Origin of the sequence: Streptomyces californicus (assembly GCF_000717645.1) — a bacterium.
GTDB classification, from domain to species: domain Bacteria; phylum Actinomycetota; class Actinomycetes; order Streptomycetales; family Streptomycetaceae; genus Streptomyces; species Streptomyces californicus.
This window is the reverse complement of sequence record NZ_JNZZ01000013.1, coordinates 1-112,335: the sequence shown is the minus strand read 5'-3', so window position 1 is coordinate 112,335 and position 112,335 is coordinate 1. Positions and strand designations below refer to the sequence as shown.

Annotated in this window: 106 protein-coding genes (1 of these 106 only partly in view); 59 read left to right on the top strand and 47 right to left on the bottom strand. The window is 72.5% G+C overall.

The annotated features are described in order from the left end of the window. Window positions 1–505: the end of an acyl-CoA dehydrogenase family protein gene (locus IF19_RS0118185; protein ID WP_078580654.1), read on the top strand. Its footprint begins 812 nt before the window's first position; the window shows 505 of its 1,317 coding nt (coding positions 813–1,317); the start codon falls outside the window, past its left edge; it ends in the stop codon at window positions 503–505. Between the two features lie 155 nt (window positions 506–660). After that, entirely contained in the window at window positions 661–1,122 is a 462-nt protein-coding gene (locus IF19_RS0118180; protein ID WP_030112978.1) for a nitroreductase/quinone reductase family protein, read from the top strand. Between the two features lie 173 nt (window positions 1,123–1,295). On the opposite strand, the gene IF19_RS0118175 is transcribed toward IF19_RS0118180, so the two are convergent. Continuing rightward, window positions 1,296–1,943 (bottom strand): TetR family transcriptional regulator, encoded by a 648-nt coding sequence (locus IF19_RS0118175; protein ID WP_006126763.1) that lies wholly within the window; start codon window positions 1,941–1,943, stop codon window positions 1,296–1,298. Between the two features lie 499 nt (window positions 1,944–2,442). On the opposite strand from IF19_RS0118175, the gene IF19_RS0118170 reads away from it, so the two are divergent. Beyond that, entirely contained in the window at window positions 2,443–3,252 is an 810-nt protein-coding gene (locus tag IF19_RS0118170; RefSeq protein ID WP_030112977.1) for a VOC family protein, read from the top strand. 374 nt (window positions 3,253–3,626) lie between these two features. Next, window positions 3,627–6,059, top strand: coding sequence for a protein serine/threonine kinase AfsK (gene afsK / locus IF19_RS0118165; RefSeq protein WP_030277589.1), 2,433 nt, complete (start codon window positions 3,627–3,629; stop codon window positions 6,057–6,059). A 101-nt stretch (window positions 6,060–6,160) separates the two neighbouring features. Here the strand turns inward: afsK and IF19_RS0118160 are convergent, their stop codons facing one another. After that, the gene (locus IF19_RS0118160) at window positions 6,161–6,835 is read right to left on the bottom strand and encodes a hypothetical protein (RefSeq protein ID WP_030112973.1); all 675 of its coding nucleotides are present in this window, start codon (window positions 6,833–6,835) and stop codon (window positions 6,161–6,163) included. Between the two features lie 206 nt (window positions 6,836–7,041). Between IF19_RS0118160 and IF19_RS0118155 the strand changes: the two genes are divergently transcribed. Further along, window positions 7,042–7,569 carry a hypothetical protein gene (locus IF19_RS0118155; protein WP_030277587.1) on the top strand — a complete coding sequence of 176 codons (528 nt, stop codon included), beginning with the start codon at window positions 7,042–7,044 and terminating at the stop codon, window positions 7,567–7,569. A 230-nt stretch (window positions 7,570–7,799) separates the two neighbouring features. On the opposite strand, the gene IF19_RS0118150 is transcribed toward IF19_RS0118155, so the two are convergent. From IF19_RS0118150 to IF19_RS0118140, 3 genes are read right to left on the bottom strand one after another with little or no spacing between them, the layout of a single operon-like run. Next, a complete protein-coding gene (locus tag IF19_RS0118150; protein ID WP_030112971.1) occupies window positions 7,800–8,582 on the bottom strand; it encodes an enoyl-CoA hydratase/isomerase family protein in 783 nt (260 codons plus the stop codon). Window positions 8,583–8,585: 3 nt separating this feature from the next. Next, on the bottom strand, window positions 8,586–9,035 hold the full coding sequence (locus tag IF19_RS0118145) for a Zn-ribbon domain-containing OB-fold protein (RefSeq protein ID WP_030112970.1): 450 nt from the start codon (window positions 9,033–9,035) through the stop codon (window positions 8,586–8,588). A gap of 10 nt (window positions 9,036–9,045) precedes the next feature. Next, complete coding sequence (locus IF19_RS0118140) at window positions 9,046–10,194, bottom strand: lipid-transfer protein (protein WP_030277585.1); 1,149 nt, start codon at window positions 10,192–10,194, stop codon at window positions 9,046–9,048. 99 nt (window positions 10,195–10,293) lie between these two features. Between IF19_RS0118140 and IF19_RS0118135 the strand changes: the two genes are divergently transcribed. The 3 genes from IF19_RS0118135 to IF19_RS0118125 all read left to right on the top strand — a co-directional run bounded on the left by IF19_RS0118135 (window position 10,294) and on the right by IF19_RS0118125 (window position 14,037). After that, entirely contained in the window at window positions 10,294–11,847 is a 1,554-nt protein-coding gene (locus tag IF19_RS0118135) for a FadD3 family acyl-CoA ligase (RefSeq protein WP_030112967.1), read from the top strand. A 158-nt stretch (window positions 11,848–12,005) separates the two neighbouring features. Continuing rightward, the gene (locus IF19_RS0118130; protein WP_030196629.1) at window positions 12,006–13,220 is read left to right on the top strand and encodes a serine hydrolase domain-containing protein; all 1,215 of its coding nucleotides are present in this window, start codon (window positions 12,006–12,008) and stop codon (window positions 13,218–13,220) included. Between the two features lie 106 nt (window positions 13,221–13,326). Next, a complete protein-coding gene (locus IF19_RS0118125; RefSeq protein WP_030112966.1) occupies window positions 13,327–14,037 on the top strand; it encodes a TetR/AcrR family transcriptional regulator in 711 nt (236 codons plus the stop codon). Between the two features lie 196 nt (window positions 14,038–14,233). Here the strand turns inward: IF19_RS0118125 and IF19_RS0118120 are convergent, their stop codons facing one another. Next, the gene (locus IF19_RS0118120; RefSeq protein ID WP_030112965.1) at window positions 14,234–14,413 is read right to left on the bottom strand and encodes a hypothetical protein; all 180 of its coding nucleotides are present in this window, start codon (window positions 14,411–14,413) and stop codon (window positions 14,234–14,236) included. Between the two features lie 194 nt (window positions 14,414–14,607). Further along, window positions 14,608–17,571, bottom strand: coding sequence for an SARP-family global regulator AfsR (gene afsR, locus IF19_RS0118115; RefSeq protein ID WP_030277659.1), 2,964 nt, complete (start codon window positions 17,569–17,571; stop codon window positions 14,608–14,610). A gap of 294 nt (window positions 17,572–17,865) precedes the next feature. Between afsR and IF19_RS0118110 the strand changes: the two genes are divergently transcribed. Next, on the top strand, window positions 17,866–19,086 hold the full coding sequence (locus IF19_RS0118110; RefSeq protein WP_030112962.1) for an amidohydrolase family protein: 1,221 nt from the start codon (window positions 17,866–17,868) through the stop codon (window positions 19,084–19,086). A 212-nt stretch (window positions 19,087–19,298) separates the two neighbouring features. Here the strand turns inward: IF19_RS0118110 and IF19_RS0118105 are convergent, their stop codons facing one another. Further along, entirely contained in the window at window positions 19,299–20,126 is an 828-nt protein-coding gene (locus IF19_RS0118105; RefSeq protein WP_030112961.1) for a MerR family transcriptional regulator, read from the bottom strand. A 295-nt stretch (window positions 20,127–20,421) separates the two neighbouring features. Continuing rightward, a complete protein-coding gene (locus IF19_RS0118100) occupies window positions 20,422–20,625 on the bottom strand; it encodes a cold-shock protein (protein ID WP_003967102.1) in 204 nt (67 codons plus the stop codon). 355 nt (window positions 20,626–20,980) lie between these two features. Here IF19_RS0118100 and IF19_RS0118095 point away from each other — a divergent pair, with 355 nt between their 5' ends. The 4 genes from IF19_RS0118095 to IF19_RS0118080 all read left to right on the top strand — a co-directional run bounded on the left by IF19_RS0118095 (window position 20,981) and on the right by IF19_RS0118080 (window position 26,141). Next, window positions 20,981–21,862: a menaquinone biosynthetic enzyme MqnA/MqnD family protein gene (locus IF19_RS0118095; protein WP_030277657.1), complete on the top strand. Its 882-nt coding sequence runs from the start codon at window positions 20,981–20,983 to the stop codon at window positions 21,860–21,862. A 471-nt stretch (window positions 21,863–22,333) separates the two neighbouring features. After that, a complete protein-coding gene (locus IF19_RS0118090; RefSeq protein WP_030112959.1) occupies window positions 22,334–24,196 on the top strand; it encodes a serine/threonine-protein kinase in 1,863 nt (620 codons plus the stop codon). Between the two features lie 72 nt (window positions 24,197–24,268). After that, window positions 24,269–25,468, top strand: coding sequence for a cyclic dehypoxanthinyl futalosine synthase (gene mqnC, locus IF19_RS0118085; protein ID WP_030112958.1), 1,200 nt, complete (start codon window positions 24,269–24,271; stop codon window positions 25,466–25,468). Window positions 25,469–25,475: 7 nt separating this feature from the next. After that, on the top strand, window positions 25,476–26,141 hold the full coding sequence (locus IF19_RS0118080; protein ID WP_030112957.1) for an imidazolonepropionase-like domain-containing protein: 666 nt from the start codon (window positions 25,476–25,478) through the stop codon (window positions 26,139–26,141). A gap of 89 nt (window positions 26,142–26,230) precedes the next feature. Here IF19_RS0118080 and IF19_RS0118075 read toward each other — a convergent pair whose 3' ends face one another. From IF19_RS0118075 to IF19_RS1000000138290, 3 genes are all read right to left on the bottom strand, one after another. After that, a complete protein-coding gene (locus IF19_RS0118075; protein ID WP_030277654.1) occupies window positions 26,231–27,166 on the bottom strand; it encodes a DUF3152 domain-containing protein in 936 nt (311 codons plus the stop codon). Window positions 27,167–27,553: 387 nt separating this feature from the next. Beyond that, window positions 27,554–27,943 (bottom strand): ATP-binding protein, encoded by a 390-nt coding sequence (locus IF19_RS0118070; protein WP_306340471.1) that lies wholly within the window; start codon window positions 27,941–27,943, stop codon window positions 27,554–27,556. Window positions 27,944–28,067: 124 nt separating this feature from the next. Further along, on the bottom strand, window positions 28,068–28,412 hold the full coding sequence (locus IF19_RS1000000138290; RefSeq protein WP_030112953.1) for an STAS domain-containing protein: 345 nt from the start codon (window positions 28,410–28,412) through the stop codon (window positions 28,068–28,070). A gap of 611 nt (window positions 28,413–29,023) precedes the next feature. Between IF19_RS1000000138290 and IF19_RS0118060 the strand changes: the two genes are divergently transcribed. The 5 genes from IF19_RS0118060 (at window position 29,024) to IF19_RS0118040 (ending at window position 33,522) form a co-directional block, all read left to right on the top strand. Then, a complete protein-coding gene (locus IF19_RS0118060) occupies window positions 29,024–29,920 on the top strand; it encodes an ABC transporter permease (protein WP_030112952.1) in 897 nt (298 codons plus the stop codon). 62 nt (window positions 29,921–29,982) lie between these two features. Further along, window positions 29,983–31,035, top strand: a complete 1,053-nt coding sequence (locus tag IF19_RS0118055) for a taurine ABC transporter substrate-binding protein (protein ID WP_030112951.1) — start codon at window positions 29,983–29,985, stop codon at window positions 31,033–31,035. Beyond that, complete coding sequence (locus IF19_RS0118050; RefSeq protein WP_030277652.1) at window positions 31,019–31,837, top strand: ABC transporter ATP-binding protein; 819 nt, start codon at window positions 31,019–31,021, stop codon at window positions 31,835–31,837. The genes IF19_RS0118055 and IF19_RS0118050 overlap by 17 nt, the downstream gene beginning before the upstream one ends. Before the next feature lie 35 nt (window positions 31,838–31,872). Next, window positions 31,873–32,799 carry a TauD/TfdA dioxygenase family protein gene (locus IF19_RS0118045; protein WP_030196685.1) on the top strand — a complete coding sequence of 309 codons (927 nt, stop codon included), beginning with the start codon at window positions 31,873–31,875 and terminating at the stop codon, window positions 32,797–32,799. 30 nt (window positions 32,800–32,829) lie between these two features. After that, window positions 32,830–33,522, top strand: a complete 693-nt coding sequence (locus tag IF19_RS0118040) for a demethylmenaquinone methyltransferase (RefSeq protein WP_030196686.1) — start codon at window positions 32,830–32,832, stop codon at window positions 33,520–33,522. 50 nt (window positions 33,523–33,572) lie between these two features. Here the strand turns inward: IF19_RS0118040 and IF19_RS0118035 are convergent, their stop codons facing one another. Further along, a complete protein-coding gene (locus tag IF19_RS0118035) occupies window positions 33,573–34,100 on the bottom strand; it encodes a GNAT family N-acetyltransferase (protein ID WP_030112945.1) in 528 nt (175 codons plus the stop codon). A 97-nt stretch (window positions 34,101–34,197) separates the two neighbouring features. Here IF19_RS0118035 and IF19_RS0118030 point away from each other — a divergent pair, with 97 nt between their 5' ends. Further along, window positions 34,198–35,481, top strand: coding sequence for a geranylgeranyl reductase family protein (locus IF19_RS0118030; RefSeq protein WP_030112944.1), 1,284 nt, complete (start codon window positions 34,198–34,200; stop codon window positions 35,479–35,481). Window positions 35,482–35,520: 39 nt separating this feature from the next. Here IF19_RS0118030 and IF19_RS0118025 read toward each other — a convergent pair whose 3' ends face one another. After that, on the bottom strand, window positions 35,521–36,135 hold the full coding sequence (locus tag IF19_RS0118025; RefSeq protein WP_030112943.1) for a CGNR zinc finger domain-containing protein: 615 nt from the start codon (window positions 36,133–36,135) through the stop codon (window positions 35,521–35,523). A gap of 353 nt (window positions 36,136–36,488) precedes the next feature. Here IF19_RS0118025 and IF19_RS1000000137695 point away from each other — a divergent pair, with 353 nt between their 5' ends. Then, on the top strand, window positions 36,489–36,665 hold the full coding sequence (locus tag IF19_RS1000000137695) for a hypothetical protein (protein ID WP_167345082.1): 177 nt from the start codon (window positions 36,489–36,491) through the stop codon (window positions 36,663–36,665). A 639-nt stretch (window positions 36,666–37,304) separates the two neighbouring features. Beyond that, complete coding sequence (locus IF19_RS0118015) at window positions 37,305–38,516, top strand: Cmx/CmrA family chloramphenicol efflux MFS transporter (protein ID WP_030112942.1); 1,212 nt, start codon at window positions 37,305–37,307, stop codon at window positions 38,514–38,516. On the opposite strand, the gene IF19_RS0118010 is transcribed toward IF19_RS0118015, so the two are convergent. The 3 genes from IF19_RS0118010 to IF19_RS0118000 form a co-directional block, all read right to left on the bottom strand. After that, a complete protein-coding gene (locus tag IF19_RS0118010) occupies window positions 38,422–38,862 on the bottom strand; it encodes a hypothetical protein (protein ID WP_030112941.1) in 441 nt (146 codons plus the stop codon). The two genes, IF19_RS0118015 and IF19_RS0118010, sit on opposite strands and share 95 nt — an antisense overlap. Before the next feature lie 183 nt (window positions 38,863–39,045). After that, window positions 39,046–39,246 carry a DUF397 domain-containing protein gene (locus IF19_RS0118005; protein WP_030112940.1) on the bottom strand — a complete coding sequence of 67 codons (201 nt, stop codon included), beginning with the start codon at window positions 39,244–39,246 and terminating at the stop codon, window positions 39,046–39,048. Between the two features lie 10 nt (window positions 39,247–39,256). After that, window positions 39,257–40,066: a helix-turn-helix domain-containing protein gene (locus tag IF19_RS0118000; RefSeq protein WP_306340469.1), complete on the bottom strand. Its 810-nt coding sequence runs from the start codon at window positions 40,064–40,066 to the stop codon at window positions 39,257–39,259. 285 nt (window positions 40,067–40,351) lie between these two features. Between IF19_RS0118000 and IF19_RS0117995 the strand changes: the two genes are divergently transcribed. After that, window positions 40,352–40,918 (top strand): ATP-binding protein, encoded by a 567-nt coding sequence (locus IF19_RS0117995; protein ID WP_078580652.1) that lies wholly within the window; start codon window positions 40,352–40,354, stop codon window positions 40,916–40,918. 12 nt (window positions 40,919–40,930) lie between these two features. Here IF19_RS0117995 and IF19_RS0117990 read toward each other — a convergent pair whose 3' ends face one another. Further along, window positions 40,931–41,452, bottom strand: a complete 522-nt coding sequence (locus IF19_RS0117990; protein ID WP_030112937.1) for a GNAT family N-acetyltransferase — start codon at window positions 41,450–41,452, stop codon at window positions 40,931–40,933. A 176-nt stretch (window positions 41,453–41,628) separates the two neighbouring features. Next, complete coding sequence (locus IF19_RS0117985) at window positions 41,629–42,492, bottom strand: C40 family peptidase (protein WP_030112936.1); 864 nt, start codon at window positions 42,490–42,492, stop codon at window positions 41,629–41,631. A gap of 979 nt (window positions 42,493–43,471) precedes the next feature. Here IF19_RS0117985 and IF19_RS0117980 point away from each other — a divergent pair. From IF19_RS0117980 to recQ, 15 genes are all read left to right on the top strand, one after another. Then, complete coding sequence (locus IF19_RS0117980; protein WP_003967084.1) at window positions 43,472–43,831, top strand: NADH-quinone oxidoreductase subunit A; 360 nt, start codon at window positions 43,472–43,474, stop codon at window positions 43,829–43,831. 18 nt (window positions 43,832–43,849) lie between these two features. After that, entirely contained in the window at window positions 43,850–44,404 is a 555-nt protein-coding gene (locus IF19_RS0117975) for a NuoB/complex I 20 kDa subunit family protein (RefSeq protein ID WP_030112935.1), read from the top strand. Then, window positions 44,401–45,123 (top strand): NADH-quinone oxidoreductase subunit C, encoded by a 723-nt coding sequence (locus IF19_RS0117970; RefSeq protein WP_030112934.1) that lies wholly within the window; start codon window positions 44,401–44,403, stop codon window positions 45,121–45,123. Before IF19_RS0117975 ends, IF19_RS0117970 begins: the two co-directional genes overlap by 4 nt. Beyond that, complete coding sequence (locus IF19_RS0117965) at window positions 45,123–46,445, top strand: NADH-quinone oxidoreductase subunit D (protein ID WP_030112933.1); 1,323 nt, start codon at window positions 45,123–45,125, stop codon at window positions 46,443–46,445. The genes IF19_RS0117970 and IF19_RS0117965 overlap by 1 nt, the downstream gene beginning before the upstream one ends. Before the next feature lie 29 nt (window positions 46,446–46,474). Further along, entirely contained in the window at window positions 46,475–47,314 is an 840-nt protein-coding gene (gene nuoE, locus IF19_RS0117960) for an NADH-quinone oxidoreductase subunit NuoE (RefSeq protein WP_030112932.1), read from the top strand. After that, window positions 47,314–48,690: an NADH-quinone oxidoreductase subunit NuoF gene (gene nuoF / locus IF19_RS0117955; protein WP_030112931.1), complete on the top strand. Its 1,377-nt coding sequence runs from the start codon at window positions 47,314–47,316 to the stop codon at window positions 48,688–48,690. The genes nuoE and nuoF overlap by 1 nt, the downstream gene beginning before the upstream one ends. Next, window positions 48,687–51,197 carry an NADH-quinone oxidoreductase subunit G gene (locus IF19_RS0117950; protein ID WP_030277650.1) on the top strand — a complete coding sequence of 837 codons (2,511 nt, stop codon included), beginning with the start codon at window positions 48,687–48,689 and terminating at the stop codon, window positions 51,195–51,197. Before nuoF ends, IF19_RS0117950 begins: the two co-directional genes overlap by 4 nt. Next, window positions 51,194–52,597, top strand: coding sequence for an NADH-quinone oxidoreductase subunit NuoH (gene nuoH / locus IF19_RS0117945; RefSeq protein WP_030112928.1), 1,404 nt, complete (start codon window positions 51,194–51,196; stop codon window positions 52,595–52,597). The genes IF19_RS0117950 and nuoH overlap by 4 nt, the downstream gene beginning before the upstream one ends. After that, window positions 52,590–53,288 carry an NADH-quinone oxidoreductase subunit NuoI gene (nuoI, locus tag IF19_RS0117940; RefSeq protein WP_063751390.1) on the top strand — a complete coding sequence of 233 codons (699 nt, stop codon included), beginning with the start codon at window positions 52,590–52,592 and terminating at the stop codon, window positions 53,286–53,288. The genes nuoH and nuoI overlap by 8 nt, the downstream gene beginning before the upstream one ends. Further along, window positions 53,285–54,154, top strand: a complete 870-nt coding sequence (locus IF19_RS0117935; RefSeq protein ID WP_030112926.1) for an NADH-quinone oxidoreductase subunit J — start codon at window positions 53,285–53,287, stop codon at window positions 54,152–54,154. Before nuoI ends, IF19_RS0117935 begins: the two co-directional genes overlap by 4 nt. Continuing rightward, window positions 54,151–54,450 carry an NADH-quinone oxidoreductase subunit NuoK gene (gene nuoK, locus IF19_RS0117930; protein WP_007451729.1) on the top strand — a complete coding sequence of 100 codons (300 nt, stop codon included), beginning with the start codon at window positions 54,151–54,153 and terminating at the stop codon, window positions 54,448–54,450. Before IF19_RS0117935 ends, nuoK begins: the two co-directional genes overlap by 4 nt. A gap of 12 nt (window positions 54,451–54,462) precedes the next feature. Continuing rightward, complete coding sequence (nuoL, locus tag IF19_RS0117925) at window positions 54,463–56,358, top strand: NADH-quinone oxidoreductase subunit L (RefSeq protein ID WP_030112925.1); 1,896 nt, start codon at window positions 54,463–54,465, stop codon at window positions 56,356–56,358. 4 nt (window positions 56,359–56,362) lie between these two features. Next, window positions 56,363–57,934: an NADH-quinone oxidoreductase subunit M gene (locus IF19_RS0117920; protein WP_030112924.1), complete on the top strand. Its 1,572-nt coding sequence runs from the start codon at window positions 56,363–56,365 to the stop codon at window positions 57,932–57,934. Then, window positions 57,931–59,595, top strand: a complete 1,665-nt coding sequence (nuoN, locus tag IF19_RS0117915; RefSeq protein WP_170757341.1) for an NADH-quinone oxidoreductase subunit NuoN — start codon at window positions 57,931–57,933, stop codon at window positions 59,593–59,595. The genes IF19_RS0117920 and nuoN overlap by 4 nt, the downstream gene beginning before the upstream one ends. 175 nt (window positions 59,596–59,770) lie before the next feature. Next, entirely contained in the window at window positions 59,771–61,906 is a 2,136-nt protein-coding gene (gene recQ, locus IF19_RS0117910) for a DNA helicase RecQ (RefSeq protein ID WP_030112922.1), read from the top strand. A 33-nt stretch (window positions 61,907–61,939) separates the two neighbouring features. On the opposite strand, the gene IF19_RS0117905 is transcribed toward recQ, so the two are convergent. Continuing rightward, a complete protein-coding gene (locus IF19_RS0117905) occupies window positions 61,940–62,551 on the bottom strand; it encodes a Uma2 family endonuclease (RefSeq protein WP_030112921.1) in 612 nt (203 codons plus the stop codon). 111 nt (window positions 62,552–62,662) lie between these two features. Next, a complete protein-coding gene (locus IF19_RS0117900) occupies window positions 62,663–63,646 on the bottom strand; it encodes a tetratricopeptide repeat protein (protein WP_030112920.1) in 984 nt (327 codons plus the stop codon). Between the two features lie 88 nt (window positions 63,647–63,734). Here IF19_RS0117900 and IF19_RS0117895 point away from each other — a divergent pair, with 88 nt between their 5' ends. Further along, entirely contained in the window at window positions 63,735–64,136 is a 402-nt protein-coding gene (locus tag IF19_RS0117895) for a VOC family protein (RefSeq protein WP_030112919.1), read from the top strand. Window positions 64,137–64,226: 90 nt separating this feature from the next. On the opposite strand, the gene IF19_RS0117890 is transcribed toward IF19_RS0117895, so the two are convergent. From IF19_RS0117890 to IF19_RS0117875, 4 genes are all read right to left on the bottom strand, one after another. After that, window positions 64,227–64,937 carry a GOLPH3/VPS74 family protein gene (locus tag IF19_RS0117890; protein ID WP_030112918.1) on the bottom strand — a complete coding sequence of 237 codons (711 nt, stop codon included), beginning with the start codon at window positions 64,935–64,937 and terminating at the stop codon, window positions 64,227–64,229. Beyond that, a complete protein-coding gene (gene fahA / locus IF19_RS0117885) occupies window positions 64,934–66,163 on the bottom strand; it encodes a fumarylacetoacetase (RefSeq protein WP_030277649.1) in 1,230 nt (409 codons plus the stop codon). Before fahA ends, IF19_RS0117890 begins: the two co-directional genes overlap by 4 nt. A gap of 184 nt (window positions 66,164–66,347) precedes the next feature. Continuing rightward, on the bottom strand, window positions 66,348–68,342 hold the full coding sequence (locus IF19_RS0117880; protein WP_030112916.1) for a CocE/NonD family hydrolase: 1,995 nt from the start codon (window positions 68,340–68,342) through the stop codon (window positions 66,348–66,350). 125 nt (window positions 68,343–68,467) lie between these two features. Continuing rightward, entirely contained in the window at window positions 68,468–69,967 is a 1,500-nt protein-coding gene (locus tag IF19_RS0117875) for a peptide MFS transporter (RefSeq protein ID WP_030112915.1), read from the bottom strand. A gap of 159 nt (window positions 69,968–70,126) precedes the next feature. Between IF19_RS0117875 and IF19_RS0117870 the strand changes: the two genes are divergently transcribed. From IF19_RS0117870 to IF19_RS0117860, 3 genes are all read left to right on the top strand, one after another. Next, complete coding sequence (locus tag IF19_RS0117870; protein ID WP_030112914.1) at window positions 70,127–71,137, top strand: polyprenyl synthetase family protein; 1,011 nt, start codon at window positions 70,127–70,129, stop codon at window positions 71,135–71,137. Between the two features lie 231 nt (window positions 71,138–71,368). Then, a complete protein-coding gene (locus tag IF19_RS0117865; RefSeq protein ID WP_030112913.1) occupies window positions 71,369–72,619 on the top strand; it encodes a LolA family protein in 1,251 nt (416 codons plus the stop codon). A gap of 439 nt (window positions 72,620–73,058) precedes the next feature. Then, window positions 73,059–73,649, top strand: a complete 591-nt coding sequence (locus tag IF19_RS0117860; protein ID WP_030112912.1) for a TetR/AcrR family transcriptional regulator — start codon at window positions 73,059–73,061, stop codon at window positions 73,647–73,649. Window positions 73,650–73,683: 34 nt separating this feature from the next. Here IF19_RS0117860 and IF19_RS0117855 read toward each other — a convergent pair whose 3' ends face one another. Continuing rightward, on the bottom strand, window positions 73,684–73,971 hold the full coding sequence (locus IF19_RS0117855) for a hypothetical protein (RefSeq protein ID WP_030112911.1): 288 nt from the start codon (window positions 73,969–73,971) through the stop codon (window positions 73,684–73,686). A 244-nt stretch (window positions 73,972–74,215) separates the two neighbouring features. Between IF19_RS0117855 and IF19_RS0117850 the strand changes: the two genes are divergently transcribed. Further along, window positions 74,216–75,499 (top strand): hypothetical protein, encoded by a 1,284-nt coding sequence (locus tag IF19_RS0117850; RefSeq protein ID WP_106973629.1) that lies wholly within the window; start codon window positions 74,216–74,218, stop codon window positions 75,497–75,499. 84 nt (window positions 75,500–75,583) lie between these two features. Here IF19_RS0117850 and IF19_RS0117845 read toward each other — a convergent pair whose 3' ends face one another. Next, the gene (locus IF19_RS0117845; RefSeq protein ID WP_030277648.1) at window positions 75,584–77,095 is read right to left on the bottom strand and encodes a serine/threonine-protein kinase; all 1,512 of its coding nucleotides are present in this window, start codon (window positions 77,093–77,095) and stop codon (window positions 75,584–75,586) included. A 500-nt stretch (window positions 77,096–77,595) separates the two neighbouring features. On the opposite strand from IF19_RS0117845, the gene IF19_RS0117840 reads away from it, so the two are divergent. Continuing rightward, window positions 77,596–79,809: an ATP-binding SpoIIE family protein phosphatase gene (locus tag IF19_RS0117840; protein WP_234313246.1), complete on the top strand. Its 2,214-nt coding sequence runs from the start codon at window positions 77,596–77,598 to the stop codon at window positions 79,807–79,809. 97 nt (window positions 79,810–79,906) lie between these two features. After that, a complete protein-coding gene (locus IF19_RS0117835; RefSeq protein ID WP_030112904.1) occupies window positions 79,907–80,581 on the top strand; it encodes an SMI1/KNR4 family protein in 675 nt (224 codons plus the stop codon). Window positions 80,582–80,597: 16 nt separating this feature from the next. Here IF19_RS0117835 and IF19_RS0117830 read toward each other — a convergent pair whose 3' ends face one another. Then, window positions 80,598–81,053, bottom strand: coding sequence for a MerR family transcriptional regulator (locus IF19_RS0117830; RefSeq protein ID WP_050493623.1), 456 nt, complete (start codon window positions 81,051–81,053; stop codon window positions 80,598–80,600). Window positions 81,054–81,170: 117 nt separating this feature from the next. Here IF19_RS0117830 and IF19_RS0117825 point away from each other — a divergent pair, with 117 nt between their 5' ends. Continuing rightward, window positions 81,171–82,001: an oxidoreductase gene (locus IF19_RS0117825; RefSeq protein WP_030112902.1), complete on the top strand. Its 831-nt coding sequence runs from the start codon at window positions 81,171–81,173 to the stop codon at window positions 81,999–82,001. A gap of 168 nt (window positions 82,002–82,169) precedes the next feature. Next, entirely contained in the window at window positions 82,170–82,919 is a 750-nt protein-coding gene (locus tag IF19_RS0117820) for a DUF1838 family protein (protein ID WP_030112901.1), read from the top strand. Window positions 82,920–83,110: 191 nt separating this feature from the next. On the opposite strand, the gene IF19_RS0117815 is transcribed toward IF19_RS0117820, so the two are convergent. The 4 genes from IF19_RS0117815 to IF19_RS0117800 form a co-directional block, all read right to left on the bottom strand. After that, a complete protein-coding gene (locus IF19_RS0117815) occupies window positions 83,111–83,887 on the bottom strand; it encodes a calcium-binding protein (RefSeq protein ID WP_030112900.1) in 777 nt (258 codons plus the stop codon). Between the two features lie 158 nt (window positions 83,888–84,045). Continuing rightward, on the bottom strand, window positions 84,046–84,561 hold the full coding sequence (locus IF19_RS0117810; protein WP_030112899.1) for a lytic polysaccharide monooxygenase auxiliary activity family 9 protein: 516 nt from the start codon (window positions 84,559–84,561) through the stop codon (window positions 84,046–84,048). Window positions 84,562–84,777: 216 nt separating this feature from the next. Beyond that, window positions 84,778–85,584: an HAD family hydrolase gene (locus IF19_RS0117805; RefSeq protein WP_030112898.1), complete on the bottom strand. Its 807-nt coding sequence runs from the start codon at window positions 85,582–85,584 to the stop codon at window positions 84,778–84,780. A gap of 89 nt (window positions 85,585–85,673) precedes the next feature. Continuing rightward, window positions 85,674–85,931: a hypothetical protein gene (locus tag IF19_RS0117800; RefSeq protein WP_050493943.1), complete on the bottom strand. Its 258-nt coding sequence runs from the start codon at window positions 85,929–85,931 to the stop codon at window positions 85,674–85,676. Window positions 85,932–86,058: 127 nt separating this feature from the next. On the opposite strand from IF19_RS0117800, the gene IF19_RS0117795 reads away from it, so the two are divergent. Then, window positions 86,059–86,589, top strand: coding sequence for a cysteine hydrolase family protein (locus tag IF19_RS0117795; RefSeq protein WP_050493942.1), 531 nt, complete (start codon window positions 86,059–86,061; stop codon window positions 86,587–86,589). Between the two features lie 117 nt (window positions 86,590–86,706). On the opposite strand, the gene IF19_RS0117790 is transcribed toward IF19_RS0117795, so the two are convergent. Further along, on the bottom strand, window positions 86,707–87,666 hold the full coding sequence (locus IF19_RS0117790) for an aldo/keto reductase (protein WP_030112895.1): 960 nt from the start codon (window positions 87,664–87,666) through the stop codon (window positions 86,707–86,709). Between the two features lie 156 nt (window positions 87,667–87,822). Here IF19_RS0117790 and IF19_RS0117785 point away from each other — a divergent pair, with 156 nt between their 5' ends. From IF19_RS0117785 to IF19_RS0117775, 3 genes are all read left to right on the top strand, one after another. Next, window positions 87,823–88,308, top strand: coding sequence for a MarR family winged helix-turn-helix transcriptional regulator (locus tag IF19_RS0117785; RefSeq protein WP_030112894.1), 486 nt, complete (start codon window positions 87,823–87,825; stop codon window positions 88,306–88,308). 211 nt (window positions 88,309–88,519) lie between these two features. Beyond that, window positions 88,520–88,894, top strand: coding sequence for a VOC family protein (locus IF19_RS0117780; RefSeq protein WP_030112893.1), 375 nt, complete (start codon window positions 88,520–88,522; stop codon window positions 88,892–88,894). Window positions 88,895–89,568: 674 nt separating this feature from the next. Continuing rightward, on the top strand, window positions 89,569–90,072 hold the full coding sequence (locus IF19_RS0117775) for a hypothetical protein (protein WP_050504632.1): 504 nt from the start codon (window positions 89,569–89,571) through the stop codon (window positions 90,070–90,072). A gap of 135 nt (window positions 90,073–90,207) precedes the next feature. Here IF19_RS0117775 and IF19_RS0117770 read toward each other — a convergent pair whose 3' ends face one another. The 3 genes from IF19_RS0117770 to IF19_RS0117760 all read right to left on the bottom strand — a co-directional run bounded on the left by IF19_RS0117770 (window position 90,208) and on the right by IF19_RS0117760 (window position 91,545). Further along, on the bottom strand, window positions 90,208–90,417 hold the full coding sequence (locus IF19_RS0117770) for a DUF397 domain-containing protein (protein ID WP_030122082.1): 210 nt from the start codon (window positions 90,415–90,417) through the stop codon (window positions 90,208–90,210). A 94-nt stretch (window positions 90,418–90,511) separates the two neighbouring features. Further along, window positions 90,512–90,712: a DUF397 domain-containing protein gene (locus tag IF19_RS0117765; RefSeq protein ID WP_030122083.1), complete on the bottom strand. Its 201-nt coding sequence runs from the start codon at window positions 90,710–90,712 to the stop codon at window positions 90,512–90,514. Then, window positions 90,712–91,545 (bottom strand): helix-turn-helix domain-containing protein, encoded by an 834-nt coding sequence (locus tag IF19_RS0117760; RefSeq protein ID WP_030112891.1) that lies wholly within the window; start codon window positions 91,543–91,545, stop codon window positions 90,712–90,714. Before IF19_RS0117760 ends, IF19_RS0117765 begins: the two co-directional genes overlap by 1 nt. A gap of 339 nt (window positions 91,546–91,884) precedes the next feature. On the opposite strand from IF19_RS0117760, the gene IF19_RS0117755 reads away from it, so the two are divergent. The 3 genes from IF19_RS0117755 (at window position 91,885) to IF19_RS0117745 (ending at window position 93,704) form a co-directional block, all read left to right on the top strand. Further along, window positions 91,885–92,157, top strand: a complete 273-nt coding sequence (locus IF19_RS0117755; RefSeq protein ID WP_030112890.1) for a hypothetical protein — start codon at window positions 91,885–91,887, stop codon at window positions 92,155–92,157. A 96-nt stretch (window positions 92,158–92,253) separates the two neighbouring features. After that, window positions 92,254–92,778 carry a hypothetical protein gene (locus IF19_RS0117750; RefSeq protein ID WP_030112889.1) on the top strand — a complete coding sequence of 175 codons (525 nt, stop codon included), beginning with the start codon at window positions 92,254–92,256 and terminating at the stop codon, window positions 92,776–92,778. A gap of 383 nt (window positions 92,779–93,161) precedes the next feature. Further along, entirely contained in the window at window positions 93,162–93,704 is a 543-nt protein-coding gene (locus tag IF19_RS0117745) for a hypothetical protein (RefSeq protein WP_050493941.1), read from the top strand. An 84-nt stretch (window positions 93,705–93,788) separates the two neighbouring features. Here IF19_RS0117745 and IF19_RS0117740 read toward each other — a convergent pair whose 3' ends face one another. Continuing rightward, entirely contained in the window at window positions 93,789–94,166 is a 378-nt protein-coding gene (locus tag IF19_RS0117740) for a hypothetical protein (RefSeq protein WP_030112887.1), read from the bottom strand. A gap of 39 nt (window positions 94,167–94,205) precedes the next feature. Then, window positions 94,206–94,343: a hypothetical protein gene (locus IF19_RS1000000137690; protein WP_169749617.1), complete on the bottom strand. Its 138-nt coding sequence runs from the start codon at window positions 94,341–94,343 to the stop codon at window positions 94,206–94,208. Window positions 94,344–94,611: 268 nt separating this feature from the next. Between IF19_RS1000000137690 and IF19_RS0117730 the strand changes: the two genes are divergently transcribed. Next, the gene (locus IF19_RS0117730; RefSeq protein WP_030112886.1) at window positions 94,612–95,802 is read left to right on the top strand and encodes a hypothetical protein; all 1,191 of its coding nucleotides are present in this window, start codon (window positions 94,612–94,614) and stop codon (window positions 95,800–95,802) included. Between the two features lie 153 nt (window positions 95,803–95,955). On the opposite strand, the gene IF19_RS0117725 is transcribed toward IF19_RS0117730, so the two are convergent. Further along, window positions 95,956–96,411, bottom strand: coding sequence for a VOC family protein (locus tag IF19_RS0117725; protein ID WP_030122086.1), 456 nt, complete (start codon window positions 96,409–96,411; stop codon window positions 95,956–95,958). A gap of 129 nt (window positions 96,412–96,540) precedes the next feature. On the opposite strand from IF19_RS0117725, the gene IF19_RS0117720 reads away from it, so the two are divergent. Next, window positions 96,541–97,251 (top strand): CGNR zinc finger domain-containing protein, encoded by a 711-nt coding sequence (locus tag IF19_RS0117720; RefSeq protein ID WP_030112884.1) that lies wholly within the window; start codon window positions 96,541–96,543, stop codon window positions 97,249–97,251. A gap of 148 nt (window positions 97,252–97,399) precedes the next feature. On the opposite strand, the gene IF19_RS0117710 is transcribed toward IF19_RS0117720, so the two are convergent. The 4 genes from IF19_RS0117710 to IF19_RS0117695 all read right to left on the bottom strand — a co-directional run bounded on the left by IF19_RS0117710 (window position 97,400) and on the right by IF19_RS0117695 (window position 102,272). Further along, window positions 97,400–97,921: a hypothetical protein gene (locus IF19_RS0117710; protein ID WP_032747179.1), complete on the bottom strand. Its 522-nt coding sequence runs from the start codon at window positions 97,919–97,921 to the stop codon at window positions 97,400–97,402. A gap of 12 nt (window positions 97,922–97,933) precedes the next feature. Continuing rightward, a complete protein-coding gene (locus IF19_RS0117705) occupies window positions 97,934–99,937 on the bottom strand; it encodes an FAD-dependent monooxygenase (RefSeq protein WP_050493940.1) in 2,004 nt (667 codons plus the stop codon). Between the two features lie 71 nt (window positions 99,938–100,008). Further along, entirely contained in the window at window positions 100,009–101,103 is a 1,095-nt protein-coding gene (gene rarD / locus IF19_RS0117700; protein WP_030112881.1) for an EamA family transporter RarD, read from the bottom strand. 305 nt (window positions 101,104–101,408) lie between these two features. Beyond that, window positions 101,409–102,272 (bottom strand): SDR family oxidoreductase, encoded by an 864-nt coding sequence (locus tag IF19_RS0117695; protein WP_030112880.1) that lies wholly within the window; start codon window positions 102,270–102,272, stop codon window positions 101,409–101,411. A gap of 102 nt (window positions 102,273–102,374) precedes the next feature. Here IF19_RS0117695 and IF19_RS0117690 point away from each other — a divergent pair, with 102 nt between their 5' ends. After that, complete coding sequence (locus IF19_RS0117690; protein WP_030112879.1) at window positions 102,375–102,767, top strand: winged helix-turn-helix transcriptional regulator; 393 nt, start codon at window positions 102,375–102,377, stop codon at window positions 102,765–102,767. A gap of 251 nt (window positions 102,768–103,018) precedes the next feature. On the opposite strand, the gene IF19_RS0117685 is transcribed toward IF19_RS0117690, so the two are convergent. The 4 genes from IF19_RS0117685 to IF19_RS0117670 all read right to left on the bottom strand — a co-directional run bounded on the left by IF19_RS0117685 (window position 103,019) and on the right by IF19_RS0117670 (window position 108,906). Continuing rightward, window positions 103,019–104,092 carry a 2-oxoacid:ferredoxin oxidoreductase subunit beta gene (locus tag IF19_RS0117685; protein WP_030112878.1) on the bottom strand — a complete coding sequence of 358 codons (1,074 nt, stop codon included), beginning with the start codon at window positions 104,090–104,092 and terminating at the stop codon, window positions 103,019–103,021. Continuing rightward, a complete protein-coding gene (locus IF19_RS0117680; RefSeq protein WP_030122091.1) occupies window positions 104,085–106,049 on the bottom strand; it encodes a 2-oxoacid:acceptor oxidoreductase subunit alpha in 1,965 nt (654 codons plus the stop codon). The genes IF19_RS0117685 and IF19_RS0117680 overlap by 8 nt, the downstream gene beginning before the upstream one ends. A gap of 602 nt (window positions 106,050–106,651) precedes the next feature. Next, window positions 106,652–107,311, bottom strand: coding sequence for a response regulator transcription factor (locus IF19_RS0117675; RefSeq protein WP_030112876.1), 660 nt, complete (start codon window positions 107,309–107,311; stop codon window positions 106,652–106,654). Window positions 107,312–107,544: 233 nt separating this feature from the next. Next, window positions 107,545–108,906, bottom strand: coding sequence for a sensor histidine kinase (locus IF19_RS0117670; protein WP_030112875.1), 1,362 nt, complete (start codon window positions 108,904–108,906; stop codon window positions 107,545–107,547). 640 nt (window positions 108,907–109,546) lie between these two features. Between IF19_RS0117670 and IF19_RS0117665 the strand changes: the two genes are divergently transcribed. The 3 genes from IF19_RS0117665 to IF19_RS0117655 form a co-directional block, all read left to right on the top strand. Then, window positions 109,547–109,954 carry an NADH-quinone oxidoreductase subunit A gene (locus tag IF19_RS0117665; protein WP_030112874.1) on the top strand — a complete coding sequence of 136 codons (408 nt, stop codon included), beginning with the start codon at window positions 109,547–109,549 and terminating at the stop codon, window positions 109,952–109,954. Further along, window positions 109,945–110,760, top strand: coding sequence for an NADH-quinone oxidoreductase subunit B (locus tag IF19_RS0117660; RefSeq protein ID WP_234313245.1), 816 nt, complete (start codon window positions 109,945–109,947; stop codon window positions 110,758–110,760). Before IF19_RS0117665 ends, IF19_RS0117660 begins: the two co-directional genes overlap by 10 nt. Beyond that, the coding region (locus IF19_RS0117655) for an NADH-quinone oxidoreductase subunit C (RefSeq protein WP_106974959.1) at window positions 110,757–112,335 on the top strand (1,579 nt) is incomplete at its 3' end. The genes IF19_RS0117660 and IF19_RS0117655, both read left to right, overlap by 4 nt.

Below are 112,335 nucleotides of genomic sequence, written 5' to 3'. Positions count from 1 at the left end.
GCGCACCGTGGAGTACGTGAAGACGCGCGAGCAGTTCGGCAGGCCCGTCGGGTCGTTCCAGGCCGTCAAGCACCGCATCGCCGACCTGTACGTACGGGTCGAGGCGGCCCGGTCCGCCGCCTACCACGCCGCCCGCGACCCGGAGGCCGGACCGCTCGCCCTCGCCCAGGCGCTGGAGGCGGCCCGGATCACCACCGGCGAGGCCATCCAGTTGCACGGCGGCATCGGCTTCACCTGGGAACACGTGGCGCACCGCTACTTCAAGCGGGCGGCCGGCGACGAGCTGCTGTTCGGCCCGGTCCACCGGCTGCGCGACCACGCGGCGCGACGGGCCGGCCTCTTCGGGGCCGATCGGGTGACCCCCGCCGCCGGGGCGACGGCGCTCGCCGCGACGACGGCGCTCGCCGGGCCCGGGGCCGCGTCCGGTGCTGAGGCCGGGGCGGGCTCCGCGTCGCCGCCGGGCGTCGCGTCGCGGGCGGGCTCCGCGCACGGGGCGGGCGTGTGATGGCCCACGACCGCGACCACGACCGCGACCACGACCGTGACCGCGACCGCGACCGAGCCCACGACCGAGCCCGCACCCACGACCGCGACCGCGACCGAGCCCACTCCCGAGACCGCGCCAGCGGGTCCGCCCCGGCGCCCGGCCGGGGTGTCCGGCTGGTCCAGCGGGTCTCCGCGACCCGCGCCTTCGCCCGGACCGCCCCGCACGTGGTGCCCGTCCTGGACCGGGCCGTGCACCGGCTCACCCGGGGAAAGGTGCTGCTCAGCGCCCGGATGCTGCCGGGGCTCGTCCTCACGGTGCCCGGGGCGCGCACGGGCCGCCCGAGGACGACCCCGCTCGCCTGCATGCCGGAGGGGAAGGTGGAGGGCGCCTGGATCCTGGTCGGCAGCAACTTCGGCCGCACCGGTCACCCGGCCTGGACCGCCAACCTGCTGGCCCGCCCGGACGAGGCCGTCGTCAACTGGCGCGGCCGGGACATCCCCGTACGCGCGACCCTGCTGGAGGGCGAGGAGCGGGCCCGGGTATGGGAGGCGGCGCTCGTGTTCTGGCCGCCGTACGCGGCGTACCAGCGGCGGCTGGAGCGGGAGATCCGGCTGTTCCGGCTGGAGCGCCGGTAGGGGGTGGGCGGGCCGAGACCCGCCCCGGGTACGCCGACGGCGGACCGCCCGCTGGGTGCGCGGGCGGTCCGCCGCCGGTGAGACAGGACGTGGAGGACGCGGCCGACGTGGCCGACGTGGGCATCCGGCAGCCGGGGCGTACGGGACCGATCGGTCCCCGCGCCCCGGCCCGCTTACTTCGTCGGCTTCTTGCCGGTGATGCCGAGGTGGACCAACAGCGCCAGGTTGGGCCGCAGTTCGGCCTGCTTCACGCCCCAGGTGGTGAAGCCCTTCTGGTGCGAGGCGACCGCCGCCAGCATCGCCACCAGGGAACCCGCCATCGCCGCGGGGCTGACGTCCTTGTCGACCTTGCCCTTGCTCTGGAGCTCCTTCACGGAATCCGTGAGCGAGTTGGTGACCGAGTTCAGGATCTTCATGCGGATCTTGTAGAACCGCTTGTCACCCTCGGCCGCGCCGAGGTCGATCACGCGGAGGATCGCGTCGTTGTGGCGCCAGAAGTCGAGGAACCCCTCGACGAGTTGCTCGGAGGTCGTCCAGCCGGCCTTGCCGACCCACGAGCGGCCGGCGACCAGTTCGGTCAGTCCGGCCCCCTCCTTGGCGACCTCCTCGGCGATTTCGAGGACGGCGCCCTCCACGTCGGGGAAGTACTGGTAGAAAGTCGCGGGTGAAGTCCCGGCCTTCCGGGCGACGTCGATGACTTTGACGTCCCGGTACGGCGAGGAGCTGAGCATCTCGCTGAGGCAGTCGAGCAACTTCTGCCGCGTCGCCTGACCGCGTCGACCGGCCACGCGGCCGTCGACGGTGCGTACTTGTCCTGTCATGCCGTCAGCTTACCGAGGGGTGTCGGGAGCGCGATTCGGCCGACTGCAAATGGGGAACGCCCCAGGATCAGCGGGGTGTGGGGGCAGCGAGCGATGCTTTTCGGCCGCCGACACGCGGGGTGCGGATGGGCGGCGCCGGGCCCGCGGGCGGGGTTCGCCGGAGCCGGAGGCGGTGCGGCGTCAGGCCGGTGAGGCGGAGGTGCGGTCCGGCGTAAGTGTTATCAACAGCCTGTGGACAACGCCGGTGGACAACCTTCGTTCATGGAGTGGACGCCCCCTTCACCGATCGGGCAAACGTTCCCTATGGGTGCGTTCGGGGCGCGCGGGTCCGGGTGCGACGCTACGTTGACTGTGACGGGCATCACCACATCACTGCCTCGCCGCGTGAGCACGTGAGCACATCGGTACGCGAGCACGTGAGCGGGTCAGCACGTGAACAGGTCCGTACGTGAGCACGCGAACACGTCACCGCGCCACCGCGACGGAAGGACCCGGTCCCATGGCCGCATTCGCGCATTCCGCGCCGTGCTGGGCGGACGTGCAGCTCTCCGACCTCGAAGCGGGCAAGCGCTTCTACGGCGGACTCTTCGGCTGGACCTTCCGGGCGGGCGACGGCATGCCCTTCGCCGACGCGTTCAGCGGGGGCCGCCTGGTGGCCGCTCTCGCCGCCAAGAAGGACGGCCGGATGCCCACGACCTGGGGCGTCTACTTCGCCACCGACGACATCCGGGCCACCGTCGCCGCGATCCGCGAGCACGGCGGCCAGATCATCACCGAGCCGGTCCGGGCGGGCCGCGCCGGGATCGTGGCCCAGGCGGCCGACCCCGGAGGCGCGGTCTTCGGACTCTGGCAGCCGGAGGAGCGCGAGGGCTTCGAGAAGCAGAACGAACCCGGCTCCTTCTGCTGGACCGAGGTGTACACCCGGCAGCCGGACCGGGTGGACCCCTTCTACGAGAAGGTCTTCGGCTTCCGGGGCACCGACCTGGACGAGACCGGTCACGACGTCTCCGACGACGCGGAGGCCCTGGTCGACTTCCGCATGTGGTCCCCCGAGGGCGTCGAACCCGGCCCGGACACCGCGATCGGCGGCCGCAGCGTCATCACGGACGCCTTCCCGGCCGAGCTGCCCAGCTACTTCCTCGTCTACTTCGCCGTCGCCGACTGCGACGCCGCAGCCGAACTGACGGTGCGGCTCGGCGGGCGGGTCGCCCAGCCGCCCTTCGACATCCCCTACGGACGGATGGCCGTCCTCCACGACGACCAGGGCGCCGTCTTCGCCGTCCTGCAGCCCACCGAACTCCTCCCGTAGCCCGCACTCCCGCCGGTGGCCCGCACTCCTCCCGTGGCCCGCACTCCTCCCGTAACCGCCGGGCCGCCCCCGCAGTAGCCGTCGAGGCCGTACGGGAAGCGCCCAGGGGCCGTACGGGACGGGAGCGCCCGGGGCTGTCCGGGCGACCGCGCGCGGCCCGGTGTGCGGGGATACGGGACGAAGTGACATGGGACACCCCGATCCGCCCCCGGGTTCGCAACCGGCGGCCGGGAAGGGAAGAATCGGGGTGCGTACCGCCAGGCGATGCCCAGTGGTGAGACCCTGCACAGGGGCGCGCTGAACAGGGTGGGATTCGACCGGCGGTAATCCGCGGACTTCGTCGCCGAGGTCCGTTACGGGGAGGTGGCAGGCAAGTGGTGGAGCAGCTGACGCAGCACGACCCGAGACGGATCGGCCCGTTCGAGGTGCTGGGACGGCTCGGCGCCGGCGGCATGGGGCTGGTCTATCTCGCGCGCTCGGCGTCCGGCCGGCGCGTGGCGATCAAGACGGTGCGGACCGAGCTCGCCGAGGACCAGCTCTTCCGGGTCCGCTTCACGCGCGAGGTCGAGGCCGCCCGCGCGGTCAGCGGCTTCTACACCGCCGCCGTGGTCGACGCCGACCCCCGCGCCGCCGTGCCCTGGCTCGCCACCGCCTACGTGCCCGCCCCCTCGCTCGAAGAGATAGTGAACGAGTGCGGGCCCATGCCGACCCAGGCCGTGCGCTGGCTGGCCGCCGGCATCGCCGAGGCCCTCCAGTCCATCCACGGCGCGGGCCTCGTCCACCGCGACCTGAAGCCGTCGAACGTCCTCGTCGTCGAGGACGGCCCCCGGGTGATCGACTTCGGCATCGCGTCCGGCGTCTCCAACACCCGGCTGACCATGACGAACGTCGCCGTCGGCACGCCCGCGTACATGTCGCCGGAGCAGGCCCGGGACTCCCGCAGCGTCACCGGGGCCAGCGACGTCTTCTCGCTGGGCTCCACCCTCGTCTTCGCCGCCACCGGGCACGCCCCCTTCCACGGGGCCAACCCGGTCGAGACGGTGTTCATGCTGCTGCGCGAGGGGCCCGACCTGGAGGGGCTGCCCGACGACCTGCGGCCGCTGATCGAGTCCTGCATGCAGATGGACGCCACCCGGCGGCCCAGCCCCGCCGACCTCCAGGCCCAGCTCGCCCCGCACCTCTTCGCCTCCGGCAGTGACGACAGCGGTACGGCCTCCGCCTGGCTCCCGTCCCGGGCCACCGCGATGATCGAGGCCCGCCGGGGCGGCGGGCGCACCGCGCTGCCCGCCGCCCCGGTGGCGCCCCCGCCGCCCCCGAGGCAGCCGCCCCGGGCGCCCGAGCGGGACACCGCCTGGCGCAGCGGGGCCGATCTGCGCTCCACCTCCCCGCTGGCCTCGCCGTCGCCGCTGGCCGGGACAGCGGGACCGGCCTCCGCCGTCGCCGCGGCCACGGACGGCGGGCCCGTCCAGCTCGCCGGCGCGAAGGTGCCGATCGGCCCCGGACCGCGCGCGGGCGAGGTGCGCGGGGCCGCCGCCGCGCATCCGGCCGCCGCGACCGGCTGGGTCCGGCCACCCGCGGGAGTGAACGGTTCCGCGCCCGCCACCGGCTCCGCCGCCACCGCCCCGGTCCCGGCCCCCGGTACCGCCCCGGACGGCTCGGCGCCGGTCCCGGACCGCTGGCGGCCCTGGCGGTTCCGCATGTCCAACGACGTGTGGGGCACCCCCGTCGTCTCCGGCGACCTGCTGTACGTGACGTCCTTCGAGGTTCACGCGCTGGACGTGGGCAACGGGCGGCGCCAGTTCAAGACCCGGGACGTCGCCTGGGCGATGGCCGTCGAGGGCGGCCGCATCCACGCGTCGGACGGCCCGTCGCTGTACGCGCTGGACGCGGCGAGCGGCGCGGAGCAGTGGCGCCTGCCGACCGACGCCTGGGTGTACGCGCTCAAGGCCGACCGGGGCACGGTGCTGACCGCGACCCGGGGCGGCGGCGTCCAGGGCTGGGAGGCCACCAACGGCGACAAGCTGTGGGAGGTCACCGGCGCGCAGAGCGACTTCGAGACGGCGGAGGCCGGGCCGGTCATCCACGACGGCACGGTGTACATCTGGCAGGACGCCCGGCTGCGCGCGCTGGACGCCCGTACGGGCATCGAGCGCTGGTCGTACCCCATCGGCGACGCGGCCTCCTGCGGCGGCGTCCCGGTCCGGGTCACCCCGGCCCAGGACGGCTACGTCTACATCGCGGCGGGCACCCGGGTGCTGGCGGTGGAGACCGGTTCCGGCCGGGTGCGCTGGCACTTCGAGGCCCCGGCGGTGTTCCTGTCGCCGCCCGCGTTCGCGCCGGGCCCGGCGGTGACCGGCGGCGGGGTCTACCTCGCGGACTACCTCGGCACCGTGTACGCGCTGGACGCGACGACCGGCAAGGACCGCTGGCGGATCGCCACGGAGGCGCGTTCGTCCATCGAGCCGGTGCTGGTCGCGGTGGGCAACGTGCACGTCGGCAGCGGCAGCGCGCTGTACACCCTGGACGCGGTCACCGGCACCCCGAAGTGGCGCTTCGCGGCGGGCGGCGACGTGGTGGGCGCGCCGGTGGTGGCCGACGGCCGGATCCACTTCGGCTCGGCGGACCACGTGCTGTACACCCTCGACGCGGCGGGCGGCCAGCTCCGCTGGAAGCTTGCGACGGGCGGGGAGATCACGGGATCGCCGGTGGCCCAGGCGGGCGTGGTGTACGCGTGCAGCAAGGACCGCTGCGTCTACGCACTGGACGCCCTGAAGGGCACAGGCACCGGCAACCGGGCCCGCACCTGAGCCCACTGCCCCCTCCAGGCCCCGGGCCCACATCGGGCCCACCCGGCGCACCTCCGGCCCGCCCGGCGTTCGAGGACGTACGTCCCCGGCCCGGCGCCCCGTCAGGCCGGTGGGGGCCGGTGCGGCGGGTGTACCGGGTCGCGGGGGTCCTCGCCCGCCGCAGGGTCGCCGGGGTGGGGGTCGCCGGGGGCACGGGGGTCGGGGCCCGTGTACGGGTCCACCTCCGGTTCCGGCCACGGCGACGTCTGCACGGACATCCCCGGCTCCCGCGTCGGCGGCCACGTGTCCACCTGGTCCGCCGGCGGCACGGCGAACGGTTCCCCGGACGGCTGGTCACGCCTCCGCTCCCGCCCCGCACCCCGGCTCCGCCGGCCCCGCATCAGCGCCGCCCCGATCAGCATCAGCACCCCGCCGGCCAGCGCGTTCACCACCCCCACCCGCAGCCCCGACCCGTCCCCGGACACCGCCAGCGACCCCGCCGCCTGCCCCTGGCGGACCATCCACAGCACGGTGAAGCCGAGCACCACGGCCCCGGCGAACGCGGTCACGAGCCGCGACCGGAGCACCGCGCCCAGGACCACCAGCGCCGCCGCCGCCAGGAACGGCAGCAGGATCGAGACCAGCACCCCCGACTCCGTGAGGGTGATCCCCTCGAAGAGGTCCCGTACCCGGTAGTCGCGCCCGAGCCGCCCGTCGTACCAGGGGCGGAACGGGCTCAGCACGGCCGAGGCCGCCCCGGCCAGGGCGACGAGGGAGCCCAGGAGGTTGCGGATCATCGTCGGGCCTCCAGGGCGTCGTCCGGCGTGTGCACGGGCCCCCGCAGCCGACGCTACGCCCGGACGATCACCCCCGCCACGCAGACCATGACGGGATCGTGACAGGGTCATGACCCAGACGGGAGGTCGCGCACGGCATGCTGAGGGCGACGACGCACGCCGCTGACGCGGTCGACGGCCAACGACATCCAAGGGGGGCTGCATCCATGATGCGGCGACAGATGAAGCTCGCGGCGGTTCTGGTCGTGGTGGTGCTCGCGCTCACCGGATTCTCGACCGCCGGCAAGAGCCGGGGCGGCAAGAGCGGCTCCGGCAGCAGCTCCGGCGGCGGCTGCTCCAGCTCGAAGAAGAGCAACAACGGCTACCGCCACACCGATTACAGCGACGACGACTACGACGACTCGTCGTCCTCCGGCTCGTCCGGCTCCTACGGAACTCCGACGCCCACCGCGTCCGACGCACCCGCCGTGCGGGTCATCCGCTGCGCCGCGCCCCGCAAGGGCAAGCGCAAGGCGGTCACCTCGTCGATGGTGGAGCTCCGGGCGGAGGAGCCGGGCTCGCAGGAGTACGAGATCGACGTCCGCTTCCTCGACGGTTCGGGCCGGACCGTCGACACCGCCGAGACCACGACGATCGTCGACGGCGGCGACGTGCGCACCCTCACCGTCCGGATGGAGAGCCCCGGCAAGGTGTCCCGCGTCAAGCGCTGCGAGGTCACCGCGGTGGCGCTCTGACCAGAGTCTCCTCGGCCGGTGGGGGAGCGGGGCCCGCAGGCCGGTTCTGACCGGTGCGGCAGCGGGCCCGCAGGCCGGGCTTTCGGGCGGTACGGGAGCGGGGCCGGCGGGCCGGGCTTTCGGCCGGTACGGGAGCGGGGCCCGCAGGCCGCCGCGGACGGCCCCGCCCCTACCGGTGGCCCGGCTACCGGTGGCCCCTGCTGCCCGCACCCGCCCCGCCCCCGTACGGCTCACCGCACGCGCGGGGGTCCGTCCCCGGCCCGGCCCCGGCCCTCGAACAGCTCCGCCTGGCGGTCCGGCGGCAGGTTGCCCAGCGCGATCAGCGCCGGGGCGTGGGCCATGGCCTGGGTCCGGGCCGCCTCCTTCGCCGACCACACCGCCCGGACCGTGCCCTGCACCGCCTCGGTCGGGTACCCGGCGATCACCGTTGCCGCCCGCAGCGCCGCCGCCACCGCGCCGCCCGGCTCCGTCACCTCGCTGACCAGCCCGACCGCGTACGCCCGTTCGGCGCCCACCCGCTCCGCCGTGCCCATCAGCGCCATCCGGGCGACCTCCCCGAACGGCATCCGCTGGGCCATCGCCACCGCCTCGTACGCCGAGACCATCCCGTACGCCGTGTGCGGGTCGAAGAACGTGGCCTCGCGGGACGCGACGACGAACTCCGCCTCGCCCAGCAGGTAGAACGCCCCGCCGCACGCCATCCCCTCCACCGCCGCGACCACCGGCTTCCACAGGTCGTTGGCCTTCGGCCCGATCCGCAGCAGCGGGTCGTCGACCGCGTACGGAGACGGGGGCTGCGGGACCGTGACGCCCCGGTCGATCCCCGTGCAGAAGGCGCGCGTCCCCGCCCCCGTGAGGACCACCGCCCGCACGTTCTCGTCGTACCGCAACGCGCCCCACAGCGCGGCGAGTTCGCCGGCCGTCTCCAGGTCGATCGCGTTCAGCTTCGCCGGCCGGTCCAGGGTGACCAGCGCGACCCCGCTCTCCTTGTCCCGCTCCACGCGCAGGGCCACCGCTCAGCGCTCCAGCAGCCAGCGGACCAGGGTGACCGAGCCGTCGGGGCCGGCGGGGCAGAAGACCGCCCGCACCGGAGCCCCGATCCGCAGCCGCGCCGGATCGACCGAGTTCAGCGGGGCGTCGGCCGAGACGACGACGTTCCCGGCGAGCCGGATGTGCGGGGCGTCCACCAGCTCCACCAGCACCGCGTTGTACGGGGCCTGTTCGGCGTAGGCGGGGAGCAGCGGCGGATGCGGGACCACGTACGACCAGACGCGGCCGCGCCCGCTGGTCTCCCGCCACGTGCTCGCGAACGATCCGCAGTGCGGGCAGCAGGGCCGGGGCGGGAAGCGGAGGGCGCCGCAGGCGGGGGCGGCGCACGCCTGGACGCGCAGCTCGCCCCGGGCGGCGTACTCCCAGAAGGGCGCGCCGTCCTCGTCGGGGACGGGCAGCAGGAGGGAATCGGTCATGGCGTTCTCCTCAACTCCTCAGCAGGACGGCGGAGGTCGGCACGCCCTCCCCGGCGGTGACCAGGCAGGTGGCGGCGTCGGGGACCTGGGCGGTGGAGGTGCCGCGCAGTTGCTTCACGCCCTCGGTGATGAGGTTGAAGCCGTGGACGTACGCCTCGCTCAGCCCGCCCCCGCCGGTGTTGAGCGGCAGCCGTCCGCCGATCTCCAGCGCCCCGCCCTCGGTGAACGCGCCGCCCTCGCCGCGCCCGCAGAAGCCGTAGCCCTCCAGGGAGAGCGGGACGAGCGGGGTGAACGCGTCGTAGATCTGCGCCACATGGACGTCGTCCGGCCCGAAGTCGGCGTGCTTCCACAGCTGTCGGGCGGCCGTCCAGGCGGGCCCGGCGAGCGGGTCGTCGTTCCAGTAGTTGACCATCCCGTGGTGCTGGGCGGGCAGGCCCTGGGCGACGGAGTGGAGGTAGACGGGCCGCCGCCGGCAGTCGCGGGCGCGCTCGGCGGAGACGATGACGCAGGCCAACGCCCCGTCCGTCTCCAGGCAGTTGTCGTAGAGGCAGAGCGGTTCGCTGATCCAGCGGGAGGTCATGTACATCTCGCGGGTCAGCGGGCGTTCGTACATGATCGCGTCCGGGTTCTGGTTGGCCCGGTTGCGGCAGGCGAGCGCCACGTTGAAGAGGTGGTCGCGGGTGGCCCCGTACGTGTGCATGTACCGCCGGGCCAGCATGCCGATCTCGTCGGCGGGCCGCAGCAGTCCGTAGGGGCGGGTCCACTGGGCGGGGGTGGGGAGTTGGACGGCGGTGTTCTTCCAGGGGCGTGGTCCCGAGCCGCGTTTGCGCGACCGCCAGGCGACGCCGACGCTCGCCTGCCCGGTGGCCACGGCGGCGGCGAGATGGGCGAGCGTCGCGCACGAACCCCCGCCGCCGTAGCCGACTTTGGAGAAGAAGGTGACGTCCCCGGCGCCGATCGCCTTGGCGACCTCCACCTCGTCCGTCTCCTCCATGGTGTACGAGGCGAAGCCGTCGACCTCGGACGGCGCGATCCCGGCGTCATCGAGGGCGGCCATGATCGCCCGGCAGGCGAGCGTCTTCTCGGACTCCGGAAGCCGTTTCGCGAAGGCCGTCTGTCCGATCCCGGCTATCGCCGTCGCGTCCTTGAGCGTCGCCATCCGCTGACCTCCCGCACCGTCGCCCCTGCTGACAGCGGCAGAGGCTACCGCTAATCTGACGGATAGTCAGCTAGTGCGGCGGCGGAAGGCGGGCGCGTGATGCGGGGCGACGAGGAGTGGGGCACCATCCCCGGGCTGGTGCGGGCGGCGGCCGAGCGGTACGGGCCGGCCGAGGCGGTGGCGGACGGCCGGACCCGCCTCTCCTACGCCGAACTGGGCGAACGGGTGGAGCGCGCCGCCGCCGCGTGCGTGGCCGCCGGGATCGGGCCGGGCGACCGGGTCGCGATCTGGGCCCCCAACACCCCGGACTGGATCGTCTGCGCGCTCGGGGCCGTGACGGGCGGGGCGGTGCTGGTCCCGCTGAACACCCGCTTCAAGGGCACGGAGGCGGCCCGTATCCTGCGCCGCAGCCGGGCCAGGCTGCTGTTCGTCACCGGCACCTTCCTCGGCACCTCGTACGTGGCGTCCCTGCGGCGGGCGGAGGTGGAACTGCCGGACCTGGAACGGGTGGTGGTGCTGGCGGACACCGCGCCCGAGGACTACACGAGCCGGGCCGACTTCCTGGCGGCGGGGGAGCGGATACCGTCCTCGGCGGTACGGGAGCGGGCGGCGGCCGTCGCCCCCTCGGACCCCTCCGACATCATCTACACCTCCGGCACCACGGGCGCCCCCAAGGGCGCGGTCATCACGCACGCGCAGACGCTGCGGGCGTACGCGATCTGGAGCGAGCTGGCGGGTCTGCGCGAAGGCGACCGCTACCTCATCGTGAACCCCTTCTTCCACACCTTCGGCTACAAGGCGGGGATCATCGCCTGCCTGATGAGGGGCGCGGTGATGGTGCCGCAGCCGGTGTTCAACGTGGAGACCGTGCTGGCGAACATCGCCGCCGAGCGGATCTCCGTCCTGCCCGGCCCGCCCACGCTCCACCAGTCCCTCCTGGACCATCCGGCGCGCGCGGCCCACGACCTCTCGGCGCTGCGCCTGGTCGTCACCGGGGCGGCGGTGGTCCCGCTGCGACTGGTGGAGCGGCTGCGCGACGAACTGCGCATCGCCACGGTCCTCACGGCGTACGGCCTCTCGGAGGCGAGCGGCATCGTCACCATGTGCCGCCGGGGCGACGCGCCGCGGACCGTGGCCACCACGTCCGGCCGGGCCATTCCCGGCACCGAGGTCCGCGTCCTGGCCGCCCCCGGGGAGCCCGGCGAGGTCCAGGTCCGCGGCTTCACCGTGATGAGCGGCTACTTCGAGGACCCGGAGACCACGGCCGCCGCGATCACCCCGGACGGCTGGCTCCGCACCGGTGACGTGGGCGTCCTGGACGAGGCGGGGAACCTGCGGATCACGGACCGGATCAAGGACATGTTCATCGTCGGCGGCTTCAACGCCTACCCGGCCGAGATCGAGCAGCTCCTCGGCCTCCACCCGGACGTCGCCGACGTCGCGGTGATCGGCGTCCCCGACCCGCGACTGGGCGAGGTCGGCAAGGCGTACGCGGTCCGCCGCCGGGGTGCGACGCTCACGGCGGACGACCTGATCGCCTGGTCCCGCCGGGAGATGGCGAACTTCAAGGTGCCGCGCACGGTGGAGTTCGTCCCGGAGCTGCCGCGCAACGCGAGCGGCAAGGTGCTGAAGGGGGAGCTGCGCGAGCGCTAGCGGCCGGGGCCCGCCCCCGGCGCACCCGACGCGAGGCCCGCCCCCCCCCGGCGACCTGGCCCGCCCACGCCTCTCCGCGCCCTCCCTTGCCGTCATGAACCATCGGTGTCACCATTGGTTCATAAATGCGGGAACGAGCGTCTGTGAGGTGCGGAGCCATGGTGGGCGACAGGAAATGGGCGACCGGAGCCGGTGTGGCGGCGGCGGTCGCCGCCGCGGCGGGCGTGCGGTGGGTCTGGCGGCACCAGGACGAGCTGATGCTGCGGCCGCCGCTCAACGAGTGGACGTTCACGCACATGTCGCTGCTGCTGCCGACGGAGACGGTGCCGCGCGCCGCCCGTCCGAGCCCGCTGCCCCGCGCGCCCCGGCCGCCGGCCTTCACGTACGAGTGGGACGGGGAGCGGCGCACCCTGGCCGACCTGCACGCCCGGACGCGGACGACGGGGTTCGCGGTGGTCCACCGGGGGCGGCTGGTGCACGAGGAGTACCCGGGGCGCTTCGCCGGGCCGGACCGCCGGTTCCAGCTCTTCTCGCTGACGAAGTCGGTGACCTCGGCGCTGGTGGGCATCGCGCTGGAGGACGGCGCGATCGGCTCGGTGGACGACAAGGCCGTCACGTACTGCCCGCAGCTCGCCGGTTCGGCGTTCGACGGCCCGACCGTCGACGACCTGCTGCACATGAGCAGCGGCGCGGGCGGCGAGGAGGACTACGAGGACCCGGACGCCCCGGTCAACCGGCTGATGCGCGCGGTCGCCGGGCAGGGCGGCACCGTCCTGGAAGCGGTGCGGTCCGTGCGCCCGCACACCACGCCGGGGACCTGGTTCAACTACTCGACGCTCGACACCCAGGTCCTGGGCTGGGTCCTGGAGGCCGCCACCGGCCGGACGCTGGCCCAGTACGCCGCCGAGCGGCTGTGGGGTCCGATCGGGGCGGAGTCCGACGCCTACTACGTCCTGTCGCGCGGGCTGCCGCGTACGGCCGTCGGCGGCGGCTCGTTCAACGCGGCGGTACGGGACATGGCCCGGTTCGGGCTGCTGATGGCCCGGGGCGGCCGGTGGGACGGCGAGCAGGTCGTCCCGGCGTCCTGGGTCGAGCGCGGCCGCGGGGCGGGCCTGCCGCACCTGGAAACCGGCGCGCTCGGCGACAGGTACCCCGGCCACTACGGGTACGCCAACCAGTGGTGGACCCTCGGCGGCGAGCGCCGCGCCTTCACCGGCCTCGGGATCTACGGCCAGTTCCTGTGGGTCGACCCGGAGGCGGACGTGGTGGTGGTGAAGACCAGCGCCTGGCCGGTGGCGGACGACCCCGCGCTCGACGGCGAGACCGCGGCGGCGCTCACCGCGCTCGTGGACGCCCTGGCGGCGGAGGCGTGAGCCCGTACGGCGGGAGGGAGCGGGGCCGGGACGCGGCGCACCGCACCCGGTCGCACCCCTCCCGCCGGCCCGGCCGCGTACGGCGCCGACTCCCTAGGATGAAGGCATGACGCACGCCCCCGACAGCCCGGCCCCCCGACCCGCCGGCGCCAGGCGCGGGCGACCCCCGTCGAACACGCTCAGCCGGGCGCGCATCCTGGACGCGGCGCAGGCGGTGCTGGAGGGGGAGGGGCCGGAGGCGCTGACGCTGCGCAGGCTCGGCGCCGACCTCGGGTCCAACCACACGGCGGTGCTGCGGTACTTCTCCGGCAAGGACGACATCCTGCTGGGCCTGGCCGAACGGCTGATCGCGGAGGCCGTCGACGGCTTCGAACCGGGCCCGGCCTGGCGGGACACCCTGACCGACCTGGCCCGCCGGGTCCGCCGGGCCTGCCTGGCGCACCCGGCCCTGGCGGTCCTGGTCGCCTCCCGGGTCTCCCGGCGCGACGCGGAGTTCCGGGGCGCGGACCTGGTGATCGGGGCGCTGCGGGAGGCCGGTTTCGGCCTCGAGGAGGCGGCCCGCTCCTACCGCGCGCTGGTCGACGTCGCCCTGGCGATGAGCTCCTTCGAGGCGGCCTCCGCCGTCCTCGGCGGCGCCGAGCGGGAGGGCGACCGGATGGCCTGGCAGCGCGAGTACCTCGCGGCCCCCCCGCAACGCTTCCCGCACCTGGCCGCCGTGGCGCCGTTCCTGGCGCGGGCCGACGAGGACGACCAGTTCGAGTTCGTCATGGACCTGCTGCTGAACGCGGTGGAGGCCCGCGCCGGGCAGGGGGAGTAGCGGGCGTCCGCCTCGGGGCGGGGGACGCCTGTCCGGCTTCACCGGCGAGAGCGACGGCGACCCGACCGGACCGCTCCCGGACACGCGTGCGGGGCCCGGGAGTCTCCCCCGTCCCGGGCCCCGCACGTTCCCCCGTACCGCGACCGCGGCGCCTCCCCCGAGGCGTTGCCGCGACCGCTTCCCCCTGGGGCCCCGCTCAGCGCGGGTCCGGCCCCGTCATGTGGCTGTCCAGCGGCTTCACCGCGGGTTCACCCGTCATGTGGCTGTCCAGCGGCTTCACCGTGGGCTCGCCCGTCATGTGGCTGTCCTCGGGCTTGATGTCGCCGCCGGTGCCGGGCTCGGCCTGGGGCGGCTTGATCTTCTTCGCTTCGCTCATGGGTGAACTCCGTAGGTCGGTGCTTGGGGCTGTTGGCGAGGCCCGTCCGGCTGCTCCCCCGTTGGCTGCCGGACGGGCCCATCAGAGCCGTTCACCTTAGTGCTCGGTTCCGCTGCCGCGACGTCTGCCCCCCGACGCGACGTTGCGACAGGACAAGGCTGCTCGACGGCGATAAACGAACGATGAACGTGCTGTCAGGCTTCGCCGACGAAGCCCGCCGGCGAGAGAAGGCGGGCGACGGACTCGCTCTCCGGGGCGTCCAGCCGCTCGAAGACGGAGAGCGCCTCCTGCCAGCAGACCTGGGCCCGATCGGCCTGGCCTATGCCGTGCAGCGCCCGGCCCAGCACGGTGAGCACATTGGCCCGCCGCCACTCGCCCCCTATGCGGAGCAGCACGGTCAACGCCTGTTCCGCCAGGGGGGCTGCCTGTGCCGGGCGTTCGGCGGTGAGCTGGACCTCGGCCAGCCGGAACAAGGTCATTCCCTCCCAGAGGCGCTGACGGCTCTCCCGGAAGACGGCCAGAGCCTCGGTCAGCCGTCCCTCGGCCTCCTCCGGCCGATTCGCACGGGCCAGTGCCAGCCCGAGCGCGTAGCGGCCGTTCGCCAGGCGCAGGGTGAGGCCCATCCGGTTGTAGAGGGCGACGCCCTCCTCGGCCAGCCGTACCGCACTGTCCGTCCGGCCCATGGCGAGGCGGACCCGGGAGAGGTTGCACAGTGCGCTGGCCTCGCCCGCCTGGTTCCCGTCCGCGCGGAACGCCGCGCACGCTTGGCCCAGCAGTTCCTCGGCCTCGGTCTGCCGGTTGCGGTAGCCGGCGATGATGCCGAGCTCGTTGGGCGCGTTGCAGTGGGTCCAGACGTCCTCGATCGACGGCGCGAGCAGCATGGCCCTCCGGGCCTCGTCCTCCGCCTGGTCGAAGCGGCCCGCCATGCTGTGCACCTGCGCGAGCGTCGTGCGTGCGCGAGCCTCGGCGTGCGGGTCCCCGACCGCCACCGCGGCGTCCCTCAACACTGTCGCCGCCGTCTCGAACTGACGTGCGTTCGCCCCTGATTCGGCCAGATCCTTGGCGGCCAGCAACAGATCCACCGCACGGCGTATCGAGTCGGGGCCGGGGTTCTGCCGTACGCAGGCGAGCAGGCAACCCGCCTCCGAGTAGAGCCAGTCGAGCGCCCGGCCGTGATCGGTGAACGAGAGCCCCTGGTAACGCGGCGCTTCGAGATGCTGCACGGTCCGGTCCCCCGGCCGCTCCAGCGCGTACACCCCCACCGCCGTCGCCAGGTAGAAGTCCAGCAGCCGCGAGAGCGCCGACTCCCGGGCCGCCGCCTCCTCGTCCCGCTCCGCGCACGCACGCGCGTAGAGGCGCACCAGGTCGTGGTAGCGGTAGCGGCCCGGCGCGGCCGACTCCACCAGGCTCGTGTCGACCAGCGCCTCCAGCAGGTCCTCCGCCGCGTGCGGGTCCCGGTCCAGCAGGGCCGCCGCCGCGGCGAGCGAGATGTCCGGGCCGTCCGCCAGCCCCAGCAGCCGGAAGGCGCGCGCCTGGGCCGGCTCCAACTGGCCGTAGCCGAGCTCGAACGTGGCCTTCACCGCCAGGTCGCCCGCCTGCAGCTCGTCCAGCCGCCGCCGCTCGTCCGCCAGCTTGGCGGCCAGCACCGACACCGTCCAGGTGCGCCGGGCCGCCAGCCGGGAGGCGGCGATACGGATGGCCAGGGGCAGGAAGCCGCACGCGGCCACCACGTCCAGCGCCGCGTCGCGCTCCGCCCCCACCCGCTCCGCGCCGACGATCCGGGTGAAGAGCTGGAGCGCCTCCTCGGGGGACATCACGTCCAGGTCCACCAGGTGCGCCCCGGCCAGGTCCACCATCCGCACCCGGCTCGTCACCAGCGCCGCGCACCCCGGCGTACCGGGCAGCAGCGGGCGGATCTGGGCGGCGTCGTGCGCGTTGTCCAGGAGGACCAGGACGCGCCGGCCGTCCAGCGTCGAGCGGTACAGCGCGGCCCGCTCGTCCAGCGTGTCCGGGATCGCGGAGTCCGCCGTCCCGAGCGCCCGCAGGAACGAGCCGAGCACGGTCTCCGGCTCCGCCGCCCGCGCCCCCGCCCCCTGGAGGTCCACGTAGAGCTGCCCGTCCGGGAAGTGGGGACGGGCCTGGTGGGCGACGTGCACCGCCAGCGTCGTCTTGCCGACGCCGCCGATCCCGGCGACGGCGGAGACGGCCATCACCGAGCCCTCGGCGGTGGCCAGCCGGCCGCCCAGCTCCGTCACGAACGCGGACCGCCCGGTGAAGTCGGGCACCGTGGCCGGCAGTTGCGCGGGCCGCAGCGGCGCGGGCGCCGGGGCCGGTTCGTCCGCCGGGCGGGCCAGCTCCTCGTCGGCCCGCAGGATGCGCTGCTGGAGCCTGCCCAGCTCGGGGCGCGGGTCGACGCCCAGCTCCTCCGCGAGGAGCCGGCGGGTGTCCGCGTACACCGCGAGGGCCTCCGCCTGCCGGCCGCTGCGGTACAGCGCCACCATCAGCAGCTCGCGCAGCCGCTCCCGCAGCGGGTGCGCGGCGGTCAGCGCGGTCAGCTCGGAGACGGCCTCCGCGTGGCAGCCGACCTCCAGGTCGAGATCGAGCCGGGTCTCGGTGAGCTGGAGCCGCCATTCCTCCAGCCGGGTCCGCTGGTTGTCCGCGTACGGCCCCGGCACCGACGCCAGCGCCTCGCCGTCCCACAGGCCCAGCACCTTGTTGATCAGCGTGCGCGCCTGGCAGCGGTCCCCGGCGACGCGGGCCTTCTCCGCCTCGGCGGCCAGGTCCTGGGCCAGCGTCAGGTCGAGCGCGCCCCGCCCGACGCGGATCGCGTAGCCGCCGGACTCGCTCACCAGGGCGTCCTGGCCCAGCGTCTTGCGCAGCCGGGAGGCGTACGTACGGATCGTGGCCAGCGCCTGCGAGGGCGGGTCCTCGCCCCAGAACGCGTCGATCAGCTCGTTCGCGGTGGCCGTCCGCCCCTCGCGCAGCAGCAGGGCGGCCAGCAGCGCGCGCTGCTGGGGGGAGCCGGACGGGAGCAGCTCGGAGCCGCGCCGGACCCGTACGGGTCCTAGCACGGTGAACCTGAGGGTGTCCGTCGTACCCGGTTGCTCCGGAGCGCGCTGCTCCGGAACGCGCACGCGTGGCCCGTCGTCGCGGTCCATTGCTGCCCCCTAGTCCTGCTCGCCTGCCGGTCCCGCTCGTCCGCGGACCCCGCCGGTGGTGCCCGCGGCCCGCATGCCGGCCCGAGCGGGGAAGGGCGTCGAGGCGTCCGGACGGCGCGGTACCGCTGGTATCGCGCTCAACAGTCTGCCTTGTTCCGGGCGGACTCGTCAGCAGTGGGTGACGCTCTGCACAAGCCCTCGACAACGATTCGGGAACCACTCGGCCCGCCCGCCGTCCGGCCGATGCGCGCACACTAGCTGACGGTTCGTCAGATCGGCGCTACCGTGGAACGCATGGAGACCTTCCCGAAGATCATCTCGGTGGACGACCACACGGTGGAGCCCCCTCATGTCTGGCGGGACCGGCTCCCGTCCAAGTACGCGGACACGGGGCCGCGCGTCGTCCGCGCACCGCTGAAGGACATGACCTTCCTGGGCGGCAAGTTCGCGCCCGTGATGGGGGCGAAGGGCGACGACGGGCCGATCGGCGACTGGTGGGTGTACGAGGACCTGCACCGACCGCTCACCCGCCTGGACACCGCCGTCGGCTACGACAGGGACGAGATCAAGCTGGAGGTCATCACCTACGAGCAGATGCGTCCGGGCTCCTTCTCGGTCCCCGACCGGCTCGCCGACATGGACGTCAACCACGTCCAGTCCGCGCTCTGCTTCCCCACCTTCCCGCGGTTCTGCGGGCAGACGTTCACCGAAGCGAAGGACCGCGAGCTGGGGCTCCTCGGTGTGCGCGCGTACAACGACTGGATGGTGGAGGAGTGGTGCGGCCCCGAGGCGCGCGGGCGTCTCGTCCCCCTCACCCTGATCCCGCTGTGGGACGCGGAGCTGGCCGCCGCGGAGGTCCGGCGCAACGCGGCACGGGGCGTGCGCGCTGTCGCGTTCTCCGAGATACCTCCCCATCTCGGGCTTCCGTCCATACATGCGGACGACTGGGATCCGTTCCTGGCGGCCTGCGACGAGACCGGCACCGTGATCGCCATGCACATCGGCTCCTCGTCGCGGATGCCGTCCACCTCCGCCGACGCCCCGCCCGCCGTCGGTTCCACCATCACCTTCGCCAACTGCTGCTTCTCGATGGTCGACTGGCTGATGAGCGGCAAGTTCGAGCGCTTCCCCAACCTCAAGATCATGTACGCGGAGGGGCAGATCGGCTGGATCCCGTACATCCTGGAACGTGCCGACGTGGTCTGGGAGGAGAACCGGGCCTGGGGCGGCGTCGCCGAGAAGGTCCACCGGCCGCCGTCCGAACTCTTCGCCGAGCACGTGTACGGCTGCTTCTTCGACGACGCCTTCGGACTCAAGAACCTCGACGCGATCGGCGTCGGCAACGTCCTGTACGAGACCGACTACCCGCACTCCGACTCCACTTGGCCCCGCTCCCGCGAGGTCGGCGAGGAGCAGATGGGCCACCTCGCCCCGGACGTCGTCGACCGGATCGTGCGCGGCAACGCGATCGAGCTGCTGGGGCTCACGGAGGACGGGCTCTGGGCGGGGGCGTGACGCGGGGGAGCGGGCGCCTGCGCGTCGGGCCCGCGTGAGGTCGTACGGCCCGTACGGGAGGTGAGCCGCCGGCCCACCTCCCGTACGAGGCCCGGACGATGCCCGTACGAGATCCGACGAGATCCGACGAGATCCGACGAGATCCGACGAGATCCGTACGGCACCCGTACCGGAGTCGTACGAGGCCGTACGCGCCCCGTACGGCCGAGGCGTCAGGCCCTCGTCACCGGCTCCTGGAGTTCCGTCACCCAGCCGCCCGGGTCCGGCGGGCACTCCAGGGTGACCTCGCGGGCGTACCCGGTGGAGCGGTAGCCGTGCGCCTCCAGCCAGCGGGCCAGGGTCTGGGCGGTCGGCAGGACGTCGTCCATCGCGCCCCGGTGCACGATCGTCGCCGCCTCGAACGCCGGCAGCTCCACCACCTCCACCCCGGTGTCCCCGACCGGGCCCACCGGGCCCGTGACGGCCACCCCGGCGTGCACGGTGACCGCGCCTCCGCCCTCGGGGGCCTCCTCGTACCGGGCGATCCCGGGGCCCGCGGGGCGGACGCCCGCGCCCTCCAGGAGCGGGAAGAGCCGCTCGTACAGCGGACCGATCACCGGCCCGATGTGGTGCGGCCCGTAGCTCTCGGCCGTCCCGGTCAGCTCGGCCACCCGGACCGCCGGAACGGTCTTGATCACGACGTCGTCGGCAGGCATGCGCCCCTCGCTCTCGATCGACCGGAGCCTCGCCTCGACCCCGGCCAGCCGCGTCGCCGCGGCGGCCATCGCCTCCTCCAGCTCGGCCCGGCGCAACCGCAGCATGCCGCGCAGCTCCTCCGGTCCCACCTGCTCGTCCAGGACGGCCGCCACCTGCTGGAGCGTGAAGCCGAGGTCCTTGAGCGCGATGATCCGGTTGAGCCGGGCGAGCTGGGCCGCGCCGTACAGGCGGTAGCCGGTGGCGGGGTCGGTGCGGTCCGGGTGCAGCAGCCCGACGGCGTCGTAGTGACGCAGCATCCGGGGCGACACCCGCCCGTACCTGGCGAAGTCTCCGATGGTGAACATGATGGCTCCACTGCACCCCTTCACACGGGGTCAAGGTCAAGGGCGGCCGGAAGCCGGGCCCGCGCGGCACGGCCTGGGCCCCGTACGCCGCCACCGTCCCGCCTCCGCCGGGGGTCCGGCGGAGGCGGGAGCCCCGGCACAGGCAGGAGCCCCGTTCCTCCGCCGAAGCGGGGGAGCGGGGCTCCTTGGGTACTGCTATGTGCGGCCGCGATCGGCCGACCTGGGCAACCAGGGTGTGTCCGGTGGATCAGGATCGGATACGTCGTGGACCCGGTCAAGATCCTCCGGGCGCGCCCTAGGCCGGGGTGACGTTCTCAGCCTGCGGACCCTTGGGTCCCTGAGTGACGTCGAAGTTCACGACCTGGTTCTCCTCGAGGGAGCGGAACCCGGACGCGTTGATCGCGGAGTAGTGAACGAAGACATCCGGGCCGCCGCCGTCCTGGGCGATGAAGCCGAAGCCCTTTTCAGCGTTGAACCACTTGACGGTTCCGGTAGCCATAAGCCCTCCTTGGGCCAAAGGGTTGCCCTGCTCCAGAACCTGCAAACAAGTCTGAAAACTACAAAAGCCTGCGGGTCACATGCTCCGCAGGCTCTGTACTGCAAGGGAAACCAAACTGCAACTTGGCGGCGAGCCTAGCATGGGGTCTCGGGCCTGCGGTAGAGGGAAAGATCACTTCACCCATACGTTTGAAAGCCCCGCCGGACGTTCGGCGCGAGCCGCTCCGGAGGCCCGCCCGGAGACCCGTCCGGGGCCCCGGCCCGACCGCCTTCCGGAAGAGGCGCCGGACGCGGGCGGTGCGAGGCCCCCGGCCCCCGGTGGTGCCCCCGGCCCGGTGCGGGTCTAGCCTCGCGATGTGGACAATTCAACCGTCTCCCCCCGTGAAGGCGACGAGAACCGTCGCAGCCGGCCCCGCGTCGGCCACATCCAGTTCCTGAACTGCCTGCCGCTCTACTGGGGCCTGGCGCGCACGGGAACCCTGCTCGACCTGGAGCTCTCCAAGGACACCCCGGAGCGCCTCAGCGAGCAGCTCGTCAGGGGGGACCTGGACATCGGTCCGGTCACCCTCGTGGAGTACCTGCGCAACGCCGACGACCTGGTGGCCTTCCCCGACATCGCGGTCGGCTGCGACGGGCCCGTCATGTCCTGCGTGATCGTCTCCCAGGTCCCACTGGAGCAGCTCGACCGGGCCCGGGTGGCCCTCGGCTCGACCTCCCGCACCTCGGTACGCCTCGCGCAGCTCCTGCTCGCCGAGCGGTACGGGGTCCGGCCCGACTACTACACCTGCCCGCCCGACCTGGGGCTGATGATGCAGGAGGCGGACGCCGCCGTGCTGATCGGCGACGCCGCGCTCCGCGCCAACCTGCACGACGCGCCCCGCCTCGGGCTCCAGGTCCACGACCTGGGGCAGATGTGGAAGGAGTGGACGGGGCTGCCGTTCGTCTTCGCCGTCTGGGCGGCCCGCAAGGACTTCCTCGCCGCCCACCCCGAGCAGGCGGCCCAGGTCCACGAGGCGTTCCTGGCCTCCCGGGACCTCTCCCTGGAGGAGGTCGCCAAGGTCGCGGAGCAGGCGGCCCGCTGGGAGGCGTTCGACGCGGAGGTGCTGGAGGAGTACTTCACGACGCTCGACTTCCGCTTCGGCCCCGACCAGCTCGCCGGCGTCCGCGAGTTCGCCCGCCGGACGGGTGAGGACACCGGCTACCCGGCCGATGTCCGGGTGGAACTGCTCGGCGGCTGACCGGCCCCGCGCCGGAATTCGCTTTCCTCCCGGGAGAGGGCGGCCGGAGCGGACGGGGGCACCGGGAAAGGCAACCGGTTGCCCCATGGCAATGCCGGATACTGCGCCCGTCGCGGATACCGCTCCGATACGGCTGCGGATACCGCCCCGGTTGTCGTTTCGGCATACCGCTCCGCTGGGGAATGCGGTGGGGAAAGGGAACGCGGGAGCGAGGGAACGGCACATTCGCGCCTTTCCCCGGAGTGAAGTGGCGAAAAGATCCCCTCCTGACCGGGGTAAGGGGTCATGGTCCGGCAGTTCCCGGTGACCACGCCGGGCGCGCCCCCTAGGCTTCGGTCCGGACCCGGGCCGCCCGCCGGCTCTGCCACGCACGGCTTCGCCGCACACGGCTCCGCCACCCACGGCGCGCCGTCCACGGGTCCACCGTCCGCAGGGTTCACCGTCCGCAGGGTCCACAGGGGGAGTCCAACGATGCAGCCGCTGGAAGCGGGCGAACCGCGCACCATCGGTGCCTACCGACTGCTCGGCAGGCTCGGCGCGGGCGGCATGGGCCGGGTCTACCTGGGGCGCAGCGCGGGCGGGCGTACGGTCGCGGTCAAGGTCGTCCACCCCCACTTCGCGCTCGACGAGCAGTTCCGCGCCCGGTTCCGGCGCGAGGTGGACTCCGCCCGGCGTATCGGCGCCCAGTGGACCGCCCCCGTTCTGGACGCGGACCCGGACGCGCCGGTGCCGTGGGTGGCGACCGGTTACGTGGCCGGGCCGCCGCTCTCCCAGGCGGTCACCGAGCACGGCCCGCTGCCCGAGCCCGCGGTGCGCACCCTCGGCGCGGGTCTGGCCGAGGCGCTGGACGCCGTCCACGGCCAGGGCATCGTCCACCGCGACGTGAAGCCGTCCAACGTGCTGCTGGCCCTCGACGGCCCCCGCCTCATCGACTTCGGCATCGCGCGGGCCCTCGGCGCGACGGTCTCGCTCACCTCCACCGGGGTCTCGGTCGGTTCGCCCGGCTACATGGCGCCCGAGCAGATCCGGGGCCGGGACGTCACCGGCGCGGCCGACGTCTTCTCGCTGGGCGCGGTCCTGGCGTACGCGGCGACGGGCGAGGCCCCCTTCCCCGGCGACTCCTCGGCCGTCCTCCTCTACAAGGTGGTCCACGAGGAGCCCGAGCTGGGCGAGTTGGCGGGCGAGCTGCGCGAGGTGGTCGCGGGGTGCCTGGCCAAGGACCCGGCCGACCGCCCCGCCCCGGCCGAGCTGGCCCGGGTCCTCGCGCCGGACGGGGCGGCGGCGATGGTGGCGGGCGGCTGGCTGCCGGGCCGGCTGGTGCGCGAGGTCAGCCGCTCGGCCGTGGCGCTGCTGGACCTGGAGCCGCAGGAGGGGCCGGTGCAGTCGGGGCCCGTACCGTTCAGCAGCGCCTCGCTCGGGGCCGGCCCCGCGACGGACGCCCGCGGCGGCGCGTTCGGGCCGCCCGTGCCCCCGCCGCCGCCGGGGGTGCCGCCCCGCACCCCCGGCCCGTCCGACGCCCCGCGCCGGTCCGCCGCCGACCCGTCCGGATCGCTCGCGGGGGTACCGGGGGCGCCGCACCCGCCGACCGAGCACGAGGGCACCTACCGGCAGAGCACCGTCGGCGACCGCAGGCCCGGCAAGGGCGGGCTGCCGGGGCAGCGCACCGCCGGCCCCCGCCTCTCGTTCACCGTCGGCGCCGAGGACCGGCCGGGCGCCGGGGAGCGCCGCGCCCGCCGGGTCAGCTGCACCGTCGCCCTGGCCGTGGCGGGCGCACTCGCCGTGGTCACCCTCGGCACCGGTCTGCTCGACGGGCTCTTCCCGGACGGCGACGCCGACCGGGGCAACGACACGGCGGCGAAGCCGTCGTCCTCCACCACCGCCTCGGGCGAGCCGACGCCCACCGACTCCGGGAAGCCGTCGCCCACCGGTTCCGACGGCGCGAGCGAGGCCCCGCTGGCCGCGCTGCCGAAGGCGTACGCCGGCACCTGGAAGGGCCCGGTCACCGAGCGGACGAGCGGTCAGCCGCACGGCACGCTCACCGCCGTCTTCACCGAGGGCAAGCTCGGCGAACAGGTCGTCCGGATGAGCACGACCATCTCCCAGCTCGGCATCACCGTCACCTGCAACAGCGTCGGCACCCTCTCCTCCGGCACCGCGAAGGAGCTGGACGTCCACGAGACCACCGACCCGGACCGCCCCAGCACCCCCGGCCTCTGCACCGCGTCCGAGGCCGACCTGGTCTTCCGCCTCAACGACGACGGCACCCTGTACTACCGGTCGAAGGAACGTGCCGCCGGGCTGCCGTACGGGACGCTCACCCGGTCCGGCGGCTGATCGCGCGGGGGGCTGGCGTACGCTGGATCGGTCCGTGGATCGTCAGAGAAACCGCCGAAAGGTGACAGCCCGGTGACCGAGAAGGCCGACCTTCAGCCCGTCCTCGACCGAGCCGCCGCAGGCGGACGGATCACCCCCGAGGAGGCGCTCGACCTCTACCGGTCCGCGCCGCTGCACGCCCTGGGCGCCGCCGCCGACGCCGTACGCCGCCGCCGCTACGCCGGTACGGAGCACATCGCGACGTACATCATCGAGCGCAACATCAACTACACCAACGTGTGCGTGACGGCCTGCAAGTTCTGCGCCTTCTACGCCCCGCCGAAGGCCACCGACAAGGGCTGGACCCGCGACCTCGACGACATCCTGCGCCGCTGCGCGGAGACCGTGGAGCTCGGCGGCACCCAGATCATGTTCCAGGGCGGCCACCACCCGGACTTCGGCGTGGAGTACTACGAGGAGCACTTCTCCGCGATCAAGAAGGCGTTCCCGCAGCTCGTCATCCACTCGCTGGGCGCCTCCGAGATCGATCACATGGCCCGGATCTCGAAGGTCTCCGCCGAGGAGGCCATCCGCCGCATCCACGCCGCCGGGCTCGACTCCTTCGCCGGCGCGGGCGCCGAGCTGCTGCCGGCCCGGCCGCGCACCGCCATCGCCCCGCTCAAGGAGTCCGGCGAGCGCTGGCTGGAGATCATGGAGATCGCCCACGGCCTCGGCGTCGAGTCGACCTCCACCATGCTGATGGGCACCGGCGAGACCAACGCCGAGCGCATCGAGCACCTCAGGATGATCCGGGACGTCCAGGACCGCACGGGCGGCTTCCGCGCGTTCATCCCGTACACCTACCAGCCGGAGAACAACAAGCTGAAGGGGCAGACGCAGGCCACCCTCTTCGAGTACCTGCGGATGATCGCCATCGCCCGGCTCTTCCTCGACAACGTCGCCCACATCCAGGGCTCCTGGCTGACCACGGGCAAGGAGGTCGGCCAGCTCTCGCTGCACTACGGCGCGGACGACCTCGGCTCGATCATGCTGGAGGAGAACGTCGTCTCCTCCGCCGGGGCCAAGCACCGCTCCAACCGGCTGGAGATCATCGACCTGATCCGCAAGGCGGACCGGGTCCCCGCCCAGCGCGCCACGACCTACGAGCACCTCGTCGTGCACGACGATCCGGCGAACGACCCGGTCGACGAGCGCGTCGTCTCGCACATCTCCTCGGTCGCGATCGAGGGCGGCACCGCGCACCCGGAGCTGAAGCTCCTCAACGCCAACTGACGCCCCTGTGCTGACGATCCACGCCGCGCCCCTGGTCCTTCCGGTGGGTGCGGCGGCCGTCGTGGACGGGGCGGTCGCGGTGGACGGGGACCGCGTCGCCGCGCTCGGCCCGTACGCGGAGGTCGCCGCCGCCCACCCGGCCGCCCGGGTCCGCCGCTGGCCCGGCCTCCTCACGCCCGGACTGCGCCAGGACCGGGCCGCCGATCTGCTCACCCGCTGCTACCACCCGGACCCCCGCGAAGCCGACGAGCTGGGCGAACTCCCCTTGTGGGGCGAGGCGTTCGAGCGGCTGGCGGCGACGATGGACGCGACCCGGCGGTCCGGCAGCATCCGGCGCGGCCTCCAGCGGATGCTGCGCCACGGCACGACGCACCTGGCCGGCCCCCTCGGCGCGGACGACCCGGCCCTGCGCACGGCGGTCGCCCGGTCGGGCCTGGTGCGGGTCCCGGGCCCGCCCGCCGGGGCCGCGCCCGTAGGCGACAAGGCGCCGGACCCGGACCCGTTCGCGGCGGGCGGTGACCTGGCCCGTACCGCCCACGGTCCGCTCCGGGTGGGCGGCCGGGCCGACCTCGCGGTCTTCGACGTGCCGGACGAGGCGGCGCTGTACGGGGGAGGGCCCCGGCCCTGCGTGGCGACGGTGCTCGCGGGCCGGCTGGTGCACCGGGCCCGCTGAGGCCGGGGGCGCGTTTACCGAGTCCGTCTCCGGGCCTGCTGAGGCCGTTTCCGGGTCCGCTGAGGCGGCTTCCGTACGGTACGGCCGGCTCAGGGCACCTTCGGGCCGCCCAGGTAGCGGCCCTTCGCGTCGTACGGCCAGGCGTTGGCGACGCACCCCTTCAACCCGTCGATCTGCTGCATCATCGCGGGCGCGGGACGCCCCTTCCCCGGGCACGTCTCGTGGCCGCGCCCCAGCCAGTGGCCGACCTCGTGGTTGACGATCAGCGCCCGGTACTCCGCGACGGGCCCGTCGAACTGCGGCGAACCGAGCAACCAGCGCTTGAGGTTGACCATCACCTTCTCGCCGCCCCGGCAGTTGACCTCGCCGCGCGTCTTCAGGCCGTACGCACCGCACATCCGGTCCGTCGTCGCCGGGGTGGCGATCCGGATCACCAGTCCGGCCGAATCGTCGGCGACCTGGCGGAACGTCCGCTCGCCGCCGTGCCCCCAGCCGCGCGGATCGGCGAGGACGGCGGCGATCTCCTCGGCGGCCCGGTCGGGGTCCACGTCGATGCCGTCCTCCACCTCGACCCGGTACGGGCTGCCCTTCCCCTTCTTCGTGACGCCCGCCCGCGCCACGGTGAACGTGCCGTCCCCGGCCTCGGGTATCTCCTCGGCGTCCGTCCCGCCTTCCCCGGCGGAGGGCGTGGGCGGGGGAGCGGGGGCGTCAGCGAGCGGTTCCGCCGCGTTGTCCGGGCCGCCCGCCGGGGCCGTGGCGGCCGGGGCCGCGTCCACCGGCCCGCCGCCGTCCGCCCCGGGGCGGGCGACGAGCAGCGCCGCGCCCGCCAGCACCGCGAGCGTGAGCACGGCGAACGCGGCCACCCGCCGCCGGCTCCGCTGCCGCCGCCGCAACCGCGACCGGGCGGCCGACCGGGAGCGCGGCGCGACCGGAGCACCGCCCCCGGCGCTCGGCGCCCGGGGCGGCAGCGCGCGCAGCCGGAAGGTGTCCTTGTCGGGCGTGGGCAGGGCGGTGGGACGCGGCATGGCGGGGCGTGGCTCCGTACGTCGGGGACAGGGCGCGGGTGCGGCGGTGGGGGCGCGGGGAGAGGGACGGCGGGGCGGACGGTCCGGGTTCCGGACGAAGGCGGGAACGTGCGGCAGGCGCGGGCGGCGGCAGATGGCAGGCGGTCGCGAGCACCCCGCCCCCCTCTCGCGGAGCGCCCCCTCCCCTCTTACAGAGCGTCCGTGTGCCGAAAAGGTTGAAGAATAGTGAAGATCGATTCGAGGAGGGTACGGCGGGGTCGCCTCCCAACGGGACGCCGAGCGGGGCGTGATGGGGCCCGCCCCGCTCGGAATGCGCCGTTCAGGTCAGGGGCCCGGCCCCCGGAATGCGCCGTTCAGATCAGGGGATCGGTCCCCGGAACGTGCCGTTCAGGTCAGGGGGATCAGGGCCACGATGCGCTTGCCCCCGGGCTGGAGGGTGACGGTGACCTGCTGCGAGAGGCGGCGGATCAACGGCCAGCCATAGCCCCCGATACGACCGGGGCGGGCGGAGTCGTCGGCGCTGTCGACCGGGAGTTCGCGGCTGGCGTCCATGACCGTGAGGCGCAGCCCCTCATCGGTGAGCTCGGCCGCGAAGCCGGTGATGCCGCCTCCGTGCCGTACGGCGTTGGTCACCAGCTCCGAGGTGACCAGCAGGGCGTCGGCCACGACCACGTCGGCCGCCAGGCCCTCGCTGACCGGGCCGCAGAACTGCGTCGTCAGGAGCCGCATCACGGCGTCGCGCGCGTCGGCCGCGTTGGCCGGGACAGGACGGGTCACGGACGCATCCAGCCCACCGGCCGGATGCGAACCGCGCTCCACCATCTCGTGTCCCTCGTACATCGTTGACTGTCACGTGCCCGGCCGGGCCGCGGTGCACGCCGGCCCGTGAGGCGGTTTCCGTTCATCCGGCGATCGCCGTCTCGACGTCGGCCGCGAACCGGAACGCGTCCGAGGTCCCGGTGACCTCGAACAGGCGGCGCACATTCACGCTCAGCGGACCGGCCAGCACCAGGCGCCTCCCGGCGCTCTCGTGCTCGCGCAGACCGTCCAGCAGGGCGTGCAGAGCGGTCGAGTCGGCGAACCCCACGCCCGACAGGTCCACCACGGTCAGCCGGCCTTCGCCGGTCGTCGCCGCTGCCAGCGCATCGGCCATTCCGGCCGTACCGTCCCAGCTGTCCAGGTTGCCCCGGACGCGGATCAGTACGACACCGTCGCCGACGGTCTCCAGGGCCGCGCTCACGTCCACTCCCCTCACACACCTGCACTCACCGTATCCTCCCGCGCCCCCGGCCCTCGGTCCGCGTATGCCCCGTGAGCGGTCCACGGAACGGGCGCGGGGCGTCTCACTTCCTGGCGGACGCCTGGTGCGGGCGGGAAACGCTGTGCTAGAACAACGCCCGTGACAGTCGATCGCCTTCTGGTGGAGTGCCTCCACATCGATCTCTGCCGCGTCTCCAGCGCATCCTGTTGATGCCCTCGGCCGGCGGCATCCTCCGCGATGCCCGCCTGATGCCCGCGCGCGTCTCCGCCGGCCGCGCTCACCGCGCCGTACCCGCTCTCCGCGCCTGAGCCGTTCCGCTCTCCGCGCCTGAGCGGCTTCACCCTCCGCGCCCGAGCCGCTTCCGGACCGCACCGCCCCGCATCGCCTCCCGTCCCCGACCGCGTCCCGTCGTGCCCCGGCACGCACCGACGCGTCGCCGCGCGTCAGCGCACGCCCCCTCGTCCCACGTGCCCTCGTCCCGCGTCCCGCCGGGCCCGCCCTGCCGGGTCCCGAGGGCCGCCGCCGTCCTTCCCGTCCACCGGGCCCGCCTTCCCCAACCGGCCCGGCGGACGCGCCACGACTCCGGAGACCCCGCCATGCCCCCATCCCCGCCCCTGCGGGAACGGACCGCCGGCCCCGCGGCCCCGCCCGACGCCGTGCCCCCGGACCCGCCGGTCGCGGACGCCGGACGGCAGCGGCCCGAACGCGCCGCGCTGCTGCGCCGGATCGGCCTGCGGGTCCTCGCGCTCGCCGTCCTGCTCGGCCTCTGGCAGACGGTGACCGCGCTCCAGCTCTGGTCGCCGGTCCTGGTGCCCTCGCCCGCCGCCGTGTGGCAGGCGCTGCTGGAGACCTCCGGCACCCACGACGGCGTCCGCGGCTACCAGGGGCACACCCTGGTCGAGCACCTCGGGATCAGCCTGCGCCGGATCCTCATCGGGGCCGGGGCGGGCGTGGCCGCCGGGCTCGTGCTCGGCGTCCTCATGGGGACGCTGCCCTGGGTACGGGTGGTGCTGGAGCCCGCCGTGGCGTTCCTGCGCACCCTGCCCCCGCTCGCCTACTTCAGCCTGCTCATCATCTGGTTCGGCATCGACGAGGCCCCCAAGCTGTGGCTGCTGGCCATCGCCGCGATGCCGCCGGTCGCCGTCGCCACCGCCTCCGCCGTGGCGTCCGCGCCGACCGCCCTGGTCGAGGCGGCCCGCGCGATCGGGGCCCGGCGCCGACAGGTCGTCACCTCCGTCGTGCTGCCCTCCGCCCTGCCCGAGATCCTCGTCGGCGTCCGGCTCGCCTTCGGCATCGCGTACTCCTCCGTCGTCGCCGCCGAGACCGTCAACGGGCTGCCGGGCATCGGCGGCCTCATCCGGGACGCCCAGCGCTACAACCAGTCCGACACCGTCGTCCTCGGCCTCTTCGCCATCGGCGTCTCCGGCCTGCTCATCGACGCCGCCCTGCGCCTCCTGTCCGACCGCCTCGCCCCGTGGCGCGGCCACACCTAGACCACCCCCCACGGCCACAACTCCCCACCGCCCCAAGCCACTTCCGTACGAAGGACACACCCATGCCCCGAACACGCGGCCCGCTCCGCCTCTCCTCGATCGCCGTCACGCTCGGCGCCCTGCTGGCGGTGACGGCCTGCGGTCAGGGCGGCGGCTCCGGCGACGGGGGCGACGGCGGGAAGACGATACGCATCGCCTACCAGGCGTTCCCCAGCGGCGACCTGATCGTCAAGGAGAAGGGCTGGCTGGAGAAGGCGCTTCCCGGATACGACGTCAAGTGGACCAAGTTCGACTCCGGGGCGAGCATCAACACCGCGTTCGTCGCCGGGTCCGTGGACCTCGCCGCGATCGGCTCCAGCCCGGTGGCCCGGGGCCTCTCCGCGCCGCTGAACATCCCGTACGAGGTCACCTGGGTGCTCGACGTCGCCGGGGACAACGAGGCGCTGGTCGCCCGCGACGGCTCCGCGATCTCCTCGGTGAAGGACCTGGCGGGCAAGAAGGTCGCCACCCCGTTCAGCTCCACCTCCCACTACAGCCTGCTCGCCGCCCTCGACCGGGCCGGGGTGGACGCCTCGAAGGTCCAGCTCCTCGACCTGGAGCCGCAGGACATCCTGGCCGCCTGGACGCGCGGCGACATCGACGCCGCCTACGTCTGGCTGCCGACGCTGGACGAGCTGAAGAAGACCGGGAAGGTCGTCGTCTCCAGCCGCGAACTCGCCGCCGCGGGCAAGCCGACCCTCGACCTCGGCGTCGCCTCCACCCGCTTCCTCAAGGCCCACCCCGACGTCCTCCCCGCCTGGCGCAAGGCCCAGGCGCGCGCCCTCGACCTCATCCACGACGACCCCGCCGCCGCCTCGGCCTCCGTGGGCAAGCAGCTCGGCATCAGCCCCGCCGACGCGGGCTCCCAGCTGAAACAGGGCATCTTCCTCAAGCCCGCCGAGCAGGCCGACGCGAAGTGGCTCGGCGCCCCCGGCAAGGCCGGCGGCCTCGCGGACAACCTGCACAGCGCCGCGCGCTTCCTCGTCGACCAGAAGCAGATCGACGCCGCACCGGACATCGAGGCCCTGCGCGAGGCCGTCCACACGGAAGGGCTCAGCGATGCCGTCAGCCCCTGACACCGAGAAGACCCGGGCCCCCGAGCCGCCGGGGAGCGCCCCCGTCGTCTCCGTACGCGGTCTGCGGCACTCCTACGGCAGGGGCCCGGACGCGGTCACCGCGCTCGGCCCGCTCTCCCTGGAGATCCCGGCCGGTGAGTTCCTGGTCCTCGTCGGACCCTCCGGCTGCGGCAAGAGCACCCTGCTGCGGCTGATCGCCGGCTTCGAGCACGCGGCCGAGGGCTCGGTCGAGGTGTTCGGGGAGCGCCCCGAACCCGGCGGCCGGGCGGGCATCGTCTTCCAGCAGCCGCGCCTCTTCCCCTGGCGCACGGTCGGCGACAACATCGGACTCGCGCTGGCGTACGCCGGTGTGCCCCGGTCCGAACGGCCGGAGCGTGTCGCGGGGCTGCTGGACCGCGTCGGACTCGCCGGCACCGCCGGACGCCGGGTCTGGCAGATCTCCGGCGGCCAGCAGCAGCGCGTCGCCATCGCCCGCGCCCTGGCCGGCGGCAAACGGCTGCTGCTGCTCGACGAACCCTTCGCCGCGCTCGACGCGCTCACCCGGGAACGACTCCAGGAGGACCTGCGCACCATGAGCGCCGAGACCGGGACCACCGCCGTGTTCGTCACCCACAGCGTGGACGAGGCGGTCTTCCTCGGCTCCCGCGCGATCGTCCTCACCAACCGCCCGGGGACCGTCGCCCTCGACCTCCCCATCGGCTTGCCCCGCACCGGAGCCGGCCCCGACGAACTGCGCGGCCTGCCCGCGTACGCCGCCCTGCGCGCCGAGATCGGCACAGCGGTGCGCGAAGCGGCCGGCTGACCCGTACGCCCGACCCCCACCGGAGGAGGAGCACCATGACCACCACCACCGCACCCCCCGGGCTGCGCGCCCACCGCATCCCCGCCGACGGCCTGTACGAGGGCCCGCGCACCCTGCGCCGGGTCCCGGATGGCTGGACCGACCGCCCGTACGAGCGCTTCCGCCTGGTCCCGCTCGGCCGGGTCATCGGCGCCGAGATCCACGGCGTCGACCTGACCCGCCCCCTGGACCCGGCCGTGCGCGCCGAACTGGACCGGGCGCTGCTGGAGTGGAAGGTGCTGTTCTTCCGCGATCAGCACCTCACCTCGCTCCAGCAGCGGGCGTTCGCCGGGCAGTGGGGCGAGCTGGAGACCAACCCGCTGCTCGCCACCGGCGACGACCCGGAGGTCGCCCGGCTCGACCGCACCGCCGTCCCCACCTTCGAGAACGTCTGGCACGCCGACGTCACCTTCCGCGAGCGCCCCGCCCTCGGCGCGGTCCTCCAGCTCCGCGAGGTGCCGCCGGTCGGCGGGGACACGCTGTGGGCGGACATGGCCGCCGCCTACGACGACCTGCCCGAGGAGGTGAAGGAGCGCGTCGAGGGGGCGCGTGCGGTGCACGACTTCATCCCCGGGTTCGCCCGCTTCTCCCCGCCGGAGCGGCTGGCCGCGCACCAGGAGCGGTTCCCGCCGGTCGAGCACCCGGTGGTGCGCCGCCACCCGGTCACCGGCCGCCGGACGATCTTCGTCAACGCCTCCTTCACCACGCGCATCGTCGGCTTCGCGCAGGAGGAGAGCGACCGGCTGCTGCGGCTGCTCTTCCAGCAGGCCCACGCCCCGGAGTACCAGGTGCGGTTCTCCTGGCGGGCGGGCGACGTCGCGTTCTGGGACAACCGGGCCACCCAGCACTACGCCGTCAACGACTACGCCCCGCACCGCCGGGTCGCGGAACGCGTCGCCATCGCGGGCGACCGCCCCCGCTGATCCCGGGGACGCGGCTGCTTGAATGGAAGGGTGACCCGAGCCTCCCTGGAAAAGCAGCCGCACGAAGTCGCCTCGATGTTCGACGGGGTGGCGGCCAACTACGACCTGACCAACGACGTGATCTCGCTCGGCCAGGCCCGGCTGTGGCGCAAGGCGGTCGCCCGCGCGGTCGACGCCCGCCCCGCCCAGAAGGTCCTGGACCTGGCGGCGGGCACGGCGACCTCCTCGCAGCCCTTCGTGAAGGCGGGCGCCTACGTCGTGCCGTGCGACTTCTCGCTCGGCATGCTCAAGGTCGGCAAGGAGCGCCACCCCTGGATGCCGTTCACGGCGGGCGACGGCATGAAGCTGCCGTTCCGGGACGAGACGTTCGACACCGTCACCATCTCCTTCGGGCTGCGCAACATCCAGGACACCGAGGTCGCCCTGCGCGAGCTGTACCGGGTGACGAAGCCCGGCGGCAAGGTCGTGATCTGCGAGTTCTCCCAGCCGACCTGGACCCCGTTCCGCACGGTCTACACGGAGTACCTGATGCGGGCGATCCCGCCGACCGCCCGCGCGGTCTCCTCCAACCCGGACGCGTACGTCTACCTCGCCGAGTCCATCCGCGACTGGCCCGACCAGCCCGCGCTCGCCGCACTGCTCCAGAAGGCGGGCTGGTCCAAGGTCGCCTGGCGCAACCTGACGGGCGGCGTGGTGGCCCTGCACCGGGCCACCCGCGCCTGAGGCCCCCCCGCCGCTACCGGCGGGTCGGGCCATCGGTCACCTCCGGGGCCTCACAGCTCCAGCCGGAAGCAGACCGCCACCTGCCCGCGAGGGGTGTCGTACGACTCGGCGCGCCGCATCCCGAGCCGCTCCGCGACCGCCATCGACCGGGCGTTCCGCTCGTGGACCATCGCGACGACCTCGCCCACCCCCGCCGCCCGTACCCGCTCCAGCGTGGTGCGGGCGGCGGCGGAGGCGTACCCGCGCCCCCACGCCGTACGCCCGAGGCGCCAGCCGATCTCGATCGCTCCGACCGGGCCGTAGTGCGCGTGCGGCCACGGCTGCGCCCCGGTGAACCCGAGAACGGCGTCCTCCTCGTCCGTGAGCGTCCACAGGCAGTAGCCCAGCTCCGCGTCGTGCCGCCGCTGGCGCGCGGTCAGCTCCTCGTAGTCGCAGAGGTCGGCCCGGCGGCCCCCGAAGAACTCCATCACCTCGGGGTCGTCGAACACCCGGTACCAGGTCAGGGCGTCCTCGTCGGTCGGGACACGGAGGCGTACGGCGGGGGCCGAGGCGTGGGGCGTGGCAGGCGCGATCGACATGTGGGAGCCCTTCGGAGGGTTGGTCTGCAGGCCCCCATAGACTGCACGGGACATGTGCCGCGCGGCACGCGAATTCGAGTCTTCGGGAGATCCGACCGTGACCGAGCCCCTGACCGAGAACAGCGCGGACGTGATCGTCGTCGGGGCGGGCCCAGCCGGCTCCACGACCGCCTACTACCTCGCCAAGGCCGGACTCGACGTCCTGCTCCTGGAGAAGACCGCCTTCCCCCGCGAGAAGGTGTGCGGCGACGGGCTCACGCCCCGCGCCACGAAACAGCTCGTCTCCATGGGGATCGACATCTCCGAGGAGGCCGGCTGGCTGCGCAACAAGGGCCTGCGCATCATCGGCGGCGGCGTCCGCCTCCAGCTCGACTGGCCGGAACTCGCCTCCTACCCGGACTACGGGCTGGTCCGCAAGCGCGACGACTTCGACGAGCAGCTCGCCCGGCAGGCGCAGAAGGCCGGCGCCCGGCTGTACGAGCGCTGCAACGTGGGTGCGCCCATCCGCGACGAGCGCACCGGCCGCATCACCGGCGTGGAGGCGAAGATCGGCGAGGAGAAGACCCCGGTCACCTTCCACGCCCCGCTCGTCGTCGCCGCCGACGGCAACTCCACCCGGCTCTCCCTCGCGATGGGCCTGCACCGCCGCGACGACCGCCCGATGGGCGTGGCCGTGCGGACGTACTTCACCTCGCCCCGCCACGACGACGACTACCTGGAGTCCTGGCTGGAGCTGTGGGACCGGCGCGGCGCCGAGGACCGGCTGCTGCCCGGCTACGGCTGGATCTTCGGCATGGGCGACGGCACCTCCAACGTGGGCCTCGGCATCCTCAACTCCTCCTCCGCCTTCAAGGAGCTGGACTGGCGCGAGGTGCTCAAGGCGTGGTGCGCCTCGATGCCGGAGGACTGGGGCTACACCCCGGAGAACATGACGATGCCCATCCGGGGCGCGGCCCTCCCGATGGCCTTCAACCGCCAGCCGCACTACACGAAGGGCCTCCTGCTCGTCGGTGACGCGGGCGGCATGGTCAACCCGTTCAACGGCGAGGGCATCGCGTACGCCATGGAGTCCGGCCAGATCGCGGCCGACGTCATCGTCCAGGCGCACGCCCGCGCCACCCCGGCCCAGCGCGAACTGGCCCTGAACAACTACCCGAAGGTGCTCAAGGAGACCTACGGCGGCTACTACACGATGGGCCGCGCCTTCGTGAAGCTGATCGGCAACCCGAAGGTCATGAAGGTCGCCACCCAGCGCGGCCTGACCCACCCGCTGCTGATGAAGTTCACGCTCAAGATGCTGGCCAACCTGACCGACCCGCAGGGCGGCGACGCGATGGACCGCATCATCAACGGCCTGTCGAAGGTGGCCCCGAAGGCGTGACGCCGCCCGGCGCCGGTCGAGTCGTGATGTGACGTTCCGTCAGAAAGCGGGAGGCGCTGATCCGTTGGCGGCCGCCTCCCGGGCCCGCTCGTAGTGGCGGGCGACCCGGGCGCGGTTGCCGCAGGCCGGGGTGCACCACCCCTGCCGGCCGTGGCTGCGGACGAAGTACCGTGCGCAGCGCGGCGCGTGGCAGGCCCGCAGGTGCTCGCGCTGCGGCCCGCTCAGGAAGTCGACGGCGTCCCGCGCCAGTGCGGCGATCAGTCGGACCCGCGGGTCGGCCTCCGCCGAGGACAGGGTGGCCGAGGGCGGCCCTTCGGTGGGCCAGCGGAGCTGCGGCGCCACCAACTCCCGGGCGGACGCGTCGTTCAGGGCGGCCAGCGCCTCGCCCGCGGGCATCAGACGATGGGCGTCGACGGGGCTGGGTGGGGCCGGATCGACCGCCCGCGCGAACAGCGACCTCGCCGCTCCGCGCACCACGAGGACCGCTTGCCTCACTTCCTCGTCCACGATCAGTCCCCCGATGCCGCCGACGTTCCCGGCCTGACGACGGATCCATCTGCCGGTCGCCCCGACCGTGCCCAGTTCGTCGAGGACGCCGCCGTCCCCGCCGAGGCGGATGGTGTTCGCGAGTTCCGTCACGGGCCGCTGTGTCATGAGTGGCTCCCCTCGCCGTCTTCTGAACGCCTGTACTCTCCAGCCTAAAGTCCTAATGTCAAACCACGTATTAACATTAGGTGGCCGGTAGGGGCGGTGCCGGTGTTTCCGAAGCCGCCATTCCGCTTCCTGCCCGGGTTAATCCACGGCACCCCAGGTGATCGTGTGCGATGATTTGCGCGCCCCCGGTAACCGTCCGCACGGATCGACCGGCCGGCGTCCGCCCCCCCGAACCGCTGCCAGCGGCGTCACGCGGGGCGCACCGAATATTTTCTTGATGCACACTCACATCGAACGCGGCCGGCGGGGTACAGACAGCCGGTAAAGCGCTGCGACCCCGAGGACTGACAGCCATGACGACCGCCTCTCTGCCCCAGCACCAGGGCCTCTTCCTGGAGCCCAGCTTCACCGTGGACCTGACCGCGATGGACGACGACGAGGACTTCGACACCGCGTACGACGCTCCGCCCGCGCCCACGACCTCGGCCAGGGAGCCGGAGCGGACCAAGCAGCGCTCCCGCCGCCGCTGACCGGCCCGACCGGCCAGGCCGCCGCCGGCCGGTCCGTTCGAACGGCGAGGTGCCCCCGGCCGCCGGGGGCACGCGCCCCGCGCAGTCGCTTCCGCGCAGCCTCCGTACGCGTCAGCTCGCCCGGGGTACGTGCCCACGCAGCCGGCTCCGTACGACCTCCGTACCCGTTCGGCTCGCCCGGGGTACGCGCCGTGCGGCCGCCCCCGTACGGCCTCCGTACGCGTCGATCCGCCTGGAGGCCGCGCCCCGTCGCCCCGCCCCGTTCATAAGCCGCTGGAGTCCCCGGCGCCCGGGCGGTAGGCTCCCGTTCCATGTCCAGCCCCGAGTCCGACAGACTCCGGCCACCGGTGCGCCGGTGGCCGTGTTCCCGCTGAGCGTCGCCGGCTGACCCTCCAGGTCCCCGGCCCCCTTCGCCACGGTTCCACGCCCGCCGGACCACCGCGGGTACGGGCCGTTCCCCCCTCGCGTCACCTCCGTACGCAGGGTTCGTGCCACCGGCCGACCCCCGGCACAGCACACCGCCGGGTCCGGTCGCCGCCGGGCACCTCTCGCGCCGCCCCGTCCGGGCGTCCGCGCGACCCGTATCCCGCCCTCCGGTCTGTCTGTCCACGCGACGTTCCGTCCAAGGGGTACTCACCCATGCCATTCGCCGTATACGTCCTGGGGCTCGCGGTCTTCGCCCAGGGCACCTCCGAATTCATGCTGTCCGGGCTGGTCTCGGGCATCGCCGCCGACCTCGGCGTCTCCCTCTCCTCCGCCGGCCTCCTCACCTCGGCCTTCGCCGTCGGGATGGTCGTCGGCGCGCCGCTGATGGCGCTGGCCGGCCGCGCCTGGCCGCGCCGCCGCGCCCTGCTGTTCTTCCTCGCCGTGTTCATCGCCGTCCACGTCGTCGGCGCACTCACCCCGAGCTACGGGGTGCTCCTCGCGACCCGGTTCGTCGGGGCCCTCGCCAACGCGGGGTTCTGGGCGGTGGCCCTGACGACCGCCGTCGCGCTCGTACCCGACCGGCTCAAGGGCCGGGCCACCGCCGTCGTGGTCGGCGGGGTGACGATCGCCTGCGTGGTGGGCGTCCCGGCCGGCGCGGTGCTGGGGGAGCACTGGGGGTGGCGGTCCGCCTTCTGGGCCGTCGCACTCGTCTCGCTGCCCGCCGCCGTCGCGGTGCTGCGCGCCGTCCCGGGCGGCCGGGGTACGGAGGAGGCCGCCGCGCCCGTCCCCGTACGCGACGAGCTGCGCGTGCTGACCGGCCCCCGGCTGCGGCCCGTGCTGCTGACGATGGCCCTGGTACAGGGGGCGACGTTCTGCACGTTCTCGTACCTGGAGCCGCTGCTGACCCGGGAGACGGGGCTCGGGGCGGGCTGGGTGCCGGTGGCCCTGGCGCTCTTCGGGGCCGGGTCGTTCGCCGGGGTGACGGTGGCGGGCCGGTTCGCCGATGCCCGTCCGGTCGCGGTCGTCGCCACGGGCATGACCGCGCTTGTCCTCGGCTGGTCGGCGCTCGCCCTCGCGGCGGCCCACCCGGTGCTCGTACTGGTGCTGATCCCCCTGCTCGGCATGCTCGCCTTCGGTACGGGCACCGCGCTGATCACCCGGGTCCTGGGCCTGGCCCCCGGTGCCCCGACGCTGGCCGGAGCCTTCTCGACGACGGCGTTCAACCTCGGCGCGACGGTGGGCCCGTGGGCGGGCGGCCTGACGCTGGACGCCGGCCTGGGCTACCGGGGACCCGTCTGGGTGAGCGCCCTGCTGATGGTCCTGGCGCTGCTCACGGCAGGGGCGCGGGGGCTGACGGGGCGTACGGGAGGTGCCCCTGCATCGGGTCGTGCGGTCGGCCGGGCGGAGGCGGGGCGTCGAGGCTGAGGTAGAGGAGGGGGCGCACATGCCACTCGATGTGCCGCCCCTTGCGGAGCATCAACGTGAACCCGCACGCCTCGCCCCGGTGCAGGGCGCCGAGCGCGGACACCCAGCCGCCCTGCTCCGAGAAGTGGAGGGCTCGCCCCGCCTCGTGCGGGGTGAGCCCGAGGACGTGGCTGGAGCGCAGCTGTACGCGCAGGACGCGGATGGCGTCACGAGGGGTGGCGAGGACCCGGAGGTCGACGGGCTCGGGGACGAACCCGTCGGCCGGCCCGTACCGCAGGACCTCGAACCGGAACCCGCGCTGCCGATGGGCCTGTACGAGGGGGAGGGTGCGGGGCGAAGTGCGCATGGTCGACCGTCCGATCGCAACGTCCGGGGCACCGGGCGCCCACAGGGCCGCCCGGTCCAACGTCGGTGACGGTAGCTCTGTAGCTACGGCAGGCGCAAGGGTGTTACGCCCCAATGGTGCGCCCGAACATGTGAGCGCCCCTCGCCGTCCAGGGGCAGGTGTCGAAGGGCGTCACAGGGCGGCTCAGATCAGATGGTCGAACTCGCCTGCCTTTACGCCCAAGAGGAACGCCCGCAGCTTTGATGTGCTGGTGGTGACGATCACGTGAGGATCATCGCTCTCGCGTAGTTGAATCATGCCGTCTACGGGGGCCAGTTCGATGCAGTTCTGATTGTCGTCCGGACCCGAGAAGGAAGACTTCTGCCAGTTGATTGCCTCGGTCATGCCGATAGACTCACATTTCCTGTGCGATGCGCTGGATGAAATCGTTCGACTTCGCCTCACTGAGTGAGATCGAGTCGACCGAGCCGATTAGCTCCCGGTACTTCGCGAGCTGAGCCTCCGCGTCGAGAAAACCTGAATCGAATGCGCTGTCGACCTGAACTGTGTCGAGTGCGGGGATCGTTGCCCCTGCATAGGCCATCGAGTGCACTGACCCGGTGATCTGTGCGGCGAACGGAATGACCCGGATGGTCACAGAAGGCCACTCCGAGAGTTCGCACAGGTACTCCAGTTGTCGGCTCATCGTTCTGGCGTCGCAGTACCTCATGCGGAGGGCGGCCTCGTGGATGAACGCTTCATACGGAGTTGGCTGAGGGCGGTCGAAAATCTCGCGGCGCCTCATGCGGTGCTCAACGCGCGCGTTCAATTCGGCAGTCGGGAGATTGGCAATTCCCCCGCGCAGGAGAGATGTTGCGTACGCCTCGGTCTGGAAAATGCCGGGTACGTAGAGCATCTCGATGGCTTGTATGGAGAGCGCCCAGTGTTCGAGCTCCGCCAGGTCGAGAAAGCCTGGCGACAGCACTCCCCGGTATTCCTCCCACCATCCCTTGGTGCGTTCCTCGGCCATGGCTGCCAAAGCATCCACCAAGTGCTTGTCGTTGGCGGAATAGTGGGCAGCCAGTCGGCGTACCCGCTGATCGCTCACGCCGTATCGCCCGGATTCGATGTGGCTGATCTGTGCGCGTTCGCCACCGAGGAACGCGGCGGCCTCGCCGCCGGACATGCCTGCCCGCTCGCGTAGCTTGCGCAGTTCCGCGCCCAACCGCCGCTGCCTCGCGGTCGGATAGCTTCTTGGCGGCATCAGGCCCTCTCTTCCGTACAGGTACTGAGTGTGCCGCCCCATCCTGCCTCAGGTCCACTCGAATGGGTGCTACGGCCGTCCCACTGTTGTGCCGTCCCACTGTTGTGCCCTACCTTCGGCGCGTGGCGCAGTACGTCGAACCACGCCGAAGTGCAGTTGCCTAGGGGGTGGTTGTCTCCCCTTCGAGGGCAGCCGGAGCCACGGCAGACGGGCAGCGCTTCCGACCGGCTCATGTAGGGAGACCCCATGCCACCCGTCTTCGCTCCACCTGTTCCCTTCCCGTACGCCCTCCCCTCGTCCTGCGAGGGCTATCAGCTCGCGATGCCCAACTCCGCCTTCGCCGCGAAGATCGTGCGGGACTTCGTCGGGGCCCTGCTCCGGACCGGCGCGCACGCCGGGCTCGCGGACGACGCCCGGCTCTGCGTGAGCGAGGTGGTGTCCAACGTGTACTGCCACACGCGATCCGAACTGGTCCGGGTCGAGGTGCTGGTGGGCCGGGAGGAGGTCGCGGTGCACGTGACCAACGACCACACGGGTCCGCTGCCCGAACCGCTGGTCCGCCCCGAGGGCGAGGGCGGCCGGGGTCTCCTCGTCGTCAACGGGCTTGCGGCCAGTTGGGGCAGCAGCACCCGGAAGGTGAAGGCCCGGCGCACCAAGACGGTCTGGTTCGTCCTCACCGAGCCCGAGCCCGAGCCCGAGCCCGAGCCCGAGCCCGAGTCCGGCACCGAGGCCGACTGCCGCGTCGGCGCTGCCGAGCCCGGGAACGAGATGCGGCCTGACGCTGCCCAGGCCCAGGCCCAGGCCCCGCATTAGGCGAACGCAGCGCTACGGGCGCGGGTCCGTGTCCGCTGCCGTGTCGGTCCAGGTGATCTCGAAGTACCTGACGCGTTCGTCCTCTCCGGCCGGTCGCATGCCGGCTGCCGTCATGACGCGCTGGGACGCGATGTTGTCGTGGTCGGCGTCGCCTTTCACCCGGGTGACGCCGTGCGCTCGCGCGAACAGGAGCAGTCCGCGGAGGGCTTCGGACGCGTGTCCCTCACCTCGCGCGGAGGGGACGAGGCCGTAGCCGATCGTGACGCTCCCGTTCACGTCCGGAGGCCCGTGGAAGCCCACGCCGCCGATAGCCCGGCCGTCGTCGCGGCGACGGATCTCGTAGGTGCCGAACGGCTGGGGATCACCGCTGATCGCGGAGGTGCTCAGCAGGCGCGTGGCGGCCGACACGTCGCCCTCCGTGGGATATCCGGGCGCCCATCGGGCGTCGCTGTCCGACTTGCCCGCCACCACGCGCTCGGCCTCGCCGAGGGTCATCGGATGCAGCACAAGTCGCTCTGTCACAAGGTCGTCCATGGCAGGCAGGAGTATCAGGCGGGACGACCGGACCGCACGTGGATTGTCGTGCGGCGGCGGCGGCGGGGCGCCGGGGCGACCCGCGCGGCTCGTGGCACACACGGCGAAGGCCGCCGCCCCCGAGCGGGGGAGCGGCGGCCTCGGCCGTGTATCGGAGCGCCCTCGGGCGCCGCGCGTCAGAGGACGCGGACCGCGCCGGTCGGCCGGTCGTAGTCCATGGAGCGCTGCACCGTGCCGGTGCTGGAGTTCTGCGCGCCGACGAACTGGCCGCCGCCGATGTAGATGGCGACGTGGTAGGCGCTGCCCGCACCGCCCCAGTACAGGATGTCGCCGGGCTGCAGGTTGTCCAGGGATACCTGGGTGCCGGCGGTCGACTGCGCCTGGGAGACGCGCGGCAGGTCGATGTTGGCCGTGCGGTAGGCGGCCTGGACCAGGCCCGAGCAGTCCCACGCGTTCGGGCCGGTGCCGCCGGAGACGTACGCGTCGCCGACCTGGGCCTTGGCGAACGCCACGATGGAGGCGGCGGAACCGCTGACGTTCGAGGAAGAGGAGGAGGACGGCGCGGAGGCGGAGCTGCCCGAGGAGGACGAGCCCGACGAGCCGGTGGAGGCGCTGAGCGTGGTGCGCTCGGTGGACCGGGAGGCGCGCTCGGCGCGCTCCTTGGCCTCGGCCTCGGCCTTGGCCTTCTTCTCGGCGGCTTCCGCCTTCTTCTTGGCCTCGTCCTTGCGGACGGCCTCGGCGTGGGCCTTCTTGGCGTCCTTCGCGGCCTTCGCGGCGGCCGCGTCCTGGTCCGCCTGCTTCTCGATGTCGAGCGCGAGCTGCTGCGTGGCCTGAGCGGAGGCGGCAGCGGCGGCGGAGAAGTTGGACGCGATGGTGGGCATTTCGATGGTCTGGGTCACCGGCTCGGCCTGGGCCGGACCGGCGGCACCCGCGACCGCGATGGTGCTGAGGAAGCCACCGGCAACTCCGGCACGCAGGGCCGACTTCGAGGCGCGCTGGCGGGGCTTCCGGTGGCTGGGTATGTGAGCGGTGTGGGACATGGGTACTAGCGCTATCAGGGCTGTAGGGGTCCCATCAAGAAACGTGTGTTGCGACACAGTTACGTTCGGAATCCCCGAATCCGCTTTCTGAGCGCCTTTATTGACGCCGTAACGGGCAAATCGGACGGCGGTGATCAAGGCGGTGATCACCGCCTTTCGGTAATACGCCCGAATTGCCCGTCACCTACCACCCGTTCACACTGATGGCCAAGCCCGGTTTCCTGTGAAGGGGGTGCGTGTGGCGCAGGTCACGGCGGGCGAGTGCCGGGGCGGGCAACCCGCGCGGGTGCGATCCGCGTCGCCGCCTCCCGTTGGCCGACTTCCGGTGGTCGGCCGGTCGGCGGGCGTCGGACGGCCGCCCCAACGGTCGGCGCGACGCGTGGCCTGATGGCGCGTGAAGCACGCGCTCCGCGATCCGCGAGGGGTGCGTGATGTGCTCGCCCCGTCGTCTGCGAAGGGCGCGCGATGCACTCGCCCCGCAGTCCGCGAAGGGCGCCCCGCGTCGCCGCCCCGGTACTTCGTGAATGCGTGCACATGTCCCATCGCTCCCCGCCGCTCCTCATCCGGGCGGATGTCGGTGGATGCCGGGGGGCGCCGGGGGGCGGCGGGGGGCACCGAGGGAGGCGTGCATCCCTTATCACCTCAAGCACGTTCACCGCCAATTTGCTTGTAGTGGCTGTCCATTGATAGCGCACCACGCCTTTGACCAGCGGTGACACCGTCGAATGTCACGTCTCGTGATCACTCGGCCGCTTCGCGTACGAAGATCACCGCTCATACGACTTCATGATCCTTCGTCAGGTGGTGGAGATCACAAAGCCGTTGCTGTACCCCGTGTCGCAGATCACAGGGGGCCGGGCATAGGATGCGGGGCAGTCGGGCTTGTGAACTGCCTCACATGTGCACGATCTTGGTGAGGCAGCGAGCCGGTCGCCCGATGCGGTCCACAGGTCAAGGACGACTGGAAGGAGCGAGGAGCGTGAATGCCTACGCGCCCATCCTCGTGCTCGGCGCCCTCGGGGCAGGGTTTGCGATCTTCTCCGTGGTCATGGCCACGCTTATCGGCCCCAAGCGGTACAACCGGGCAAAGCTCGAAGCGTACGAGTGCGGCATCGAACCCACCCCGACTCCGGCCGGAGGCGGCCGCTTTCCGATCAAGTACTACCTGACGGCGATGCTTTTCATCGTCTTCGACATCGAGATCGTCTTCCTCTATCCCTGGGCGGTCTCCTTCGACGCCCTGGGGATCTTCGGGCTCGTGGAGATGCTGCTCTTCGTGCTCACCGTCTTCGTCGCCTACGCGTATGTGTGGCGTCGCGGCGGCCTGGAATGGGACTGAGGGGCTGAGGGGCACACCATGGGACTCGAAGAGAAACTGCCGAGCGGCTTCGTTCTGACCACGGTCGAGCAGGCCGCGGGCTGGGTGCGGAAGTCCTCCGTCTTCCCGGCCACGTTCGGACTGGCCTGCTGCGCCATCGAGATGATGACGACCGGCGCCGGCCGCTACGACCTCGCCCGGTTCGGAATGGAGGTCTTCCGCGGATCGCCGCGCCAGGCCGACCTGATGATCGTCGCGGGACGGGTGAGCCAGAAGATGGCGCCCGTCCTGCGGCAGGTCTACGACCAGATGCCGAATCCCAAGTGGGTCATCTCCATGGGGGTTTGCGCTTCATCAGGCGGTATGTTCAACAATTACGCCATTGTTCAGGGTGTAGATCACATTGTCCCGGTCGATATCTATTTGCCGGGTTGCCCGCCGCGTCCCGAGATGCTGATGGACGCCATCCTCAAGCTCCACCAGAAGATCCAGGGCACCAAGCTCGGGGTCAACGCGGAGGAGGCCGCCCGCGAGGCGGAGGAAGCGGCCCTCAAGGCACTGCCCCTGATCGAGATGAAGGGGCTGCTCCGGTGAGCGAGAACACCGACGCCAACGGCGAGAACAACGCCGTACCCGCACCGCGCGACACCGGCGGCGAGGTCATCCGCGTCCGCAAGGGCATGTTCGGCGCGAACAACGGCGGCGACACCTCCGGTTACGGCGGCCTCATCCGCACCGTCACCCTGCCGGGAGCCGCCTCGCGGCCGTACGGCGGCTGGTTCGACGAGGTCGCCGACGAACTCGAAGGCGCCCTGGAGGAGCAGGACCTCCTCCCCGAGAACGCCATCGAGAAGACCGTCGTCGACCGCGGTGAACTGACCTTCCACATCGCACGCGAGCACCTGGTCCAGGTCGCCCGCACCCTGCGCGACGACCCCGCCCTGCGCTTCGAACTCTGCACGGGCGTCAGCGGCGTCCACTTCCTGGGCGACAAGGGCCGCGAGCTGCACGCCGTCTACCACCTGCGCTCGCTCACCCACGGCCGGATCATCCGGCTGGAGGTGTCCGCCCCGGACAGCGACCCGCACATCCCGTCGCTCGTCGCGGTCTACCCGACCAACGACTGGCACGAGCGCGAGGCGTACGACTTCTTCGGGCTCGTCTTCGACGGGCACCCCGCCCTCACCCGGATCATGATGCCGGACGACTGGCAGGGCTTCCCGCAGCGCAAGGACTACCCGCTCGGCGGCATCGCCGTCGAGTACAAGGGCGCCCAGATCCCGGCTCCGGACCAGCGGAGGTCGTACTCCTGATGACCACTCCCCATGCAACACCTCGCGCCACGACCGAGGGGACCGTGTACACGGTCACCGGCGGCGACTGGGACGAGGTCGTCGAATCCGCGGTGAAGTCCGACGACGAACGCATCATCGTCAACATGGGCCCCCAGCACCCGTCCACGCACGGTGTGCTCCGCCTCATCCTGGAGATCGACGGCGAGACCGTCACCGAGGCCCGCTGCGGCATCGGCTACCTCCACACCGGCATCGAGAAGAACCTCGAATTCCGCAGCTGGACGCAGGGCACCACCTTCGTCACGCGCATGGACTACCTCACGCCGTTCTTCAACGAGACGGCGTACTGCCTGGGCGTGGAGAAGCTCCTCGGCATCGAGGACCAGATCCCCGACCGGGCCACCGTCATCCGCGTGCTGCTGATGGAGCTCAACCGGCTCTCCTCGCACCTCGTCTGCATCGCCACCGGCGGTATGGAGCTCGGCGCGACCACGATCATGATCTACGGCTTCCGCGATCGTGAACTGGTTCTCGATCTCTTCGAGCTGATCACCGGGCTCCGCATGAACCACGCGTTCGTCCGCCCCGGCGGCCTCGCCCAGGACCTGCCCCCGGGCTCGGTCGACCAGTTGCGCGAGTTCGTGAAGACGATGAAGAAGAACCTGCCGGAGTACGACAAGCTCGCCACCGGCAACCCCATCTTCAAGGCCCGCATGCAGGACGTCGGCTACCTCGACCTCGCCGGCTGCATGGCGCTCGGCGCCACCGGCCCGGTGCTGCGCTCCGCCGGACTCCCGCACGACCTGCGCAAGACCGACCCGTACTGCGGCTACGAGACGTACGACTTCGACGTCCCGACCGCCGACACCTGCGACTCCTACGGGCGCTTCCTCATCCGCCTGGAGGAGATGCGCCAGTCGCTGCGCATCGTCGAGCAGTGCATCGAGCGCCTGGAGCCGGGCCCGGTCATGGTCGCCGACAAGAAGATCGCCTGGCCCGCCCAGCTCGCGCTGGGCCCGGACGGACTCGGCAACTCGCTCGACCACATCCGGAACATCATGGGCACCTCCATGGAGGCCCTGATCCACCACTTCAAGCTGGTGACCGAGGGATTCCGGGTCCCGCCCGGCCAGACGTACACCGCCGTCGAGTCCCCCAAGGGTGAACTCGGCGTGCACGTCGTCTCCGACGGCGGCACCCGCCCCTACCGGGTCCACTTCCGCGACCCGTCGTTCACCAACCTGCAGGCCATGGCGGCGATGTGCGAAGGCGGCCAGGTCGCCGACGTCATCGTCGCCGTCGCGTCCATCGACCCCGTGATGGGAGGCGTCGACCGGTGACCACCTCACGCCAAGACGTCAGTCTGGGGATGCCGCAGCTCCCCGCCACCCCCTACCCGGCCGAGGTGCGCGCCCGGCTCGACGCGGACGCGAAGGAGGTGCTGGCCCGCTACCCCGGCAGCCGCTCCGCCCTCCTGCCGCTGCTGCACCTCGTGCAGTCCGAGGAGGGGTACGTCTCCCGTACGGGCGTCGCCTTCTGCGCCGAGACGCTCGACCTCACCACCGCCGAGGTCACCGCCGTCGCCACCTTCTACTCCATGTACCGGCGCAGGCCCAGCGGCGACTACCAGGTCGGCGTCTGCACCAACACCCTCTGCGCGGTCATGGGCGGCGACGCCATCTTCGACACGCTCAAGGAGCACCTCGGGGTCGGCAACAACGAGACCACCGAGGACGGCAAGGTCACCCTCGAACACATCGAGTGCAACGCCGCCTGCGACTTCGCCCCCGTCGTGATGGTCAACTGGGAGTTCTTCGACAACCAGACCCCCGAGAGCGCCACCCGGCTCGTCGACGACCTGATCGCCGGACGCACCGTCGAGCCCACCCGGGGCGCGCCGATCTGCTCGTACAAGGAGACCGCCCGCATCCTGGCCGGCTTCCCCGACGAGCGCCCCGGCGCCGTCGAGGCCACCGGCGGCGCGGGCCCCGCCTCCCTCATCGGGCTCAAGCTCGCCAAGGGCGAGGCGCCGCCCAAGGCGCGCGTGGTCGCCCCGCGCGCCGGACAGCCCCAGGACACGCAGCCGCACAGTGCGCAGGTCCACGATCCGTCGCCGGCCGAGCGCCTCAGCTCGCACGACGCACCGCAGCAGACCTCGGCGTCCGACCCGGAGCACCCGGCCGGGCCCGCAGCCGAGGAGGGGGAGTGATGACGTTGGCAGCCGAGATCCACAACGGGACGAGCCCCGAGAAACTGCTCGCCCCCGTGCTCTCCGCCTTCTGGGACCAGCCCGAGTCCTGGACCCTGGAGACCTACCGCCGCCACGAGGGGTACGAGGGCCTGCGCAAGGCGCTCGCCATGGACCCCGACGAACTCATCGCGTACGTCAAGGACTCCGGTCTGCGCGGACGCGGCGGCGCCGGCTTCCCCACCGGGATGAAGTGGCAGTTCATCCCGCAGGGCGACGGCAAACCGCACTACCTGGTGGTCAACGCCGACGAGTCGGAACCGGGGACCTGCAAGGACATCCCGCTCCTCTTCGCCAACCCGCACAGCCTCATCGAAGGCATCGTGATCGCCTGCTACGCGATCCGTTCGTCGCACGCGTTCATCTATCTGCGGGGTGAGGTCGTCCCCGTGCTGCGCAGGCTGCACGAGGCGGTCCGAGAGGCGTACGAGGCGGGTTATCTGGGGACGGACATCCTCGGTTCGGGACTCGATCTGGAACTCACGGTGCACGCGGGCGCCGGTGCGTACATCTGTGGTGAGGAAACCGCGCTGCTCGACTCTCTCGAAGGACGGCGTGGCCAGCCTCGGCTGCGACCTCCCTTCCCCGCGGTCGCCGGTCTGTACGCCTGCCCCACTGTGGTGAACAACGTCGAGTCCATCGCCTCGGTTCCCGCGATCCTGAACAAGGGCAAGGACTGGTTCAAGTCGATGGGCAGCGAGAAGTCCCCGGGCTTCACGCTCTACTCGCTCAGCGGCCACGTCACCAGCCCCGGCCAGTACGAGGCCCCGCTCGGCATCACGCTCCGCCAGCTCCTCGACATGAGCGGCGGCATGCGCGCCGGCCACCGGCTCAAGTTCTGGACCCCAGGGGGCTCCTCCACCCCGATGTTCACCGAGGAGCACCTCGACGTCCCCCTCGACTACGAGGGCGTCGGAGCCGCCGGTTCCATGCTCGGCACCAAGGCGCTCCAGTGCTTCGACGAGACGACCTGCGTGGTGCGGGCCGTCACCCGCTGGACCGAGTTCTACGCCCACGAGTCCTGCGGCAAGTGCACGCCCTGCCGCGAGGGGACGTACTGGCTCGTCCAGCTCCTGCGCGACATCGAGGCCGGCAAGGGCGAGATGGCCGACCTCGACAAGCTCAACGACATCGCCGACAACATCAACGGCAAGTCGTTCTGCGCGCTCGGCGACGGCGCGGCCTCGCCGATCTTCTCCTCGCTCAAGTACTTCCGCGAGGAGTACGAGCAGCACATCACCGGCAAGGGCTGCCCCTTCGACCCCGCCCGGTCCACGGCCTGGGCCGACGACACGAACACCGACGGCACGAACGCTCACCGGGGGGTGAACGCATGACAGTCACCACGAGTGCGCCCTCCGGGGGCGGCGAGGCGGCGGTCCCGCCCGAGGACCTGGTCACGCTGACCATCGACGGCATCGAGATCAGCGTCCCCAAGGGGACCCTGGTCATCCGCGCCGCCGAACTCCTCGGCATCGAGATCCCGCGCTTCTGCGACCACCCGCTCCTCGACCCCGCCGGCGCCTGCCGCCAGTGCATCGTCGAGGTCGAGGGCCAGCGCAAGCCGATGGCCTCCTGCACCATCACCTGCACCGACGGCATGGTCGTCAAGTCGCAGATCACCTCCCCTGTCGCCGAGAAGGCGCAGAAGGGCGTGATGGAGCTGCTGCTGATCAACCACCCGCTCGACTGCCCCGTCTGCGACAAGGGCGGCGAGTGCCCGCTCCAGAACCAGGCGATGTCGCACGGCGGCGCCGACTCCCGGTTCGAGGGGAAGAAGCGGACCTTCGAGAAGCCCGTCCCGATCTCCACCCAGGTCCTGCTGGACCGCGAGCGGTGCGTGCTCTGCGCGCGCTGCACCCGGTTCTCCAACCAGGTGGCGGGCGACCCGATGATCGAGCTGATCGAGCGCGGCGCGCTCCAGCAGGTCGGCACCGGCGAGGGCGACCCCTTCCAGTCGTACTTCTCCGGCAACACCATCCAGATCTGCCCGGTCGGCGCGCTCACCTCGGCGGCGTACCGGTTCCGCTCCCGCCCCTTCGACCTGGTCTCCACCCCCTCGGTGTGCGAGCAGTGCTCGGGCGGCTGCTCCACCCGCACCGACCACCGGCGCGGCAAGGTCGTCCGCCGTCTCGCGGCCAACGAGCCCGAGGTCAACGAGGAGTGGATCTGCGACAAGGGGAGGTTCGGCTTCCGCTACGCCCAGCAGCGCGACCGCCTCACCACCCCGCTGGTCCGCAACGCCGCGGGCGAGCTGGAACCGGCGAGCTGGCCCGAGGCGCTGGAGGCCGCCGCGGCCGGGCTCCTCGCCGCCCGCGGCCGTACCGGCGTCCTCACCGGCGGCCGGCTCACCGTCGAGGACTCCTACGCGTACGGCAAGTTCGCCCGGGTCGCCCTCGCCACCAACGACATCGACTTCCGCTCCCGGGTCCACAGCGCCGAGGAGGCCGACTTCCTCGCCGCCCGCGTCGCCGGACGCGGCCGGGACCTGGACGGCGAGGGCGTCACGTACACCGCGCTGGAGAAGGCCCCCGCGGTCCTCCTCGTCGGGATCGAGTCCGAGGAGGAGGCCCCCGGCGTCTTCCTGCGGCTGCGCAAGGCCCACCGCAAGGCCGGTCAGAAGACCTTCGCACTCGCCTCGCACGCCACCCGCGGCCTGGAGAAGGCGGGCGGCACCCTGCTGCCCGCCGCCCCCGGCACCGAGACCGAGTGGCTCGACGCGCTCGCGGGCGGCGTCGGCCTGGACGCCGAAGGGTCCGCCGCCGCCGAGGCGTTGCGGGCCGAGCACTCCCTGATCATCGTCGGCGAGCGGCTGGCCGGGGTGCCCGGAGCGCTGTCCGCCGCGATCCGCACCGCCGCCGCCACCGGCGCGCGCCTGGTGTGGATCCCGCGCCGGGCGGGCGACCGGGGCGCGGTGGAGGCGGGCGCGCTGCCCGCGTTGCTGCCCGGCGGCCGCCCCGCCACCGACCCGCGCGCCCGCGACGAGGTCGCGGCGCTGTGGCGGCTGGCCGAACTGCCCTCCCGCCCCGGCCGCGACACCGGCCGGATCATCGAGGCCGCGGCCACCGGCGAACTGGGCGCGCTGCTCGTCGCCGGGGTCGGCGTCGAGGACCTGCCCGACCCGAACCGCGCCCTCCAGGCGCTGAACGAGGTCGGCTTCCTGGTCTCGCTGGAGCTGCGGCCGACCGCGGTCACCGCCCGCGCGGACGTGGTCTTCCCGGTCGCCGCCGTCGCGGAGAAGTCCGGCACCTTCCTCAACTGGGAGGGCCGGGTCCGGATGTTCGAGGCGGCGCTCAAGCCCGAGCAGATGACCCGGACGCTCGCCCCGACCGACCTGCGGGTGCTGCACATGCTGGCCGACGCCATGGACGTGCACTTCGCGCTGCCGGACCTGGCCTCCGCCCGCCGCGAGCTGGACCGGCTCGGCGGCTGGGAGGGCGGACGCGCGGACGACCCGCGCGAGGCCGCCCGGCCGCTGCCCCGGCCCGGCGACGGCGAGGCCGTCCTCGCCGGCCACCGCATGCTGCTCGACCTCGGCCGGCTCCAGGAGGGCGACACCGCCCTCGCCGGGACCCGGCACGCGGCCGTCGCAAGGCTGTCGGCGGCCACCGCCGCCGAGACCGGCGTCAAGGACGGCGACCCGCTCGCCGTCACCGGCCCGGCCGGCACCGTCGAACTGCCGCTCGCCGTCACCGACATGCCGGACCGGGTGGTCTGGGTGCCGCTGAACTCCGTGGGACGCGGCATCCCCGCCGACACCGGAGTGAACCCGGGCGGCCTGGTGCGGATCGGCCCGGCCGCCGCACCCGGCGCTCCCGTCGAACCATCGGAGGTACGAGCGTGACTGGCCTCGCCGCACTCACGACGGCGCCCGAGGGCGCCGTCCTCGCCGCCGAGGATCTCTCGATGTTCGGCACCGACCCCTGGTGGCTGGTCGTCGTCAAGGCGGTCTTCTGCTTCGCGTTCCTGATGGTGACCGTGCTGTTCTCCATCGTGTGGGAGCGCAAGGTCGTCGCCTGGATGCAGCTGCGCATCGGCCCCAACCGCAACGGCCCCTGGGGCATGCTCCAGTCGCTCGCCGACGGCATCAAGCTGATGCTCAAGGAAGACCTCATCGTCAAGCGGGCCGACAAGGCCGTCTACATCCTGGCCCCGATCGTCGCGGCGATCCCGGCGTTCATGGCGATCGCGGTCATCCCGTTCGGCCCCGCCGACAACCAGGTGTCGATCTTCGGCCACCGTACGACGATGCAGCTCACCGACCTGCCGATCGCGATGCTCTACATCCTCGCGGTCGCCTCGGTCGGCATCTACGGCCTCGTCCTGGCGGGCTGGTCCTCCGGATCGACGTACCCGCTCCTCGGCGGTCTGCGCTCCTGCGCCCAGATGATCAGCTACGAGATCGCGATGGGCGCCGCGTTCGCCTCGGTCTTCCTCTACTCCGGGTCGATGTCGACCTCGGCGATCGTGGAGGCGCAGGCGGACCGCTGGTTCGTCGTCCTGCTGCCGGTCTCCTTCATCATCTACATCATCACGATGGTCGGGGAGACGAACCGCGCGCCGTTCGACATGCCGGAGTCCGAGGGCGACCTCGTCGGCGGGTTCAACACCGAGTACTCCTCGATCAAGTTCGCGATGTTCATGCTCGCCGAGTACGTCAACATGGTCACCGTCTCCGCGGTCTCCGTGACCCTCTTCCTGGGCGGCTGGCGGGCCCCGTACCCGGTCAGCACCTTCTGGGAGGGCGCGAACCAGGGCTGGTGGCCGATGCTCTGGTTCGTCCTCAAGGTCCAGCTGCTCCTCTTCTTCTTCATCTGGCTGCGCGGCACCCTGCCCCGGGTCCGCTACGACCAGCTCATGAAGCTCGGCTGGAAGGTCCTCATCCCGGTCTCCGTGGTCTGGCTGATGCTCGTCGCCACCGTCCGCGCGCTGCGCAACGAGGGCTACGACTTCTCCCGGATCGTGCTGTACGTCGGGGCGGCCGTGATCGCGGTGCTGCTGATCTCCTTCGTCGTCGACATGTTCCGCGACCGGAAGAACCGGACCGAGGCGGAGGCGGCCGGACCGGAGCCCGCCTTCGACCCGATGGCGGGCGGGTTCCCGGTGCCGCCGCTGCCCGGACAGACCCTGCCGCCGGTGCCCAGGCGCACGCCGCGGCGGGAGCGGGAGCTCGTTGTCAGTGGCGGGCCGGATACTCAGAGTGACGGAAACGCGAGTGACGGAAAGGAGGCCGGCGGTGTCTGAGAAACCAGAGCTCACGGGCTCATCGGAATCCGCTGGGTCCTCGGGCCGGGCGGAGGGGTCGGGCGAGAAGTTCCAGAACCCGGTGGCCGGCTTCGGCGTGACCTTCAAGGCCATGTTCAAGAAGCGGCTCACCGAGCAGTACCCGGAGACGCCGAAGGTGACGGCGCCCCGCTTCCACGGCCGCCACCAGCTCAACCGCCACCCGGACGGCCTGGAGAAGTGCGTCGGCTGCGAGCTGTGCGCCTGGGCCTGTCCCGCCGACGCGATCTACGTGGAGGGCGCGGACAACACCGAGGAGGAGCGCTACTCCCCGGGCGAGCGCTACGGCCGCGTCTACCAGATCAACTACGCGCGCTGCATCCTGTGCGGACTCTGCATCGAGGCGTGCCCCACCCGGGCGCTGACGATGACGAACGAGTTCGAGCTGGCCAACACCACCCGCGAAAGCCTCATCTACACCAAGGACGAGCTGCTCGCGGGCCTGGAGGAAGGCATGGTCGACAGCCCGCACGCGATCTACCCCGGCATGGACGAACAGGACTACTACCGGGGCCTGGTCACCGAGGCCGCCCCCGGCACCGTCCCCCAGCAAGCCGTCTCCAAGGGCGCGTCGGACAAGCTCGACGAGGACCCCGTCGAGTCCACCCGGGCCGCCGACGCCACCCGGCACGACAAGGGGGTGGGCGCGTGAACGCGCTGGCCGCAGCCACCGCCACCTCGACCGGCGAGGCCGTCCAGTTCTGGATCCTGGGCACCGTCGCCGTGATCGGGGCGCTCTCCACGGTCCTGCTGAAGAGGGCCGTGCACAGCGCGCTCTCACTCGCCGGAACCATGATCGTCCTCGCGGTGTTCTACCTCGCCAACGGGGCGTACTTCCTCGGCATCGTCCAGATCGTCGTCTACACGGGCGCGATCATGATGCTGTTCCTCTTCGTCGTCATGCTCGTCGGCGTCACCGCCGCGGACTCCCTCAAGGAGACCCTCAAGGGGCAGCGCTGGCTGGCCCTCGGGTGCGCCCTCGGCTTCGGCGTCCTGCTGATCGGCGGCATCGGCAACGCCTCGCTCTCCACGTTCAACGGGCTGGGCGCCGCCAACGCCCGGCACGGGGGCAACGTCGAGGGCCTCGCCAACCTCATCTTCACCAAGTACGTCTTCGCCTTCGAGATCACCGGCGCCCTGCTCATCACCGCCACCGTCGGCGCGATGGTGCTCACGCACCGCGAGCGCACCGAACGGGCCAAGACCCAGCGGGAGATGGCCGAGCAGCGGGTCCGCGAGGGCAAGCACCTGCCGCCGCTCCCCGCCCCCGGCGTCTACGCCCGGCACAACGCGGTGGATATCCCCGGTCTCCTCCCCGACGGCACGCCGTCCGAGCTGACCGTCATGCAGACCCTGCGCGAGCGCGGCCAGGTCCGCGACGTCTCGCGGGAGGCCCTCGCCGACCTCAAGGCCCTGGAGCAGCGCTCCGGGGAGCGGCTCGGGCGCGAGGACGCGGACGCCGTGACGCGCGGGGCGGGCCCCGCCGCCGCTGCGGAGAATTCGGAGGCCGCCAAGTGAACCCGGTCAACTACCTCTACCTCGCGGCCCTGCTGTTCGCGATCGGCGCCTCCGGGGTGCTGATCCGGCGGAACGCGATCGTGGTGTTCATGTGCGTCGAGCTGATGCTCAACGCCTGCAATCTGGCGCTCGTCACGTTCTCCCGGATGCACGGCAACCTCGACGGGCAGATCGTCGCGTTCTTCACGATGGTCGTCGCCGCCGCGGAAGTCGTCGTCGGACTCGCGATCATCGTGTCGCTGTTCCGTTCCCGCCACTCGGCCTCGGTCGACGACGCCAGCCTGATGAAGCTGTAAGGGGTCGGAAACGTGGAGAACCTGATTGCGCTGCTCGTCGCGGCGCCCCTGCTCGGAGCGGCGGTCCTGCTCTGCGGCGGCCGCCGGCTGGACCGGACGGGCCACTGGCTCGGCACCGTCCTGGCCGCCGCCTCGTTCGTCGTCGGACTGATCCTCTTCACCGACATGCTGGGGAAGGGCGCCGAGGACCGGGCCCTGCACCAGCACCTGTTCAGCTGGATTCCGGTGGAGGGCTTCCAGGCCGACATCGCCTTCCAGCTCGACCAGTTGTCGATGACGTTCGTCCTGCTCATCACCGGTGTGGGCACGCTGATCCACATCTACTCCATCGGCTACATGGAGCACGACGAGCGCAGGCGCCGCTTCTTCGGCTACCTGAACCTGTTCCTCGCGGCGATGCTCATCCTCGTCATCGCCGACAACTACCTGCTGCTGTACGTCGGGTGGGAGGGCGTCGGTCTGGCGTCGTTCCTGCTCATCGGCTTCTGGCAGCACAAGCCCTCCGCGGCCACCGCCGCGAAGAAGGCGTTCCTGGTCAACCGGGTCGGTGACATCGGCCTGTCGATCGCCATCATGCTGATGTTCACCACCTTCGGCACCTTCGCCTTCGGGCCGGTGCTGGAGACGGCGGGCGAGACCGGCCAGGGCAAGCTGACGGCCATCGGCCTGATGCTGCTGCTGGCCGCCTGCGGCAAGTCGGCCCAGGTGCCGCTGCAGTCCTGGCTCGGCGACGCGATGGAGGGCCCGACCCCGGTCTCCGCCCTCATCCACGCCGCGACCATGGTCACCGCCGGCGTCTACCTGATCGTCCGCTCCGGCGCGATCTTCAACGCCGCCCCGGACGCCCAGCTCGTCGTCGTCATCGTCGGCGCGGTCACCCTGATGTTCGGTGCGATCGTCGGTTGCGCGAAGGACGACATCAAGAAGGCGCTGGCCGGATCGACGATGTCGCAGATCGGCTACATGATCCTGGCCGCCGGCCTCGGCCCCATCGGCTACGCGTTCGCGATCATGCACCTGGTGACGCACGGGTTCTTCAAGGCCGGGCTCTTCCTCGGCGCGGGCTCCGTCATGCACGGCATGAACGACGAGGTCGACATGCGCCGCTACGGCGGCCTGCGGAAGTACATGCCGGTCACCTTCATCACCTTCGGCCTCGGCTACCTGGCCATCATCGGCTTCCCCGGCCTCTCCGGCTTCTTCTCCAAGGACAAGATCATCGAGGCGGCCTTCGCCAAGGGCGGCGCCGAGGGCTGGATCCTCGGCTCCGTGGCTCTGCTGGGCGCCGCGATCACCGCGTTCTACATGACGCGCGTGATGCTGATGACGTTCTTCGGCGAGAAGCGCTGGCAGCCCGACGCCGAGGGACACGAGCCGCACCCGCACGAGTCCCCGAAGTCGATGACGATCCCGATGATCGTGCTGGCCTTCGGTTCGGTGTTCGCGGGCGGGTTCTTCGCGATCGGCGACCGGTTCGTGAGCTGGCTGGAGCCGGTCACCGGCTACGACCACGGGCACTCCCCGCTGAGCGCGGCCACGGTCACCGGGGCCACCGTCGTGGCCCTGCTCGTCGGCGTCGGCATCGCCTGGGCGATGTACGGCCGCAAGCCGGTCCCGGTCGTGGCCCCGCGCGGCTCGGTCCTCACCCGGGCCGCCCGCCGCGATCTCCTCCAGGACGACTTCAACCACGTGGTCCTGGTCCGCGGCGGCGAGCACCTCACCCGCTCGCTGGTCTACGTGGACCACTCCCTGGTCGACGGCGTCGTCAACGGCACGGCCGCGTCGGTCGGCGGGCTCTCCGGCCGGATGCGCAAGCTCCAGAACGGCTACGCCCGCACCTACGCGGTCTCGATGTTCGGCGGTACGGCGGTCGTCATCGCCGCGACCCTGCTGATGAGGGCGGTCTGATCACATGTCCTTTCCCCTCCTGACCGCGACGGCGGCGCTCCCGGCGATCGGCGCGATCGCCACCGCCGCCGTCCCCGCCGCGCGGCGCACCGCGGCCAAATGGCTCGCGCTGCTCTTCTCGCTGGGCACGCTCGTCCTGGCGGCGGTCGTCTTCCTCCGCTTCGAGCCGGGCGGCGACCGCTACCAGCTCACCGAGTCCCGGGCCTGGATCGCCGACTTCGGCGTCCGCTACGAACTGGGCGTCGACGGCATCGGGGTGGCGCTGCTGGGCCTCACCGCGCTGCTGATCCCGTTCGTGATCGCCGCGGCCTGGCACGACGCGGACCCCCTGGAGACGACGTCCACGCGCTGGCGCCCGACGCAGGGCTTCTTCGCCCTGATCCTCATGGTCGAGGCCATGGTGATCCTGTCGTTCGTCGCCACCGACGTCTTCCTCTTCTACATCCTGTTCGAAGCCATGCTCATCCCGATGTACTTCCTCATCGGAGGCTTCGGCGACCGGGCCCACGCGGGCACCGACGAGAGCGCCGCAACCCAGCGCTCGTACGCGGCGGTCAAGTTCCTCCTCTACAACCTGGCCGGCGGGCTGATCATGCTGGCCGCGGTCATCGGCCTCTACGTGGTCGCGGGCAGCTTCTCGCTCTCCGAGATCGCCGAGGCCCGCGCCAACGGCTCCCTGGAGATGGCGACCAGCACCGAGCGGTGGCTGTTCCTCGGCTTCTTCTTCGCCTTCGCGGTGAAGGCCCCGCTGTGGCCGCTGCACACCTGGCTGCCCAACGCGATGGGCGAGGCGACCGCCCCGGTCGCCGTGCTGATCACCGCGATCGTCGACAAGGTCGGCACCTTCGCGATGCTCCGCTTCTGCCTCGGGCTCTTCCCGGAGGCCAGCAAGTGGGCGACGCCGGTGGTCATCACCCTGGCGCTGATCTCCATCGTGTACGGGGCGCTCCTCGCGGTCGGCCAGCGCGACATCAAGCGGCTCATCGCCTACGCCTCGATCTCGCACTTCGGCTTCATCATCCTCGGCATCTTCGCGATGACGAGCCAGGGCCAGTCGGGCGCCACGCTCTACATGGTCAACCACGGCATCTCGACGGCCGCGCTGCTCCTGGTCGCCGGCTTCCTCATCACCCGGCGCGGCTCGCGGCTCATCGCGGACTACGGCGGGGTGCAGAAGGTCGCCCCCGTGCTGGCCGGGACGTTCCTCATCGGCGGACTCGCCACCCTGTCGCTGCCCGGACTCGCCCCGTTCGTCAGCGAGTTCCTGGTCCTGGTCGGCACGTTCAGCGCGTACCCGGTGGCCGGCGTCATCGCCACCTCCGGCATCGTGCTCGCCGCGCTCTACGTCCTGGTCCTCTACCAGCGCACGATGACCGGCCCGGTGCGGGAATCGGTCCGCTCCATGCCGGACCTCAAGGCCCGTGAGCTGGCGGTCGCGGTCCCGCTGATCGCCGTGCTGATCTTCCTGGGCGTCTTCCCGAAGCCGCTCACCGAGGTCGTCAACCCGGCGGTGGAGCACACCATGTCCGACGTACAGAAGAAGGACCCCCAGCCCGAGGTGGAGGCCGCCAAGTGAGCGCAACAGCTGTCCACAGTCTGTGGACGACGGCGAGCGGGGTGACATCGGCGGCGCCGGGCGACTCGTTCACCATGCCGAAGATCGAGTACACCCAGCTCATGCCGGTCCTGATCATCGTGGTCGCGGCCGTCCTCGGCATCCTGGTGGAGGCGTTCGTGCCGCGCCGGGCCCGGTACCACTCCCAGCTCTTCCTGAGCGTGGTGGCGGTCGCCGCCTCGTTCGCCGCGATCGTCGGCCTCGCCGCCGGCGGGTACGGCACCACGAAGGCGCAGATCGCGGCCATGGGCGCCATCGCGATCGACGGGCCCACCCTGTTCCTCCAGGGCACCATCCTCCTGGTCGCCATGGTGGCGGTGTTCACCTTCGCCGAGCGCCGGCTCGACCCCGGCAGCGGCGGCAACCACGTCGACTCGTTCGCCGCCCAGCCCGGGTCCGTCCCCGGCGGTGAGGGCGAGAAGGCCGCGGTGCGGGCCGGTTTCACCACCACCGAGGTCTTCCCGCTGCTGCTCTTCTCGGTGGCGGGGCTGCTGGTCTTCCCGGCCGCCAACGACCTGCTGACCCTCTTCATCGCGCTGGAAGTCTTCTCGCTCCCGCTCTACCTCCTGTGCGCCGTCGCCCGCCGCAAGCGGCTGATGTCGCAGGAGGCGGCCGTGAAGTACTTCCTGCTCGGCGCGTTCTCCTCCGCGTTCATGCTCTTCGGGATCGCCCTCGTCTACGGCTACTCCGGCTCCCTGTCGTACGCCCAGATCGCCAAGGTCGTCGACGGCTCGGTCCTGGAGATCGACCCGGCCCTCGCCGACACCATGGGCAACGACGCGCTGCTGCTCATCGGCGGCGCGATGATCCTGACCGGCCTGCTCTTCAAGGTCGGCGCGGTCCCGTTCCACATGTGGACCCCGGACGTGTACCAGGGCGCCCCGACCCCGGTCACCGGCTTCATGGCCGCCGCGACGAAGGTCGCCGCGTTCGGCGCCCTGCTGCGCCTGCTGTACGTGGCGCTGCCGGGCCTCACCTGGGACCTGCGGCCGGTCATGTGGGCGGTGGCCATCGTCACGATGCTGGCCGGAGCGATCGTCGCGATCACCCAGACCGACATCAAGCGGCTGCTGGCCTACTCCTCGATCGCGCACGCGGGCTTCATCCTCGCCGGCGTCATCGCGGCCAACCCGGAGGGCATCTCCTCGGTCCTCTTCTACCTGCTGGCCTACTCCTTCGTGACCGTCGGCGCGTTCGCCGTCGTCACGCTGGTGCGGGACGCGGGCGGCGAGGCCACCCACCTGTCGAAGTGGGCCGGGCTCGGCCGCCGCTCGCCGCTGGTCGCTGCGGTCTTCGCGGTGTTCCTGCTGGCCTTCGCGGGCATCCCGCTGACCTCCGGGTTCTCCGGCAAGTTCGCGGTGTTCAAGGCGGCCGCCGAGGGCGGGGCCGGGGCGCTGGTCGTCGTCGGTGTGATCTCCTCGGCCGTCGCGGCGTTCTTCTACATCCGCGTGATCGTCCTCATGTTCTTCAGCGAGCCGAAGGCGGACGGCCCCACGGTCGCCGTCCCGTCCCCGCTGACCATGACGACGATCGCGGTCGGCGTCGCCGTCACCCTGGTGCTGGGCCTGGCCCCGCAGTACTTCCTGGACCTGGCGAGCCAGGCGGGGGTCTTCGTGCGGTAGCCCCGCGCGGGGGAGCCCCGCAGTATGAGCGACGGCAGCGCCGGACGGTCGGTTATCCACAGACCGTCCGGCGTTGTCGTTGCCTCCGCCTATCGTGGACGGGGACGAGAGCAGGACGGGCCGGGGCCGGGCGTGCGGACCCACGGGGCACAGAGCACAAGCATGGGACGTGAGCATGGACGGGACCACCGGGACGGTGACCGGCACCGACACCGAGACCGACGGCGGCACCGGCGCGGGCGCCGAGAGCGAGGCGCGGCGCACACTGCACCGCGTCTTCGGCTACGAGTCGTTCCGCGGTGAGCAGGGCGAGATCATCGAGCACGTGGTGGCGGGCGGCGACGCGGTCGTGCTCATGCCGACCGGCGGCGGGAAGTCCCTCTGCTACCAGATCCCGTCGCTGGTCCGCCGGGGCACCGGCGTCGTCGTCTCCCCGCTGATCGCCCTCATGCAGGACCAGGTCGACGCCCTGCGCGCGCTCGGCGTCCGGGCCGGCTTCATGAACTCCACGCAGGACTTCGACGAGCGCCGCTCGATGGAGGCGCAGTTCCTCGCGGGCGAGCTGGACATCCTCTACCTGGCGCCCGAGCGGCTGCGGCTGGACTCCACGCTCTCCCTGCTGGCCCGCGGCGAGGTCTCCGTCTTCGCCATCGACGAGGCGCACTGCGTCGCCCAGTGGGGCCACGACTTCCGCCCGGACTACCTGGCCCTGTCCGTGCTCGGCGAGCGCTGGCCGGACGTACCGCGCATCGCCCTGACGGCGACCGCGACGAACGCCACGCACGAGGAGATCACCCGCCGGCTCTCCATGCCGGACGCGAAGCACTTCGTCGCCAGCTTCGACCGGCCGAACATCCAGTACCGGATCGTGCCGAAGACCGAGCCCAAGAAGCAGCTCCTCTCCTTCCTCAAGGAGGAGCACGCCGGGGACGCGGGCATCGTCTACTGCCTCTCGCGCAACTCCACGGAGAAGATCGCGGAGTACCTCAGCCGCAACGGCGTGGAGGCCGTGCCCTACCACGCGGGCCTGGACGCCGGGACCCGCGCCGCGCACCAGGCGCGGTTCCTCCGCGAGGAGGGGCTCGTCGTCGTCGCGACGATCGCGTTCGGCATGGGCATCGACAAGCCGGACGTCCGCTTCGTTGCCCACGTCGACCTGCCCAAGTCCGTCGAGGGCTACTACCAGGAGACCGGCCGCGCGGGCCGCGACGGGGAGCCGTCGACGGCCTGGATGGCGTACGGGCTCCAGGACGTCGTCCAGCAGCGCAAGCTCATCCAGGGCGGCGAGGGCGACGAGGCGTTCCGCCGCCGGGCCGCCTCCCACCTGGACTCGATGCTGGCCCTGTGCGAGACGGTCCAGTGCCGCCGGGCCCAGCTGCTCACCTACTTCGGCCAGGAGCCCACGGCCCCCGCCTGCGGCAACTGCGACACCTGCCTCACCCCGCCGGAGACCTGGGACGGCACCGTCGTCTCGCAGAAGCTGCTCTCCACGGTGGTGCGGCTCAAGCGCGAGCGGAACCAGAAGTTCGGCGCGGGCCAGATCATCGACATCCTGCTCGGCCGCAAGACCGCGAAGGTCATCCAGTTCGACCACGACCAGCTCTCGGTCTTCGGCATCGGTGAGGAGCTGGCCGAGGCGGAGTGGCGCGGCGTGGTCCGCCAGCTCCTCGCGCAGGGGCTGCTCGCCGTCGAGGGGGAGTACGGCACGCTGGTCCTGACCGACGAGAGCGCGACCGTGCTCGGCCGCGAGCGGGAGGTGCTGCTCCGCAAGGAGCCGAAGAAGCCCACGACCCGCTCGACGTCCTCGGCGGGCGGCTCCCGGGGCGGCAAGGGCAAGGCGGCCGCCGCCGACCTCCCCGAATCCGCCGTCCCGGTCTTCGAGGCGCTGCGCGCCTGGCGCGGGGCGACCGCGAAGGAGCAGGGCGTCCCCGCGTACGTGATCTTCCACGACGCGACGCTGCGGGAGATCGCGACCGTCCACCCGACGACGATCGGGGAGCTGGGCGGTATCAGCGGCCTGGGCGAGAAGAAGCTCGCGACGTACGGGGAGGGCGTGCTGGAGGTCCTGGCCGAGACGTCCCCGGGAGGGCCCTCGGAGACATCCCCGGCCCCGGCCTCCGCGCCGCGCGAGGCGCCAGCCTCCGCGCCGCGCGAGGCGCCAGCCTCCGCCCGTCCGCAAGCCCAGGCCCAGGCCGCTCCGGCTCCCGCGTCGCGCCCGGCCCCGGCCCGTCCGCAGACGCCGGCCGCCCCGGCGCAGCAGTACGGCGACCCCGAGTTCGCCTGGGACGAGGAACCGCCCGAGTACGAGTGAGCCGCACCGGGCGGCAGGGCCGAGGAGGGGCGTCTACGCCTCCGGCTCCGCCGCCCGGCGACGGGGCGTGATCGCCGTCAGGTCCAGGTCCACGGCGAAGGGCACCGACACCTTCATCCGGTCGTGGAAGATCCCGGTCGAGGTGTACGTACCGGTGGCCGGTTCCCGCTCGAAGACGTAGACCACCGCACGCCCGTCGTGGTTCTCCACCCGCCAGTAGTGGGGGATGGCCGCGCGGGCGTACTTCACGGGCTTGGTCTCCCGGTCGCGGGAGCGGGACTCCGGTGAGACGACCTCGATGGCCAGGCGGACCGCCTCGGCGGGGAACCGGGTCTGGTCCGGGTCCTTGATGACGGCACCGTCGATGACGATCACATCGGGTTCGGGGCGGTTGTAGCGGTCGATGTCGATGGTGAACTCGCGCACGACCTCCAGATCGGGCGGTACCAAGGACTGCAGCTGCCAGTTGAAGAAGTCGACCGCTCGCGAATGGAAAAGGGTCTGCGGACTCACGAAAACGAGACTCCCGTCGATCAGCTCCGTGTGCGGAGGCAGATTCGGGAGTGTGTCCAGGTCATCGGCAGTCCAGCCGCCCTCGGGCGGGACCGCCCACCGCGGCTGGGACGCCTCGGGTTCGATGCTCATCATTGCTCCCATGGGGAGGAGTCTCGCGGACCCGACCAGCGTATCCGCCGGGAACCGGATGAGGATGACCCGAACGTGTGAACGGCCCCCGCGTCGCTGACCTGCGTGTTCTCACTTCGCCCGGAAGCGGCGGGCCATGGCCACGAGCAGGCGGGGGAGCTTCGGCCCCGCGCAGGCGTGGTCGATCAGCTGGTTGCGGTAGGGGGAGGGCGGCAGGTCCGGGGCCAGGGCGATCAGGGCCTTCAGGTCGTCGGGCGAGCCGGACAGGCGGGTGCGGTAGGCGGCGTGGGCGGCGCGCAGGGCGATCTCGTCGGGCCCGTGTTCCAGACCGCGTCCGGCCAGCTCCACCGCCGCGGCGAAGTCGCCCTGCTCGGCGCGGATGTCCGCGAGGTCCAGGAAGAGGGACCAGTTGGCGGGGTCCAGCGCGATCGCGCTGTCGAAGGCGGCGGCGGCCCGGTCCAGATCGCCCATCACACGCCAGGTGGACCCCCGGGCGACGGCGGTCCACATGACCGGCTCGATGGCGTCGGCGCGGTCGCACAGGGCGAAGGCCAGGTCGTAGCGGCCGCAGGCCCGGGGCAGCCGGGACATGGCCGCCGGCGACTCCGGAACGGGGCTGCGCCCGCCGACCGCCTCGACGGCGTGGAACCACGGCGCGAACCGCTCCCGCATGGCGTCGGTGTCCAGGTCGTGGCCGTAGTCCAGCGTCCGCAGGCACGCCTCGGCCAGTGCCTCGGGGCTCACCTCGTCCAGGAACCGCTCGTCGCTGAACCAGGGCGCCGCGCCCCACGCCACGTCCGGCCGCGCACCGGTGACCGAGCCGAGGGCCATCGCCGCGTCGTCCATGTTCCCGTCGAGGAAGAAGAAGTACGCCTGGGCCGTGACGGCGCTGACGGAGCCGTTCCCCGCCAGACCCGCCTCCAGTTCCGGGCGGCGCTCCCGCCACAGCCCGGCGAGGGAGGCGTACGGTTCCGGGGCCGCCGGCGACGAGGCGACCGCCCCCACCAGGAGCTCCACGGCGGCCACCGGGTTTCCCCCGCAGTGCGCCATCACCCCGGCGAGACCGACTCCCGCCGCCACGGACTGATTCGACATGACCGGGAGCGTACCCGCGGCCGAGGGCCCCGGAGCCCCCGGGTACCGGCCGTGATCGGCCCGCCGGGCCCTGTGGCACGATCACCGGATGCTGAGACTCACCGACTTCATCATCGACTGCCCGGACACCAGGGAACTGGCGTCCTTCTACTCCGAGGTGACGGGCCGACCGGTCAACAAGGGCAGCGACGAGGACTGGGCCGGCATCGCGTTCGGCGAGGTCGAACTCGCCTTCATCCGGGTCGACGACTACCGGGCCCCGCTGTGGCCCGACGGCGAGCACCCGAAGCAGTTCCACCTCGACTTCGAGGTGGACGACATCGAGGCCGAGGAGCGCCGCGTCCTGGCCCTCGGCGCGACCCTCCGCCAGGATTTCATCGGTCCCGAAGGCTACGGCTGGCGCGTCTACACCGACCCGATCGGCCACCCCTTCTGCCTCTGCCGCAACAAGGGCGTCGTCTGGACCGACGAGGGCCCCACCTGGCCCTGAGACGCCGTCACCGGGGCGGCCCTCCGGCCGGGCGCCCCACAGCCCTCGGACTCCCACGCCCCTCAGCCCCCGCCGCCACCCCCACGGCCCTCAGTCCCCGCCGCCCCCTCCACAGCCGGCTCCGCCGCCCCCGTCGCTCCAGCCGCCTCCGCCGCCCCCGGCGCTGCTCGACCGGCTCTGGCGGACGTTCTGGTGGACGGCCGAGGCGATCCAGTGGGTGCGGCGGGCGGTCCTCATCGCCGAGCGGCCCTCTCGGCCCGTGGTGGTGAGGGTTCCGGCGAGGCCGGCCGCCGAGACCAGGCCCGCGAGGGCGCGGCTGCGCGCGTCCGGGAAGTCCCGGGCCTCCGCCTGGCCGAAGCGCCACCGGGTCGCGCCCGTCAGGTCGGGGTCGCCGGGGACGTGCCGCAGGGAGGGGAAGACGCCGAGGACGCGCCGGGCCTCGCGGCGCAGGAGGCCCCGTTCGACCAGGTGGGCCAGGTGGAGTTCCTCGGCGTTGCGGGCGTACTGGCGGGTCCAGACCCTGGGGCTGGTGCCGGAGAAGAAGCGGCTCCTCCTGGCCGGTGCGCCGAGGGTGCCCAGCAGCGTGGACAGCACGGGGTGGGCCGGGCCCAGGGGGGTGACCACCTGGACCCGGCCGCGCTCCTCGCGTATCAGGCCCTGGAGCTCCAGCTCGGCGAGGGCCGCGCCCGCCACCGCGTACCGCAGGAAGGAGCGGTTGCCGAGGGGCCTGCCGCGCTCGGTGTCCAGCGTCAGCAGGAGCAGTTCCTCGGGCAGCGTCAGCGCGGAGGCGTCGTCCGTCATGGCGCGCTGGTGATCCTTCCGGTCACGTCGCCGAGGCCGACGCGGGTGCCGTGCGGCCCCGGGGCCCAGGCGGTCAGTGTGACCGTGTCGCCGTCCTCCAGGAACGTCCGCTTGCCCTCGGCCAGTTCGAGCGGCTCGCTGCCGTTCCAGGTCAGCTCCAGGAGCGAGCCGCGCTGGCCGGGCTCGGGGCCGCTGACCGTACCGGAGCCGTACAGGTCGCCGGTGCGCAGGGACGCGCCGTTGACCGTCATGTGGGCGAGCTGCTGGGCCGCCGTCCAGTACATCGAGGCGAACGGCGGCTCGGCGACGACCTGCCCGTTGATCTCCACGGTGATCCGGATGTCGAAGCCGCCCGGCTCCTCCTCCCCGGCGTCGTCGAGATAGGGCAGGAGCGGGAAGTCCCGGGCGGGCGGGGCGGTGCGCGCCGCGTCCAGGGCCTCCAGCGGGGTGACCCAGGCGGAGACGGACGTCGCGAAGGACTTGCCGAGGAACGGGCCGAGCGGCACGTACTCCCACGCCTGGAGGTCGCGCGCGGACCAGTCGTTGAGCAGGAAGAGGCCGAAGACGTGCTCGCGGAAGCCGTTCAGCGGCACCGGGGCGCCGTGCGCGGAGGGGACACCGACGACGAAGCCGACCTCGGCCTCGATGTCGAGCTTCACCGAGGGGCCGAAGACCGGCGCCGGGTCGCTGGGGGCCTTGCGCTGGCCGTTCGGGCGCACCACGTCGGTGCCGGAGACGACGACGGTTCCGGACCGGCCGTGGTAACCGATCGGCAGGTGCTTCCAGTTGGGGGTGAGCGCGTCGCCGTCCGGCCGGAAGATCTTCCCGACGTTGGTGGCGTGGTGCTCGCTCGCGTAGAAGTCGACGTAGTCCGCCACCTCGTACGGCAGGTGCAGCGTCACCGCGTCCACCGGGTGCAGCAGCGGCTCGATGTCGGCGCGGTGGGCGGGGACGGTCAGCCAGGCGGTGAGCGCGCGGCGCACATCGCTCCAGGCGGTGCGGCCCGCCGCGAGCAGGGGGGTCAGGCTCGGCTGCGCGAGCAGCCCCGCGTACGGGGAGCCCAGCGCGTGGGCGGCGGCCCCGGCGTCCAGCACGTGGTTGCCGATGCGGACGCCGACCCGGCGGACGCCGGGGTGGTCGGGGGCGGAGAACACACCGTACGGAAGGTTGTGCGGGCCGAAGGGGTCGCCCTCGGCCAGGTCGAGCGGGCTGCTCTGCTCGGGCATGTGGTGCTGCCTCGCTTTCCAGGTCGTGTTAGGGGACACGTTACGTCGGGGCTCCTACCCGGCGGCAGGCCCTGACTGTCCTCAACTGCACCTATTGCCCGGAAAGTTCGACGGCCCCCGGAGATCTCCCCGGGGGCCGTCGAAGGTGGCTCCCGGGGAGGAACCGGGGGCCCTCGGAGGCGGCTCAGCCCGCCGTGCGCGGGATGCGCTTCTCCCACGTGCGGTGGAAGACGACCTCCTCGCCGTCCTTGCACACCACCTCGTTCGACGTGATGAAGTCGTGCTCGTCGGCGGCGATCTCCGAGCGCGTCTCGATCTCCACGTCCCAGCCCGCCTCCGGCCGGTGCAGCCGGATCCGCCAGTCGGAGCGGGTGCGCGCGGAGAGCGGGTCGTCCTGCTGGATCGTGTACGTCTCCAGGGCGTCCTCGGTGAATTCGAGGCCGTCGGGGTAGACCCGCGTACCGCCGTAGCGGGGGTCCACCTCCAGCCGCCATTCGCCCCGGGCGACATCGCGGACGACGAGGCGTTCGGGGCGCGGCTCCTCCAGGGTGACGGGGTGGACCACGCCGAGCGGTTCGGACTGCTCCGGTTCGCCGAAGGTGATCGCCGGGTCCTCGGTGTGGCGGCGCACCGGCAGCTCGACGAAGCTGCCGTCCGCGTCGAGGGTGAAGCCCGCCGACCCCGCCTGGGGCCAGATCCACGGCCAGTACGCGGAGGAGACCGCGATCCGGATGCGGTGGCCGGGGGCGAAGGTGTGCCCGATGCCGTTGAGGTCGAAGACGACGTCCTCGGTCTCGCCCGGCGGCCAGGCGTCGGTGCGGTCGCGGCCGTGCCGGGCGGCGAGGTTGAGGACGCCCCGGGTGATGAGCGTGGAGGAGCCGTCGGGCGCCACGTCGCAGAGCCGCGCGACGGCCTGGCCGCGCTCCACGTCCATCCGCAGCCGCAGCTTCACCCGGGGCCGGCCGAGGATCTCGATCGGCGCGTCCGTCACCGGGAACTCGAACGACACCGACTTGGCGTCCTCGTCCCGCTGGTCCGGCGGCAGGTCCGCGTCGTTGCCGAACGGGAAGAAGCGGCCCGCGTCGAGCCCGGTCTGCTGCGGCGACGCGACGATCCGCTCACCGCCCTGGAGGGCGTACGCCACCGGGGTGACGTTCTCCGAGGGCCAGGAGGCGTCCCCGACCCAGCGGCCCGGCAGCGTCTCGTACACCGTGGCGGGCGGGTGCGGGCCGCTGATCCAGGACCGCAGCAGCGGTTCCCGCATCACGCCCGTCTCCTTGCCCTTGAGGTGCTGGTCCCACCAGCGCAGCGTCTCCTGGAGGAAGCCGATCGCGGGCCCCGGGGGCAGCCCCCGGTCCGGGTACTGGTGCGACCACGGCCCGATGATCCCGCGCACCTGCCCCGGGTCCAGGTGCTCCACCAGCCGCAGGACGGTGTCCCGGTACGGGTCGTGCCAGCCGCCGACCGCGAGCACGTTCGCCTTGATCGCGCCGTAGTCCTCGCAGACGCTGCCGTGCTTCCAGTAGGCGTCGCGGCTCTGGTGGGCGAGCCAGGTGTGGATGAAGGGGTCGACGGCCTCCAGCCGCCGGAGCCACATCTCCTTCCACGCGTCGCCGACCTGCGCCGGGTCCGGCGGGCGGCAGACGAAGGCGAGCATGGTGGCCGCCCAGGCGTGCATGTCCACGGCGAGGACCGAGCCGCCCATGTAGTGCACGTCGTTGTCGTAGCGGTCGTCGGCCGAGCAGACGGTGACGATCGCCTTCAGCGGCTCGGGGGCGAGCGCGGCGATCTGGAGCGAGTTGAAGCCGCCCCAGGAGATCCCGAACATCCCGACCCGGCCCGAGCACCACTCCTGCTGGGCCAGCCAGTGGATGACGGCCACCCCGTCCTGGAGCTCCTGCGCGTCGTACTCGTCGCCCGGCAGCCCCTCGCTGTTGCCGTGGCCCCGCACGTCGACCCGTACGGAGGCGTAGCCGTGGCCCGCGTACCAGGGGTGGCGCTGCCAGTCGCGGGGGGCGGTCCAGTCGCTGAGCCGGTAGGGCAGGTACTCCAGCAGGGCGGGGACCGGCTCCTCGGTCAGCGGCCGCCAGATCCGGGCATAGAGCCGGGTGCCGTCGGGCAGCGGGATGTACACGTCCTCGCGGGTGGTCTCGTACGGGAAGTCGGTCGTGATGTTCATGGGGCCACCTCGGTGGGGGACGGGGTGTCGGGTCGGTGGGGGGACGCTGCGCGGCGTACGGGCCGGCGAGCGGCATACGGGTGGGGTCGCGGTGTGCGGGCGGGAGAGCGGCATACGGGTGGGAGTCAGTGGACCGGGTGCATCGTGCGCTTCAGCCAGGGGGCGGCGGCGATCATCGCGATGCCGGCCGCCACGGCGACGGCCCCGTTGACGCCGAAGTACGCGGGGTTGGAGACCTCCCCGTACAGCTTCACGATCTGGGCCTGGATGCCGTTGGCGAGGGCCAGCGAGAGGAACCAGAGCGCCATCGTCTGGCTCGCGAACGCCTTCGGGGCGAGCTTGGTGGTGGCGGACATGCCCGAGGTCTCCAGCAGGACGTCGCCGAGCCCGAGCAGCAGGTACGAGCCGACGATCCACCAGGCCGCCATGCGGTACGTGTCGTCCGCGTGCCCGGAGGTCGGCAGGACCATCAGGAGGAAGGAGAGCCCGCCGAGGATCACCCCGAAGGCGATCTTGTTGGAGGCGTGCGGCTGGCGGGTCCCCATCCGCGCCCAGACGGCGGCGACGACCGGGGCGAGCGCGACCTCGAAGGCGCCGAGCGCGGAGGCGTACCAGCCGGCCGGGAAGGTGAAGCCGAGGATCTCGGTGCGGGCGTTGGTCGACGCGAGCAGCATCATCGTCGAGTACGCCTGGAAGAGGATGAAGTTGAAGACGACGGAGCCGAGGAAGAGGACGACGTACGGGCGGAGCCTGCCGCGCTCCTCGGGGGTGACCCGGGGGGAGCGGAACATCACCACGAAGTAGACGACCGGCGCGATCACCGAGATGACGGTCAGGACGTCCACGAACCGGTCCATCGTCAGCCAGCCGGCGAGCGCCAGGGCGGTGGCCGCCAGCGCGACCGCGACCGCACCGCCGACGATCAGCCGCACCGCCCGGCGCATCGCCGCGGGGGCCAGCGCGAACTCGGCGGCGTGCTTGCGCCCGGCCAGGTGACGGCGGCCCGCGACGTACTGGATCAGCCCGAAGGTCATGCCGATCGCGGCGGCCGAGAAGCCCCAGTGCCAGCTCCAGTGCTCGCCGAGCCAGGCGGTGACCAGCGGACCGGCGAACGCGCCGATGTTGATGCCCATGTAGTAGAGGGCGAACCCGGCGTCGCGCCGCTCGTCGTCGGTCCGGTACAGCTTGCCGACCATGGAGGCCACATTGGGTTTGAGCAGGCCCGTTCCGGCGCTGATCAGGCCGAGGCCCACCCAGGTCATGGCGTCGGTGGGGACGGCCATGCAGTAGTGGCCGCAGGCGATGAGGATGCCGCCGTACAGCACCGCCCGGTACGAGCCGAGGATGCGGTCGGCGAGCCAGCCGCCCGCGACGGAGACCAGGTAGACCAGCGTCCCGTACGCGGCGGAGACCGAGGCGGCGGTCCCCGGGTCCATGGCCATGCCGCCGTGGGCCACCGTGTCGGCGAAGAACAGCACCAGGATGGCCTGCATGCCGAGGAACGAGAACCGCTCCCAGACCTCCAGCCCGGACAGGGTCATCAGCCCCCGTGGCTGGCCGAAGAAGGCGTGGTCGTCCTGGGGCGCGGGCTGGTCCGGCGCGGTACCGGCGGTGCTGTGGGACAAAGCGGCTACTCCTGATCGTATGAGCTGATGCCGAACATACCGGCGGTCATGGGAAGCCGCCCACGGTGATCCACAGCGGACCGGATACGCTGAAGCAGCGAAGAGAGACAGCGACACATCGACATTGCGTGTGATCGTCAGCAGACAGGAGATGCCCTCGTGACCGTCGTCGGGCCGTTCGGACTGCACGTGCGGGACCAGGCTCTTGAGGCCGATGTCCAGTCGGGCCTGGCCGCTGTCGAGGCAGGTCTGCTCGAAGCCACCAAGAGCGATGTCCCCTTCATCACGGAAGCCGCCCAGCACCTGTTGCGGGCCGGCGGCAAGCGGTTCCGCCCCTTGCTGGTCATGCTCGCGTCACAGTTCGGCGATCCGGACGCCCCCGGGGTCGTCCCCGCCGCCGTCGTCGTCGAGCTGACGCACCTCGCCACGCTCTACCACGACGACGTGATGGACGAGGCCGACGTCCGGCGTGGCGTGCCCAGCGCCAACACCCGCTGGGGCAACTCGGTGGCCGTCCTCACCGGCGACTTCCTCTTCGCCCGCGCCTCCCACATCCTGGCCGACCTCGGCCCCGAGGCCGTCCGCATCCAGGCGGAGGCGTTCGAGCGCCTGGTCACCGGCCAGATCCTGGAGACGGCGGGCCCGCGCGACGGGCGCGACCCGGGCGACCACTACCTGGACGTGCTCAGCGGCAAGACCGGCTCGCTCGTCGCCGTGTCCGGCCGGTTCGGCGCGCTCATGTCCGGGGCCGACGAGCGGACGGTGGACGTGCTCACCCAGTACGGGGAACGGCTCGGCATCGCCTTCCAGCTCGCCGACGACGTGCTCGACATCGCCTCCGACTCCCACGAGTCCGGCAAGACGCCCGGCACCGACCTGCGCGAGGGCATCCCGACCCTTCCGGTCCTGCGGCTGCGCGCCCAGGCGGCGGCCGACGGCAAGCCCGACGACCTGGAGCTCGTCGAGCTGCTCGACTCCGACCTGAGCAGTGACGAGGCGCTGGCCGAGGTGCTGCGCCGGCTGCGCGCCCACCCGGCGCTGGAGCAGGCCCGCCAGGACACCGTGCGCTACGCCCAGGAGGCGCGCGCCACGCTGGCGCCGCTGCCCGAGGGGTACGCGAAGTCCGCGCTGGAGGAGCTGTGCGACACGGTGGTGCACCGCGCGGGCTGAGCCCCACGGTGTTCCGGCGCGGTGTACGGGGCTCCGCCCGGGGTACGCGAGAGGCGTGACGGCGGGTCAGCCGTGCGGGGGCCTGCCCCCTACGGGGCGGCGTACCTGCCCCATCCGGTTGTCATACCGGAGCAGTAGGCGGAGTTGATTCCCCGGGCTGACGCTTCGAGCCGTCCGATTTGGTCAGATGGTTACCAACGGAAGCCGCCGACCACGGAGGTAGGGCACACCATGGCACCCAACGACAGCGCAGAGACCACCGGCGAGGCCACGAGCACTGTCGGGGGAGGCCGCCGGAAGGCGTCGCGCTACATCGTCCCCGTCGCGGTCGCCGGGGTGGCGGCCGCGACCATCGGCCTCGTCCCGGCGCTCGCGAACACCGGCGACCCGGACCTGCCGAAGATCAGCGCGCAGGAACTCGTCGAGAAGATCGCCGCCTCCGACGAGGAGCAGCTCTCCGGCACGTTCAAGATCAGCACCGACCTGGGGCTGCCCCTCGACGGCCTCGCCGGCGCGCTCGTCCCGGGCGGGGAGCGCGGCGGCAAGGGCGGCGGCACGGCGGCCCCGCAGGACAAGCTCATGGAGCTGACGTCCGGCACGCACACGCTGCGGGTGGCGGCCGACGGCCCGGAGCGCCAGAAGCTCTCCATCCTCGGCTCGTCGTCCGAGTACAGCGTCATCCACGACCAGGGCGAGGTCTGGGCCTACGAGAACGGGTCCGACGAGGTCTACCACGCCGAGGCCCCCGAGGGCCGGGACGCCGGTGAGCACGCGGAGAAGGCCCCGAAGGGCGCCGCCGCCACCCCGAAGGACTTCGCCGAGCAGGCGCTCGCGACGGTCGGCGACACCACCTCGGTCACCGTGGACGGCACGGCGCAGGTCGCCGGGCGGGACGCGTACCAGCTCCTGATCAAGCCGAAGCAGTCCGGTTCCACGGTCGGCTCGATCCGGATCGCCGTGGACGCCGAGAACGGCGTACCGCTGAAGTTCACGCTCTCCGCGGCGAGCGGCGGCAAGGCCGTGGTGGACGCCGGGTTCACCAAGGTCGACTTCTCCAGGCCCGCCGCGTCCACGTTCGCCTTCACCCCGCCTGCGGGCGCCAAGGTGACCGAGGCCGACGAGCTGGAGACCGGCAAGGACGAGCACGGCGCGGCGCAGAAGGCGCTCCCCGGTCAGCTCGCCGAGCTGGAGGGCCTCGCCGGCGAGGAGGGCTTCAACGTCATCGGGGAGGGCTGGACCTCGATCGCCGAGATCAAGGCCCCCGGGGGCAAGGGCCTGCCCTCCGCGGAGTCGGGCGAGGTCCCGGCGGAGGCCCAGGGCTTCCTGGACGCGCTCGGCGACAAGGTCACCGGGAAGTTCGGTTCGGGCACGGTCTTCACGACGCGCCTGGTCAACGCCCTGCTGACGGACGACGGCTCGGTGTACGTCGGCGCGGTCACGAAGGACGCGCTGGTGCGCGCCGCCGACGCGGCCGCCCGGTAGGACGTTCCGCCGGTCGTCCGGTCTTCCGGTCTTCCGCTCCTCCGGTTTCCGCCCCGTCCCGCATCCGCGGGGCGGGGCGGACCTGTGATCGGGGCGCGGAAAGCCGGAAAGCCGGAAAGCCGAAGAGTCAGAAAGTCAGAGAGCCGAAGGGCCGGGAGGGGAGACCTCGGCCGACCGGGCCGGACCGGACCGGACCGGGCCGGACCGGACTGGACTGGACCGCTGGACCGGACTGGCCGGAACGGATCGGCGGGGTCCGGACGCGCCGTCGGCCGGGCGAGCCGTCCCCCGATCGGCTCGTCGCGGCACGAACGGCACGAACGATGCGGCTGATCGGAACGACACGACACGGTACGTTCCGTTTCCGCCTGGGTATTGTTCGGTCTTTGGCGACGAGATGTCAATAAGAGATTGGCTGGAACCCCCCTATGCTCACCGAATGACCACATCGCCGAGCAGCGCGCGCCGCAGCGAACGGTCGCGCCGCGCGATCCTGCGGGCCGCTCTGGACCTCTGCACCGAGCGGGGGTACGGCCACGTCACGATAGAGGCCATCGCGGCCGCGGCCGGGGTCAGCAAGAAGACGATCTACCGCTGGTGGCCGTCGAAGGGCGCGGTGCTGCTGGAGGCGTTCACCGATGCCCTGGTCGACGCCACACCGTTCGTGGACACGGGCGACATCGGCGCGGATCTGCGGACCCACGTCGCCGGTGCGGTGAAGCTGCTGTCGGTCCCGCCGTTCGGCCCCGCCTACGCGGGCATCCTCTCCGAACTGCACCACGACGACCGCCTGGCCCAGCAGTTGCGGGAGCAACTGGTCGATCCGCGCGTGGAGGAGGCCATCGGCCGACTGCGCAGCGCCCAGGACCGTGGCCAGATTCCGCCGGGCGCCGACCTCCCGCTGGCGGTGGAGATGCTGTACGGCCCGGTCTACTACCGCCACGTCCTGCGCAAGCCCATCCAGGACGGGGAGACGATCGCCACCCTGGTCGCCCACGTGCTGCGCGCGCTCCGGGCCCCGGGGTACTGAGACTCCGGTACGGCGGTATGTCTCCCCGGGCCCGTCAGTACGGGCTGCGCCCGTCGGGCCACTGGTGGCCCTCGGGCAGTTCGTTCCCGCCGCTGTCGACCACCGTGCAGTCCACGACGACCTTCGCGGGGTCACCGCCCTCGAAGACCCACACGATCAGTCGGTGCTTGACCATCTCGACCGTGAACTGCGGATCCGGCACGCCCTCACCCGGCAGGACGGTGAACTCGTCACCGGGCTTCAACCAGAAGACGTCACCGTACGGTTCGAGGAAGAGGCAGAGGACGTCGTCGCCGCCGTTCCGTACGGGGAGTCTGCTCACCGATGCCGCTCCGGTTCCTGCGTGTCCGCCGGATCCGCTGGCCCGGCGTCCGGAGAACGGGGCCGAAGTGCCGCAGCCGCCGACGTGCCGATGGGTCGACGTGCCGACCGCGAGCGCCGTCGGGAAAGGTTCGCCGAAAAGTGATGTCACGCCCATCATGACAGGTCAGAGGCGTTTTTCGTAGGAGTAACGGCACAGCGGGAGACCCTTGGCGGGCCTGTCGTCGGCCCTCAGAATTCCCGCTATGCATCCCACCCGGAAAGTTGATCAGGACGACATCGTGCGAGCGCGGAACGTGCTGCTCGCCTCGGGCCGCCGCACGGCGGGCGAAGAAGTGGACGCCTACCGGGTCCTCGCCCAGGTCAGCCCGGACGTCTACGCACCGCGTCTGGCCGACGCGCTCCTGGACCTCCGGTACAACCCTCTCACCCGCTCCTGGCACGCGTCCGCGCTGGAGCTGTCCGAGGAGGCGGTGGCCGCGGCCCGCTCCATCGACCCGGCCGAACCCGGCCGCGCGGACGTCCTCCACCGGGCGCTCGACGGCTGTCGGGAGGACCTGTACCGCCTGGGGCGGACCGACGAAGGTCTCGCCCGCTGCGCCGAGATGCTCGCCGTCGCCCGTGCTCAGGCCGAGGCGGCCGGAGAGCCGCTGGTCAAAGGGGTGAGGGAGTGGGCGGCGGGACTTTCCGAGGCCGGGCGGTACGCCGAGGCCGCCGACGCCATGGATCACCTGGTCGCGGCGCTCCGCCCCCGAGGCCCCGGGAGCGGGACCCTCGCCTGGACCCTCCTCGACCACATCGCCGCACTCCACGACGCCGGCCGTCCCGCCGGCGCCCTCGCCGCGTTCGAGGACCTCGTCACCATGGAAGCGGCCGAAGCCGCAGCCGACCGGGGTCCGTTGGCCTGCCACCTCCACGCGCTCACCGGGTACGTCCGGATGCTCGACGCCCACGGACTCGGCGAGCGGGCCGCCCTCGCGCGGCAGGAGGCGCTCGCCCTGCTGTCGGAGCTGGCCGACACCGGCGAGCGGAAGGAGTGGAGCGGCTACCAGCGGTCGTTCTGGGCGGAGTTGCTCACCCTCGCCGCCGCCTACGGCGAACCGTCCGAACCCGATGCCCCAAGCCCGCCGCCCGGCGCTGCACCGCTGCGCTGGTCACCCCGGGCCAAGTGGCGGTCCGTCGAGGGCCGTCACGCTCTCCGCGCCCGGGCGGACGCGCTGGCTCCCCGCGCTGCCGATGACCCGGACCGGTACCTGGCCGAACTGGTCCGCCTGCACCGGGCGTTCACCCTCCGCACCGCCGTCCACGGCGAGAAGCAGGTCCACCGGTTCGTGGACGAGGTGCGCCCCCTGTACGACGAGGGCGTGGACCTGGCCCGCCGACTGGCCCGGCACGATCCGGTGGAGGGCCCGCGGGCGCTGGCCGCGAGCCTCATCGACCGGTCCTCCCTGTACGCCGCCGCCCGCGACTTCGGCCCCGCCCTCGCCGACTTCCGCCAGGCCCTGACGCACCTGGAGGAGCCCGTCTGACCCGAGGGCTGAAGCGGCCCGAGAGCCGAAGCAGCCCGAGAGCTGAAGCGGCCCGCCTGTCCGGGCGCGGACGGGCGGGGCCGGTCACAGGTAGCAGTTCAGGATCAACGGCAGGTCCTGGAGCCACTCCTGGAGCCGGCTCTTCCGCCGGGCGTCGAGCAGGCACGGGTGGGCCGTGCCCGTGTGGAGATGGACGGCGACCCCGAGGTGCTTGGGACCCCCGACCCCGTACGTCACGGTGCGGATCTCGTCCCACGCGTACGACGTCTCCGTGCCGTCGGGGCCCAGCGTCACACCCTCCCCGTCGATCAGCAGGGAGGTACCCGGTCCGACCGCCACGAACGAGGGACCCTCGCCCGCCAGGGGCACTCCGCCGCCCGCCGCCTGCTGGTACGACGAAAAGGCGTGGGGCGGGGCCGTGCCCGGGGCCTGGGCAGGGTGGTGGTACTGCGGCGGGTAGCCGCCGGGAGCCGCCTGCTGGTACGGCCCGTAGGCAGAGGGGCCGGGCTGCTGGTACCCCGGAAAGCCGTTGTACGGGCCGGGCTGCTGGTACCCGGGATGGCCGTTGTACGGGCCCGGCTGCTGGTACGCCGGATACCCGGCGGGCGGGCCCGGCTGCTGGTACGCCGGGGAGCCTGTGGTGTACGGGCCCGGGTGCCGGTAGGCCGGGTAGCCCGTGGGCGGGCCCGGCGGCGAGGTGTGCGCGGAGGCCGGGGCGTACGCCGGGGGAGGCGGGGGCGCCGCCGCCGTGGGGGCGTGCGCCGGGCGGGGGCCGGGGGAGGGCGACGGCGTGGCGTCCGGCGCGAACCGGTCCAGCAGCGACGCCGGAGTGGGCCGCTCCTCCGGGTCCTTGGCCAGGCACGCCGCGACGACCGGCCGCAGCCCCTCCGGTACGGCAGCCAGATCCGGCGGCTCGTGCACCGACCGGTACATCATGCCCATCGGCGTACCCGCCCCGAACGCGCTGCCGCCCGCCGCCGCGACGAGCACCGCCCCCAGCGCGAACACGTCGGCGGACCCGCCGACCTCCTGGCCCTGCGCCTGCTCCGGCGCGAGGAACCCCGGGGTGCCGAAGGCCGTACCGGTGGCCGTCAGCCGCGTCGACTCCAGGGCCCGCGCGATGCCGAAGTCCAGGACCCGGGGGCCGTCCGACGCCATGATCACGTTGCCGGGCTTGAGATCGCGGTGCACCAGCCCGCAGCCGTGGATCGCCGCCAGCGCCTCGGCGAGCGCCGCGCCCAGCGCCCGCAACCGTGCCTCGTCCATCGGCCCCTCGGCCTCCAGGAGTGCGGAGAGGGTCGGCCCGGGGATGTACGCCGTGGCCAGCCAGGGCGCCGCCGCGTCCGGGTCCGCGTCCACCACGGGGGCCGTGTGGAAGCCGCCCACGCTGCGGGCGGCGGCGACCTCGGCGCGGAACCGCTCGCGGAAGTGCGGGTCGGCCGCCAGCTCCCGGCGGGCCACCTTCACGGCCACCGACCGGCCGCCCCGGGAGCGTGCCAGGTAGACGGTGCCCATGCCGCCCGCGCCCAGCTCCCGCTCGACGGTGTAGCCGCCGACCTGTTCCGGCAGATCACCGCCGTTCGCCCCGTACTCCATACGCTGTACGCCCCCCTGTGCTCCGGCGGTTCAGTATGACGCAGCGCCCCACCGCCGGTCCGGCCCCTCCGCCGGACGCTCCCGTGCCCCGCGACCACCCGCCGCCCGAGGCTCCCGTGCCCCCGCGACCGCCGGCTGCCCGGGCCCCGTGCTCCCGCGACCGCCGGCTGCCCGGGCCCCGTGCTCCCGCGACCGCCGGCTGCCCGGGGCCCGTGCTCCCGCGACCGCCGGCTGCCCGGGGCCCGGCCCGTGCGCGTTCACGCCTCTGCCGTCCACCGGTGGCCGGGCCCGGCCGGGCGGGCGATGCTGGACCGGCGCGTACCCGGATCCGGGCAGCGGTGCGCCGGAGCCGGAGGGCGGGTGGAGCCGTGGCGGACGCCGAGAACCCGGCCGGTCCCGGAGAAACGGCCGAGGCGGAAGGGCCGGAAGGGTCGGGAGAGCCGGGCGGGCTGGAAGGGCCGGGCGGGCTGGAAGGTACGGAAAAGGCGGGGTGGGCCGGTGTGCCCGACCAGTGGGACGAGGCAGTCCTCGCGACGCTGTTCACCCAGTCCGGCGTCGGCCTCGTCGTACTCGACCCGCAGCTCCGCCTGGTCCGCGCCAACGCCCACTTCGAGGGCGTCGCGACCAAGGAGTACATCGGCCGCCGCTTCACCGACGCCTTCCGGCTGGACGACCCGGAGGGCTCCGAGGAACTGCTGAAGCAGGTGCTCGCCGGCCGGGGCCCGGTCCGCGACCACCTCGTGAGCGGTCGGCTGCGGACGATCCCCGGCGACCGGCAGTTCCAGGTCTCCGCCTACCGCCTCGACGCCCCGGGAGGCGACCCGGACGACCCGGGCGGCGACCCGGACGCTCCGGGCGGCGACGGCCCCGGCGCCCCGGGCCAGGGCCACCACGGTGCCGACGCCCCCGCCCTCGGACTGGTGACCACCGTCGTGGACGTCACCGACCGCGAGCGGGCCCGCGCCCGGGAGACCGCGCTCACCGCCGTACGGGACACGGTCGGCGGCTCGCTCGACACCGCCGCCACCTGCCGCGCCCTCATCGACGCCCTGGTGCCCGGCTTCGCCGACCTCGCGGCCGTCGAGGTGGTGGACGACGTCCTGCGCGGCGTCGATCCCCCGGTGGGCCCGCTGCCGCCCGACACCCCGCTACGCCGCGCCGCGAGCGGCCGGTGCGACACGCCTGGCGACAAGCCCCAGCCCCAGCCTGACCCCGACCTCGCCCCCGACCCCCGGGAAGACCGCCCGCGCCCCGCAGGCGTCACCCGCCGCCTCCCCCTCCGTACCCCCTTCGCGCTCACCGCCGCCGACCTGCGCCCCCGCCTCGTCCCGCTGACCCCCGACACACCCTGGCTGGACGCCGACGCGCACGCGGCGCACGCCGTCGCGGAGAGCGGCGCGCACTCCCTGATCGTCGTGCCCCTCTCCCTGCGCGGCGCGGTCCTCGGGCTCGTCAGCCTCTACCGGTGCGGGGAGGCCGAACCCTTCGACGAGGACGACGTCACCCTCGCCATGGCGGCGGCCACCCGTGCCGCCCTCGCCATCGACAACGCCCGCCGCTTCGAGCGCGAACACGTCATCGCCTCGACCGTCCAGCGGCGGCTGCTCCCGCAGGCCGCCCGGGAACAGGCCGCCGTCGAGACGGCACACGTGCTGCTGCCCGGCCGGGACAGCGGCTGCTGGTACGACACGATCGCCCTGGCCGGCGCGCGAACGGCCCTCGTGGTCGGCCGGGTCGAGGGGGAGGGCCTGCAAACGGCCATCGTCATGGGCCAGTTGCGTACGGTCATCCAGGCGCTGGCCGATCTCGACCTGGAGCCGGAAGAGGTGCTGGCCCGGCTCAAGGACACCGCCGACCGTCTCGCCGAGGAGCGCGACAGCCTGCCCCCGGCCGACGTCCTCCAGCGCGAACCGCTCAGCGCGGGCTGCCTGTACGGGGTGTACGACCCGTTCGCCCGCACCTGCACCGTCGCCCGCGCCGGGCACCCCGCGCCGATCGTCGTGGGGCCGGACGGGCGGGCGGTGCCCTTCGACGTACCGGAGGGCCCGGGGCTCTTCTCCGACGACAGCGCCCTCTTCGCCCCCGCCGTCGTCACCCTGGATGTGGGCAGCCTGCTCGCGTTCTGCACCGCCGACCTGCTCACCGGAGACCGTGCCGCCGAACGCATCGCCGAGACCCTCTCCCGGCCGGGCCGCACCCTGCGCCAGGCCGGCGACGACGTCGTGTACGCCCTGCCCGCCGACACCCGCGCCGGCGGCGCGGCCCTGCTGCTGGCCCGTACGGGAACGGTCTCCGACCACAAGGTCGCCACCTGGGACCTGTCGCAGGAGCGCCGGGCCCCGGCCACCGCCAGGGCCCTCGTGCGCGACCGGCTCCAGGAGTGGGGCCTGGACGAGGACACCGTCGAGGCATCGCAGCTCATCGTCAGCGAACTGGTCACCAACGCCGTCCGCTACGGCACCCCGCCGCTGCGGCTGCGCGTCCTGCTCGACTCCACGCTCACCTGCGAGGTCCACGACGGTTCCCCCGCCTCCCCGCACCTGCGGCACGCGCGGACCGTCGACGAGGGCGGCCGGGGCCTGTTCATCGTCTCCCGCCTCGCCTCCCACTGGGGAGCCCGCCACGGCCCCGACGGCAAGGTGCTGTGGACCGAACAGGAGCTCCCGAGCGGCGAGTCGGAGGGTACGACGACGGCGCCGCCCCCGCCGGCCTGACCCCGCGGGAACGGACGCCGGCCGACGGCCCGGAGAGCGGCGCGGGCGGAAGCACGGGCGGCGGCCGTCATCGGCACTGTCAGAGGTACCAGGCACGATGGCCGGTATGAGTGAGACAACTGAGCCCGAAGAGAACGACGTTGCCCCTGTTCTGACCACGCCCGGGGAGTGGCGCGACTTCCTGGAGCGGTACGGCGAGCTGTACGTGAAGGTCCGCGCCGACGACGAAGAGGTGGACGACCTGCTGGACGACGAGCAGTCGGAGGCCCGGGACCGAGGGGAGCGGGTCGAGCCGTGGCTCGGGGAGCCCCCTGCCGGGGAGGAGGCTCTGGCGGCGTCAGAGGAGCGGCTCGGAGTTCGGTTCCCCCCGAGCCTGCGGGCGTTCTTCCTGGCGAGCGACGGGTGGACGCGCCTGGACGGCTGGGTGGACGGCATCCATCCGTGCGACCGCGTCGTGTGGATGCGCGACAGCGAGGCGGGCAGCCGCGTGATCGGGATCTACGCCTCGATACCCGGCAACGAGGACGAGGTCCGACTGTTCCGCCGGTCCATCGAAATCGCCCGGGGTGAGGACTACTGGCTGCTCGATCCGACCGACGTCGGGCCGGATGGCGAGTGGGCCGCCTACGAGTTCGCACCGAAGTACGGCGACCTCACGGACTACCCCGGCTTCTCCGCACTGGTCCACTCCGGCTACGAGAGCATGGAGGAGGACGCGGAGGACGAGGACGAGGACGAGGAGGAGGACGCAGAGCACGAGGACGCGGACTGAGCCCGCTCCCCACCGGTCAAGCACTCCCCGAGGAACGGCGATCCCGCTCGGGCCCCGCCGGTGGTGCGGTGTCCGAGTGCGACGGATTCCAGAGCTGGTCGGCCTCGCCGCGTGCGAGGTGGTCTTCGTAGATCCCCACCTTGTAGCGCATCACGTTCAACGCCTCGTTCAGTTCTTGGATCCGGGCCTCCACGTCCTTCTCGTGCCGGCGCAGCAACGCGAGTCGCTCGTGTTCGTTGCCCGGACCTTGCCGGGCCAGTTCGACGTACTGCCGGATCGCCTCCAGCGACATGCCGGAGGAGCGCAGTTTGGTGCAGACCGCCAGCCACTCCAGGTCTTCCTCGTGGTACACCCGGCGGCCGTTGGACAGGCGGCGTACGGGGTTGGCGAACAGGCCCTCGCGCTCGTAGAACCGCAGTGCGTGGACGCTGAGCCCGCTGCGCCTGGCTACTTCGCCGATACTCAGGTCCATGACCGCTCCGTAACGCAGCTCTTGATCTAGACCCGACTCTAGCTTCTAGTGTCGAGCCGCCGGCAGGCCAGCAGGCCGGCGATTCGGCAGGTCGGACGATCGTAACGAGGGAAGAGCATGAGTGTTTGGTTTGTCACCGGCGCATCGCGTGGGCTCGGGGCGGAGATCACCCGCGAGGCGCTGGAGCGGGGGCACAGCGTGATCGCGACAGCGCGGGACGCCGCGGCGGTGCGTGGGGCGTACCCGGACAAGCCGGAAGGCTTGCTGGCGGTCGACGCGGACGTGACCGAACCCGAGCAGTTGACGGCCGCGGTGGAGGCCGGCCTGGCGGAGTTCGGACGCATCGACGTCGTGGTCAACAACGCCGGGCACGGCCTCGTGGGGGCGATCGAGGAGACGTCCGACAGCGCCGCACGCGCGCTCTTCGACATCAACGTGTTCGGCGTGCTCAACACCTTGCGGGCGACCCTGCCGGCGTTGCGCGCCCAGCGGTCCGGGCATGTCGTGAACATCAGCTCCGTGGGCGGCTTCGCCACGGCGCCGGCCGTGGGCCTGTACGGGGCGTCGAAGTTCGCACTCGAAGGCATCTCCGAGGCCCTGCACGGCGAACTGGCCCCGCTGGGCATACGCGTCACCATCGTGGAGCCGGGCGGCTTCCGCACGGACTTCCTCAACACCTCGACGAGCCTGCGGGTCGAACCGGCCTCCATCGCGGACTACGCCGTCGGCGCCGGGCCGGTGCGCGAGGGGATGGCCGCGTCCGACGGCCGTCAGCAGGGAGACCCGGTGAAGGCGGCGAAGGCCATCGTCGACATCACCGAGGTCGACGAGCCGCCGCTGCGACTGCAGTTGGGCGCGGACGCGGTCGAGCGCGTCGAGGCGAAGCTGGACCGGGTGCGCCGCGAACTCGACGCGTGGCGCCACGTGGCGCTGTCCACCGCCATCTGAGCCGTTCCGGCTCGGGCCGGGGGCTCGAAGCGGAGCGGGCTCGGCCTCACCCGGCGGTTCGGGCGCGGCCCGGCGGAACAACGGCCGGCCGATCGCCCGGTTCGCACCGACCGGCCGATCGCGCGGTTCGCACCGACCGGCCGCGCTCGTTCCCGCAGAGTGGTGCCCATGACGACACCCGCAGAACCGCTCCGCTCCTTCCTCCGCACCCGCGCCTCCCTCGACGGCGCGGAGGTCACGTACTGGTGGTCCGGAGACGTCTACTCCTGGGCCCCGGACGAGCCCTACCAGCGCCTCTTCGGCTTCGAGGGCCTCAACGTCTCCCGTCTGGTGGAGGACGCGGAAGCCGGGCCGGACGCGTACCGGCTGCTCACCCGGGAGGCCGCGTTCTACCTGGACCCGGTCTCCCGGGAGATCCTGGAGAGCTGGCAGGACCTGCCCGTCGTACACGTCTGGAACGACCCGGCCAACCAGAAGCTGCGTCCCGCCCCGATCCCCACGACCGAGCTGGGCGGGCAGGTCTGCTTCAGTCCGGAGATCCCGCTCGCCTACCCCTCGCCGCTGCCGGTGGCCGAGTACCCGGTGCACTCGGCGGGGGACACGTACAAGGCCCTGGAGCTCTTCCAGTTCTTCGCCGACCGTGCCGACCTGGCGGGTCCGGCTCCCGGCGTCCCGGCGACCATGTCGTGGAGCCGGATGTCGCCGTGGCTCCCGTGGATGGCCCGGGGGCAGCGGCCCGGCGGGCTCACCTTCCACTGCCGGGGCCGCAAGCTGACCGCGTACACCGAGGTACCCGACCGCACCCGGGCGTACATCGCCGCCCGCCACCCGGAGTTCGCGCACGCCCCGGAGCGGTGGAGCGAGCCGAACGAGACGAGCTGGACGTACTTCCGCAAGCTCGACCCGCCCCAGAAGTAGCGCCCCAGAAGTAGCGCCGCAGGGGTAGCGCCCCAGGGGCAGGTCGGGACGGCCGTCTCGTACGCGGACGGCCCCGGGGCCCGCGCGGCGCGCCTGCTCCGGGGCCGTACGGGGACGCGGACCCGCCCGCCGAGGCCGCCGCATCGGCGGGCGGGCGATGGTGGGGGTGGTGCGGTGTGGTGCGGCGCGGGCTACGACAGGACGATGTTCCGGCCCGGGCCGCCGTCCGTCTTGTCCTTGCCGGAGCCGCCGACGATCAGGTCGTTGCCGGCCTCGCCGTGCAGCATGTCGTTCCCGGGGCCGCCGAGCAGGACGTCGTCGCCGTCGCCGCCCATGACGTGGTCGTCGCCGGAGCCCGCGTGGACGAGGTCCCGGCCGCCGTACCCCTCGATCATGTCGTCGCCCCGGCCGCCGTACATCCGCTGGTCGCCGTCGTCGCCCATCAGGTGGTCCATGCCGTCGCCGCCGTCCAGCACGACGCGCCCCATGACCATGTCGTCGCCCTCGTCGCCCCGGACCGTGTGCGCGGTGTGGGCGTGGAGGGTGTCGTCACCGGGTCCGCCGCTGACGGTGTGGACGCCGGGGTCGCTGGTGGCGATCTCGTCGTCGCCGTCGCCGAGGAAGACGTCGATGCGGTCCGGGCGGGCGCCGCCGGTGGGCAGTTCGCACACGACGTACGTCTCGACGCCCGGTTCCAGGTACGTGCAGTGGTCGCCCGGCTGGAGCGGAACCGCGTCGCGGAAGCCGATGCGCCGGACCCCGTCGCCCTGGTCCATCGGGACCACGTGGAGGTCGTTGACCTGCCCCGGGGCGGCGGTGAAGGTGATGGACTGCTTCGCCCAGTCGGCGCCGACGCGGGCCTTGCCCCCGCTGCCGGCGGCGGGGGCCGCGGCGGCCGGGGAGGCGGCGAGGCCGGTGGCGAGCAGGGCCACGACGGCTGCGCGGGCGGTGACGCGGTGGCGGGGCATGGGACCTCATCTCGGTGGGGGGCCGGGGGCGCCCGGAGCGGACGGTGCTCTGCTCGCTCCGGGCGCCGGCGGAGCCGGGTGGTGCCGTGCTTTCGTGCTTCTGTGGTGCGGCGCTTCTGTGGTGCGGTGGTGCGGTGGTTCCGTGGTGCCCTGGCGGGTCAGCTCACGTTGACGTCCACGCAGGCGTAGAAGGCGTTGACCGTGTCGGCGATGTTCCACACGGCCAGGACCTTCTGCTTGCCGGAGAGGCTGCCGAAGTTCACCTGGTGCGTGACGGTCTCACCGGGCCGCGCGCCGCCGTCGTTGAACTCGGCGATCTTCCGGCCACCGGCGTAGTACTGCCAGGTGCTGGTGGCGTGGCGGGCGGTCAGCCGCCAGTTGAAGCTGGTCGTGCGGCTGACCGGGGTCACCTTCCAGCCCTTGCTGTCGTTGTTGAGCTCGGCGAACGCCGCGTTGCCGCCGCTGCAGCTCGTCAGACCCTTCGGGCCCTCGACGCTCTGCGGCTCGTACTTGATGGAGCCGCACGAGACAGTTCCCGCGGCGCACTGGGCCTGCCGGCTGGGCGGCGAGGAAATGTAGCCGTGCGCGCTCGCGCTCCCGGCGGGCAGGGTGACGGCCAGGAGCGGGGCGATTCCCGCTCCGATGGCGACGGCCAGCATCCTCTTGCTCTTCATGACAACTCCTCTGTGGGGGTCGGGACTCGCCCGCACGGAAGCGGACAAGCGTGTGCATGACAAGCAGCGCCTCGCGGGGCGGTGGGGCTGCCGGGCGGGGCAAGGGGAGCGTACCCTGTTTGGTCTAGACCAAGCTAGGGTGCGCGAAGTTCGCCGGTACGGAACGGAGTTGGCGCGATTCCCTCCCTCCGGCCCGCCGGAGGGAGGGGCGTCGGCTCAGCCGTACAGCCGCTCCAGGACCACCGCGACGCCGTCCTCCGCGTTCGTCAGGGTCACCTCGTCGGCCGCCGCGCGCAGCTCCGGGTGGGCGTTGCCCATGGCGACCCGGAGCCCCGAACCGGCGAACATCGGCAGGTCGTTGGGCATGTCCCCGAACGCCACGATCCGCTCGGCGCCGACGCCCAGCAGCTCCCCGGCCGTCGTGAGCCCGGTGCCCTTGTCCACCCCGTACGGAGCCAGCTCCACCGTGCCGGGGCCCGCCATGGTGACCGTCGCGAGATCGCCCACGGCCCCGCGCGCGACGGCCGCCAGCGCGTCGTCCCCCAGCTCGGGGTGGCGCACCAGCACCTTGATCACAGGCTTCGCCCACAACGCGTCGCGGGAGTCCACGCGTTGGGCGGGGAGGGTCGGGTTCGGCATGCGGTAGCCGGTCTCGATCAGCGTCACCCCGTCCGCGCCGTCCTGGTCCACGGCGGCGAACACGGCCCCGACCTCCGCCTCGATCTTGCCGAGCGCGGTGTCGGCGGCCTCGCGGTCCAGGGTGGTGGAGCGCAACAGTCGCCCCGCGCCGGCGTCGTAGAGCTGGGCGCCCTGGCCGCAGACGACGAGCCCGGTGTACGCCAGGTCCGCGAGCAGGGCCCGTATGCCGGGCACCGGCCGCCCGGTCACGATCAGGTGCCGGGCCCCGGCTGCGGCGGCGCGCCCGAGGGCGGTACGGGACCGGGCGCTGACGGTGTCGTCGGGGCGCAGTAGTGTGCCGTCCAGATCCGTGGCGACGAGGGCGTGGGCGAGTGGCGTGGGCATGGCCCCACCCTAGAAGGCCCCGAACGGCCGCTTGCCCGCCGGAGCGGAATCCGCTAAGGGCTGTCCCGCCGGGAAGCGCGGGTCAGCCCTCAGGGCGTGATCGTGCCGCCCGCGTTGCGGACGAACCGGCGCAGCACCTTCACCGTGGTGACGTAGTCCTCCTCGCGGATGCCCGCGTGCAGGGCGGCGCGGAGAGCGGGAGCGTTGCCCTTGAGAGCGAGGCGTGCCTGTTCCCCCTCTTCGGTGATCCACAACGCGCCCTCCGGGGCAGGCCGCAGCCACTCCGGCCTCACCGGCTCCGCCGCCTCGGAGCCGGGATCGCCCTCGGGTCGGATGTGCGAAGCCACGGCCTCCTGGGGTTCGGGCAGGGGCATGCCCGCGCGGAAAGGAGAAGTCGCAAGTATGACAGGGTTCTGCTATGAGTATGAGGTCTGCTGAATCAGGCTTCCGTGCACCGACCGGAGGGAACGCCTCATGGCCCGCCCCATGACCCACGCGCACACGGCGCTCGTCCTCATCGACCTGCAACGCTGGATCGTCGACCGGCCCTGGCAGCCGATGGGCGGGGCCGCCGTCGCCGACGCCTGCGGGAGGCTGCGTGAGCACTTCGCGGCGGCGGACTCCGCACTGGTCGTCCTCGTCCGGCACGTCCAGGCCGACGGCGCCGACGGCGGCCTCGCTGCGGCCGCCAACCGGCCGGTCCCCGGATTCGCGGTCCGTGCCGACGAGTACGCGGTGGTCAAACACGGCCTCGACGCGTTCGAGGGCACCGGCCTCCACGAGCGCCTGCGGCGGGCGGCGATCATGGAGGTGGTGCTGGCCGGCCTGGCCACCGCGTACGGCGTCGAGGCCACGGCGGCCACGGCCGTACGCCTCGGGTACGAGGTGACCGTCGTCTCCGACGCCTCCGCCAGCGAGAGCGACGCGCAGCATCATGAGGCGCTGGACCGCCTGGTCGCGCTCGGTGTGCGTGTGCGCACGGTGGACTCCCTCGTGGGCTCGTAGGGTCCTCAGTCGCTGGGTCCGGGGCGTCCGGACGCCCCCTGGCGAGGGCGGCGGCCGCCCCACGTGCGGCGCACGCGGGGCGGCCGGTGGAGCGTACCCACGGCGAGCGGCGGCCGGTCAGTAGCGCGTACCCGCGGCGGCCGGTGCGCCGTCCAGCGCCGCCAGTGCGGCATCGTCCAACTCAACCGCGGCCGCGCCGGCGTTCTCCTCCAGGTAGCGCGGATTCTTCGTCCCCGGGATGGCCACGACGTTCTCGCCCTGCGCCAGCACCCAGGCCAGAGCCACCTGCGCCGGAGTGGCCCGCAACCGGTCCGCGACCTGCCGCACCCGGTCGACGATGCCGAGGTTCGCGGCCATCGCCTCGGACTGGAAGCGGGGCAGCAGGCGGCGGCCGTCCGCCTCCGGGAGGTCGTCCGCGGAGGTGATCCGGCCGGAGAGGAACCCCCGGCCGAGCGGCGAGAAGGCGATGAGGGTGATGCCTTGGTCGCGGCAGAACGCGAGAACTCCGGAGTCGACCGTGTCCCGGCTCCACAGGGACAGTTCGCTCTGCACGGATGCCACCGGGTGCACGGTCCCGGCCCGCCGGATCTCCTCGACCGACGCCTCCGAAAGGCCGAGGGCGCGCACCTTGCCCTCCCGTACCAGGTCCGCCAGCGCGCCCCAGCTCTCCTCGACGGGAACGTCCGGGTCCACCCGGTGGAGCTGGTAGAGGTCCACGTGGTCGACGCCCAGGCGCTTGAGGCTGGCCTCGCAGGCGGCGCGCAGATGCTCCGGACGGCCGTCGCGGTGGCTGGCATAGGTGGCGGGGTCGTCCACCACCAGGCCACCCTTGGTCGCCAGCACCACCTCGTCCCGCCGGCCGCGCAGCGCGCGGCCGACGAGCTTCTCGTTGGTGAACGGGCCGTACATGTCCGCGGTGTCGATCAGTGTGCAGCCCAGCTCCACGGCGTGCTGGACGACCAGCACGGAGGCCGCGTCGTCCCTGCCCCGTTCGTCGTACACCCAGGACATGCCCATGCAGCCCAGCCCCACGACGCCGACCTCCGGGCCGGACGTTCCCAGTGCGGTACCGCGCATCACGGTCCCCTCTCCTCGACGGCTCGTCGACGTCATCGACGTTCACGTGCCAGTGCGCTTTGGTGTGCTCGATGTCTACTCTATGACAGAACTCTTACACTCATGGTCGAGTGCTCCCGCAAAGGGCCGAAGACTCCTGCGTGGGAGACTGCTGATATGGGCGAGAACAGGACGACCAAGCAGGCGAAGGACCCGCGCGCGAACGTGACGGCGGCGGTGGGAGGCCGGCTCGGAAACAGGATCAAGCGGGCCGAGCAGGCGCTGATCGCGCGCAAGACGCAGGCCCTGCGTCCGTTCGGCCTGACCGTGCCCCAGTACTCGGTCCTGCTGCTGCTCTCGCTCTTCCCGGACGGGATGTCGGCCGCACAGCTCGCCCGCGAGAGCATGGTGACGCCGCAGACCATGTCCACGGTCCTCGCCAACCTGGAGAAGCACGGACTGACGGAGAGGGAGCCTTCTCCGCTCCATCAGAAGGTCGTCGTCAACCGGCTGACCAGGTCCGGACGCGCCGCGCTGAAGAAGGCGGACAAGGAAGCGGTGCGGGTCGAGGACGGTCTGCGGGCCGCGTTCACCCCGGAGGAGTTCGAGCGGTTCGAGGACTATCTGGAGCGGGCGATCGACGTGCTGAACGGGACCGGGTGACAACCCCGTTGTGCCCGTAGGCCGGGCCGAGTAGTGTCACGCGACGTGAACACCGGACCGGCTCTGAGCCACGCACGGATCGGCGATCCGGTGGAGGGCTGATCGCACGGTGGGTGCCGCGAACGCACCCCCTCGCTTCGGCACGCGGACCTCCCGGCACTCGCGCACCGCGAGTCCCTTTTCCGTGTCGAACACCCATGAGGTCAACCGCATGCCGGCCACGTTCAACCACACCATCATCGCCGCCGAGGACCGCGAGGAGTCGGCCCGCTTCTTCCGGGAGCTGCTGGAGCTCTCCGAAGCGCCGTCCTGGGGCCCGTTCACCAATGTCCAGCTCGCCGACGGCGTGCTCCTGCAGTTCGCGGAACCGCCGGTGGACATCCAGATGCAGCACTACGCGTTCCTGCTCGACGACGAGCTGTTCGACCGCGCGTACCAGCGGCTGTGCGATCGGGGTGTCGAGCACTGGGCCGACCCTCAGATGCGCCGCACGGGGGAGATCAACGACGAGCACGGCGGCCGGGGCGTGTACTTCAAGGACCCCGCCGGACACGCGATCGAGCTGATCACCCGCCCGTACGTGTAGCCCCGCCCGGCCCGTACGTGTGACCCCGCACGCGTAACCGGATACGGCAGCGGGCACGGGTCCGTCCCGCGCCCGCTGCCGTCGGCGGCCACCCCGCCGGCGGCCCCGCCGTCCGGGACGATCGCGGTGCCGCCGCATACGAGAAGCGCGACCATCAGCGTGCGCGCGCAGTGCTTGACGACCATCGTTCCGCCTCCTGGACGAGTCTTTCCGCATACGGTCGGTGGTGGTGGACGGCCATGAACACCCTCTCCGCGCCCCCGTGGGCATGTGGAGGGGTTCTGCTATCTGCAAGTCGATGCCGTGCAGGCCGCGGACGCCACCGAGTCCGGCGCTTCTCTGTCCCCCCGCGGCCGCACACGTGCTCCGCCGCGTGGGTGAGCGGAGTCGGCCCGCAGCGTGATTCCGCGCGGTCGCCCGGCTGCGATCGTCGGTGGAGGACGGACCAACCGCTCCGCCCCGGCCGACACCGAGGAGTCCCCGTGCCCCTTCCGACGCGTGCCGACGACCGCGCCGCCGCCTCTGTTCCTGCCCCTGCCCCTGCCTCTGCCCCTGCCTCTGCTCTTGCCTCCGCCTCTGCTCTTGCCCCCGCCTCTGTCGTTACGCCTTCCGCTTCCGCCCGTACCGGCCGCTTCCGTGCCGCCTGGCGTGCCGCTCACGCACCGGCGCCCGGCGTGACCCGGGGCTGGTGGCTGACCGCCTGTGCGGTGCCGCTCGTGGTCCTTCCGTCCAGCGTGTGGCGCATCCCGGCGGCATTCGGCCACGGGATCACCTTCGGCGAGCGGATGTACGTGGTCCTCCTCTCGGTCGCCTCCGAACTCCTCGCCTTCGCCGCGATCGGCTTGGTCGCCCGCTGGGGCGAGGTCTTCCCGCGCTGGGTCCCGTACCTGGGCGGGCGGCGGGTGCCGACCACGGCCGCGGTCGTCCCCGCAGCTCTCGGAGCCGCCGCCGTCACCTTCGTGTTCACCGCCCTGACCGTCGTCAGCGAGATCCGGGGCACCACGATCCGCGGCGACGAGCTGCCGAGCGACTTTCCCGGTCTGGCCGGTGGGTGGGAAGGAGCCTGGTTTCACCTCTGCTACACGCCGCTGCTCCTCTGGGGACCGCTGCTCGCCGTGCTGACGGTCGGGTACCACCGGCGCCGGAGCGGGGCCGCCCGCCGCACCGCCGGGGCATGAGGACGGGCCGAACGGCGAAGCCCCACCGCGCGGTTCGGTCGAACGCGGTGGGGCTTCGCCGCACGGAGGTCGCACGGAGTGCGGGGTGGAGCACGGCGTACAGCGTGCGGATCGGCGCAGCGGCCGGGCGGTGGCTCAGACGGTGCCGAGGCCACCGTCCCGGACGCCCGCCACGAAGGTGCTGAACGCGGCGGCGGGAACGGTGAGGACCGGCCTGGCCGTGTCCTTGGAGTCGCGGACGGGGACGATGCCGTGCGGGGTGGCGAGGTTGATGGCGACCTCGACGCATGCGCCGCCGTTGTTGCTGTAGGAAGAGGTGAACCATCGGGGGGTCTCGGTTGTCACGGGTGCCCTTCCGTCGTCGCGGATGTCCGCCGCCACGTCACCAGTGCCCGGCGGTACGGGCGCCCGGTGTCACGGGCGCCCGATGCTGCGGCTGTTACAGCTCGCCCGACTTGATACCCGTGACGAAGGCGGAGAACGCACCGGACCGCACGCTCAGCGCGGGCCCGGCCGTGTCCTTGGAGTCGCGGACGGGGACGATGCCGTGCGGAGCGGCGAGGTTGGTGGCGATCTCGACGCACTGGCCGCCGTTGTTGCTGTAGGAGGAGGTGAACCAGCGGGGGGTCTCGGTTGTCACTAGAAGCCCTTTCGCAACTGCCAGAACATGTCAACGGAGGCTGCCTGGGAGGGTGCTGCCGCCTGCAACTGATGGTAGGCCGTCAGATGAGGTACCACCGAGCTGCTTTCGCGCTCCAGGTAGCCCTGCTGTGCGGACTCCGCGTACGACATGAGCGAGCGGTCGGGCATCGTCAGGATGGTGATGGGCAGGTCGAAGGGGCGGTGCTCACCCATGTCGAAGGGCGCCACCTGGATCACGGTGTGGGGCTGCTCGGCGAACTCGATCAGTCGGTCCATCTGCGCCCTCATGACCTCCGGGCTGCCGACCGACCTGCGCAGGCAACTCTCGTCCAGCAGCGCGAAGACGAGCGGGGGGTTGTCCCGGACGAGGGCCGCCTGGCGCTCCGCGACCAGCGCGATGCGCTCCTCCGCCTGGACGGGCGTGATCGCCTTCCGCTTGACGGCGCTGTCGGCCAGGACCCTGGCGTACTCCGGGGTCTGGAGCAGGCCCGGCATCACGCCGACCTCGTACAGCCGGATCTCCGCCGCCCGGCCCTCGTAGATGAGGAACTCCGGGGAACCCTCCAGCATGCTGCCGAACTTGATGCGGCTCAGCTCACGCTCGAACGAGGCGTCCGACCCGACGAGCCCGAGTGCGCGGTCCGTACTGCGCGAAAAGCGCAAGGTAGCGAGTTTGCGGCCGGTTTCCACGGACGAGATGTGCGTACTGGAATAGCCGATCTCGATGCCCAGCCACTCCTGGGTCCAGCCCCGCTCGATACGGAGACCGCGCAGACGTGCACCGTAGGCGGCCTTGGCGGAACTCTCCGGATTTAACTTCTTGATGTTCATGGGCCACGACCCCGATCTTCCGTGCCGAAGAGGCAAGTTGAATGCCCACTCACGGTAGGTCACGCTGAAACGCCCCGGTAGTCGTTCGGCTACAGAGAGGAGCGATAGGTGTACGGCGAGAACCCTTGTCCGAATGCGCAGGACCCTCCCGATCCCGCGACCCCGGAGCCTCCCGACGCGGCGCCGGCCCACAAGCCTCCCGACGCGGCGCCGGTCCACAAGCCTCCCGACGCGGCGCCGGTCCACAAGCCTCCCGACGCCGTGCCGACGGCCCCGGAGCACCCTGTCGTCCCGCTGGCCCCGGAGCGTCCGGTCGTTCCCCCGGCCCCGGAGCGTTCCGTGGTTCCGCACGCTCCGGAGCGTTCCGTTGTCTCCCCGGCCCCGGAACCGCTCTTCCTCCCGGGCCTGGGCGCGCTGGTGGTGGACACCGGCCGGGGCGACCGGGTGGGGGAGTTCCGCGGGGTCGCCGGCCCCTACTGGTCGCTGCGGCCCGTGGGCGGCGGGACCGAGTGGGAGGCCGAGCCGCAGCGCGTACGCCCCGCGCTCCTCATGGAGCAACTGCGCGCCCGGACCGCCCGGCTCAACGCCCGCAGCCGGGGCGAGGTCCTGTGAACCCGGCCCGGGACGCGGGAGCGGCCGCGCCGGTACGCCGCCCGCCCTCCGCCGTTCCCGCCCGCCCTCTACCCGTAACCCGCAAGGATGAGAGCCATGTTGCAGTGCACCGCCTTCAGTGAACTCCCCGACATGGGCGCGCGCATCGCGCTGATGGGGCTTGAGGACCTGCCCGGCCATGAGGTGGAGGCGCCCGACCTCGACACCTTCCTGCTCTGCGAACTCGGCGAGCACGCCGAGGCGGCCGAGCACGCGGCCCAGCTCTGGTCGGCCTCGCCCAGGGCCGGCCGGGAGCTGTGGATGTTCTGGCTCGACGGCGAGGAGCGCCGGACGTTCCGGTTCGCCGAGCTGCTGCCGTGCCCGGCCGTCATCCACCGGCTGTCCGTCAAGGAAGGCGAGGCGTGCGTGCTGTACGACCGGCACCCGGGCCCGCACTCGTGGGACGTGGTGGACCCGCTGGCCGACCTGATGGCGGAGCGCGTACGCGACGAGGTGCGACGCGAACGCGAGGGCGGCGGTGGCGAGCGGGGCGGCGGGGGTGGGAAGGGCGACGGGGACGAGAAGGGCGATGGCCGGGACGGCGGCGGGGGCGGGGAGGCGGGTCCGGGCGAAGGAGTCTAGGACCTGTCCGCCGAAGACCGCGCTGCGGCGGCGGCTGACCCCGCCGCGTCCACCCCGTGGGCCCACGGAGCTGGAGACCGGCCCGGAGCGGGGAGCGCACGTGGAGCGCACGGGGCAGATCTCGCCGTGCGTTCGGCCTCACATGCGGCGAGGCGCTCGGGTTCCGCGCAGTCGAAGGCGACCTGGAACGCCCTGATCTCTGGCATCGGGGCGCCGCCGTACCGCGTGCCAGGGGGCCTCGCCGCTCCGTAGGGCCTGCCTGTGCTTCCCGCCGTGCGTACGGTCAACTCGTATATCTCATATGCCATTTGCATGTGCGTTTTCCGAACAGACCCACCCGGACCGGGCTAGGGTCACGTACATCTCAGGTGAAGGAGACAGGGATGGATCACGATCTTGATGAACTGAGGCGCATCGGCGGCATTTTGAGCGAAGCGCTCGCCCTGCTCGACGGCGAGCACCAGCGCCTCTCCGACCTGTACGACGGGAAGGGCGACTGGGACAGCGTCGCAGGCGGTCCGAGGCAGACGATTCTCGGGCTCGGGGAAATGGTCGGTGGCGTGCGGGAGAGCATCAACCACATCGCTCTGCACGTCGGCTTCACCGTGCTCGGTATGGAGAAGCGGGCCGTGTTCTCGCGCGGACGACTTCAGATGGAGCCGCTCTGCGTCCCCTCCGGGACCGATCGCATGGCGCGCCCGCTCGGCGAGGCCGCCCTGCTGCTGCTCCGCGAACTCGACGGCTTCTACGCGGACGACTTCGGGGGCCGGATCGACAGGGCGCTCGCCGCCCCCGAGGCGACGTACCCGCCGGCCGACTGGGACGCGTACGCCAGGGCGCTCCGGATCGAGGCGGAGGCGAAGGCGCGGGCGGAGGACGAGGCGAAGGCGCGGGAAGCGGCGCAGGCGAACCCCGGCGGCGCGTGAGAGCGGCCCTCGCCGGGCCGGGCCTTGCCGCGTCTCGCCGGCCGACAGGTGCGCAACCGCAAGAAGCGCGGCTGGCCCTGCTGATCACGCCAGGCCAGTGGGGCGACAGTCCGCAGCTGATCCCCTTTCCAGGACTTCTGCCTGCTGCGTGAGCTCTGCCGCGATGCTGTCCCAGTCCGGACCGTGCAGCCACAGGTTCTGCGCGGCCTCCCGAAGTAGAGCCGGTTCGTCGGGCCTCTGCAGCAGCACGAGGCGATAGGCGAGGTTGCGAATCCACACCGGGAGCCGGCCGTCGACCAGATTCGGGCAGAGCTCCCGCAGCGTCGACAGAATCGCGTCCGCATCGGCGAACGTCAGCTCTTCGACGAAGTAGTGCTCGCGGTGCTCCTGACCACACGCCGGTGTCGGACGGTACTCATCTCCGTAAAGACACCGGGCGTGCTCGGCCAGCGTGTTGTGCATGCGCTGCAGCCTACGACGTCATGATCCGCCGGACAGAACCTAGGAGGACTTGAGGCCGAGGGCGTTGCGCACGCCGTTGGTCAGCGTGCCGACTCCGGTGCGCAGGGCGAGGTAGTCGAGTGCGCTGCCCACTCCGCGTGCGGCGAACCTGAACGCCCTGACCAACTGCTCTTCCATCGGTTGCTGCTCTCCCTCGGTGGTACGTCGGCTCCCTGTATGACGCATCTACCGCCTGGCGGGTTGCTCCGGCCGCTTGTTCCGGCCGTTTCCCGTTTCCCGTCTGCCGTCTGCCGTCTGCCGTCTGCCGTCGCGCTGGGGCGGTTCGGCGGCGCGCGGATATCTGCCGATCGGCAGATGTGCGGTCCCACCCCTGCGCGACAGCCTTGACCCGTCGTACCGGATACCGGACGCCGCCGCAGAGGCGAGCGGAGAGCGGGGGCCCACCATGCCGAACACCGTGACCGACGAGACGCCTGCCGGGGAGGGGTCCCCGCCGAGCGCCGAGGACCGCCACCGGCGTCGGGAGCCGGGCGGAAGCGCGTCATCGGGCCTCCGCGAGGGGCCGGGCCCACGCCGATGGCGGGGCTGGCCGGGTTGGTCGGCCTGGCCGGACTGGTCCGGACGCCTGGCGGTCGTATGGTCCGCGCTCTACGGGGCGGCGGCCCTGTACTGGGCGTTCGGCGGGGACGGCTTCCCCTACGAACGGGTCCACGAGGACCGCTCCTCCGGGTCGATCCTGGAGCCGAGCCGGGCCGAGATCGTCGCCCCGGTGCTGTTCGTGTTCTGCGCGCTCGGCGTGGTCGTCGGCCTCCTCATGCTGCGGAGGGCGGGGACCGGCCGGGCCCGCACGGCTCTGCTCGCCTACGGGTGGACGGCCGGGATCGCACTGGCCCTCCTGATCCCCGACTACTCGCTGCTCGGGCTGCTGGTGTTCTCGCCCGTACTGCTCGTGTTCGCCTTCACCGGGGTGCCGGGCCCGCAGGACATGGGCGACATCCTCTACTGGCACCGGGGGAACCTGCTGATCGTCTTCGTCGGCGGACTGCTCTGGGCCGCCGCGACCCTCGCGTACCGACGGCGCACCGCCGGGCGCTGCGTGCACTGCGGTCGCGCCCCGCACGGCCCCGGAGCCCGTACGGACACCACGGACACCGCCGGGCTGCGCAGGTGGGGCCGGCGGGCGGTGCTGGTGGCGGTGGTCTCGACGCTGCCGTACGACATCACCCGTATCGCCTGGTACTTCGACCAGCCTCTCGGGATCACCGAGGAGTTCCTCCGGGAGATGCGGGAAACGCCCGGGATGCTGGAGATCGGACTCGCGCTCGGAGTCGTGTCGACCCTCGGCAGCCTGTTGATGCGCGGGCTGGTCGCCCGGTGGGGCGAGGTGTGGCCGCGCTGGGTGTGGTGGAAGAAGGGGCGGACGATCCACCCGGCGACCGCCGTCGTCCCCGCCGCGCTCGTCGCGGTCGCGCTCATCCCCGCCGGACTGATGGCGGCACGCGCCTTCGACCCCGTCTCGTGGGGGATCGTCGGCCCCTCGATCCTGTGGACGGTCTGGGGCGTTGCGCTGGGTGCCGCCACCTGTCTGTATTACCTGCGCCGCCGAGGAGTGTGCCGCCGCTGCGGCCGGGGGTGAACGGCGGCGCGCCCGTCGCGTCAGGGGGCGGACGCTGCGGGACGGGCGTCGCGGGGGTGCAGCGGGGCGGGCGTCGTCGTGGGGCGGGTGTCGTCGTGGGGCGGGAGTTTCCCGGCCCACGACGACACCCGCCCCTGCTGCCTGCCGGCTTCGTCAGCTGAGGCAGAACTCGTTGCCCTCCGGGTCGGTCATGACGACCCAGCTTCCGCCCTGCTCGTCGAACGTGCGGCCCTCCCGTGCCCCCAGCGCCACCAGTCGCTCCGCCTCCGCGTCCCGTCGGCCCGGCGCGGAGTGCACGTCGATGTGCAGCCGGTTCTTCCCCGTCTTCGGCTCCGGCACCCGCTGGAACAGCAGCCTCCGCCCGTGCCCCGTACCGCTGACCTCGTCGTACGGGTCGTCCGGGTGCCGGGCCGCCGCGAGATCGCGCCAGGCTCTGCGGCCGTGCGCGTGGGTGGTGGCCGCCTCGGGAACCGCGCCGGCGCTGAGCAGCCGTTCGATCAACGGGCTGTTGTCCTCGACGACATAGCCCAGGGCCTCCGCCCAGAACCCGGCCTGGGCATGCGGGTCGGCGCTGTCGATCACGAGCTTCCAGGAGAGTGTCTGCGTCATGACACCGTTTATAGTGGTTACATGAGTGATGATGCAACGGACACGCCGGAACCGGCCGAGCGGCGACCCGGGCAGGGGGGTCCGCGGAGCCGGTCGGAGCCCGTCGGGCCCGCGCGGTCTCCCGGACTGGTGCTGCGGCATCCGGACGGGAGCTCGTTCCGGTTCGATCCGGGGGCGCTCTGCCTGGAGTTGCTGCCGACCGGGGGGCCGGGGCCGCTGGCGTACTTCGAGGTGCTGCGCGACCCGGCCGACCTGGTGCGCTGGGCGGAGGAGAGCCGACTGCCCGGGGGGCTCGGGCCGGGGGGCGCTTCCGGTCCGGGGGCGGGGGATGCTCCCGGACCGGGTTCCGCTTCGGGTTCTGACTCAGGTTCCGCTTCGGGTTCTGATTCGAGTTCCGGTTCGGGAGGCGCTTCCGGTGGGGGGAGCGCGCTCGTCGTGAGTGCGGCGGAGGTGGTGGGCGCGCGGGCGTTGCGCGATGCGTTGTGGCGGCTGGTGGAGGCGCGGGTGGCGGGCGAGCGGCCCGCCCCGGACGACCTCGCCGTCCTCAACGACGCGGCTGCGCACCCGCCGCTGACGCCCCGGCTGACGGCGGACGGCACGTGGGCGTGGGGGCCGGGCGGAACCGGGACCGGGCTGCTGTCCACCGTGGCCCGCGACGCGGTGGACCTGTTCACCGGGGCGTACGCCCACCGCATCCGGGTCTGCGGCGCGCACGACTGCCGGCTGCTGTTCGTCGACACCTCCCGGCCCGGCAAGCGCCGCTGGTGCTCGATGGAGCGGTGCGGCAACCGCCACAAGGTCCGCGCCCACCGGGCCCGGAACAGCGCGGCCGACGCGTGAGCACCGATGGTCAGGGTCCCCGGATGACACGGCTGAAGATCGAGATATCCGTCCCCGCAAGCCACGCCGAGGCGGTCATCCACTTCCTCCCGCTGTACGAGCCGTAGGGCACATCCAGCGGATCATGACCGGGCCCGCCGCCCTCGCCCTACGCCTCGCGGGCTGCGGATGAGGGTGCGGGTGCGGGCACGGACGAGGGGCAGGCCGGGCAGCCGTGCCCGTCGATCGCGTTCAGCAGGCGGGCCGCCGCCCCGCGCACGGACGGGGCGGAGGGTCCGGCGGGCGCGGAGGCCGTGCGGGGCGGGGCCTCGGCCAGGCGTGCGGCCGTCGCCCGGCCCGCCGCCACCGCGTCGTGCGCCGCCCGGGTCCACGCCGGGTGGCCGTCGTTCCCGGCGGCCAGGATCGTGGCCAGCAGGTCGAGGACGCCCGCCCGGTCCCGGACCGTGTCCGTACCCGCCAGCTCCCAGAGGAACGGAACCGTCGCCGCCGTCGAATCGAAGACGGGCGGGGTGCCGATCCAGCGCCCCAGGTCACCCAGGGCCTCGTCCGCGTTCGGGGCGTCGCCCCACGCGATCCGCGACAGCACCACGGGGACCTGGGACGCGGAACCGTACGCGTGCTGCAACTCGTGCCATCGCACGTTCCTCATGGCCCCCAGGACAGTCCCCATCCGGGCACTCAATCAGCCTTTGCGCACGGCGTCCACCATGTCCGGGAACCGGTCCGGGGACCGCTCCGACGACTGCTCCGGAGGCCGTGCGGCGGAGTGCCCCGTTCCGTGCAGCCGCCGCAGGTACTCCCGTACGGAGCGGGCGTCGTCGGCCGGGACGCGGAGGCCCACATGGTGGTCGGGCCGGACGACCACGATCGTGCCCGTGCGCGCACCGGAGGCCGCGCCGCCCGCAGACGCATCGGCGCGTGCGGAGGCTCCCGTTCCGTACGCGGCCGCCGCGTGGCCCTCGGCGTCGATCACCGCGCAGCCGGGCGGCCCGGCTTCCGCGCCCGTGCGGCCCTCGTGCCGATCTGCGCTCTGCTCCTCGCCCTGTTCCTGGCTCTGTTCCTGGCTCTGTTCCCCGGCCCGGTTCTCGCCCCGGTCCTCGTCCGCCGCGTACACCCGGCAGGTCCGTACGCCCGTGCCGCCGTACGTCGCCGCCACCTCGTCCAGTACCGCCGCGCTCCCGGGGCCGAAGCCGAGGACCGTGGTGCGGGGGCCGGCGAAGACGCGGTGCAGCCGGGTGCCGGCCCCGGTCGCGGCCTCCGTGCACGGCGCGTCCGGCGCACGGTCACCGGCCTGCGGGCCCTCGTCGGCGGTGAGCGGGGCGCCGGTGGGGTGCGTGACGGTGGCGGGGTGCGTGCGGTCGGGGTGCGTATGGGCGTCGGGATGCGTGCTGGCGTCGAGGTGCGTACGGTCGGCGGCCAGGGAGCTCCAGCGGTAGCCGACGCCCAGGCCGGTGGTGTCCGCCGTGATCGCCGAGTCCAGGCCGCCGCCCGGTCGGCGGATCGCCTCCAGCGTGGCCCGCAGCCGCTCCGACGTGAGGTCCAGCGTGCGGGCGGCCACCGGAAGGCGTTCCTCCTCGTACGTGTCCAGCAACTCGGGGTCCGCCCGGCCCGCGAGCACCTCACCCAGCTTCCAGCCGAGGTTGAACGCGTCCTGGATGCCGGTGTTCATCCCGAGGCCGCCCGCGATGGCGTGCACGTGCGCCGCATCGCCCGCGAGGAAGACCCGCCCCGCGCGGAAACGGTCCGCCATCCGCACGTTGACCCGGTACGTCGACAGCAGCTCGGCCCGCGTGAGGGCCTGCCCCGGCAGCCCGGTGTGGTGGGCGAGCAGCCGCCGGAACCCGTCGGCGGTCGGCGCGAGCGGCCGTCCCCGCCCGTCCCGCTCAGGCCCGGACTGGAACCACCAGCCCGTCCGCGTACCGGGGATCGGGCAGAGCATCACCGCGCCGTCCTCGTCGAACCACTGGTGCCACAGCCCGCGGTCCAGGGCGTCCTCGGCCAGCTCCACATCGCCGCAGACCATCACCTGGTCCTCCCGGGTGGTCCCCTCGAACCCGATGCCGAGCAGCTTCCGTACGGAACTGTGCGCGCCGTCGCAGCCGACGACGTACCGCGCCCGGAGGGCCGCCTCCTCGCCCCGGCGGTCCTCGGCGAACGTGACGACGACACGGCTTGCCTCGGCATCGGCTTCGGGTCCGTCCTCGGCTTTGGCTCCGGCTTCGGCGGGTGTGTCCGGGGGCTGCGTCAGGCCCACGACCTCGCGGCCGAGTTCGACTCGTACGCCGTACCCGGCCAGCCGCGCCCGCAGGATCTCCTCCAGCCGCCACTGGGCGACCAGCCACGCCCGGTCGTACGCCGCGTCCGGGGACGGGGCGGAGCCGGCCCACGGGTCGGCCCGCGCGACGGGGGCGCGGTCGCGGTACTTGAGCATCGGCAACGGGGCCGAGCCTGCGGCGAGTACCGCCTCCGCCACCCCGAGATCGTCCAGGATCTCCAGCGACCGGGGGTTGGGGCCCTTGGCGCGCGAGGTGCGCGGGGGAGCGGGGGACCGGTCCACGATCCGCACGGCGATCCCGCGCCGAGCCAGATCGCAGGCCAGCACCAGCCCGGTGGGCCCCGCTCCCACGACGAGTACGTCGGTCACGTCCGTGCTGGTGACCGTTCCGGCACCCCTGTCCGCATCCATGGCTCTCCCTCGCTCGCGTTCTCCCGGTGTCCGTACGGAACCAGGAAAACGCAACCGAGTAAGAAAAGCAACTAGGTAATCTTTTGTTGGGCGGGGTTCGGGGCTTCGGTCCCGGCCGTCGTCGCGGCTTCGGGTGCCTGGGTCGTCGTGCCTCCCAGCGGCGCCGCGTCGCTGGGCAGGATCGCCGCGTCTCCGGGCAGGATCGCCGCGCCTTCGGGTGTCGGGGTCGCCGTCGCCGGTGCGGCCGCGGCCGTCGCCAGCAGCTTCACCGCCAGCGCCCGGTTGCGCCGGGCGGTCCGCAGCGCGTCCCACGTCAGCAGTGACAGCGCCAGCCAGACCAGGGCGAAACCGGCCCACCGCTCGGGCGGCATGGACTCCTTGAAGTAGACGACGCCCAGCCCGAACTGGAAGATCGGGGCCAGGTACTGGAGCAGCCCCAGCGTGGACAGCGGCACCCGGACCGCCGCCGCGCCGAAGCAGATCAGCGGAATGGCGGTGACGATGCCCGTCGCGGCGAGCAGGAACCCGTGTCCTGTCCCGCCGGCCGTGAACGTCGACTTTCCGGTGGCGGCGAGCCACAGCAGGAAGCCGAGCGCGGGCACGAAGAGCACGGCGGTCTCGGCGGCCAGGGACTCCAGGCCGCCCATGTTCACCTTCTTCTTGACCAGGCCGTACGTGGCGAAGGAGAACGCCAGCACCAGCGAGATCCAGGGCGGCCTGCCGTATCCGATCGCCAGGACGAGGACGGCCGCCAGGCCTGTGGCGACGGCGACCCACTGGACGGGCCGCAGCCGTTCGCCCAGCAGCAGGACGCCCATGGCGATGGTGACCAGCGGATTGATGAAGTAGCCGAGCGAGGCCTCGACGACCTGGCCGTTGTTCACGGCCCAGATGTAGAGGCCCCAGTTGACCGTGATCGTCGCCGCCGCGACCGATATCAGGGCGAGTTTACGCCGGTCGCGGACCAGTTCGCCGATCCACGCCCAGCGGCGTACGGCCAGAAGCGCGATGGTGACGACGCCCAGGGACCAGACCATCCGGTGGGCCAGGATCTCGATCGCCCCGGACGGTTTGAGCAGCGGCCAGAACAGGGGGACCAGGCCCCACATCACGTACGCGCCGATTCCGTACAGCAGCCCTGCCCGCTGTTCGTTCTTCCCCTCCACCGTGTGCCCTCCCTGGCGGCCCGCCCGCGTCGGCCGATCCGCCGACGGCATGACGGTAGCGCCGGAAGGGTCTCCGTGTCATAGCCGTCTCATGGAAACGCTCATGACACGCGCGCCGGGGCGCGGGGCGCGTCTCGCGCGGCCCCGCACCCCGGCGCACGGGGCGCGAGTCGCGGGGGTGCGGGGCGCGCGTATGGGTGTGGGCGCGGCGGGTGTCCGGACGTCCGGCCGCCCGGTCGGTGCGCGCGGAGAGGGCGGGGAGGGCGGCGGACGGCCGGGGCCTCCCGGGGAGGGGCCGGTTCGCTTCAGTTCGCGGCGGCCAGGGCCGTGCGTACGGTCTCGGCGAGGGGCGTCGTCGGACGGCCGATGAGGCGGGCGAGGTCACCGCTCGTCCCCGCCAGGCGGCCGCGCTCGATCGCCGCGTCCACGTCGACGAGGATCGCCGCGAAGCCCTCGGGCACGCCCGCGCCGACCAGGATCTCCTGGTGCACGGCGGCCGGAACGTTCCTGTACGCGATCTCCTCGCCGGTCAGCTCCGACAGCAGCGCCGCGTACGCGGCGAGCGGCCAGGCGGTGTCGCCGCTCAGCTCGTACGCGGTGTTCAGGTGGCCGTCGCCGGTCAGCACGGCCGCCGCGGCGGCGGCGTAGTCGGCGCGCGACGCGGAGGCGATCCGGCCCTCGCCCGCGTTGGAGACGACCGCGCGGTGCTCCAGGACCGGGGCCAGGTTCGCGGTGTAGTTCTCCGTGTACCAGCCGTTGCGCAGGAACGTGTACGGCAGCCCGGAGTCGAGGACCAACTGCTCGGTGGCCCGGTGCTCGTCGGCCAGCGTGAAGTCCGCGTCCGGCCCGCCGAGGATGCCCGTGTACGCGAGCTGCGCGACGCCCGCCGCCTTCGCCGCGTCGATCACCGCGGCGTGCTGCGCCACGCGCCGGCCCACCTCGCTGCCGGAGATCAGCAGGACCCGGTCGCCGGAGCGGAACGCCCCGGCCAGGGTCTCGGGGCGGCTGTAGTCCGCGATGCGCAGCTCCACGCCCCGGGCGGCGAGGTCGGCGGCCTTCTCCTTGTCGCGCACCACCGCGACGACCTGCTCGGCCGGGACGGTGGCCAGCAGGTCATCCACGACGAGGCGGCCGAGCGCTCCGGTGGCTCCGGTGACAACGATGCTCATGGGGGGTTCTCCGATTCGGGATGGTCCACTTCTTGCTTCGTTCACAACCCTAAGGGAAGCGCTAACTCAGAGAAAGTACCCACTTTGAAGTAAGGTACTGGCATGGTGGTAAGTGCAACGGGAGGTCTTCGGCAGCCCGGACGCGTGTCCGGAGAGCCGCAGTGCCCGTCCCGGCTGATCCTGGAACACGTGACGAGCCGCTGGGGCGTGCTCGTACTGGCGGCGCTGCTGGAGCGTTCGCACCGCTTCAGCGAACTGCGCCGCGAGGTGGGCGGGGTCAGCGAGAAGATGCTCGCCCAGACCCTGCGGACCCTGGAACGCGACGGGTTCGTGCACCGGGACGCCAAGCCGGTGATCCCGCCGCGCGTGGACTACTCGCTGACCCCGCTCGGCGTCCGGGCCGCCGAACAGGTGGTGGCGCTGGCCTGCTGGATCGAGAGCCAGGTGGACACGGTGGAAGCCGCCCGCACGGCGTACGACGAGACCAGAGCCTGAAACGCCGGGCCGCCGGGCCGCCGGGCCGCCGGGCGGCCGAGCCGCCGGGCCGCCGGGCCGCTGTGGCGTTGCGGCCGGGGTGTGCCCAGGCCGGAGGGTCGTCACTCGCCCGGGCCCGGGGGCGCTGCATCAAGGGGCGGCCACCCACCCGAGGCCCGGCGCAGCTCCATCGAGGCAGCCACACGCACCGGGGCCCGGATCCGATCCGCTGAGGGATCAGATCCGGGCCCCGGTGGGATGCCCCGGACGGCTCAGCCGACGACCGTCCAGGTGTCCGTGCCCGCCAGGAGCGCGCCGAGGTCGCCTTTGCCGCTCTGCTCCACGGCGGCGTCCAACTGGTCCGCCATCAGCGTGTCGTAGACGGGCCGCTCCACGCTGCGCAGCACCCCGATGGGGGTGTGGTGCAACGTGTCGGCGTCGGCGATCCGGGACAGCGCGAACGCCGTCGTGGGCGATTCCGCGTGCGCGTCGTGGACCAGCACCTGCGAACGGTTCTCGTCCGTGACGGCCACGACCTTGAGGTCACCGGTGGCCGGATCGCGGACGACGCCCTTGGGCTCCTGGGAACCGAAGAGGATCGGCTGTCCGTGTTCGAGCCGGATGACGGCCTCCGCGGCCTGCTCCTTGTCCTTGAGGACCTCGAACGCGCCGTCGTTGAAGATATTGCAGTTCTGGTAGATCTCCACCAGTGCTGTGCCCGGGTGCTCGGCGGCGGCGCGCAGCACGCTGGTGAGGTGCTTGCGGTCGGAGTCGACGGTCCGGGCGACGAACGTCGCCTCCGCGCCCAGCGCGAGCGAGACCGGGTTGAAGGGCGCGTCGAGCGAGCCCATCGGCGTCGACTTGGTGATCTTGCCCAGCTCGGAGGTGGGGCTGTACTGGCCCTTCGTCAGCCCGTAGATCCGGTTGTTGAACAGCAGGATCTTGAGGTTGACGTTGCGGCGCAGGGCGTGGATCAGGTGGTTGCCGCCGATGGAGAGCGCGTCGCCGTCACCCGTGACCACCCATACCGACAGATCGCGGCGCGAGGTGGCGAGCCCGGTCGCGATGGACGGGGCGCGGCCGTGGATGGAGTGCATCCCGTAGGTGTTCATGTAGTACGGGAACCGGGAGGAGCAGCCGATACCGGAGACGAAGGTGATGTTCTCCTTGGCGAGGCCCAGCTCCGGCATGAAGCCCTGGACGGCGGCGAGCACCGCGTAGTCGCCGCAGCCGGGGCACCAGCGCACTTCCTGGTCGGACTTGAAGTCCTTCATGGACTGCTTCGCCTCGGCCTTGGGCACCAGCTGCAGCAGGTCGTTGTGGTGCAGTTCCTCGGTGTCAGGCATCGATGGCCTCCTTGAGGGCCGTGGCGAGCTGCTCCGCCTTGAACGGCATTCCGTTGACCTGGTTGTAGCTGTGGGCGTCCACCAGGTACTTCGCTCTCAGCAGCATCGCGAGCTGACCGAGGTTCATCTCCGGGACGACGACCTTGTCGTAGCGCTTCACCACCTCGCCGAGGTTCTTCGGGAAGGGGTTGAGGTGGCGCAGGTGGGCCTGGGCGATGGACGCGCCGGAGGCACGCAGACGGCGCACGGCGGCGGTGATCGGCCCGTACGTCGAGCCCCAGCCGAGCACCAGCGTCGCCGCGTCGGCCGGGTCGTCGACCTCCAGGTCGGGGACCTCGATGCCGTCGATCTTGGCCTGCCGGGTGCGGACCATGAAGTCGTGGTTGGCCGGGTCGTAGGAGATGTTGCCGGTGCCGTCCTGCTTCTCGATCCCGCCGATACGGTGTTCGAGCCCGGCCGTCCCGGGGACGGCCCAGGGGCGGGCCAGGGTCCGCGGGTCGCGCTTGTAGGGCCAGAACACCTCGGTGCCGTCGGCCGCCGTGTGGTTCGGGCCGGTGGCGAACGGCGTCTTCAGATCGGGCAGCGTGTCCGTCTCCGGGATCCGCCAGGGCTCGGAACCGTTGGCGAGGTAGCCGTCGGAGAGCAGGAACACCGGCGTCCGGTACGTCAGCGCGATCCGCGCCGCGTCGATCGCCGCGTCGAAGCAGTCGGCCGGGGTGCGCGGCGCCACCACCGGAACCGGGGCCTCGCCGTTCCTGCCGTACATCGCCTGGAGCAGATCGGCCTGCTCCGTCTTGGTCGGCAGACCCGTCGAGGGGCCGCCGCGCTGGATGTCGACGATCAGCAGGGGCAGCTCCAGCGAGACCGCGAGCCCGATGGTCTCCGACTTGAGCGCCACACCGGGTCCGGACGTCGTCGTCACCGCCAGCGACCCGCCGAACGCCGCACCGAGAGCCGCGCCGATCCCCGCGATCTCGTCCTCGGCCTGGAAGGTCCGCACACCGAAGTTCTTGTGCCGGGACAGCTCGTGCAGGATGTCCGAGGCCGGGGTGATCGGATACGACCCCAGGTAGAGCGGCAGGTCCGCCAGCTGCCCGGCGGCGATCAGCCCGTAGGACAGCGCCAGGTTCCCCGAGATGTTGCGGTACGTCCCCGTGGGGAACGCCTGCGAGGCCGGGGCGACCTCGTAGGAGACCGCGAAGTCCTCGGTCGTCTCCCCGAAGTTCCACCCCGCCCGGAACGCCGCCACGTTCGCCTCGGCGATCTGCGGCTTCTTCGCGAACTTGGCCCGCAGGAACGTCTCCGTCCCCTCGGTCGGCCGGTTGTACATCCACGACAGCAGGCCCAGCGCGAACATGTTCTTGGAGCGCTCGGCCTCCTTGCGGGGGAGCCCGAACTCCTTCAGCGCTTCCAGCGTCAGCGTCGTCAACGGCACCGGGTGCACGTTGTACGCCTCCAGCGAGCCGTCCTCCAGCGGACTGGTCGCATACCCGACCTTCGCCATCGGCCGCTTCGTGAACTCGTCGGTGTTCACGATGATCTCCGCGCCGCGCGGCACGTCCGCGATGTTCGCCTTCAACGCGGCGGGGTTCATCGCCACCAGCACGTTCGGGGCGTCACCCGGGGTGAGGATGTCGTGGTCCGCGAAGTGGAGCTGGAACGAGGAGACGCCCGGCAGAGTCCCCGCGGGAGCGCGGATCTCGGCGGGGAAGTTCGGCAGGGTGGACAGGTCGTTGCCGAACGACGCCGTCTCCGACGTGAACCGGTCACCCGTGAGCTGCATGCCGTCACCCGAGTCACCCGCGAAGCGGATGATCACCCGGTCCAGGCGGCGGACTTCCTTCCCGTCGCCGCCCGTGGTGCCCGTCGTACCTGACAGGGGGGCTCGCTGGCCCCCGAGGGCGGCGGCATTGGCCTCATCGGCCTTCTCCGCCGCGCTACTGACCTGGCTCGTCACTGAACTGGACCTCCCTTGGGGCGGCTGTTCGGAACCGTCCGGCCAGCCGGCGATCCCAGAGGCCACCCTACGTCCGCGTACGGGGCCTTCCAGGGATCGATCATATGGTGGACGCTGTTTTGAGACACCCTTTTCGCTGGTTCTGTCATGTTTTACGGGCCCGTAGGACGGGTGACGGAGGGGACTGCCCCCTGCGCCTTTGGGCCTAGGTCTCGACCTGGCTCTGCCCCCCCGCCTTCTCCATCTCCCGAGTGTCGTTCTCCCCGCGTCCCGCTCGATCAAGAGGTGCCCACGCGGCGGACGGCGGACACCCCGGGGCCCCCGCCGTGCTCCCGAAGCGCTCCCGCAACACCACCGCACCTCCGTGACACCCGGCGGACGCCCCCGGTGGGCCCACCCGGCGTCCGCCCGGGGCGGGTCCGGCCGGCGTCCGCCCGGTGGGCCCGTCCGGCGAGTCCGGCCGGTGTCGGCCCGGTGAGCCCGTCCGGTGAGTCCGCCCGGTTTCGGCCCGGCGAGCCCGTCCGGCGGGCCCGTGGTTTCTGTTCGACGCTTCCGGGGCCCGTGTCCCGCCCAGCCTCCGTATCTGACAGGGTGTCAGATTTCTAGGTGTTCAGATAGGTCAGTACGGCGAGGACGCGCCGGTGGTCCCCGTCGCTGGGCGAGAGCCCCAGCTTCAGGAAGATGTTGCTGACGTGCTTCTCGACCGCCCCGTCGCTCACCACGAGCTGCCGGGCGATGGCGGAGTTGGTCCGGCCCTCCGCCATCAGACCGAGGACCTCCCGCTCGCGCGGCGTCAGCCCGACCAGCACGTCCTGCTTGCGGCTGCGGCCCAGCAGCTGAGCCACCACCTCCGGGTCCAGCGCCGTGCCGCCCCCGGCCACCCGGACGACGGCGTCCACGAACTCCCGGACCTCGGCCACCCGGTCCTTCAGCAGATAGCCCACCCCGTTGCTGCTGCCCGCCAGCAGCTCGGTCGCGTACCGCTCCTCCACGTACTGCGAGAGGACCAGCACCCCGACGTCCGGGTAGTCCTTCCGCAGCCGCACCGCCGCGCGCACCCCTTCGTCGGTGTGCGTGGGCGGCATCCGGACATCGGCGACCACCACATCCGGAAGCGCCTGCTGGGCGTCGAGCTCCGCCACCTTCTTGAGCAGCGCCTCGGCGTCGGCGACCCCGGCGACCACGTCGTGCCCGAGGTCGGTGAGCAGCCGGGTGAGTCCCTCCCTGAGCAGGACCGAATCCTCGGCGATGACCACACGCACCCTGTTCTCCACGTTCTGCACGACTGCGAGCCCCCACTGTTCCGAATACGCCGCGCTCTCCGCGACCCCGTACGCACCGCGCCCGACCACTGCGCGTCACGCCCCGACCGCCCAAGCATCCCAGGGAAGGGCAACGGCCGGGCCGGCCTGTGGATAACCACGGCCCCGGGCCCTCTTCGTGCCCGCCCAGCAGGGAGAGGCGGGCACGAAGAGGGCGGCGGTACGGGTGCGGGTCAGCCCCGCCAGGGAAGCTCGGCCGTGACCGTCGTCGGGCCGCCCGCCGGGGAGTCGACCACGAGGACCCCGTCCACGGCGTCCAGACGCTCGGCCAGCCCGGCCAGACCGCCGCCGGACTCCGGTGACGCCCCGCCCCGGCCGTTGTCCGTGACCTGGAGCATCAGCCGGTCGGCCGCCCGCCACACGTCGACCGTCGCCCGGGTGGCCCGGGAGTGCTTGCTGATGTTCTGGAGCAGCTCCGAGACGGTGAAGTACGCGATGCCCTCGATCGCCTGCGCCGGCCGTGTGTCCAGGTCCACCGAGACCTGGACCGGGACTGTGCAGCGCGAGGATATGGAGGAGAGTGCGGCGTCCAGGCCCCGGTCGGTGAGGACGGCGGGGTGGATGCCCCGGGCCAGGTCGCGTAGCTCCTGAAGCGCCACCTTCACCTCGCTGTGCGCCTCGTCCACCATCCGGGCGGCGGCCTCCGGGTCGTCGGTCAGCTTCTCCTTCGCCAGGCCCAGGTCCATGGCGAGGGCGACCAGCCGGGCCTGGGCCCCGTCGTGCAGGTCCCGCTCGATGCGGCGCAGGTCGGCGGCGGCCGTGTCCACGACCACACCCCGGTCCGACTCCAGCTCGGAGACCCGGGTCGCCAGCGTGGACGGGCCCAGCAGCCCGGTGACCATCAGGCGGTCCACCACCAGCAGCCCGCGCACGATCCACGGCGCCGCCATCACCAGCACCAGTCCGATACCGCCGGCCACCGCCAGCTCGAAGGGCGTGTCCAGATACTCCCGATGGGTCTCGTCCCCGTACAGCTGGATTCCGCCCTGCCCCCCGAACAGCGGGAAGAGCCAGAACCACAGCGGATACGTCAACGCGGTCAGGCCGGTCGACCAGACCGTGATGGCGACGACGAACGTGAACGTGGACCAGGGGAAGTGCAGCAGCGTGTACAGCAGGTGGCGCCAGGAGACCCCGCTCTTGAGGATCGACCCCATCCACGACATCGCGCCGCCGGTCTTCCCCCGCACCCGCTCCGGGTCATCCACCTCCACGCCCAGCAGAGCGCGCGCCCGGTGCCGCTCCAGCACGCCGAAACCCCGGCAGAAGGCGAGCCCGACCGCCAGCACCGGTATGCCGATGAAGGTGACCAGCAGGCCCGCGCTCATCGACACCATGGTGATCGAGAAGCAGAACATGACCGTGCTGAGCGGGAAACTCAGCAGTGTGTAGAGCAGCTCGCGCCAGGTGCGGCCCTCCAGGGGCGCGCGCAGCGGAGCCGGGAGGAAACGTGTCACCGGAGCCTTCGCTCCGAAGCCCGGGCCGGCACCCCGATGCTCCCGGTCCCGCGTGTCCGGTCCGTATGCCATGGCCATGAGTTCCGTCCGTTCCGTTTCTGTCTCTGTCTCAGTCTCAGTGGGCTGTGCTCGGGCTGCGCTCGGGGTACGAGGGCCGCGTGTGGGGGCGGCTCACTGTTCTTCCTCAAGGGTGCTGGCCAGTGGCTTTCCGCACCATGGGGCCCTTCTCCGTATTCGACCGGGGGTTTTCCCCACCCCGGTACTCGGGCCCCCAGGGGTCCTGCGATCGGAAGGTGCTGCGGCCACAGGCCCCGCGAGCGGGCGGTCGGAGCCTCGGACGCGCCAGGGCGGTTCGGCGGTGACGGTCGTCGGGCCGCCCTCCGGAGAGTCCAGGACGAGCCGGGCGGCAACCGCTCGGGGCCGCCGGGGGAGGGCTCATGGTCATACCCCCAGCCTGCCGGGCCGGACCCGCGCCCACCATGGGGCTCATAGGCGGGAGTGAAGGAGGGATAACCCCACCTGATGTCCGACGCGGCTGCTTACGCCCCCTTTAGCAGGCCCTAGACTCCCGTGCGTACAGAACTGGCCCAGGGGACGGCAAGGACGGAACGGACCCGTGGGACGGCACGGGCAGGACCGGCCCGTGGGACAGCACGGACGCGCGGGACAGACGCGGACGACGAGGGAGTGAGGGGCGGACGTGGCCGACGTGACGGACATGACCGGTGCGGCGGACGGATTCACCGCACTCGCCGCCCCGGAGTACTTCCGGGGCTACTCCTTCATCGGCCTGCTCGCCGTGATCGGCGTCCTGTTCGTCGCCGTGGCCTTCGGGGCCGGGCGACTGCTGCGGCCCGTCGTCCCCACCCCGGAGAAGCTGCTCACCTATGAGTGCGGCGTCGATCCGGTCGGTGAGGGCTGGGCACACACCCAGGTCCGCTACTACGTCTACGCGTTCCTCTACGTGATCTTCGCCGTCGACTCCATCTTCCTGTTCCCGTGGGCCACGGTGTTCGCGGCGCCCGGATACGGGGCGACGACCCTGGTCGAAATGTTCATCTTCCTCGGCTTCCTGGCCGTGGGACTGCTCTACGCATGGAAGAAGGGCGTCCTCGCATGGGCCTGACGAGCCGGCCGACCCCCGCGTCGCAGGAGCCCGCGCCCCCGCCTCCGGCTCCGTCGCCATCCGGTCAGCGGGCGCCTTCCGCGCCGTCGCCGTCGTCCGGCGCGGTCCCGCTCCCCGAGCCCAAGCGCCTCGGCGTGCTCTCCCGGCTCGCGCCGGAGCCCATGAAGGTCGTCCTCAACTGGGGCCGCCGTTACAGCCTCTGGGTCTTCAACTTCGGACTCGCCTGCTGCGCCATCGAGTTCATCGCCGCGTCCATGGCGCGCCACGACTTCATCCGGCTCGGCGTGATCCCGTTCGCCCCCGGTCCGCGCCAGGCCGACCTCATGATCGTGTCCGGCACGGTGACCGACAAGATGGCCCCCGCCGTGAAGCGGCTCTACGAGCAGATGCCCGAACCGAAGTACGTCATCTCCTTCGGCGCCTGCTCCAACTGCGGAGGCCCCTACTGGGACTCGTACTCCGTGACCAAGGGCGTCGACCAGATCATCCCCGTCGACGTCTACGTACCCGGCTGCCCGCCCCGGCCCGAGGCGCTGCTCCAGGGGATCCTCAAACTCCAGGAGAAGATCGCGCGCGAGTCGCTCGCCGAGCGGTACGCCTCCGTCGCACCCGGCGGCGCCCCGTCCACGGCCGCCCTGCGCAGCGGCCTGGTCACCGCGCCGAAGCCGCCTGCCGACCCGGCCGATCCCGCCGATCCGGTCGAACCGGCCGATCCGGCTGATCCGTCTGGTCCGGCCCGTCCGGCCGACCCGTCGGCCACGGCCGCCACGCCGGACACGACGCCCGACGAGGAGGGTCCGCGATGAGCGACCAGGACCCGCACGCGGCGCCCGCGCCCGACGCGGCGGATACTCCCGACGCGCCCGCTCCGGCCGATGCCGCGGAGCCGGCCGTTCCGGCGGAGCCCGCCGTTCCGGGGGAGGCTGCTGTTTCGGCCGAGGCGTATGACCGGCTGCCGGACGCGGTCACCGACCTGTTCGGCGACGAGGCCGCCGCGGAGTCGGCGTACGACCTGCTGACCGTCGACGTCCCCGCCGCGACCTGGCTCACCGCGTTGCGGACCGCCCGCGACGAACTCGGCTGCACCTACTTCGACTGGCTCAGCGCCGTGGACGAACCGGGCGTCGGTTTCCGCGTCTGCGCCCACGTCGCGGCCCTGGGCACGGGGTCGGTACGGCGGCTCATGGTCCGGACGACCGTGCCGCACGGCGCGGCCGTCCTGCCCAGCGCCGTCGACGTGTACGCGGGCGCCGCGTGGCACGAACGCGAGACGCACGAGATGTTCGGCGTGGCTTTCGACGGCCACCCCCACCTCGTTCCGCTGCTTCTGCCGGAAGGTTTCGAGGGCCACCCGCTGCGTAAGGACTTCGTCCTGGCCGCGCGGGTCGCCAAGGCGTGGCCGGGGGCGAAGGAGCCGGGGGAGCCGGCGGACGGCCACACCGGGCCCAAGCGCCGCGCGATGCTTCCGCCCGGAGTGCCCGACCCGAATGAGTGGGGGCCCCTGAAGGGCCAGCTCCCCCCGGCCGCCGCCCGTCCGGCCCGCGCCGCCCGCACGGCGGCCGACCGCCCGCTCCGCCGTACCCGCAGCGCGAGCGAGGGATCGGCGGCCCAGCGCCCCACGCCTACGGAGGCGGAGACGCGTACCGAGACCGGTGCCGGGGCGCAGGCCCCTGCGGCGACCGGTCCCGAGGCGCGCACGGCGACCGGTCCCGAGGCCCCCGCGACGCCGCCCGCGACCTCGCCGACGCCGGGCGGTGCCCCGACGCCGGGCGGGACCCCGGCGGCTCCGCCGCGTCGTTCCCGTTCCGCTTCGGGTGGTTCGGCTAGTCAGCGCCCCGCACCGGACGAGTCGCCCGCGCCGGACGAGTCGGCCGCGCCCCCGGCGGCCCGGCCGCCACGCCGGTCCCGTTCCGCCTCGGACGGTTCGGCCAGCCAGCAGCGACCCGCCGACGGTCCGGCGGAGCCCCCGTCCGCCCGGGCCCGGCGTTCCCGTTCCGCTTCGGGTGGCTCGGCCAGTCAGCGTTCGGCGTCGACATCGGAGGCGGATGCCCGCGACGGGGCGCAGAAGCCTTCGACCGACCCGCCCGGCGGCACCCCGAGGCCCCCGCGCCGCGTACGCAGCGCGGACGCCCCGTGGCATGACGCCCAGCCGGCGTTCGACGAGCCCGACCCGGGCGGGCCCACCGCCGAGCCCACAGGCGCGCGCGACTCCCGACCGGAACGCACCGACCCGGCGCAGCCCGATCCGGAACGCCCCGATCCGGACCACGCCGAACCGGAGAAGCGCCCCGCCCCGGACCACGCCGAACCGGAGAAGCGCCCCGATCCGGACCACGCCGAGCCGGAAAAGCGCATCGCCCCGGACGGCCCCGCCCCCGACC

What these genes read in the sequence shown, in the direction of transcription:
- IF19_RS0118160 (WP_030112973.1), bottom strand. Translation starts at nt 6,835, where the DNA reads ATGATCCGCAACCTCCTGGGCTCCCTCGTCGCCCTGGCCGGGGCGGCC.
- IF19_RS0117710 (WP_032747179.1), bottom strand. Translation starts at nt 97,921, where the DNA reads ATGGGGACTGTCCTGGGGGCCATGAGGAACGTGCGATGGCACGAGTTG.
- IF19_RS0118035 (WP_030112945.1), bottom strand. Translation starts at nt 34,100, where the DNA reads ATGTCGATCGCGCCTGCCACGCCCCACGCCTCGGCCCCCGCCGTACGC.
- IF19_RS0118090 (WP_030112959.1), top strand. Translation starts at nt 22,334, where the DNA reads ATGCAGCCGCTGGAAGCGGGCGAACCGCGCACCATCGGTGCCTACCGA.
- nuoE (WP_030112932.1), top strand. Translation starts at nt 46,475, where the DNA reads ATGCCGCAGCTCCCCGCCACCCCCTACCCGGCCGAGGTGCGCGCCCGG.
- IF19_RS0117825 (WP_030112902.1), top strand. Translation starts at nt 81,171, where the DNA reads ATGAGTGTTTGGTTTGTCACCGGCGCATCGCGTGGGCTCGGGGCGGAG.
- IF19_RS0117905 (WP_030112921.1), bottom strand. Translation starts at nt 62,551, where the DNA reads ATGAGCATCGAACCCGAGGCGTCCCAGCCGCGGTGGGCGGTCCCGCCC.
- IF19_RS0117995 (WP_078580652.1), top strand. Translation starts at nt 40,352, where the DNA reads ATGCCACCCGTCTTCGCTCCACCTGTTCCCTTCCCGTACGCCCTCCCC.
- IF19_RS0117745 (WP_050493941.1), top strand. Translation starts at nt 93,162, where the DNA reads ATGGATCACGATCTTGATGAACTGAGGCGCATCGGCGGCATTTTGAGC.
- IF19_RS0117820 (WP_030112901.1), top strand. Translation starts at nt 82,170, where the DNA reads ATGACGACACCCGCAGAACCGCTCCGCTCCTTCCTCCGCACCCGCGCC.
- IF19_RS0118145 (WP_030112970.1), bottom strand. Translation starts at nt 9,035, where the DNA reads ATGACCGATTCCCTCCTGCTGCCCGTCCCCGACGAGGACGGCGCGCCC.
- IF19_RS0117965 (WP_030112933.1), top strand. Translation starts at nt 45,123, where the DNA reads ATGACCACTCCCCATGCAACACCTCGCGCCACGACCGAGGGGACCGTG.
- IF19_RS0117835 (WP_030112904.1), top strand. Translation starts at nt 79,907, where the DNA reads ATGGCCGGTATGAGTGAGACAACTGAGCCCGAAGAGAACGACGTTGCC.
- IF19_RS0117725 (WP_030122086.1), bottom strand. Translation starts at nt 96,411, where the DNA reads ATGACGCAGACACTCTCCTGGAAGCTCGTGATCGACAGCGCCGACCCG.
- IF19_RS0117920 (WP_030112924.1), top strand. Translation starts at nt 56,363, where the DNA reads ATGTCCTTTCCCCTCCTGACCGCGACGGCGGCGCTCCCGGCGATCGGC.
- afsR (WP_030277659.1), bottom strand. Translation starts at nt 17,571, where the DNA reads ATGGACCGCGACGACGGGCCACGCGTGCGCGTTCCGGAGCAGCGCGCT.
- IF19_RS0118155 (WP_030277587.1), top strand. Translation starts at nt 7,042, where the DNA reads ATGATGCGGCGACAGATGAAGCTCGCGGCGGTTCTGGTCGTGGTGGTG.
- IF19_RS0118045 (WP_030196685.1), top strand. Translation starts at nt 31,873, where the DNA reads ATGACCACCACCACCGCACCCCCCGGGCTGCGCGCCCACCGCATCCCC.
- IF19_RS0117730 (WP_030112886.1), top strand. Translation starts at nt 94,612, where the DNA reads ATGCCGAACACCGTGACCGACGAGACGCCTGCCGGGGAGGGGTCCCCG.
- nuoF (WP_030112931.1), top strand. Translation starts at nt 47,314, where the DNA reads ATGACGTTGGCAGCCGAGATCCACAACGGGACGAGCCCCGAGAAACTG.
- IF19_RS0117790 (WP_030112895.1), bottom strand. Translation starts at nt 87,666, where the DNA reads ATGCGCGGTACCGCACTGGGAACGTCCGGCCCGGAGGTCGGCGTCGTG.
- IF19_RS0118105 (WP_030112961.1), bottom strand. Translation starts at nt 20,126, where the DNA reads ATGTTCACCATCGGAGACTTCGCCAGGTACGGGCGGGTGTCGCCCCGG.
- IF19_RS0117795 (WP_050493942.1), top strand. Translation starts at nt 86,059, where the DNA reads ATGGCCCGCCCCATGACCCACGCGCACACGGCGCTCGTCCTCATCGAC.
- IF19_RS0118170 (WP_030112977.1), top strand. Translation starts at nt 2,443, where the DNA reads ATGGCCGCATTCGCGCATTCCGCGCCGTGCTGGGCGGACGTGCAGCTC.
- IF19_RS0117670 (WP_030112875.1), bottom strand. Translation starts at nt 108,906, where the DNA reads ATGGCCATGGCATACGGACCGGACACGCGGGACCGGGAGCATCGGGGT.
- IF19_RS0118140 (WP_030277585.1), bottom strand. Translation starts at nt 10,194, where the DNA reads ATGGCGACGCTCAAGGACGCGACGGCGATAGCCGGGATCGGACAGACG.
- recQ (WP_030112922.1), top strand. Translation starts at nt 59,771, where the DNA reads ATGGACGGGACCACCGGGACGGTGACCGGCACCGACACCGAGACCGAC.
- IF19_RS0117880 (WP_030112916.1), bottom strand. Translation starts at nt 68,342, where the DNA reads ATGAACATCACGACCGACTTCCCGTACGAGACCACCCGCGAGGACGTG.
- IF19_RS0117900 (WP_030112920.1), bottom strand. Translation starts at nt 63,646, where the DNA reads ATGTCGAATCAGTCCGTGGCGGCGGGAGTCGGTCTCGCCGGGGTGATG.
- IF19_RS1000000137690 (WP_169749617.1), bottom strand. Translation starts at nt 94,343, where the DNA reads ATGGAAGAGCAGTTGGTCAGGGCGTTCAGGTTCGCCGCACGCGGAGTG.
- IF19_RS0118060 (WP_030112952.1), top strand. Translation starts at nt 29,024, where the DNA reads ATGCCCCCATCCCCGCCCCTGCGGGAACGGACCGCCGGCCCCGCGGCC.
- IF19_RS0118075 (WP_030277654.1), bottom strand. Translation starts at nt 27,166, where the DNA reads ATGCCGCGTCCCACCGCCCTGCCCACGCCCGACAAGGACACCTTCCGG.
- IF19_RS0118015 (WP_030112942.1), top strand. Translation starts at nt 37,305, where the DNA reads ATGCCATTCGCCGTATACGTCCTGGGGCTCGCGGTCTTCGCCCAGGGC.
- IF19_RS0117890 (WP_030112918.1), bottom strand. Translation starts at nt 64,937, where the DNA reads ATGACGGACGACGCCTCCGCGCTGACGCTGCCCGAGGAACTGCTCCTG.
- IF19_RS0117895 (WP_030112919.1), top strand. Translation starts at nt 63,735, where the DNA reads ATGCTGAGACTCACCGACTTCATCATCGACTGCCCGGACACCAGGGAA.
- IF19_RS0117750 (WP_030112889.1), top strand. Translation starts at nt 92,254, where the DNA reads ATGTTGCAGTGCACCGCCTTCAGTGAACTCCCCGACATGGGCGCGCGC.
- IF19_RS0117685 (WP_030112878.1), bottom strand. Translation starts at nt 104,092, where the DNA reads ATGCCTGACACCGAGGAACTGCACCACAACGACCTGCTGCAGCTGGTG.
- IF19_RS0117860 (WP_030112912.1), top strand. Translation starts at nt 73,059, where the DNA reads ATGACCACATCGCCGAGCAGCGCGCGCCGCAGCGAACGGTCGCGCCGC.
- IF19_RS0117785 (WP_030112894.1), top strand. Translation starts at nt 87,823, where the DNA reads ATGGGCGAGAACAGGACGACCAAGCAGGCGAAGGACCCGCGCGCGAAC.
- IF19_RS0117845 (WP_030277648.1), bottom strand. Translation starts at nt 77,095, where the DNA reads ATGGAGTACGGGGCGAACGGCGGTGATCTGCCGGAACAGGTCGGCGGC.
- fahA (WP_030277649.1), bottom strand. Translation starts at nt 66,163, where the DNA reads ATGCCCGAGCAGAGCAGCCCGCTCGACCTGGCCGAGGGCGACCCCTTC.
- IF19_RS0118175 (WP_006126763.1), bottom strand. Translation starts at nt 1,943, where the DNA reads ATGACAGGACAAGTACGCACCGTCGACGGCCGCGTGGCCGGTCGACGC.
- IF19_RS0117705 (WP_050493940.1), bottom strand. Translation starts at nt 99,937, where the DNA reads ATGGATGCGGACAGGGGTGCCGGAACGGTCACCAGCACGGACGTGACC.
- IF19_RS0118010 (WP_030112941.1), bottom strand. Translation starts at nt 38,862, where the DNA reads ATGCGCACTTCGCCCCGCACCCTCCCCCTCGTACAGGCCCATCGGCAG.
- IF19_RS0117760 (WP_030112891.1), bottom strand. Translation starts at nt 91,545, where the DNA reads ATGAACATCAAGAAGTTAAATCCGGAGAGTTCCGCCAAGGCCGCCTAC.
- IF19_RS0117695 (WP_030112880.1), bottom strand. Translation starts at nt 102,272, where the DNA reads ATGAGCATCGTTGTCACCGGAGCCACCGGAGCGCTCGGCCGCCTCGTC.
- IF19_RS0118130 (WP_030196629.1), top strand. Translation starts at nt 12,006, where the DNA reads ATGGTGGGCGACAGGAAATGGGCGACCGGAGCCGGTGTGGCGGCGGCG.
- IF19_RS0118050 (WP_030277652.1), top strand. Translation starts at nt 31,019, where the DNA reads ATGCCGTCAGCCCCTGACACCGAGAAGACCCGGGCCCCCGAGCCGCCG.
- IF19_RS0117805 (WP_030112898.1), bottom strand. Translation starts at nt 85,584, where the DNA reads ATGCCCACGCCACTCGCCCACGCCCTCGTCGCCACGGATCTGGACGGC.
- IF19_RS0117690 (WP_030112879.1), top strand. Translation starts at nt 102,375, where the DNA reads ATGGTGGTAAGTGCAACGGGAGGTCTTCGGCAGCCCGGACGCGTGTCC.
- IF19_RS0117815 (WP_030112900.1), bottom strand. Translation starts at nt 83,887, where the DNA reads ATGCCCCGCCACCGCGTCACCGCCCGCGCAGCCGTCGTGGCCCTGCTC.
- IF19_RS0118120 (WP_030112965.1), bottom strand. Translation starts at nt 14,413, where the DNA reads ATGAGCGAAGCGAAGAAGATCAAGCCGCCCCAGGCCGAGCCCGGCACC.
- IF19_RS0117985 (WP_030112936.1), bottom strand. Translation starts at nt 42,492, where the DNA reads ATGTCCCACACCGCTCACATACCCAGCCACCGGAAGCCCCGCCAGCGC.
- IF19_RS0117780 (WP_030112893.1), top strand. Translation starts at nt 88,520, where the DNA reads ATGCCGGCCACGTTCAACCACACCATCATCGCCGCCGAGGACCGCGAG.
- IF19_RS0118055 (WP_030112951.1), top strand. Translation starts at nt 29,983, where the DNA reads ATGCCCCGAACACGCGGCCCGCTCCGCCTCTCCTCGATCGCCGTCACG.
- IF19_RS0117830 (WP_050493623.1), bottom strand. Translation starts at nt 81,053, where the DNA reads ATGGACCTGAGTATCGGCGAAGTAGCCAGGCGCAGCGGGCTCAGCGTC.
- IF19_RS0118135 (WP_030112967.1), top strand. Translation starts at nt 10,294, where the DNA reads ATGCGGGGCGACGAGGAGTGGGGCACCATCCCCGGGCTGGTGCGGGCG.
- IF19_RS0117660 (WP_234313245.1), top strand. Translation starts at nt 109,945, where the DNA reads ATGGGCCTGACGAGCCGGCCGACCCCCGCGTCGCAGGAGCCCGCGCCC.
- IF19_RS0117975 (WP_030112935.1), top strand. Translation starts at nt 43,850, where the DNA reads ATGGGACTCGAAGAGAAACTGCCGAGCGGCTTCGTTCTGACCACGGTC.
- IF19_RS0118110 (WP_030112962.1), top strand. Translation starts at nt 17,866, where the DNA reads ATGGAGACCTTCCCGAAGATCATCTCGGTGGACGACCACACGGTGGAG.
- IF19_RS0118025 (WP_030112943.1), bottom strand. Translation starts at nt 36,135, where the DNA reads ATGACACAGCGGCCCGTGACGGAACTCGCGAACACCATCCGCCTCGGC.
- IF19_RS0117990 (WP_030112937.1), bottom strand. Translation starts at nt 41,452, where the DNA reads ATGGACGACCTTGTGACAGAGCGACTTGTGCTGCATCCGATGACCCTC.
- IF19_RS0118125 (WP_030112966.1), top strand. Translation starts at nt 13,327, where the DNA reads ATGACGCACGCCCCCGACAGCCCGGCCCCCCGACCCGCCGGCGCCAGG.
- IF19_RS0117665 (WP_030112874.1), top strand. Translation starts at nt 109,547, where the DNA reads ATGACCGGTGCGGCGGACGGATTCACCGCACTCGCCGCCCCGGAGTAC.
- IF19_RS0117850 (WP_106973629.1), top strand. Translation starts at nt 74,216, where the DNA reads ATGCATCCCACCCGGAAAGTTGATCAGGACGACATCGTGCGAGCGCGG.
- IF19_RS0117810 (WP_030112899.1), bottom strand. Translation starts at nt 84,561, where the DNA reads ATGAAGAGCAAGAGGATGCTGGCCGTCGCCATCGGAGCGGGAATCGCC.
- IF19_RS0117865 (WP_030112913.1), top strand. Translation starts at nt 71,369, where the DNA reads ATGGCACCCAACGACAGCGCAGAGACCACCGGCGAGGCCACGAGCACT.
- IF19_RS0118100 (WP_003967102.1), bottom strand. Translation starts at nt 20,625, where the DNA reads ATGGCTACCGGAACCGTCAAGTGGTTCAACGCTGAAAAGGGCTTCGGC.
- IF19_RS0117950 (WP_030277650.1), top strand. Translation starts at nt 48,687, where the DNA reads ATGACAGTCACCACGAGTGCGCCCTCCGGGGGCGGCGAGGCGGCGGTC.
- IF19_RS0118005 (WP_030112940.1), bottom strand. Translation starts at nt 39,246, where the DNA reads ATGACCGAGGCAATCAACTGGCAGAAGTCTTCCTTCTCGGGTCCGGAC.
- IF19_RS1000000137695 (WP_167345082.1), top strand. Translation starts at nt 36,489, where the DNA reads ATGACGACCGCCTCTCTGCCCCAGCACCAGGGCCTCTTCCTGGAGCCC.
- IF19_RS0117740 (WP_030112887.1), bottom strand. Translation starts at nt 94,166, where the DNA reads ATGCACAACACGCTGGCCGAGCACGCCCGGTGTCTTTACGGAGATGAG.